Source organism: Cellulomonas sp. P5_E12, from assembly GCF_054049315.1.
Genome location: NZ_JBFUMP010000013.1, coordinates 1 through 106,475 on the forward strand (window position 1 = coordinate 1; position 106,475 = coordinate 106,475).

Sequence of the window (106,475 nt, forward strand, 5' to 3'; positions counted from 1 at the left end):
CGGCCGCCGCCTCCGCGGCTGCCAGCGCCGCCGCAGCCGCCTGCGCCTTCGCCTCAGCCGCCTCGGCGGCGGCCTGCGCGGCGGCCGCGCGCAAGGCGGCGAGGTCKGCCGCGGACGAGCCGGAGGCCGACGCTGGCGTGCTGTCCGACATGTCCGGAGCATACGGCGGGGGAGCCGGCCGCACCCGGCCGGGGTGCGGGGGGAGCGCCACCGGTCGGTAAACTCGCCGGGTGACCTCGCAGGACGCCCCCGCCGCCATCCCGACCGCCTCCGACGACGTGCCTTTCCGCTACACGGCTGAGCTCGCGCGGGAGATCGAGCTGCGCTGGCAGGACGAGTGGGCGGACCGCGGCACCTTCTTCGCGGCCAACCCGTCGGGCGACCTCACCGACGGCGACGGGAACCACGCGGACGCCGCGCAGCCCGCGTTCTTCGTGATGGACATGTTCCCGTACCCCTCGGGCGCGGGGCTGCACATCGGGCACCCGCTCGGCTACATCGCCACCGACGTCGTCGGCCGGTTCCGCCGCATGCAGGGCGACAACGTGCTGCACGCGCTGGCGTTCGACGCGTTCGGCCTGCCCGCCGAGCAGTACGCGGTGCAGACGGGCCAGCACCCGCGGACCACCACCGAGGCGAACATCGAGATCATGCAGCGCCAGCTGCGCCGGCTGGGCCTGGCCCACGACCCGCGCCGCACGTTCGCGACGATCGACCCGGGCTACGTGCGCTGGACGCAGTGGATCTTCCTGCAGATCTTCGACTCCTGGTACGACGAGACGGCGCCGCGTCCGGACGGCGGCGTCGGCCGTGCGCGCCCGATCGCGGAGCTGGTGGCCGAGTACGACGCGGGGCGGCGCGGGTCGGAGTGGGCGGGCCTGGACGAGGTCGCTCGCCGGCGCGTGCTCGACACGCACCGGCTGGCGTACGTCTCCGAGACGCCGGTCAACTGGTGCCCGGGCCTGGGCACGGTGCTGGCCAACGAGGAGGTCACCTCCGACGGCCGCTCCGAGCGCGGCAACTTCCCGGTGTTCCAGCGCAGCCTGCGCCAGTGGAACATGCGGATCACCGCCTACGCCGACCGCCTCATCGACGACCTCGAGCACATCGACTGGCCCGACAAGGTCAAGGCGATGCAGCGCAACTGGATCGGCCGCTCGTCGGGTGCCCGCGTGCGCTTCGCCGTGCAGGGCGGCGACCAGGTCGAGGTGTTCACCACCCGACCGGACACGCTGTTCGGCGCGACGTTCGTCGTCGTCGCCCCCGAGCACCCGCTCCTGGACGAGGTGCCGACAGCCTGGCCCGACGGCACGAAGGACGTGTGGACGGGCGGCCACCGCAGCCCGGCCGACGCCGTCGCGTCCTACCGTGCCGAGACGGCCTCCAAGACCGCGGTCGAGCGGCAGGCCGACGCCGGCCGCAAGACCGGCGTGTTCACCGGCCACCTGGCGCAGAACCCCGTGAACGGCGAGCTGCTGCCCGTCTTCACCGCCGACTACGTCCTCATGGGTTACGGCACCGGCGCGATCATGGCGGTGCCGGGCGGCGACGAGCGCGACTTCGCGTTCGCGCAGGCGTTCGACCTGCCCGTCGTCTACACGATCGACGCCCCCGAGGGCACGGAGCCCGGCGCGCGCACCGGCGACGGCGTCGCGATCAACTCGTCGAACGACGAGGTGAGCCTGGACGGGCTTCCGGTCGCCGACGCCAAGGCGGCGATCACCGACTGGCTGACCGCGAAGGGCGTCGGCGAGGGCACCATCACGTACCGCCTGCGCGACTGGCTGTTCAGCCGCCAGCGCTACTGGGGCGAGCCGTTCCCGATCGTCTACGACGAGCACGACCTGCCGCTCGCCGTCCCGGAGTCGGCCCTGCCGGTGAACCTGCCCGACGTGCCGGACTACTCGCCGCGCACGTTCGACGCGGACGACGCGCACTCCACCCCCGAGCCGCCCCTGGGCCGCAACGAGGACTGGGTCCACGTCACGCTCGACCTGGGCGACGGCCCGAAGCAGTACCGCCGCGACACCAACACGATGCCCAACTGGGCGGGGTCGTGCTGGTACTACCTGCGCTACCTCGACCCGACCAACGACACCGCCCTGGTGGACCCGGCGCTCGAGCAGTACTGGATAGGCCCGGGCCACGGCGAGCAGAAGCCGGACTCCGTCGGCGGCGTCGACCTGTACGTCGGCGGCGTCGAGCACGCGGTCCTGCACCTGCTGTACGCGCGGTTCTGGCACAAGGTCCTGCACGACCTGGGCCACCTCTCCAGTGGCGAGCCGTTCCACAAGCTGTTCAACCAGGGCTACATCCAGGCGTACGCGTACACCGACGCGCGGGGTACCTACGTCGAGGCGGCCGAGGTGGTCGAGGACGCCGGCGTGCCGTCGGGATACTCGTGGAAGGGCAAGGAGGTGTTCCGCGAGTACGGCAAGATCGGCAAGTCGCTGAAGAACGCCATCTCGCCCGACCAGATGTACGCCGACTACGGCGCCGACACGCTGCGGGTCTACGAGATGTCGATGGGCCCGCTCGACCTGTCCCGCCCGTGGGAGACGCGCGCGGTCGTCGGCTCGCAGCGCTTCCTCCAGCGGCTGTGGCGCAACGTCGTCGACGAGACCACCGGCGCGACCGTGGTCTCCGACGAGGCGCCGTCGCAGGAGACCCTGCGGGTGCTGCACCGGGCGATCGCGGACACGACGGCGGACATGTCGGCCATGCGCGTCAACACCGCGATCTCGCGCCTCATCGTGCTGAACAACCACCTCACCACCTTGCCGACGACGCCCCGCGCCGCCGTCGAGGCACTCGTGCTCATGACCGCGCCGGTCGCCCCGCACGTGGCGGAGGAGCTGTGGTCGCGCCTGGGCCACGAGCGCTCTCTGGCGCACGAGCCGTTCCCGGTCGCGGACCCCGCCTACCTGGTGGAGGACACGGTCACGTGCATCTTCCAGGTGCAGGGCAAGGTGCGCGGCCGCGCCGAGGTCGCCCCGGACATCTCCGACGACGACCTGCGCGAGCTGGCGCTGGCCGACGTGGGCGTGCAGCGCGCGCTCGACGGCCGTGGCATCCGGACTGTCGTCGTCCGGGCACCCAAGCTCGTCAACGTCGTCCCGGCCTGATCGCCGTGCCCGTCCGCCGTCGGCCCGAGCAGCCGTCGGTGGCGATCGTCACCGACTCGACCGCGTCGCTGCCGGAGGGGGCCGCCGAGCGGTGGGGCGTCGGCGTGGTGCCGCTTGACGTGGTCGTCGACGGCGAGCGGCACGTCGAGGGCGTCGACCTGTCACCGCAGTCCCTGCTCGCCGCGCTGACCAAGGGCGTGACGGTCACGACGTCGCAGCCTCCGCCCGCCGCGTTCGCGTCCGCGTACGAGCGCGCCGCCGCGTCGGGAGCCCGCGAGATCGTCTCGATCCACCTGTCCGGCGAGCTGTCGGGCACGGTCCGTGCAGCTCGGCTCGCCGCCGAGTCGTCGTCCGTCCCCGTGCACGTCGTCGACTCCGGCGTCGTCGCGATGGCGTTGGGCTTCGCCGTGCTCGACGCAGCCCGCTTCTCCGCCGGACCGGAGGTCGCCGTCACCGCCGCTCCCGCGACCGGCCCGCTGGCGGCCGCCCGAGCCTGGTGGCACGCCCGCGCCTTGCCCGAGGCAAGACTCCCGTCCGGTGGAGAGGTCGCCGAGCACGCGCGCACGGTCGCGGCGTCGACGCGGGTCTGGTTCCTGGTCGACTCGCTCGACCACCTCCGACGCGGCGGGCGACTGAGCGTGCCGGCGACCGCGATCGGCATCGTGCTCGGGCTGCGTCCGATCCTCACGCTGCACGCCGGTGGCATCGACGTCCTCGAGAAGGTGCGCACCCGTCGGGCCGCTCGCGACCGTCTGGTGGCCCTCGCCGTCGCCGACGTCGCCCGACGCTCGTCCGCGCGCGTCGCCGTGCACCACCTCGGGCAGCCCGAGCTCGCGGAAGCCCTCGCCGCCGAGGTCGTCGCGGCGGCCGGCGACCGGCTGGTCGAGACCGCGGTCTGCGAGTCCAGCGCCGTCCTGGCCGCCCACGCCGGACCCGGCCTGCTCGCGATCGTCGTCGCCGACGCCTGAACGCGCGCTCACCCGATCGGCCCGATCGATTCGACGCGCGATCGACCCGCGCGGTCGAGTCGCGATCGCCCCGCGCTGTCGACTAGACCGATCGACTCGCCCGATCGACCCGCCCGATCGACTCGGCCGATCGACCCGCCCGATCGACTCGGCCGATCGACCCGCGCGATCGACTCGCCCGATCGACCCGCGCGATCGACTCGCCCGATCGACCCTCCGAGCGAGCCGCCCACAGCCCCCGGGTCCAGGCCGACGGGCTGTGCCGCGCCCACTAAGCCCCGGCCGCGATGGGCCCGCGACCGTAGGTTCTGCGGGTGCCACGCCGTGACCGCGACCTCGCCCCGGGCTCCCGGCTGACCGCGCTCACCACGCCCCGCCGACCGCCCCGGACCCGAGCGTTCGCGCCGCCGCCGAACGCCCCGGCCACGTCCCCGGACGAACGGCTCCCGCCGGGCTGGACGCCCGAGCCATCGGCCCACACGACCGGGAGTCCGGCCCCGCCGAGCAGTCCCGTGCCGGCCCCACCGGTGTGGTCCTCGATAGTGCCCCCGCCTGCATCGACCCCCGCCCCGTCGACCCCGCACTCTCCCGCGCCCACGTCGACCCCGCCGACACCAACGATGACGGCGGCCGCCCTGCCGACCCCGAGCGCGCGGTCAACGCCCACATCGGTCACGACCACCGCGCCGACGTGGACCACGACGACGGCCACCTCACCACCCAGCGCTCCGCCAACGACCCCGATGACGTCGAGCGTGTCGATGGCGACCCCGCCGACGCCGATCGCGCCGACAGAGACCCTGGCTTTGCCAATCGCGCGGACGGCGACCCAGCTGACGCCAAGCACCCCGACAACGATCCCGACAGCGCCAAGCCCGACGACGTCCCCGCCGGTGCCAACCCCGCCGACACCAAGCCCGACGACGTCCCCGCCGACGCGAAGCCCGTCGACGTCCCCGCCGACACCAACGATGCCGCCGCCCTCGCCGATCCCGAGCGTGCCACCGACGACAGCACCGGCACGGACTACCCGGGCGCTGGAGCTGGCCGCCGCTGGCTACGTCGAGTCGCACGGCGATCCGCTCGTCGGCTCGTCTCGCCCTCGCCGCCGCCTGCGGTGGTCCCTCTCGTGGCGCCTGGCCGCGGCGGCCGGCACCGTGCTGCTGCTGGTGGGCGGAGCGGTCGCGCTGCGCGCCGTCTCGCTGACACCGGGCCCCGCGGTGTCGCTGCCCGACCCGGTGCCGAGCGGTCCCACCGCCCCGGCCACGGCTCCGACCGGTCAGGTCGTGGTGGACGTGGTCGGTGCCGTGGCAGCGCCGTCCGTGGTGCGCCTGGCCGCGGGCTCCCGTGTCGTCGATGCGCTGGCTGCCGCGGGCGGTGCCACGGCCGAGGCCCACCTGGGTGCGCTCAACCTCGCGCGGGTGCTCGTCGACGGCGAGCAGATCGTGGTGCCGGCTGTGGGCGACCAGTCCGCCGTTGCCGCGCCGGGATCGGCGGGCGCGCCGGCGACCGGCGACGACCGCGTCGACCTCAACGCCGCGGACGCCGCCGCGCTCGATGCGGTGCCAGGGATCGGCCCCGTGCTCGCCGGCCGGATCGTCGCGCACCGCGAGGACGGCCCGTTCACGAGCGTCGACGAGCTTGCCGATGTCGCAGGCATCGGGCCGACCCTGCTCGACCGCCTCCGCGACCTGGTCCGCGTGTGACCCGGCACCGGACCGCGCGGGTCGACAGCTGCCACCCTGCAGCCGCCGAGCACGTCGCGCCTCCGGTCGACGACGAACACCTGCCCGGCGGAGCGCCGACGCCCGACCATGGCATGCCGCCGTCGCCGGGCCCGGGCGCGACACCGGCGCCCGGCCACGGACTGGAACCGACACCCAGATACCCGCCACCGACTCCAGACCTCGGCGCACCCATCGACGACAGCGACCCGCCGCTCACCGTCGACGTGCGACTGCTCCCGGCCGCCGTGGCCTCGTGGCTCGCCGCGCTCGCCGTGGTGCGGCTGCCGCCCGCGACGGCGCTGACCTGCGGCCTCGCAGTACTTGGCCTCGCGTTCACCGGCCTCGTGAACGCCGCGCGGCGTGGACCTGGCGACCGGCGCCTCGAAGCGCCGCGCGGGGCTCGTGCCCTCGTGCCGACACTCTGCCTCGCCCTGGCCGCAGGCGCGGTCATGCTCTGCGCCGGCTCGGCCCAGACGTCCGCGCGAGCTCACGGGCTGCTGCCCGAGCTCGCCCGGCACGAGCTGGTCGGCCGAGTCGAGGGTGTGGTCGTCGAGGATCCGACCGTCCTGCCGCCCGGCTGGCCCGGTGCCCCGGCACGCGTCCGGTGCGTCATCGCCGCCGACGCCGTCTCCGCGCGTGGGCGCTCGTCGGGTGCCGCGGGTCGGGTGCTCGTGCTCGGACCGGCGAGCTGGGCGGAGGCACCGTACGGCGCGCGGGTCTCGGCGACGGGGAGCGTGCGCCCGGGCGAAGCCGGGAGCCGGGTCGTGGCGGTGGTCCTGACCGGCGCCGCGCCCGACGTGGTCTCGCCCCCTCCGCCGTGGCAGGCATCGGCCTCGAGCCTGCGCGACGGCGTGCGTGCGCTCGCCGCGACGCTGCCGGGCGATGCCGGCGCGCTGCTGCCGGGGGTGAGCGTGGGGGACACGCGTGCGATCCCCGACGAGCTCGCGGCGGCGATGCGGACGGCCGGCCTGACGCACGTGACCGCGGTCTCCGGCGCGCACTTCTCGCTCGTCGCCGCGCTGGTGCTCGCCCTCGCGTCGGCGGTCGGTCCGCCTCGCGCCGGGCGCGCCGCCGTGACCGTCGCCGCGATGGCCGCGATGGTCCTCCTCGTCCACCCCTCGCCGAGCGTGCTGCGCGCGGCGGTGATGGGTCTCGTCGCCGTGCTCGGTGTGCTGGTCGGTCGCCCGCACCGCGCGCCCGCCGCGCTGTCGGCGACGGTCGTGCTGCTCCTCGTCGTCGACCCGTGGCTGGCCGCCGAGCTCGGCTTCGTCCTCTCAGTGCTCGCCACCGGGGGCTTGGTGCTGGTGGGTGGACCTCTGGCGGAGCGCTGGTCGCCGAGGTGCGGACGCCCGCTCGCGACCGCGCTGGCCTTGCCGGTCGCGGCACAGCTCGTGTGCGCGCCCGCGATCCTCGCGGCGACGCCGACGGTCGCGCTGTACGCCGTCCCGGCGAACATGCTGGTGGCTCCGGCCCTCGCGCCGGCCACGGTGCTGGGGCTCGCCGCGGCCTGCACGGCGGGGTGGTGGGGCGCCGGTGCGCACGTGCTCGCGCTCGGTTCGGGCGCGGCCTGCTGGTGGATCGGTGCCGTCGCGCGGGCGGCCGCCGCCGCACCGGGCGCCCAGGTGGCGTGGCTTCCGGGGTGGGCCGGCGTCGTGGTGCTCTCCGTCGCGGGTGCGTGCACGCTGCGCCTCGTCGTGGTCCGCGGCGCTGCGTCGCGACGTCAGTGACGTCTGGCAGGCTGAGCCCGTGCCTCCCGCCTCCCGCCGCCCAGCCGCCCGCACCGCGGGCATCTCGTGGGAGGCCGTCGAGCTCGCTCCCGTCCTGCTGGTCAGCGGGGCCGAGGGTCTGCTCGCGGACCGCGCCGTCGATCGCGTGGTGTCGCTCGCCCGTGCCGCCGACGCCGGCGTGGAGGTCACGCGCCTGGACGCCACCGACTACACGGTCGGCACCCTCGGGGTGGTCACCAGCCCGAGCCTGTTCGCGGAGGACAAGGTGGTCGTCGTCGACGGCCTCGAGCGTGCGACGGACGACCTGCTCAGCGACGTGACCGAGTACATCACCGCCCCGCCTGCCGACGTCGTGCTGGTGCTCCGGCACGGTGGGGGTCAGCGCGGCAAGAAGCTGCTCGACGCCCTGCGCTCCACCGGAGTGCCGACGGTGGCGTGCGACGTGATCAAGTCGGACGGCGACAAGAGCGCCTTCGTCACCGCGGAGCTGCGCCGGGCCGGCCGCCGGGCCGACGCGCAGGCCGTCCGGGCGCTCGTCGACGCGGTCGGCAGCGACCTGCGCGAGCTCGCGGCGTCGTGCGCGCAGCTGGTCGCCGACACGACCGGACTGATCGGCCCGGAGGCCGTCGAGCGGTACTACGGCGGGCGCATCGAGGCGACAGGCTTCCGCGTCGCGGACGCTGCCGTGGCCGGTCAGGCCGGACAGGCCGTGGCGCTCCTGCGGCACGCCCTGGCCACCGGGGTGGACCCGGTCCCCGTCGTCGCCGCCCTGGCCGCCAAGCTGCGGGTGCTCGCCAAGGTCGCGGCGGTCCGCGGGCGGGGTGCCGGTGCGGTGCGGGACCTCGGCCTCGCGCCGTGGCAGACGGACCGCGCGATGTCTGACCTGCGCCGCTGGACGCCCGAGGGACTGGCCAGCGCCATCGCGGCGGTCGCGCAGGCCGACGCCGAGGTCAAGGGCGAGGGCCGCGACCCGCAGTTCGCCGTCGAGCGCGCCGTCCTGCGCGTCGCCGGGGCCGTCAGACCCTGACGGTCACGTCGAGGGTGACGGCCGGGCCGAGCTCGTCACCCTGCAGCAGCTCGAACCCGAGGCCGCGGCACTCCGCGACGAGCCCGGCGTCGGAGACGCGCTCCGCGACGAGCGTCGCCCCGTGCTGACGGGCGATCTGCACCAGACCGTCGCCGAGTCGGTGGACGTCGCGGCAGTCGATCTTGACGAAGTCGGCCCAGGGCATCATCGCCACCTGGTCTGGCTCCGCGGCGAAGTCGTCGATCGCGATCCGGTACCCGCGCGACTTGAGGCGCTCGAGCCCGGCGAGCACGGCGTCGTCGGCCGTGACGGACTCGACGACCTCGAGCACGAGCCGGCCGGCGTGAGCCGGCAGCGGCCGGTCGTCGACCAGGAAGGAGCGGGTGATGTTGACGAACGCGAACGTGCTGCTGAGGGGAGGGCCGTCACCGAAGAGGACGTCGAGCACGGAGGCCGTCGCCACGTCCTGGCGGTCGGAGCCCCATCGGTCGACCTGGGCGGGTAATCCGTCGCGTGACCGGTAGAGGAACTCGTTGCCGTACAGCCGACCGCCCGCGGTCCAGATGGGCTGGCGCGCGATGGGGAGCCGAGCGGGTACGGCGGGGGAGACGGACGGCACGGTCACACCGGATGAGAGTCATCTGCAGCGGCGCTATGACGCCGTTCACCCGTTCGGACCAAGCGAGTGTGACCGGGCCGACAGGCGACCGAGCTACAGGCTGACGCGGCGTGCTCCTGCACGGTCGAGGACGCCGGCACGCTCGAGCAGGTTGCCCTGGAACAGGGTGAAGCCCAGGTCGCGCGCGTGGCGCAGGGTGTCCGCGCTCTCCACGTACTCGGCGACGAGGAGCGCGCCGTGCGACCGCGCGAGGTGCACGACAGGCGGACCCTCGACATCCAGGTCCCGGACGTCGATCTTGACGAAGTCGGCGTGCGGGAGGAGCCGACGCTGGTTCGGGCTGCTGACGAACGCCGGGATCGCGATCCGGAAGCCCTCCTCGCGCAGGCGTCGGACGCCCGCGAGGACCGCCGAGTCGACGGTGACCGCGTCGTTGATCTCGATGACGAGGCGGTCCGGGCGACGGGGGATGGGCAGGTCGCCGACGAGATAGGCGCGCGGGCAGCGGACGAACAAGAGTCGGCCGTGCGCGACATGCTCGAGATCAGCGCGCCCGAACGTCGCGCCGAGGACGTGTGCGGTGGCACGCTCGTGCTGGTAGGAGTTCCACGACATCGCCGTCGCAGTGTGCTGATCCGGCGACCGGAAGGAGAGCTGGTACGCGAACGGCCGGCCGTGGTCGGAGAAGATCCCCTGCCGCGCGACCAGGACGGGCTCGTGCGAGATCCGCTGCGCCCATTCCTGGCGGAGGGCAGGGGGGATGGCGTCGTCCACCGCGGCTGCGAGGTAAGCGAGCCGCCCGTCCGCGTCATCCGGTGTCATGGCATCTATGACACCACAACTTCAGCGCTGTGAACCGCGCCGCGCGGGTGGAATTCTGTACACCTGCCCGACTCCCCTGCTCACAGGGCGGCGGATAGGGGAACATTCACCCATTCAGTGGCGGACCCACCCGATTCGGAAGACGTCGGGCCCGCCACACGTCATCATGGGCACCACCTCGGATCGCCCGATGACCGTCGAAGGAGAAACTCACGATGTCCAGAGCGCTCAAGACCGCACTCGTCGTCCTCACTGTCCTCGGGTCCCTGGCGCTGTCGCCGGGCGCCGCGCTGGCGGACGGCGCAGGGGTGAGCCCGACCACCGGTGGCGCCAGCGGCTGCTGCCGGACGATCGACTGACCGTTCACTCGGGTGCGCCGCAGAGGCACAGACTTACGCCTCTGCGGGGGTGGTGCATCCGGGGGTCGTCACACATACAATGACTGACCATGACCACGATTGCTGACCGGGTTCGCGAGGCCCGGCTCGCTGCGGGGCTGTCCCAGACCGCGCTTGCGGGCTCTGCCTTCTCTCCCAGCTACATCTCTCTGATCGAGGCGGGTCATCGGGAACCGACCGACTCCGCGCTCGCCGTGCTGGCCACCCGCCTGGGCACGACTCTCGAGTACCTGAAGCACGGCGAAGACGGCCCCAACGAGGCGCGGACGCGTCTCGAGATCGACTACGCCAAGCTCGACATGACCCAGGGCGACGCCGCCGGGGCACGCCGCCGGCTGGAGGCGCTCGACCTCGAGATCGTCTCCCCGTCGGTCCGCGTGGAGGCCTTGACCACGTTGGCGCACGCGTTCGAGGTTCTGGGCGACCTCGAGGCGTCGGTGGCGATCCTCGAGCCGCTGCTGGCGGACTCCCGCGCGCGGACGCACCATGTCGAGTCCGCCAAGCTGGCCAACGCGCTCGTCGCCTCCTACCTCGAGGCCGGTGATCTGCACCGCAGCGTGGAGGTCGGGGAGCGGACGCTCGCGGACCTCGAGTCGGCGGACCTGACCGGGACCGACGAGCACCTGCGGCTCGCGTCGACCGTGCTGTGGGCGTACGTCGAGCGCGGCGACCTGCTCTACGCCACCCACCGGGCGGCCGAGCTGGTCCGGCTGGCCGAGTCTCTCGGCACACCCCGCGGTCGCGGGAGCGTCTACTGGAACGCGGCCCTCGTCGCGGAGCAGCGCCGCGACTACGAGCTCGCCCAGCGGTACACCGAGCGCGCGCTCGCCCTGCTCTCCGAGGGAGAGGCGGATCGCGACCTGCCCCGACTGCGGCTCAACTACGCGTGGCTCCTGCTGCGCTCCGACCCGGTGGACCCGCGGGCGGCCCTCGACCAGATCGAGCGCGCCGCGCCGGAGCTGGCGGTCATCGGTTCCGAGCTCGACCTCTCGCGCATCGACGTCGAGAGCTCGCGCGCCCACCTGCTGCTCGGTGACGTCGACGCTGCGGAGCGGTTCGCGGACGCGGCCCTCGAGCGGTTGGGCGCCCCGCCGCGCCTGGAGACGGCGTTCGCGCAGCTCTCGCGGGGCGACGCGCTCCACGCGCGCGGTGACACCGAGGGTTCGGCTCGGGCGTACGAGTCGGCCGCGGACCTGCTCGGCATGATGTCCGCCTCCCGGCAGTCCGCGTCCGCGTGGCGCGACCTGGGAGACCGCTACGCGATGCACGGCGACAGCGCGGCGGCCGCGCAGGCGTACGACCGTGCGCTGCGCGAGGCAGGCTTCCGTCCCACGATCCCGCTGAGCACCTGGGAGACCTGGTCGCTGACCTGATCGGGCCGGAGAGCAGCGAAGGCGTCACCCCGCAGGGGGGTGACGCCTTCACTGTGTGCGGGGCAGGACGCGAACGCACTGAAGACGTCACCCCGGACGGGGTGACGCCTTCAACGTCGGGCTGCTGGCGGTCACGGCAGGGCCGTGACCCGCTCAGAGATGCTTCAGAGTGCGCCGACCGACTTCGCCAGCGCCGACTTCTTGTTGGCGGCCTGGTTCTCGTGGATGACGCCCTTCGAGACGGCCTTGTCGAGCTTGCGCGACGCCTCGATCAGGGCGACCGACGCGGCGTCCTTGTCGCCACCGGCGACGGCCTCACGGACGCGACGGATGTGCGTCTTGAGCTCGGACTTCACCGACTTGTTGCGCAGACGCGCCTTCTCGTTGGTGGTGATGCGCTTGATCTGGGACTTGATGTTGGCCACGTGTGGACTCTCTTGTGCGTTCGCCGAAGCGATCTGACAGGTCTAGAGGGCGCGCACAGCTCCGGGACATGGGCGTGGGGATACCCGCGGAGAGGAACTGGGCTTGTGCCCGCCGACCCGGGCGGACACGCGAATAGCCATGTTAGCAGGCAGGAGGCCTGACGCCGAACCCCGTGATCGGACTCACGCAGCGGCTCCGCCGACGCTCACCATCCGTGCGTCTCGCGCAGCGCCGCAGCGACTCGGTCGAACAACGCGCGGTCCACGACGGCTCCCTCGCGGCGGAACGCGGTCGGGTGCAGGCGAAGGACTCGGTCGAGGCGGACCTCGCTGGGTCGTCGCTGCGAGTCCCACGCGCCCGAGCCGATGTCCATCCAGACCCGACCGCGCCGTGCCTCGAGCGCCGCGTCGCGGGAGTGGTCCTTGCTGGTGAGCATGAGGCCGAGCACGTTCGCCCCGTCGCGGCCGATCACCAGGACCGGTCGATCCTTGCCCTGCTTCGGGTCGTCCTCGAACGGGACCCAACCCCAGACGATCTCGCCCGGATCGGCGTCGCCGTCCCGTCGCGGGGCGTACTCGAGCCGCACCGTCCCCCGGTGGTCGGGGAGGGTCACGCGCGTCGGCGCGGGTGCGGGCGGCTTCCCGGTGAGCCGGGCGAAGGCGTCGCGGAACGATCGGCGGAGGCGGGCCCAGCCCGAGGTCGTGCTCACGCGCCGACGGTACCGGTGCGCGCGTCGGTCCAGGTGGGGGAACTCGTCGAGGGCGGGACGGGGATCGACTGGTCGAGGACCGGATCCGTAACGCAGCGTTATCACCGGGCGGATACTGTCCGGATCATGGCGGACCTGTTCGACGACTACCCGACCGGACCCGCGTGGGACGAGATGATCGATCCCGACGGCGGAGGCTCGCGCGCGGCCTACAAGGGCCTGCACCGTGCGCTCGCCCAGCTGAGCGCCGGTGAGCTCAAGGCGCGGGCGGAGACGCTCGCGCGGTCGTACCTCGCGCAGGGGGTCACCTTCGACTTCGCCGGCGAGGAGCGACCGTTCCCGCTGGACGTCGTGCCCCGCGTGCTCGCGGGCGACGAGTGGGAGCACGTGGCTCCCGGGGTCGCCCAGCGGGTCCGCGCCCTCGAGGCGTTCCTGGCGGACGTGTACGGCCCCCAGCGAGCCATCGCCGACGGGGTGATCCCGCGCAGCGTCGTCGTCTCGTCGACCAACTTTCTGCGCGCGGCGCGGGGCATCAACCCGCCGAACGGCGTCCGCGTGCACGTGTCGGGCATCGACCTGGTCCGCGACAGCCTGGGCGGGTGGCGGGTCCTCGAGGACAACGTCCGCGTGCCCAGCGGCGTGAGCTACGTGCTCTCCAACCGGCGGGCGATGGCGCAGACGTTCCCCGAGCTGTTCGCCGCGCTGCGCATCCGACCGGTGGCCGACTACCCGCGCCGGCTGCTCGCCGCCCTCACCGCGGCAGCGCCGTCCGGGGTCGACGAGCCGACGGTCGTCGTGCTCACGCCGGGCGTCTTCAACAGCGCCTACTACGAGCACTCGCTGCTCGCCCGGATGATGGGCGTCGAGCTCGTCGAGGGGCGTGACCTGTTCTGCGCGGGCGGGCGCGTCTGGATGCGCACGACGCAGGGTCGGCGCCGGGTCGACGTCATCTACCGGCGCGTCGACGACGACTACCTGGACCCGGTCATCTTCCGGAACGACTCGTTCCTGGGCAGCCCCGGGCTCATGACGTGCGCGCGCAACGGCACGGTCACCATCGCGAACGCGGTCGGCAACGGGGTCGCCGACGACAAGCTCGTCTACACCTACGTGCCCGACCTCATCCGGTACTACCTGAGCGAGCAGCCGATCCTGCGCAACGTCGACACCTGGCGGCTGGAGGAGCCGGACGCCCTCGAGGAGGTGCTCGACCGGCTCGACGAGCTCGTGGTCAAGCCGGTGGACGGCTCGGGCGGCAAGGGCCTGGTCGTCGGCCCCAAGGCCTCGGCGTCCGAGCTGGCCGCGCTCAGGGTTCGGCTGCGGGACGACCCGCGCGGCTGGATCGCGCAGCCGGTGGTGCAGCTGTCCACGGTGCCGACGCTCATCGACGACAAGCTGCGGCCGCGGCACACCGACCTGCGGCCGTTCGCCGTCAACGACGGGGAGTCGGTCTTCGTGCTCCCCGGCGGCCTGACCCGGGTCGCGCTCCCCGAGGGTGAGCTCGTGGTCAACTCGTCGCAGGGCGGCGGGTCCAAGGACACGTGGGTGCTCGGCGGGGCCGTGCCGCGTCGTGCGGTCCGGCACGAGTCGGACAGCCCGCAGGCCGTCCCGCAGGACGCGGCGGTGCCGATCGAGTCCAACCCCAACGACGTGCGCGCGCAGGTCATGCAGCAGCAACAGACTCTCTCGTTCCCCGCCGGAGGTGCCCCGTGCTGAGCCGCATCGCGGAGTCGCTGTTCTGGATCGGTCGCTACGTGGAGCGGGCGGACGACACCGCCCGCCTGCTCGACGTGCACGTGCAGATCCTGCTCGAGGACCCGTGGGCCGAAGAGGACCTCGCCTGCCGGTCGCTGCTGTCCGTCATGGACCGCACCCCGCCGCCCGCGCACGTCGAGGTCGGCCGCGAGTACGTGCTCGACATGCTGGCCTACGACCGGTTCGCGCCGTCCTCCATCGCGGGCTCGCTGGTGTCTGCGCGGGAGAACGCCCGCCGGGCTCGCGAGACCATCTCGACCGAGCTCTGGGAGAGCCTCAACGCGACGTGGAACCAGCTGCCGTCGCACATGCGCCCCGCGCGGCCGCACGACTACTTCACCTGGGTCCGTGAGCGTGCCGCGGTGGTCGCGGGCATCACCGACTCGGCGACGTCGCGCGACGACACGTGGAACTTCATGGTGCTGGGACGGTCCATCGAGCGGGCCGACATGACCGCGCGCCTGCTGACCACCCGGGCGCTGGCGGGCTCGGCCGGCCCGAGCTGGACGACCCTGCTGCGGTCGTGCGGCGCGCACGAGGCGTTCCTGCGCATGTACCGCGGTGCTGCGTCCGACGAGCGCGCCGCCGGGTTCCTGCTGACGGACCAGCTGTTCCCGCGCTCGATCGTGTTCGCGCTGAACCAGGCGGAGGCCTGCCTGGCTGCCCTCGAGGGGACGTCCGACAGGGCGGCCGTCGACGACGCTCGGCGGCACATCGGATACGTGCGCACCAACCTCGAGTACCGCCCGCTGATCGAGGTGCTCGACAAGCTCCCGAAGGAGATGGAACGGGTGCAGCGCGCGTGCTCGGCGGCCTCGGACGCGATCCGCGGCCGGTACTTCCCGAGCGGGTCGGCGACGCACTGGGTGGGGGAGGCACTGTGAGCGGGCCGGAGGGCCGGGTCGCCCGCAGGCCGGCGAACGAGGAGGCACTGTGAGCAGGTTGCGGGTCGTGCACCAGTCGACGTTCCGGTACGGCAGCGCCGTGCTGGCGTCGTACAACGAGGCGCGCATGACGCCGATCTCGCAGCACGGTCAGACGGTGCTGGAGACGAAGCTCGACGTGCAGCCGCACACCGGCTGGCACGAGTACCGCGACTACTGGGGGACCGCGGTCACCGCGTTCGAGGTGCTCGCGCCGCACGAGTCAATGGTCGTGACCGCCGAGCACCTGGTCGAGGTGGCCGAGCGGGGACCGCTGCGGTCGCCGGCGGGGTGGGACACCCTGCGCGGCGTCGAGCTGCGGGACCGGCTGGCGGAGTTCCTCACCGACACGCCGACGACGGCGCCGCCCGAGGACGTGGTCGAGCTGACCCGCCGGGTCGCGGCCGACCTCGAGCCGGCCGACGCGGCGCTCGCGGTGGCCTCCGCCCTGCGCGACGAGATCGAGTACATCCCCGGCGTCACGACGGTGCACACGCCGGCCTCGGAGGCGTGGACCGCACGGGCGGGCGTCTGCCAGGACATCGCGCACCTGGTCACCGGCGCGCTGCGCTCGATCGGCATCCCCGCCCGCTACGTGTCGGGCTACCTGCACCCCGACTCGGAGGCGGAGCTGGGCAGCACGGTGCTCGGCGACTCGCACGCCTGGGTCGAGTGGTGGGTGGGCGAGTGGTTCGCCTTCGACGTGACCAACCGCGTGATCGCGGGGGACCACCACGTCGTGCTCGCGCGTGGTCGGTCGTACGACGACGTGCCCCCGCTGCGGGGCATCTACGCGGGCGCCGGGACGCAGGAGGCCGAGGTGCAGGTCCGTATCACCCGCGAGGCCTGAGGCTCACGGGGTCAGGCGGCGGCCGAGGGCGTCGATCAGCGCCTCGGCGTCGCCGGACACCGCCAGCCGCTCGTCGTCGGGCGACACGCGTCCCCAGAGCAGGAGGGCGAGGGCGTCCGCGGGTCCGGTGACGGTCACGGAGGGGCGGGGGACGGTCGGCGCGCCGAGCAGCCAGCTGCGCTCGGCGTCGTCCGCGACCAGCTCGATCGGAGCCTCCAGCGGCTCCATCCGGCCCATCCGCTCCTGCCGCGGCTGCATGACCGTGACGACCTCGTCGACGGTGTCCGCCCACAGCGCGGGATCGGTCGTGAGCTCGAGGCCGCCGGCGGTGCGCAGGTCCCACAGGTGCACGAGCGTCTCGTGGGTCTGCCGGCGGTGCCAGAACGAGGCCGGGCCGTCGCCGACGAGCGTCCACGCGTGGGCGTCGGGCCCGAGGGCCGTCAGCGTGTCGCGCAGCTCGGCCGCGCACGTCGCGTACAGGTCCTCGAGCACGAACGGGCCGCGGCCCAGCGGTGTCTCCTGCCGCCGGCTCGCCTGGCCGGCCGCCCAGTGGTGGATGCGCGCGAGGTGGACGACGAGGTCCCGCACGCGCCAGCGCCCGCACCAGGGCACGCGGGTGGTCGGGTCGACGTGGGGGATCGTCGCGAGGAACTGGTCCTGGAGGTCGCCCAGCGTCTCGAGCGGGGTGAGAACACGGCTGGCCGTCATGGGACCATGGTGGGACCGACCACCGACAGCCGACAGGCTGGCAAGGGTCACCGTTCGTCGGGAAGCCGCCATCGCGTGCCCGACTCCAGCGCCAGGAGCAGTCCGCTTGTCCCCGATCCCGAGTGCAGCCGCCGCGTCGCGCATCCACCCCGCGGCGACCACGCCCGACCTGCTGCGCAACTTCTGCATCATCGCGCACATCGACCACGGCAAGTCCACGCTGGCCGACCGCATGCTGCAGCTCACCGGCGTCGTCGACTCGCGGGCCATGCGCGCGCAGTACCTCGACCGGATGGACATCGAGCGCGAGCGCGGGATCACCATCAAGTCGCAGGCCGTGCGCATGCCGTGGGGCGTGGACGATAAGGCGTTCGCCCTGAACATGATCGACACGCCCGGCCACGTCGACTTCACCTACGAGGTCTCGCGCTCCCTGGCCGCCTGCGAGGGTGCCGTGCTGCTGGTGGACGCCGCGCAGGGCATCGAGGCGCAGACGCTGGCCAACCTCTACCTGGCGCTCGAGAACGACCTGACGATCATCCCGGTGCTCAACAAGATCGACCTTCCGGCCGCGCAGCCCGAGAAGTACGCGGAGGAGCTCGCCAAGCTCATCGGCGGCGAGCCCGAGGACTGCCTGCGGGTGTCCGGCAAGACCGGCGAGGGCGTCGTGGAGCTGCTCGACCGCATCGTCGAGCTCGTGCCGCCGCCCACCGGGGACGCGGACGCCCCCGCTCGCGCGATGATCTTCGACTCCGTCTACGACACCTACCGCGGCGTCGTCACCTACGTCCGCGTGATCGACGGCAACCTCAACCCGCGCGAGAAGATCGTCATGATGTCGACGCGCGCGACCCACGAGCTGCTCGAGATCGGCGTCATCTCCCCGGAGCCCGTGCCCACCAAGGGACTCGGCGTCGGCGAGGTCGGTTACCTGATCACCGGCGTGAAGGACGTGCGCCAGTCGAAGGTCGGCGACACGGTCACCAACGCGAGCAAGCCCGCCGCGGAGGCGCTGGGCGGGTACTCCGACCCCAAGCCGATGGTGTTCTCGGGCCTCTACCCCATCGACGGGACCGACTACCCGATCCTGCGGGACGCCCTGGACAAGCTGAAGCTGAACGACGCCGCGCTGAACTACGAGCCGGAGACGTCGGTCGCCCTCGGCTTCGGGTTCCGCGTCGGCTTCCTCGGCCTGCTGCACCTCGAGATCATCCGGGAGCGGCTCGAGCGCGAGTTCGACCTCGACCTCATCTCGACCGCGCCGAACGTGGTCTACGAAGTCACGCTCGAGGACAAGACCGTGGTGACGGTGACGAACCCGAGCGAGTTCCCCAGCGGGAAGATCGGCGACGTGCACGAGCCGATGGTCAAGGGCACGATCCTGGCGCCCAGCGAGTTCATCGGCGCGATCATGGAGCTCTGCCAGACCAAGCGCGGTGAGCTGCAGGGCATGGACTACCTGTCCGAGGACCGCGTCGAGCTGCGCTACGTGCTGCCGATGGCCGAGATCGTCTTCGACTTCTTCGACCAGCTGAAGTCCAAGACACGCGGCTACGCGAGCCTCGACTACGAGCGCATCGGCGACCAGGTGGCCGACCTGGTGAAGGTCGACATCCTGCTGCAGGGCGAGACGGTCGACGCGTTCAGCGCGATCGTGCACAAGGACAAGGCCTACGCGTACGGCGTGATGATGACGGCCAAGCTCAAGGACCTCATCCCGCGCCAGCAGTTCGAGGTGCCCATCCAGGCCGCCATCGGCGCCCGGATCATCGCGCGCGAGACCATCCGGGCCATCCGCAAGGACGTCCTGGCCAAGTGCTACGGCGGCGACATCACCCGCAAGCGCAAGCTCCTCGAGAAGCAGAAGGAGGGCAAGAAGCGCATGAAGACGATCGGTCGGGTCGACGTGCCGCAGGAGGCCTTCATCGCCGCGCTCTCGAGCGAGCCCGCGGGGTCGGCCGGCGGCAAGGACGCGAAGAAGAAGTGAGCCCGGCTCTCCCCGAGGGAGACGTCGCCCCCGACGACGGCGCGTTGCCCGCGTCGGTCCTCGAGGGTGCCGACGAGCGCGCGTTCGGCGTCTACCTGCACGTGCCGTTCTGCACCGTGCGCTGCGGGTACTGCGACTTCAACACGTACACCGCGACCGAGCTCGGTGGCGGCGCGAGCCAGCGCGCGTACGCGGACACGGCGTTGCGGGAGATCGAGCTGGCGCGCGCCGTGCTGGCTGACCTCCCGCCGCGCCCGGTGAGCACCGTGTTCGTCGGCGGCGGGACACCGACCGTCCTGGCCGTCCCGGACCTGGCCCGCATGCTGGGCGGCGTCCGTGAGGGGTGGGGCCTTGCCGACGACGTCGAGGTGACCACCGAGGCGAATCCCGACTCGGTGACGCCGGAGTCGCTGGTCGCCCTGGCGGAGGCGGGGTTCACCCGCGTCTCCTTCGGCATGCAGTCGGCCGTGCCGCACGTGCTGGCCACGCTCGACCGCACGCACGACCCCCGGCGGATCCCGGACGTGGTGCGCTGGGCCCGCGAGGCCGGCCTGGCTGTCTCGCTCGACCTCATCTACGGCACGCCGGGGGAGTCGCTCGACGACTGGCGCACCAGCGTCGAGTCGGCGCTGGAGACGGGCGTCGACCACGTGTCCGCCTACGCGCTCGTGGTCGAGGCCGGAACCCGGATGGCGGTCCAGGTGCGCCGCGGAGAGCTCGAGCTGCCTGACGGTGACGACCAGGCCGCCAAGTACGAGCTGGCCGACGACCTGTTCGAGGCCGCCGGGCTCGGCTGGTACGAGGTGAGCAACTGGGCGCGCACGCCCGCCGACGCCTGCCGGCACAACCTCAGCTACTGGCGGGGCGACGACTGGTGGGGGATCGGCCCCGGGGCGCACAGCCACGTCGGAGGGGTGCGCTGGTGGAACGTGAAGCACCCCCGGGCGTACGCCGACCGGCTCGAGCGCGGCCTGAGCCCCGCGGCGGGCCGGGAGACGGTCACCGGGGAGGGTGCCGTGCTGGAACGCCTGATGCTCGGCGTCCGGCTGGCATCGGGGCTCCCGCTCGACGCGCTGCCCACCGAGGCGCGCCCGTCGGTGGCCGGGCTGGTCGCGGACGGGCTGGTCGACGGGCATGCCGCGACCGGTGGACGTCGGATCGTGCTCACCAGGCGCGGCCGGCTGCTCGCCGACGCCGTCGTCCGGACGCTCGTCGGCTGACGGTCAGCGCACCAGCTCGAGGCTGAACGGGTACCGGTAGGAGCCGCCGCGCTGGACGGCGAGCGCCGCGAGGATGCTCACGACGAGGCTGATGATGCCCAGCGCGATGAATCCGAGCCAGCCGACGACCCCGATCACCGGGATCGCCCGCACGATCGCGCAGACGACCAAGCCGACGAGGACCGTCAGCTGGAAGTTGAGCGCGACCCGTGCCTCGTCCGCGGCGCCGCCACCCTTCTCCCGGTTGACCAGCCAGATCACCAGCGCGGCCAGCCAGCCGACCCAGAAGTACGCGAGGATCCCGCCGAGGTGCGCGAGCATGCCCAGCGAGCGCGTCTGGTCCGCGCCGTGCGGCGGCGGGGTCTCGTGGTGCTCGTACGACATCGTGGCTCGCTCCTCGTCAGGGGTCGTCATCGTGACGGCACCGCGCAGCCTACCGACGGGCGGGTCGTGACGTCCTCCGTTCCGACATGCCCGGAAAGCGCGGTTCCTTGACATGCGACCGCCGCCTTCGGTTCGCTGGCGTGGGCGACGACCGCCCTGTGACCAGGGAGGCCACGCATGAGCGAGAACCCCGGCGGTACCCCGCCGCGTGACGACGACCCCGCGAAGCCCGCTGAACCGGTCGTTCCCGAGACGCCGGCCGAACCGCCCGCGGCACCCGACCCCGTCGAGAAGGCCGCCCCCGTACCGCCGGCTCCCGAGCCCGAGCCCGCGCCGCCCGCAGCTCCTCCGGCACCCGAGCCCGCCCCGCCGGCTGTTCCTCCGGCACCACCCGCCCCGCCCGTCGCACCACCCGCCCCGCCCGTCGCTCCGCCTGCGCCGCCTGCTCCGCCGTCCTACGGCCAGCCGCCCGCCGGGGCATACCCGCCGCCGCCCCCGTCCGGCTACGGCCAGCCGCCCGCCGGCGCCTATCCGCCCCCTCCGGCGCCGGGCTACGGCCAGCCGCCCGCCGGGGGATACCCGCCCCAGGGCTCGCCCTACGGTCAGCCGGCTCCGGGCGCCTATCCACCTGCGGCGCCTGTCTACGGTCAGGCACCCCCGGGCGCGTACCCGCCGCCGGCCGGCGGCTACGGCCCCCCGGTCCAGGCGTCGCCCATCGGCGAGTCCTTCTCCTACGGGTGGCGGAAGTTCACGAGCCACGGCGGCCTGTTCATCGGGGCGGCGCTCGTGTGGTTCGTCGTCGCGGCCGTCGTGTTCACGGTCGTGGCGCTGATCTTCGGCGGCTTCGCCTCGCTGTTCGACCCGAACGGCCGCGGGATGGGCAGCGGCATGGGCATCGGACTGTCGTTCGGGCTGATCGTGTTCTACGCCGCGGTCGCGCTCATCGGCTACCTCATCCAGGCCGCGTTCATCCGGGCTGCGCTGACCGTGACCGAGGGCCGCGAGCTGTCCTTCGGCGACTTCTTCAAGTTCGTCGACGCCGGACCGATCGTCCTCACCGCGCTGCTGCTCACAGCGATCGGCGTGGTGCTCAACCTCATCCCGTTCTTCGGCGGGCTGGTGTCTCTCGTCGTGAACTTCCTGCTGCTGTTCACGTTCTGGTTCGTGATCGACAAGCACCTGACGCCCGTCGACGCGATCAAGGCGAGCTACCAGCTCATCACCGCGAACCTGTCGACGACGATCCTGTTCTACCTGCTCAGCCTGGTGATCCTGTTCGCCGGCGCGATCTTGTGCGGCATCGGGCTGCTCGTGGCGGTGCCCGTGGTGCTCGTCGCGACGGCGTTCCTGTTCAAGCGGTTGCTGGGCGACCCGATCGCCGCCTGACCCGACAGACGGTGCCCGGCCACCCGCGAGAGTGGCCGGGCACGGTCACGCCGTGACGAAGTCGATGAGCTCCTCCACGCGACCCAGGAGGCTCGGCTCGAGGTCGGCGTAGCTGCCCACGGAGCGCAGGATGCGCTGCCAGGCGCGGGCGACGTCGGCCTGCTCGTCGGCGGGCCAGCCCAGCTCCCGCAGGATGCCGTGCTTCCACTCCGTGCCGCGCTCGATGACCGGCCACGCGGACAGCCCCAAGCGCTCGGGGCGGACGGCCTGCCACACGTCGACGTAGGGGTGGCCGAGGACGAGCACGGAGCCGGCGGGCGTCCCCCGGACCGCCTCGGCCGCGATCCGGCTCTCCTTCGACCCGGCGACGAGGTGGTCGACGAGGACGCCGACGCGGCGGCCCGGTCCCGGGGAGAAGTCGCGGAGGGCGTCCGCGAGGTTGTCGACGCCGTCGAGGAGCTCGACCACGACACCCTCCAGCCGCAGGTCGTCACCCCAGACCTTCTCCACCAGCTCCGCGTCGTGCTTGCCCTCGACCCAGATCCGGCTGCCGCGGGCGACGCGGGCGCGGGCGTCGTGCACCGCGACCGAGCCCGACGCGGTGCGGGTGGGGCGCACGGGCGCGGCAGCGCGGACCGGGGCCGTCAGCGCCACCGGCTCGCCGTCGAGCCAGAAGCCCCGGCCCAGCGGGAAGGTGCGGGTGCGGCCGCGCCGGTCCTCGAGCACGACCACGTGCTGGCCGCCCGACTTCTCGACCCGGACGACGGCGCCGACCCATCCCGTGGTGACCTCCTCGACGACCAGGCCGGTCTCGGCGGGCTGCGGGCGGCTGGTGCGGGCGGGCCGGTGGTGCGTCGAGGCGGAGCCCCCGAGCACGTCCGAGCCGTAGCGGTCGTCGTTCACCCGGGCAGCCTAGGTGCGGGCGCGAGCGGTGCGGTCGAGGCGCGCAGCGGCCGCCCCGTGGGTGTCGGCTCCGCGGCGTAGCATTGGCACTCCCGTGCGCGGAGTGCTACCCGCTGGGACCATGGCGGCGCGACGACGAAGGAGGCGACATGAGCGAGGACCGACGGCTGGACGTGCTGCGGGCGATCGTCGAGGACTACGTCGCCACCAAGGAGCCCGTGGGCTCGCGCGCGCTGGTGGAGCGGCACTCGCTCGGCGTCTCGCCGGCCACGATCCGCAATGACATGGCCGCGCTCGAGGAGGGCGGCTACATCGCCCAGCCGCACACGTCGGCGGGTCGTGTGCCGACGGACAAGGGGTACCGGCTCTTCGTCGACCGCCTCTCCACCGTCAAGCCGCTGTCGAGCCCCGAGCGGCGTGCCATCGGCGCGTTCCTCGAGAGCGCGCAGGACCTGGACGACGTCGTGGACCGGGCGGTGCGCCTGATCGCGCAGCTGACGCAGCAGGTCGCGGTCGTGCAGTACCCGTCGCTGCGGCGCTCGGCGCTGCGGCACGTCGAGCTCGTGCCCGTCGGGGCGCGCCACCTGCTGGTCGTGCTCATCACGGACACCGGGCGGGTCGAGCAGCGCACGTTGGAGCTCGCGTCCGACCTCGACGAGTCCGTGGTCGCGCGCCTGCGGTCCCGCCTGAACGTCAGCGCGGCCGGCCGGCGCCTGTCCGAGCTCCCGGTGGCGCTCGGCGAGCTCACGGACGCGTTCGCGCCCGCCGACCAGGCGCTCGTCGAGGCCGTCATCGCGGTGGTCGAGGAGACCCTGGCGCAGGAGAGCGAGGAGCGCGTCGTGCTCGCCGGCACCGCGAACCTCGCCCGCGTCGGCGGGACCGACGTCCGGTCGATCGGCCCGGTCCTGGAGGCGCTGGAGGAGCAGGTCGTGCTCCTGCGGCTGCTCTCCGAGATGGCCGAGGACTCGGCGACGGTGTCCGTGCGCATCGGCCGGGAGAACCAGCACGACGGGCTGTTCGAGACGAGCTTCGTGACCACCGGGTACGGCGACGAGGGTGGCGGCTCGGTGGCGCGGGTCGGCTCGATCGGCCCGCTGCGGATGGACTACCCCGGCACCATGTCGGCGGTCCGCGCCGTGGCGCGCTACCTGACCCGCATCCTCGCGCAATGACCGGCACCGTGACCCGCCCGAAGACCCGCCCGATGACCTGCACGCACCTGTCCACGACAGCTGGAAGTGAGCACCCCCTCTCGTGACCGACTACTACGAGGTCCTCGGCGTCCCGCGTGACGCCAGCCCCGAGCAGATCAAGAAGGCGTACCGCAAGCTCGCGCGCGAGCACCACCCCGACGTCGCGGGCGCGGACGCCGGCTCCGAGGACACGTTCAAGGACGTGTCGCGCGCGTACGACGTCCTCGGCAACCCGGAGAAGCGCCGCGCGTACGACCTCGGCGGCGACCCGTCCTCGCCCGGCGGCGGCATGGGCGGCGGGTTCGGCTTCCAGGACATCTTCGAGACGTTCTTCGGCGCCGCGACCGGCGCCGCGGCGCAGCGGGGACCGATCCCGCGCGCCCGGCGCGGGCAGGACGCGCTCGTGCGGCTCGACCTGGACCTCGCGGACGTCACGTTCGGCGTCCACAAGGACGTGCCGGTGGACACCGCGGTCGTCTGCCCGACGTGCAGCGGCTCGTGCTGTCGGCCCGGCACGTCGCCGCGCACCTGCGAGGTGTGCGGCGGTCGGGGCTCGGTCCAGCGTGTCGCGCGGTCCTTCCTCGGGCAGGTCATGACGACGCAGCCGTGCGCCGCGTGCCACGGCTTCGGCACCGTCATCCCCGAGCCGTGCACCGAGTGCTCGGGCGAGGGCCGCGTCCGGTCGCGCCGCACGCTCAGCGTGGACGTGCCCGCGGGCGTCGACACCGGTACGCGGATCAAGCTGACCGGCCAGGGTGAGGTCGGGCCCGCCGGCGGTCCCGCCGGTGACGTCTACCTCGAGGTGCGCGAGCGCAAGAACGACACGTTCGTGCGGCGCGGCGACGACCTGCACGCGACGCTCGAGGTCCCGATGACCGCGGCGGCCCTGGGCACGGTTCTCACGCTCGACACCCTGGACGGCGCGCGCGAGGTCGACCTGCGACCGGGCACGCAGCCCGCCCAGGTCGTCACGATCAAGGGCCTCGGCGTCGGACACCTCCACGCGGCCGGGCGCGGCGACCTGCACGTCCACGTCGAGGTGCAGGTGCCGACCGCGATGGACGACGAGCAGGCCGAGCTGCTGCGCCGGCTGGCGGCCCTGCGGGGCGAGGAGCGTCCGGAGGCACGGCTCGCCGCGTCGAACACCGGCGTCTTCGCCAAGCTGCGCGACAAGCTCTCGGGCCGCTGAGCATGACGGCGCCAACCGCGTCATGAGCGCGCCCGTCTTCCTGGCCGAGCCCGGATCGCTCGACGCCGTCGCCGACGGCGGCACGTACCTGCTGGGTGGCGCCGAGGGGCGCCACGCCGGGGTCGTGCAGCGCCGGGTCGCCGGTGAGCGGGTGGACGTCGTCGACGGCGCGGGCGTGCGCCTCGTCGGGATCGTCGGCTCCGTCACGCCCGACGGTGTGCTCGTGCAGGTCCAGCAGCGCGTGGTCGAGCCGGCGGCCGACGTCGCCCTCGTGCTCGTGCAGGCGCTGGCCAAGGGCGACCGCGACGAGATGGCGATCGAGGCGGCCACCGAGGTGGGCGTCGACGCGGTGGTGCCGTGGCAGGCCGAGCGCTCGATCGTCGTCTGGCGCGGCGACCGGGCCGCGAAGAGCCGGGCGCGCTGGCTGGGGACCGTGCGAGCGGCGGCGAAGCAGTCGCGGCGCGCCCGCGTACCCGACGTCGAGCTCGCGCTCGACGGCCGCGGCCTGGCCGAGCGGGTCCGCACGGTCGTCGCGGGGGGCGGGGTCGCGCTGGTGCTGCACGAGGACGCGACGGACGCCATCGCGTCGACGGCCCTGCCGGACGCCGGCGAGTGCCTCGTCGTGGTCGGCCCGGAGGGCGGGATCGGGGACAGCGAGCTCGGACGCCTCGTGGAGGCAGGGGCGCGGGCGGTCCGGCTCGGACCGCACGTGCTGCGGACGTCGACCGCGGGCCCGGTCGCCCTCGCTCTGCTGGCCGAGCGGCTGGGGCGCTGGGCCTGACCGCTCCGTCGGTGGCGCCTCGTAGACTGTCGACGTCTGCCTGGGACACCCGTGCCTGACCGGCACACCCACCACTCACCTAAGGAGCGCACGGCGCACGCCGAGCACATGGCCGAGTCCACATCCGCAGCGCGGTCCTCCGGGGCACCGGCGCGCGTCGAGCACCGCATCAGCGTGCCGTCCGACGTCTCGATGGTCGAGCTGCTCGGCCTGCGGGACGAGGTGCTCCGCACCATCGAGTCCGGGTTCACCGGCGTCGACATCCACGTCCGCGGCAACGAGGTGACCCTCGCCGGCCCGGTCGGCGACGTGGCCCTCGTGTCGCGGCTGATCGACGAGCTGGTCGAGATGGCGGCGGGAGGCACACCGCTGACCCCCGACGTGGTGACCCGGTCCGTCGCGATGCTCACGGCGGCCTCGGCCGCGCGCCCCGCGGACGTCCTCTCGTTCAACATCCTCACGGGCCGCGGCCGCACCATCCGCGCCAAGACGTCGGGCCAGAAGGACTACGTCGACGCGATCGACCGGCACACCGTGACGTTCGGCATCGGGCCCGCGGGCACGGGCAAGACGTATCTGGCCATGGCCAAGGCGGTGCAGGCGCTGCAGGACCGCAAGGTGCACCGCATCGTGCTCACGCGCCCCGCGGTCGAGGCGGGCGAGCGGCTCGGGTTCCTGCCCGGCAGCCTGTCGGACAAGATCGACCCCTACCTGCGGCCGCTGTACGACGCGCTGCACGACATGGTCGACGCCGAGTCGATCCCGCGGCTCATGGAGGCGGGCACCATCGAGGTGGCGCCGCTGGCGTACATGCGTGGGCGCACGCTGAACGACGCGTTCATCATCCTCGACGAGGCCCAGAACACGTCGGTCGAGCAGATGAAGATGTTCCTCACCCGGCTCGGCTTCGGGTCGAAGGTCGTGGTCACCGGCGACATCACGCAGGTGGACCTGCCCGCGGCGCAGACGTCGGGCCTGCGCGTGGTCGAGCAGATCCTCACGGGCGTCGACGACGTCGCGTTCTGCCGCCTGACGTCGTCGGACGTGGTCCGGCACCGCTTGGTCAGCGAGATCATCGACGCGTACGCGCGCTGGGACAGGAGCTGAGGCGGCCATGAGCGTCGAGGTCAACAACGAGTCCGGTTACGACGCCGACGAGGCGGAGTTCGCCGCGCTTGCCCGCTACGTGCTGGACGAGATGCACGTGCACCCGCAGACGGACGTGTCGATCCTGCTGGTGGGCACCGACGTGATGACGGACCTGCACGTGAAGTGGATGGACGAGCCCGGCCCCACCGACGTGCTGTCGTTCCCCATGGACGAGCTGCGGCCGGGCCGGGAGGGCGACCCCACGCCTGCCGGCCTGCTGGGCGACGTCGTCCTGTGCCCGGAGGTCGCGGCGCAGCAGGCGCGCACGGCGGGCCACTCGACCGCGGAGGAGCTGCTGCTCCTCACCACGCACGGGATCCTGCACCTGCTCGGCTACGACCACGCAGAGCCGGAGGAGGAGAAGGAGATGTTCGCCCTCCAGCGTCGGCTGCTGCTGACGTTCCTGGCGTCGCGATGACGGACATCCCCGTCGCGCTGCTCGTCGTCGTCGCCGTCCTGGGCATCGCCACCGCTGCGGCCCTGTCCGCCGGCGAGGTGGCCGTCGTGCGCATCTCGCGATCCGCGGTGGCCGAGCTGCTCGCCGAGCGTGACCCGGCGGCCGGACGCGTCCGCGCCCTCACCGAGCACCCCGCGCGGGTGGCCTCGGCGGCGGCGTTCGTGCGGCTGCTCGCCGAGATGACGGCGACGGTGTGCATCACGGTGACCGTCGCGTCGACAGGTCTGGTGTGGTGGGCCGTCCTGCTGGTCGCGCTCGCCATCTGCGGGCTCGTCGCGTTCCTGCTGGTGCGCGCGAGCCCGCGCACCATCGGCCGGAAGCACCCCCTCGCGACCGTCACCCGGCTCTCGCGCGTGCTCGTGGCGGTGACCGCGGTCGCCGGCGGGCTCGGCGCCGTCGGTCGGCCCGGGGCGGGGTCGGCGGCCGAGGACGAGGACGAGCTGCGGGAGATGGTCCAGCGCGTGAGCGAGTCGGACGTGATCGAGGACGAGGAGCGTGAGATGTTCCGCTCCGTGCTCGAGCTCGGCGACACCCTGACCCGCGAGGTCATGGTCCCGCGCACCGACATGGTGACGGCGCGGGCGGACACGACCTTGCGCAAGGCGCTCGCGCTGCTGCTGCGGTCGGGGTACTCGCGGGTCCCGCTCGTCGGCGAGTCCGTGGACGACCTGCGCGGCGTGCTCTACCTCAAGGACGTCGTCGGGCGGCTGCCGATCGCTCCGGCCGGGCGCTCAGACCGCCGGGAGCAGGAGGCGATGCTCGACGCGCCGGCCTCCTCGCTGGCGCGGCCGGCGGTGTTCGTGCCGGAGTCGAAGCCCGTGGACGACCTGCTGCGCGAGCTGCAGGACGGCACGTCGCACATGGCCATCGTGGTCGACGAGTACGGCGGCATCGCCGGGCTGGTCACCATCGAGGACGCGCTCGAGGAGATCGTCGGCGAGCTGACCGACGAGCACGACCCCACCGCGCCCGTGGTCGAGGACCTCGGGGACGGGGTGTTCCGGGTGCCCGCGCGCCTCGGCCGCGACGAGCTCGGCGAGCTGTTCGACCTCGAGGTGGACGACGAGGACGTCGACACCGCGGGCGGGCTGCTGGCCAAGGCGCTCGGCAAGGTGCCGCTGCCCGGCTCCGCCGGCGACATCCACGGGCTGCACCTCGTGGCCGAACGCGTCGAGGGTCGTCGCCGGCGCCTCGCCACCGTCCTGGTCAGCGTGGTCGACGCCGACACCCCCGTCCCCACCGAGAACCACGGAGCTACCCGATGACCACCTTCCCCACGTTCCGGTCCGGGTTCGCCTGCTTCGTCGGGCGGCCCAACGCCGGCAAGTCGACGCTGACCAACGCGCTCGTCGGCCAGAAGGTCGCCATCACGTCGGGGCGCCCGCAGACGACGCGGCACACCGTCCGCGGGATCGTGCACCGGCAGGACGCGCAGCTGATCCTCGTCGACACCCCCGGGCTGCACCGGCCGCGCACGCTGCTGGGCGAGCGGCTCAACGCGCTGGTCAAGGACACGCTCACCGAGGTCGACGTGGTCGGGTTCTGCCTCCCGGCCGACCAGCGGGTGGGCCCGGGCGACCGGTTCATCGCCGAGCAGATGACGGAGCTGGCGCGCGACGGCCGCGGAACGCCCGTGGTCGCGGTGGTCACCAAGGCCGACCTCGTGGGCAAGGGGAAGCTCGCCGAGCACCTCATGGCCGTGCAGGCGCTGGGGGAGTGGGCCGACATCGTGCCCGTCTCCGCGACCTCCGGCTACAACGTCGACGTGCTGGAGAACGTGCTGATCGGCCACCTGCCCGAGGGGACGCCGCTGTACGCGGAGGGCGAGCTCACCGACGAGCCCGAGGCCGTGATGGTCGCCGAGCTGGTCCGCGAGGCGGCCCTCGAGGGCGTCCGCGACGAGCTGCCGCACTCGCTCGCTGTGGTCGTCGACGAGATCATGGCACGCGACGAGCCGGCGGCGAACGGCGTGCCGATGCTCGACGTGCGCGTCCACCTGTTCGTCGAGCGGGACAGCCAGAAGGCCATCATCATCGGCAAGGGCGGCGCCCGGCTGCGCGACGTCGGCAGCCAGGCCCGGCGCGGCATCGAGGCCCTGCTCGGGGCGCGCGTGTACCTCGACCTGCACGTCAAGGTGGCCAAGGACTGGCAGCGCGACCCCAAGCAGCTCGGAAAGCTGGGCTTCTGAGCATGCTGAGGAAGGGTGAGCGCGCGGGGACGCGCGCGGAGACGGACGTGGACCGGCACGTCGGGGGGTGGTACCGCGTCGCGGCGAGCACCGCGCTGGGTGTGGTGCTGCTCGCCGTGCTCGGGGCGGTCATGGGCCCGCAGTGGGACCCGGTCCCGCTCGCCGACCCGCTGACCGTGGAGACGACGTCGACCGCGATCGGGTCGGCCGCGCCGGTGCCGAGGTACCAGGTCCGCACGTCGGTGGTCACCGTGCAGCTCGACGGGACCACGGTCGACGCCCAGATCAGCGAGCCGGTCGGCGCGGAGGGTCCGCTGCCCGGTGTGGTGTTCGTGCACGGCGCCGGGACCGGCCGGTACGACACCGCGTTCCTCCAGCAGGCCCACGAGCTCGCCGCGTCGGGCATCGTCGCGATGGTGCCCAACAAGCGGCTGGACACCTACACGACCCGGCACCGCGACTACCCGCTGATGGCGGCGGACTACGACGCGTCGGTCGCGCTGCTCCAGTCCCGCGAGGGGGTCGACCCGGACCGCGTCGGGATCTACGCCGAGAGCGAGGGCGGGTGGATCGCGCCGGTCATGGCCGCGCAGGACCCGTCGATCGCCTTCGTGGTCCTGGTGTCCTCGCCGGTGGTGCCGCCGCGGGAGCAGGCCGCGTTCGCGGTCGACTCCTACCTGCGGAACACCGGCGTGCCCCACGGGGTGTTCCGGGCCATCCCGCGGGCCGTCGGCATGTCGCTGCCCGGCGGCGGGTTCGAGTACGCCGACTTCGACGTGACGCCGTACCAGCGGCAGATGAGTCAGCCGGTCTTCGTCGTGTACGGCACGGGCGACGCCTCGATGCCGACGATCCAGGGCGCCGAGCAGGTGCTGCGGGACACCGCGATCGCGGGCAACGGCGACGTGACGGTGCGGTACTACGAGGGCGCCAACCACGGCATCCGCGTGGACGGCGAGGTCGACGCCGACTTCCTGCGCGACCTGTCGGGATGGGTGCTGGGGCAGCCGGCGACCGCCGACGCGTCGCCGCGGATCGCCGGCGCCCAACCGGTGCAGACGTACGTCGCCGCTCGCGTCCCGGAGCCCCGGTGGTTCGGCGACGGAGACCTGGTCGTCGCCCTCGCGGTGGCCGCCGTGGCCCTCATCCTGCTGGGCCCCCTGGCGGTGCTCGTCGCGCGTGGCGTGGAGGAGACGACAGACCGGGTCCGGCGCCGGGGCGGGGCGGCCGTGACCGTACCGGGTCCCCGGTTCGCACGAGGGGTGCTGCCGCTGCTCGTCGCGCTCGGGCTGGGCGCGCTCCTCACGGTGGTGGCGCTGGTCTGGTACATCGTCTCGGTGGCGCGGCTGGCGCTCGACTACCAGCGGAACGACGTCGTGGTGCAGGGCGGCTGGGTCGCGGTGCGGGTGCTCGGCATCGCGGTCGTCGTCGTCGGGGTCCTCCTGCTGCGCCGCTGCCGCCGCGTGCGCCTCGCCGGCGGGCACCCCGCGCCCGGCATCGTGCGGACCTCCGTCCTGTGGGCGGGGGTCGTCGGCTCGGTCATCCTGCTGATCGTCCTCGCCTATTGGGGAGTCTTCCAGCTCGGGATCTGATCACGGGTCGGTCCGGTTGTGTACGCAGCGCTCACGTAAGGCACGATGTGCGCCGATGATCTGAACGAGGCACCCGCCGGGGCCACAAGGACGAGGGGGTCGCGTGCGTACGTCGTGGGGGTCGGCGACCGATCGCGGCCTGGTCCGTGAGGTCAACGAGGACGCCCTGCTGGCGTACCCGCCCGTGTTCCTCGTCGCGGACGGCATGGGCGGCCACGACGCGGGCGACCTGGCCAGCAGGATCGCCGTCGAGGAGTTCGCCCAGCTCGCGGGGCAGGCGGCGGCGACCGCCGACGACGTGCACGCGTGCTTCGACCGCACCGCCGCGCGCATCCGCACCGAGTTCACCGGCGGACGCCAGGGCGGCACCACCGTCGCCGGGGTGGCCGTCACCGAGCACGACGGTGGCTCCTACTGGCTCGTCTTCAACGTCGGGGACTCGCGCGTCTACCTGTGGTCGGGCGACGAGCTCGAGCAGGTCAGCGTCGACCACTCGGTGGTCCAGGAGCTCCTGGACCTGGGGGAGATCGACCGAGGCGAGGCGGCGACGCACCCCGACCGGCACGTCCTCACGCGGGCCCTGGGCACCGGCGACCCGCCCGAGCCGGAGTACTGGCTGCTGCCCGCCGGCCTGCACGACCGCCTCCTGATCTGCACCGACGGCCTGACGCGCGAGCTCGACGACGACGTGCTCGCGCGCGTGCTGGCCGGCACGGCCGACCCGCAGGACGCCGCGGCCGAGCTGGTCCGGCTGGCGCTCGACCACGGCGCCCGGGACAACGTGAGCGCCGTGGTCGTCGACGTCGCCACCGCATCGGGCGCGCACGACGACGTGCACATCACCGTCCCGCGCAGCGGCGCGGAGCTCGGTCCGCACCTGTGGGACGAGATGCTCAACGGCGCGACGGTCCCGCGCCGGTCGCTGACCACGACCGACCCCGGCGCCCGCGGCGCGAGCACACCGAACGAGGAGATGCCGTCATGAGCGTGCCCGAGTACTCCGCCGGCGGCTGGACCGCCGTGGTCCGTCCCGGCTTCGTGGCGCTGCTGGGGCCGACGACGGCCGCCTCGACGGTCCGCTCGCTCTGGCAGGACACCGGCGAGGGTGTCTTCTCCGCGCTCGCCCTCCTGGCCCGCGACGGGTTCGGTGGCCTTCCGCCGTTCGCCGTGGTGTCCGTCGACGGCCAGCGCGTCCACGCCGCTCTGCGCGGCGACGTCGAGGTCGTGGTCGAGGTGGGCGGCCGCCGGGACGTCTGGCGTTCCGGCGAGGTCAGCACGTGGACCGAGCGCGTGCTCGACGGCGTGTCCGACGTCGCCGTGCAGGTGGACGGGCCGGGGAGCAGCTCGGCGAGCCTTCCCCTGGCCGACGGCGTCGTGCAGGCGTCGCGCGTGAGCGTGTCCCTGACCGCGCGCGAGGACGTCCCCGTGCCGCCGGCAGCCGCCGAGGCCGGGCCGGCGCTCGTCGACGAGGAGCAGGTCGAGGCCGGTTCGGACGAGCCTGCGGGGAGTGCCGACGAGCAGTCGGTCGAGCAGGTGTCCGAAGTCGTCGACGTCGCGGAGCAGAGTGTCGACGACGAGGCACCGGACGAGTCCGTCGGCCAGCAGCCGGACGCGGAGGTCGCCGACGACGTCGTCTGGGACGAGCCGACGACCGTCGTGCTCGTGCCGGTCGAGGAGCACCCGTCGCAGGACGCTCCGGACGAGATCGACGTCCTCGACGAGAACACCGACCCGACGAGCGTGATCGCCGCCGCGGAGTCGTTCCTCGCGTGGCCCTCGGCAGAGGAGTCTCCCGCGGACGTCGCCGAGGCGCCGGCGGCACCCGGTGCGCCCGTCCCGGTCGCCGGCGCGTCGCTGGACGACCACGACGGCCTGACGATCCTGTCGACGGACCTGGCGGAGATCCGCGAGCAGCTCCCGTCGTGGGCGTCCGACGAGGTTCCCGGGCCGTTCCGGGTGCCTGCGCCGGTGCAGACGGCGGCCCGTCTGGTGCTCTCGACCGGCCTCGTCGTGCCGCTCGACCGCGCGGTGCTGCTGGGTCGCGCGCCGCAGGTCGCGCGGGTCACCAACCGTGAGCTGCCGCGCCTGATCACCGTGCCGAGCCCGCAGCAGGACATCTCGCGCACGCACGCCGAGGTCCGGGTCGAGGGGGACCACGTGGTGGTCACCGACCTCGACTCGACGAACGGCGTCCACGTGGCGCGTCCCGGGGAGGGCGCGCGACGCCTGCACCCCGGTGAGCCCAGCGTCGTGGGTCTCGACGAGATCGTCGACCTGGGCGACGGCGTGACGTTCTCGGTGGAGCGGGGTTCGTGACCGCACGCCGCGAAGCATCGACCCCGCCTCGCCTGCCGGGCTACGAGCACCTCCGGGTGCTCGGCCTCGGCGGCTTCGCGGACGTCTTCCTGTACCAGCAGGAGCTCCCGCGGCGCGAGGTGGCGGTCAAGGTCCTGCTGGCCGGGAGCCTGGACGACGAGGTGCGGTCGCGGTTCCAGCAGGAGGCCAACCTCATGGCCCAGCTGTCGCACCACCCCTCGATCGTGACGATCTACCACGCGGCGATCGCTGCCGACGGGCGCCCGTTCCTCGTCATGGAGTACTGCTCGCGGCCGGGCCTGGCCGAGCGGTACCGGCAGGAGCGGATCTCCGTCGCCGAGGCGCTGCGCATCGGCGTCCGCCTCGCGTCGGCGGTCGAGACCGCGCACCGGGCCGGCATCCTGCACCGCGACATCAAGCCCGCGAACGTGCTCACCACCGACTTCGGGTGGCCCGCGCTGACCGACTTCGGCATCGCCGCGACGACCGGGCACGGTGCGGGCGCCACCGTCGGCATGTCGATCCCGTGGTCGCCGCCCGAGCTCCTCGGAGAGCACCCGACCGGTGACGAGCGCTCGGACGTGTACTCGCTCGCCGCGACGATCTACTCCCTGCTCGCGGGGCGCACCCCGTTCGAGGTGCCCGGCGGCGAGAACACCGCGCAGCAGCTGGTCGCGCGCATCGAGCGGTCCCCGCTGCCGCCGACGGGCCGCGACGACGTGCCGTGGGGGCTGCAGGACCTGCTCGAGCGCGCCATGGCCAAGCACCCGGCGCGCCGGTTCGAGTCCGCCGCTGCCGTGGCGCGCGCCCTCCAGCAGGTCGAGGCCGACCTCCGCCTCCCGATCACCCCGCTGGACCTCACGGACGAGCCCGACGGCGTCCCCGCGCTCGAGGTGCCGCCGCAGGCACCGACCGGGCAGGAGGACGCCACCCGGCTCCGCTCCATCGTCACCGTCGCGCCCGAGGCTGCCGAGCCCGCACCCGGCGGCGACGAGCCGACGCGGCTGCGGGGCGTTACCACGGTCGCGCCGGCGATGTCCGCCCGCCCGGGTCCCGTCTTCGTCGCGCCCGACGAGGTCGCCGAGGCCGAGCCCGAGGCGCAGCAGCGGAGGCGCGGCAGGCTCGTCGCGGGCATCGTGTCGGGCCTCGTGGTGCTGGGCGCGGTCATCACCATCGGTGCCGTCACGCTCGGCCGCGACGACTCGCCCGACGTCGCACCGACGTCCACCTCGGACTTCAGCCAGGCGCCCGTGTCCACCAGCATCGGTGAGGCGGTCCCGTCGCCGCACTCGCTGCTCGGGACGCGGCAGGCGGACGGCTCGGTCGTGTTCACCTGGGAGAACCCCGACCCGGAGCAGGGCGACCAATACCTCTGGGGGGTGCGCCAGGCCACCGGCGAGCCGCAGCTGACCCTCGTCGCTCAGCCCACGGCGACGGTCCCCGCGGCCGACGCCACGGGCGAGGTCTGCATCGAGGTGTCTATCGTGCGCGCCGACCGTCGCGCGTCGACCACGCCCCTCGAGGGGTGCGCGTCATGAGGGTGCGCTCGCGCGTCACGACGGCCGCAGCGGTCGTCACCGTCCCGGTGCTCGTGCTCGTCCTCGCGCTGCTCAACCAGGGCTTCCCGCTGGCGCGCCTCGACCTCAACGACGGCGCCGTCTGGCTGACGGCGACCAGCCAGTCGCAGCTCGGGCGGTTCAACGCGCAGGTCGAGGAGCTCAACGGCGGGCTCGTCGCGCAGGGAAAGTCGTTCGACGTGCTCCAGGACGCCGGCGACGTGCTGCTGGCCGAGTCCGGCAACCTCTCAGTCGTCGACCCGGCCACCGTCGCGACCACCACGCAGGTCGCGGCACCCGGCACGACACCGTCGATGGCCGCGGGCACGGTCGCGCTGTACGACGGGGACGGCAACGTCTGGGTGCGCACCATCGACGACCTGGACTCGCTCCGCACCGAGACGGACACGCCGGAGATCGAGCTGGGCGACGGCGGCCGCGCCGTGGTCGCCCGGAGCGGGACGGCCTTCGGCGTCGCGCCCCAGGGCGGCGCCGTCACGCGCGTCGAGATGGGGTCCGGGTCGCCGCAGGTGAGCGAGTCCGGGTCCGTCGGCGACGGTGCTGTCGACCAGATCACCGCGGTCGGCGACGAGCCCGTCACGCTCTCGGGCAGCACGGTCCGCACGCTGCACGGCTCTGTCGAGGTGAAGGGCGAGGACCTCACGCTCCAGCAGCCTGGGCCCGCGTCGTCGCGAGTCCTCGTCTCGAGCCGCGACGCCCTGCTCGAGGTGCCGCTCGACGGCGGCCGGGTGGTCGAGCACAAGACCACCGGGTCCGGGAAGCCGGCGCAGCCGGTCCAGGTCGGGTCCTGCGCGCACGCCGCGTGGGCGTCACCGATCGGGTCGTACATCCAGCTGTGCGACGGCGCGAAGGCCGACGTCCGCGACCTCGAGGACATGTCCAGCGCCGACGTGCTGACCTTCCGGGTCAACCGGCAGATGGTCGTCCTCAACGACACGTTGCGCGGACGGCTGTGGCTGCCGCTCGAGGACACGAAGCTGCGGGTGCCCAACTGGACGGACGTCGTCCCGGAGGAGCAGCCCGACGAGGCGCAGGAGGAGACCGAGACCTCGGACACGACCCAGGACCTCGTCACCGAGTGCTCGGCCGAGTCGGCGTCGCCCACGGCGGCGGACGACGAGTTCGGCGTGCGGCCCGGTCGCACGACCATCCTGCCGGTCATCGACAACGACTCCTCGTCCGACTGCGGCATCCTCGCGATCTCGCAGTTCGAGCAGCTGCCCGAGCAGTTCGGCCGGGTCGAGGCGATCTACGGCGGCCGCGCGCTGCAGGTCTCCGTCGCCGCCGGTGCGACGGGCAGCGGTGAGTTCACGTACACGATCACGGACGGCCGCGGTACGTCGGCGCCGCCGACGGCGCACGTGCGCCTGACGGTCCGGGGCATCGGCGAGGACGAACCACCTCGCCAGGTGCGTACCGGCTCGATGCGCGTCGAGCAGGGTGGCCAGTCCGACCACCAGGTGCTGGCCGACTTCGTCGACCCGGACGGCGACGACCTCCTGCTCGTCGGCGCCACGGCCGACCCGGCCGCGGGGTCCGTGCGGTTCCGCCAGGACGGCACGCTGACGTTCAACGCCGACGGGGCGTCACTGGGCCGGACCCAGGTGACCGTCGAGGTCTCGGACGGGACCACGACCACCGAGGGGACACTCGACGTCGACGTGCGGCCGGCCGGCTCGCTCGCGCCGCAGATCGACCCGGTCTTCGCCGTCACCTACGTCGGCCAGGCCGTCACGCTCAACCCGCTCACGGCCGTGCGCAGCTCCTCCAGCGAGCCACCGCGCCTCGCCGGGGTCGACGAGGTGGTGGGCGCCACGATCACGAGCGACCTGCAGGGCGGCACCTTCACGTTCAGCGCCGCTCGTGCGGGCACCTACTACGTCCCGTTCCTCGTCGCCGCGCCGCCGCAGCAGGCGACGGGTCTCGCGCGCGTCGACGTGCTCGAGTGGCCCGACACCCCCGTGCCCCCGGTCGCCGTGCGGGACAAGGCCTACCTCCCGCCGGGCGGCGAGGTCACGATCGACCCGCTCGAGAACGACTCGGACGCGGAGGGCAAGGTCCTCGTCCTGCAGTCCGTCGAGGTCCCCGAGGGCACCGGGCTCAAGGTGGCGGTGCTCGACCACCACCTGGTGCAGATCCGCTCCGAGCGCACGCTCGACGGCCCCGTCGCCCTGAGCTACACGGTGTCCAACGGGCAGGCGTCGGCGGTCGGCGAGATCGTCGTGCAGCCCGTGCCGCCGTCGGCGACGTCCCAGCCGCCCGTCGTGGAGAACGTCGAGGTGAGCGTGCGCACCGGCGGCGTCGTCACGATCCCCGTGCTGGACACCGCGTACGACCCCGACGGCGACCGCCTGACCCTGGTGGCGGAGCTCGCCGAGCCGCTGGGCGACGGGGAGGGCCTGCTGTTCGTCTCGGGCGACGTGCTGCGCTACCAGGCTCCCGACGACGCGATCACGGCACACGCGACGTTCGCCGTCCAGGACGCGACCGGCAACGTCACGGCGGCGACCGTCACGGTGCGCGTGCACGCCTCCGACGCGAGCACCAAGGCGCCCCCGCGGCCGAAGAACCTCCTCGCGCGCGTCTACGAGGGCGACACCGTGCGGATCCCCGTCCCGCTGGTGGGCATCGACCCCGACGGCGACGGCGTGACCTTGCTCGGGCAGGCCTCGGCCCCGGCGCACGGCCGGGTGACCGCCACCGGTCCGGACTGGATCGAGTACCAGGCGCTGCCCGGCGAGCTCGGCACGGACACCTTCACCTACGCCGTCGAGGACTGGGTGGGTCAGCGTGCGGTCGCCGAGATCCGGGTCGGCATCGGCCCGCGACCGACCGGCGCTGCCCCCGTGGTCGCCCGCGACGACGAGGTCACCGTCAAGCCCGGCCAGCGGGTCGAGGTCCGGGTGCTGGCCAACGACATCGACTCGAGCGGCGGCGAGCTCACCCTCGCCCCGGAGCTCGACATGCCCGACGGCACGGATGCCAAGGTGGACGGCCGGCGCATCGTCGTGCACGCACCCGACCAGCCCGGGGTCCTCCAGATCGCCTACACCGTCTCGAACGACCGCGGCGGCCACGACACCGGGGTCCTCACGGTGACGGTCGCCGACGACGCACCCGTGCTCGCCCCGATCGCCCGCGACGTCGTCGTGCCGGCGATCGACACCATCGGCCGGACCGAGGTCTCGGTCGACGTGCTGGCTGTCGCGCAGAACCCGAGCGGGCCGCTCAGCGACCTCAGCGTCTCGGTGCCCGCCGCCCTCGCGGAGGTCGCGCGGGTGGACTCGTCCGGCAAGGTGGTGGTCACGCTCGTCGACCACGCGCAGACGCTGGCCTACCAGCTCAGCAACCGGACGTCGACGGACGGTACGGCGACCGCGTACGCGTTCATCACGGTCCCCGCGCTGGGCTTCTTCCGCCCCATCCCGCGCCCGAAGGCGCCGGAGCTGCGCGTGGCCTCGGGGGAGCAGCTCGTCATCCCCCTGTCGGAGCAGGTGCAGGTCGCGCCCGGACGCACAGCGTCGGTCGCGGACCCGCTCGGCGTGACGGCGACGAAGTCGGACGGCACCGACCCCGTCAAGGACAAGGAGACCCTGCAGTTCCGCTCGGAGGCCGGCTATGCCGGGCCCGCCTCGATCACCGTGCCGGTGACCGACGCCTCCAGTGCGGGGGACACGTCGGCGCGCACCTCGCTGATCACCCTGCAGATCACGGTGTTCGCGGTCGACGACCACCCGCCGACGTTCACGCCGTCGGTGATCGACGTCGCGCCTGGCGAGGACCCGATCCCCGTCGACCTGCGGTCGTTCACCACCGGCCCCGAGGGCGCGACGCCCGCGGAGGACCGCTACAGCTACCAGCTCACGGCCGCCGTGCCCGCCGGGTTCACGGGCGGCATCGACGACGACGGCTTCCTGCGGATCGCGGCCGACGAGACCACGCCCAAGGGCCGCACCGACAAGCTCGAGCTGCGGATCGGGTACGGGCGCACGGGCTCGCTCCCCGCGACCATCGACCTGCGCGTCATCGCGAGCACCCGCCGCACGGCCGTCGTCAACGACCGGGTGATCGAGAACGGCGTCGAGGGCCAGCAGACCACGGTGAGCGTGCTGGACGACGCCTTCAACCCGTTCCCCGACTCGCCGCTGACGGTCGTCGGGGCGACGGTCGAGACGCCGGGCGCGGGCACCGCGAGCGCGACCACCAGCACGGTGAGCGTTCGCCCCGCCGCCGGGTTCATCGGCCAGATGGTCACCCGGTTCCGCGTCCGCGACGTGACGGGCGACCCGGACCGCGAGGTCGAGGGCCGCATCACCGTCACGGTCCGCGGCAAGCCCGCCACGCCCACCGCCCCGCGCATCGGCGAGGTCCGGGACCGGACGGTCGTCCTGTCGTGGGACGCGCCCGACAACCGCGGGGCGCCCATCACGGGCTACCGCGTCGTCGCGAACCCGGGCAACATCGTGCGCTCGTGCGCCAGCACCACCTGCACGATCGACAACCTGACCAACGACACCGAGTACACGTTCACGGTCGCGGCACAGAACGACGTCGACTGGTCGGAGCAGAGCCCGCCGTCGGCGACCGCACGCCCCGACGCGGTGCCGAACCAGCCGTCGCCGCCTGTGCTCGCCTTCGGCGACGGCAGCGTGCGCGCGACCTGGGACCCGCCGGTGTCCAGCGGCTCACCGGTGACCAGCTACACGCTCGAGATCTCGCCGGCGCCCGTGACCGGGCCGGCGTCCGTCACGTCGACGACCACCAGCTACACGTTCCCCGGCCTGAAGAACGGGACCGCGTACACGGTGCGCGTGCGGGCGCAGAACCGGGCGCCGGAGCCGAGCGCGTGGTCGGACTCGTCGCAGCCCGAGGTGCCGGCCGGCGTCCCGGCCGCGCCGACCGACCTCGTGGCCCAGCGGGTCAACACGCCGCTCGGTGGGCAGATCAACGTCAGCTGGGCCGAGCCCAACGGCAACGGTGACCGCGTCGCCGGCTACGAGCTCGTGATCTCCAACGGGCCGAACGGCCGGACGGTGGCGCTGGACGCCGCGTCCACCGGCTACGCGTTCACCGACGCCGCGAACGGCCCGGCGTACCGGTTCCAGGTCCGGGCGAGGAACAAGGCCCCCGGGTGGTCCGCGCCGACGGTCACGGAGGCGTCGACGTACGGGCTGCCGAGCGCGCCGACCTCCGTGAGCGCCAGTGCAGACGCCGGTCAGGGCCGCATCCAGGTGCGCTGGTCCGGCGCCGACGGCAACGGCACGTCGATCCGCTCGTACGTGGTCAAGCTTCCCGACGGATCCGAGCGGGACGTCGGCGGTTCGACGTCGTTCACCGACACCAACCTGCGCGGCGGGAGCACGTACGCGTACCAGGTCCGCACGGTCAACGACGCGGGATCGAGCGAGTGGAGCGCGGTGGCCTCGGCGGTCGCGACGACGCCGCCGGACGCGCCGCCCGTCTCGCTCGCCGTGACGGCGAACGGCAACGGCGGTCGGCCCACGCAGATCACGATCACCCGAGGCAACGTGGGCAACGACGGCGGCGGGCAGAACCTGCAGTACACCTGGGAGCTCAGGAGCGACCGCCACGGACCCGTGTCCGGGTCGTTCTCCGGCACGACCGCGGTCGTCGACGTCACCGGCTGGGACTGGCAGTTCCGGGGAACTCAGGCAACCGCCACCGTGACAGCGAGCACGAGCGTCGGATCGACGTCGAACGCCGCGTCGATCGACGTCGTGTGGGGCCAGCCGCCGAGTGCGGTCCAGGGCCTCGCCGTCGTGCCGGACAGCGCGACTGTGCCGAAGAGACTCACCGTCACCTGGGACGCGCCCGCGGACGACGGCGGCATCGGCATCGACAAGTACTCCGTGTGCTGGAAGGTGAACGGCCAGGACTCCGGGTGTGAGGACACCCGCGGAACGTCGGTGGAGCGGCGTCTGAGCGACTGGCTCAACCCACCGGTTCCCGGCGACAAGGTGACCGCCACCGTCTCCGCGAGCAACGGGCGCGGCTCGGGCCCGAGCGACTCGGTCGACTTCGTCTACCCCGCTCCGGCGCCACCACCCACACCGTGACCAACCCACGACACCACCACCACCTGACCGACCTCCCGAGGAGCACCACCACATGACCCCCGAGCAGAGCATCTGGTTCGCCGAGACCTTCGACGCGCTGGTCGCCAACGTCGGTCTCGCGCTCCTCGGCAAGGAGCAGTCCGTGCGTCTCGCACTCACGGCGATGGTCGCGGAGGGCCACCTCCTGCTCGAGGACGCGCCCGGCACCGGCAAGACGTCGCTGGCCAAGGCGCTCGCCGCCACGGTTCAGGGCAGCCACCACCGGATCCAGTTCACGCCCGACCTGCTGCCGTCCGACGTGACGGGCGTGACCATCTACGACCAGAGCACGCACCGCTTCGAGTTCCACCCGGGGCCGATCTTCGCGTCCGTGGTGCTCGCCGACGAGATCAACCGCGCCTCGCCGAAGACGCAGGCCGCGCTCCTCGAGGTCATGGAGGAGGGCAACATCACGGTGGACGGCGTGACGCACCCCGTGGGTCGCCCGTTCATGGTGATCGCGACGCAGAACCCGATCGAGCAGGCCGGCACCTACCGGCTGCCCGAGGCGCAGCTGGACCGCTTCCTCATCAAGACGTCGCTGGGCTATCCCGACCGCGCCTCGACCATCGAGATCCTCGCGGGTGCGAAGGACCGGACCACGGTTCTGACGCCCCGCATCACCACGCAGGCGGTCGGCACGATGGCGGACCTGGCGCAGACCGTGCACATCGACGAGGTCGTGCTCGACTACGTGGCTCGGCTGACGGAGGCCACGCGCGACGACGCCCAGACGGCGATCGGCGCGAGCGTCCGCGGCGGGCTCGCGCTCGTCCGCACGGCCAAGGTGTGGGCGGCCGCGTCGGGCCGCGAGTACGTCATCCCGGACGACGTCAAGGAGCTGGCCCAGCCGGTGCTCGCGCACCGCCTGATCCTGGACACGGAGGCCGAGTTCGCCGGGGTCACGGCGGTCGACGTGCTCGCGCGCATCCTCGAGCAGACGGCGCCGCCGGCGCTGCGGGCGGCCTGATCGTGGGTCTTCGGGTCTCTCCGGTCGGCTGGGGAGTGGCGGTCGTCGCCCTCCTCGGTCTCGTGCTGGGCCGGTGGTTCGGCTGGCTCGAGCTCGCGGCCATCGGGGCGGCCCTCACGGCGGTGCTCGTCGTGTCGCTGGTGATGACCGCGGGCCGCGCCCGGTACGAGATCCGCCTCGACATGGCGGACCGCCGGGTCAGGGTCGGGGAGCGCGCGGTCGGGCGCGTCGAGGTGAGCAACGTCGCCCGCCGCCGGTCGCTGCCGTCGCGCGTCGAGCTTCCGGTCGGGGCCGCGGTCGCCGAGTTCTCGGTCCCAGCCCTGGCGCCCGGCGCCGAGCACGACGACCTCTTCGCCATCCCCACGGCCCGCCGCGCGGTCATCGTCGTGGGGCCCGTGCGCTCTGTCCGGGGCGACCCGTTTGGCCTCGCGCGTCGCAGCGTGCGCTGGACCCGGCCCGTGGACCTGTTCGTGCACCCGCTGCTCGTCTCGCTGGCTGGCGCGAGCTCTGGCCTGCTGCGCGACCTCGAGGGGCAGTCGACGCGGGACCTGTCCGACTCGGACCTGTCGTTCCACGCGCTGCGCGACTACGTCGCGGGCGACGACCGGCGCTACATCCACTGGCGGACCACCGCGCGCCGAGGCGCCCTCATGGTCAAGCAGTTCGAGGACACCCGCCGCACCCAGACGGCGCTGGTCCTCGCGACCGACCCGCGCGACTACGCCGACGACGACGAGTTCGAGCTCGCCGTGTCGGTCATCGCCTCGGTCGGCGTCCAGACCATCCGCGAGGAGCGCGACCTGGCCGTCCTCGCCGGCCCGGGGAGCCTGCGGGTCGAGACCCCTCCGCTGCTGCTCGACGACTGCTCCGGCATCCAGCTCGCCTCAAGCGGCGCCGGCATGGCCCTGCTCGGCCGGCGCGTGGCGCGCGAGGCGGCGGACGCGTCGGTCGCGATGCTGGTCACCGGCTCGGGTCCGTCCGACTCCGACCGACGCCTCGGCGCACGCCACGTGCCCACGGGCACGCGCACGGTCGTCGTGCGGTGCGAGCGCGGCGCCGACGTCTCGGTCCGCACGCAGGGCTCGCTGAGCCTTGCGACGATCGGCACCCTCGACGACCTGCCCCGGCTGCTGCGGCGGGTGACCGCGTGACGCCTCCTGTTCGCACCGCGAGCCGCGCCACGGTCGACATCGCCTGCCTGGTCGGCACCCTCGCGCTGGCGCTCGTCCCGCTGCTCGCGGTCTACGGCGGCCTCGTCGCGCTGCCCGCGCTCGTCGGCGGGCTGGTGCTCGGCACCGGCGTCGCGGCGCTGGGTGCGGTGCGCCGCTGGTCCGCCCTCACGGTCGTCGCGCTCGTGGTCGTCGTCTTCGTGCTCGCCGGCGGACCGCTCGCGGTGCCGTCGACGACCGTCGCGGGCGTGCTCCCCACGCCGAGCACCGTCGTGGAGCTGGCTCGCGGCGCCGTCACCTCTTGGAAGCAGGTGCTCACGCTCCAGCCGCCGGTCGGCTCGAGCGGGAGCCTGCTGGTCGCCATGCTGCTGCTCGCGCTCGTCGGGTCGGCCGCTGCCGTGTCCGTGGCGCTGCGCGCGCGTCAGGGCGCCGTCGCGGCGACCGCCGCCGTGGTTCCCGTGGCCGGTGTCGTCGCCGCGATCCTGCTGGGCGTCCGCCATCCGTCGGTCCCGCCGATCGTGACGGGCACGGTCCTCGTCGTCGTCCTGCTGGCGTGGTCCTCGTGGCGCGCCGGGCTGCTGCGGGCGCGCCGCGTGGTCGCGACGGGCCTGCTCGCGACGATCGCCGTGGCCGCCGGCGTGCTGGGCGCACCCGCCGTTGCCGGGCCGACGGACCGGTTCGTGGTCCGCGACGAGATCGTTCCGCCGTTCGACCCGCGCGCCTACCCGAGCCCGCTGTCGGCGTTCCGGGAGTTCGTGAAGAAGGACGAGGACGCCAAGCTCTTCACCGTCACCGGGCTGCCGGCGGGCGCGCGGATCCGGCTCGCGACCATGGACCGGTACGACGGCGTCGTGTGGAACGTCGCAGGCGACGGGTCCGCGCAGGCGTCGGGGGAGTTCCGCCGCGTGGGCGACACCATCGACACCACTGTCCGGGGAGAGCCCGCGCACGTCGACGTGCAGATCGACGACCTCACGGGCGTCTGGCTGCCCACCGTGGGGCAGGCGACGTCGTTCGACGTGGCCGACTCCGCCGCGGCGGCGGGCCTGCGCTACAACGACGCGACCGGCGCGGCGGTGCTGACGGACGGCGTGCACCGGGGCCTGCGCTACGGCGTCGACGTCGTCGTCCCGCGCGTCCCCACCACCGACGAGGTGGGCAGCGCCGCGGCGTCCGACATCTCGCAGCCGGAGCTGACCGGCGTGCCGGACGCCGCGACGATCACGGCCGCAGACGTCGCGCGCGACGCAGGCAACCCGGTGCAGATCGCCGAGCAGCTCTCCACCTGGCTGACCGAGCAGGGCTACTTCAGCCACGGCATCGTCGACGCCGGTGACTACGCCTCGCTCTCCGGGCACGGCGCGGACCGGATCACCTCGCTGCTGGCCGGCGACATCATGGTGGGCGACGGCGAGCAGTACGCCGCGGCGATGGCTCTGATGGCCCGGGAGATGGGCCTGCCCGCGCGGGTGGTGCTCGGGTTCGCGCCCGAGGACGCCGCCGCCGGTCCCGTCACCGTGACCGGCAAGGACATCCAGGCGTGGGTCGAGATCAGCTTCCAGGGCTACGGCTGGGTGCCGTTCGACGCCACACCGCCGCCCGAGCAGACGCCGCAGGAGGACGACCAGCAGAAGCCGTCCGAGCCCGACCCGCAGGTGGTCCAGCCCCCGCCCCCGCCGCCGGCCGCGGTGACGCCGCCCGACGAGGACACGGAGCAGCCGCAGACGGACGACCCGGCCTCGGACGACGACGGCAACGCCCAGTGGCTCCGGATCGCCCGCATCGCCGGCGTCGTCTCGATCCCGCTGATCCTCCTGGCGGCTCCGCTGCTGGTGATCGTCGGGCTCAAGGCTCGTCGTCGCCGGCGTCGGCGTCGCAGCCCGGACACCGTCGCGCAGGTCGCCGGCGGCTGGGACGAGGTGCTCGACGTCGCGCGCGACCTGCGCCGCCCGGCCGGAGCCCTGGCAACCCGCAACGAGTCCGCGCGTGCGCTGGCCGCGGCCTTCGCGGACCAGCCGCAGGGCGCACTTGTCGGCTCGCGGGTCGGGGCCCTTGCCCGCTCCGCCGACCAGGCGGTGTTTAGCGCCGGGGACCCGAGCCCGGCGCAGGCCACCGCCTACTGGTCGGACGTGGAGACCACCGTGGAGGCGATGTCGCACAGCGTCGGCTGGCGCCGACGGATGCGGGCGCGCCTCTCGACGGCCTCGCTCCGGTCCGACCGTCGCCGACGGAACCGCCGCCGCAGGGATGCCTCATGACGACGGACGTCCGACCTCAGGGAGTGCACGTGCCCGACAACGGCCACCGGGTCGATCAGGCGGACCCGGCGTCGATGGGACGTCGGTCCGCGGCGACCCTCCTGGACCTCGCGCTCTGGCTCGTCGTGGGCGGCTGGCTCGTGGTCGTCGGCACGGTGCGCGCGCTCGCCGACGCCGGGGAGCCGGACACCGGGTCGCTGCTCCTGGTCCTGCTCGGCGGTGCCTCGGCGACGGTGTTCGTCGTCGGCCAGTGGATCGTGCACGGCCGGTTCGGCTGGACCGTCGGCCGGCTCGCGACGGGCATCCGGACGCTCGACGTCGAGACGCGCCGACCGATCGGGCTCGCCCGGGTGCTGATCCGAGGCCTCGTTCTCGCGGCCGGCGTGCTGGCCCTGGGCGTCGGGTTGCTCGTCGTGCTGCTCTCGCCCCTGTTCGACCGCACGGGTCGACGCCGCGGGTGGCACGACCTCGCCGCCGGGGACGAGGTGCTCGACCTGCGGTCCGCGCGCGGGCAGGGGGGACCGGTGGTTCCTCCGGTGCCGCAGAACCTCGAGCCGCGGCCGGCGGCCCCGGTCCGATCCGCGACGACCGTGCCGGGCTGGGCCGTGTCGACGGTCGCGGGCGGCGGCGACGGCACCGCGCTGCTGGACGAGCTCCTCGACGAGGGACGGCCCTCCGCGCTGGTCCTCGCACCCGTGTCGCCGCAGCGCAGCGGCCCCGACCTGGACACGCGCGCGACGCCCGTGGTCCGGCAGGTCGGGCTCAGCTACGGCCTCGCGCCGGAGCTCGAGATGACCCGCCCCGCGGGGCCGCGCGACGACCTGCTCGCGCAGCCGGTCGACTCGGTCGCGGTGGACCGGGCGGTGGCCGAGCTCGAGCTCTCCGACGGTCGCCGGATCACCGTCGAGCGGACGGCGCTGGTGGGCCGCAACCCGGCGTCGGACGCGGACGTCCAGCTGGTGCGGGTGGTCGACCCCGGACGATCGGTGTCCAAGACGCACCTGCAGATCGGCGTCGAGCCCGGCGGCGTCTGGGTGGCGGACCGCGGCTCCACCAACGGCACGGTGGTCACCCTCCCCGACGGCGCGCAGGTGGTCTGCCGCGTCGACCAGCAGGTTCGGCTGCGCGTCGGCTCGACGGTCGTGTTCGGCGACTGCGCCCTGCGTCTGGTGCGGGCCCCCGGGACGCGCTCCGCGCCCTAGGAACTAGAGTCGGAGCATGGCGGACCGGCGCCTGGCTGCACGGATGCAGCTCGTCGAGATCGAGGATGCCTCGATCACGGCGCCTCGGTCGCGCCACCCCGACGACGAGCCGCCCCCCGGGATCCCCGCCACCACCCACCACCCCGTGCTGCGCTGGTGGCCGCTGGCCGCGGTCGTGGTGGTCTGCCTGGTCGCGGCGACGATGCTCGCGTCTGCAAGGGACCGCGCCTTCGTCGCCCACATCGAGGCCGTGCCCGGCCTGGTGCGGCCGTTGGACGCGGCGCCGGCGCCCCTGTGGGAGGTGCCGGGCCGGACGGCCAACGGGGGGGTGCTCGCTGCCGACGGCGCGCTCGTCGTGGTCGGCGAGGGCAACGACGCGTGGAACGTGACGGCGCACGACCCGACGACCGGTGACGTGCTGTGGACCGTCCCGGTCGGGTCGGCCCCGCGCAGCGGGTTCGAGAGCGGCGGCGTGACGTGCCCGGCCCGGGGCACCGACGTCGGCTCGCTGGTCCTGTGCCTGGTGCCGCAACCGCGGGTCCTGTACTCCGACGACGCGTCGATCCAGGAGGAGCCACGCGTCACGGTCCTGCCGCTGTCCGCCAGCGACGGCACGCGCACGGGCGGCTGGGAGATCCGCGGCGACGTCGTCGGCATCGAGCGGGTGGACGACGACCTCGTCATCGGCCGGCTGGCCCCGGACAACCACCTGGAGGTGCAGCGCCGCAGCGGCCGGTCGGGCGCGGTCGTCTGGTCGTACAGGACGCCGGCCGACATGGCGCAGCTCCTCAGCGCGTCGATGCATGTGCTGCCGCCGATCGTCGTGCTCGACGGCGAGTCGACGATCATCCTCGACGCCGACGACGGTCACACCCTGGTGGCCGGCGCCCGGTTCACCGGGCTCGAGGCCGCGGCTCTCCGCGGCCGGTTCGCGACCTGGGCGCCCGTCGGCGGCGGACACATGCACGACGTCGACGGCGCGGAGCTCTACCGGCTGTCGGGCCTGCCAGCTCAGCTGTCGGCCGACGACGGCTCCGAGCCTGCGCGCGTCGTCGTCGACGAGGGCTCGCAGCTGGTGTCGCTCGACCTGGGCACGGGGACCGAGCAGTGGCGCACCGTGTCGATGCTCGACCCGCGCGTGCTCGTCGGCCACCGGCTCGTGGTGTCGGGAGCCGGGACCTACGGGGTGCTCGACGCCTCGGACGGCCGCGAGCTGTGGTCCGTCGACACCGGCGACGCCCTGGGGTGGGAGCCGCTCTCCGACGGCACCCTGGTCCTGGGTCCGGGCTCCTCGCCCGACGGACGGCCGGAGCTGTGGGGGCGCGCGCTCGCCGACGGGGTGCGGTACTGGGCGGTCCCGCTGCCGGAGCACGTGCGCCATGTCGACGCGGTGGGCGGGCAGCTCGTCGTGCGGACGCCCAGCGACCTGATCATCTACGGCTGACGCGCGGTGGCCCACGGTGGGCTGAAGGCCCCGATGCAGCTCGTGCGGCTCGACGAGGGCGAGACCCTCCCGGACGAGCCCGCGTCCGGACCCGAGCGGTTGCGTGCGTGGGCGGCCCGACGACCCGGCCGCGCGACGTCGGCGGCCGTCGTCGCGCTGCTCGCGCTGGCTGCCGTCGTCGTCGGAGTCCCGCGGTGGGAGGCGACGCAGGAGCGCACCGCCGTGCTGGGCGAGGCGCGGTTCCCCGGCGCCGTCCGATCGCTCCAGGACCCGCCGCGCGTGCGCTGGACGGCTGCCGTCGACGGGTCCGTGGCGCCGCTGCTGGTGGGCGACGTGATCGTCGCGATGGCCGGCCCCTCTCCACAGGGACGTCGGCTCGTGGGGCTGAACGCCGTGGCGGGCGAGCAGCGGTGGTCCGTGCCCCTGGGCGAGCAGCCGTTGCCGGAGAACGTGCTCTGCCGCACCCTGGTCGCCGAGCTCGCGTGCGTGGTCGGCCCGGCTCCGCCCTCCGACCGGCACGTGCTGGTCGCGGGGGAGCCGATCCACGACGACGGCACCGCCGCCCTGCTGGTCCTCGACCCGACCGACGGCACGGTGCTGTCACGCAGCGAGATCCCCGGCTGGGTGGTGGCGACCGCGCAGGCGGGGCCGGACCTGGTGGTCGCCACGTACGCGTGGGGCATGCTCACGGTGCGCCGGATCGACCCGGCGACGGGTGCGGCGCGGTGGCAGACCCAGCGGTGGTCCACCTTCCAGTCGGCGTCGAACGGTCGGGTGTCCCTGGTGGCGGCGGCGGGCCTGGTCATTGCAGCGGGGAACGACGTCACCCTCCTGCTCGACGCGGCGACGGGGGAGCGGCTGCCGCGGCCGAAGGGCTCGACGGTCGCGGACCAGACGCGCCTGCTCGAGGACGGCACGCTGGTACGTACCCGGTACCGCCTGCGCGACGCGGGCGTCGACGCCGTGTCGGAGCTGTCGACCGGGCGCGGCCAGCCGTGGGCGTCGGTGCCCGGGGTGCTCGTCGCACCGGCGACGAGCGACGGGACGTCGGGCCTCGTGTTCGCGGCCGGCGGGCTGGCCGACCAGACGTCCGGCGGACGGGTGCGGGCGTTCGACCGGGCGTCTGCCGCGCAGGAGTGGTTGGCCACGGCGCCGGCACCCGAGGTCGCCGTGGACGCGGCTGGGCGGGTCGTGCTGCGCGGCGGTGGCGGGCTCGTCGGGCTGGACGCCGCGAGCGGCGAGCAGCAGTGGGCGAGGACGTTCGGCCCGTCGATCGGGCGGGTGTTCACGGATGGTCGACGGGTCGCGGTCGAGCACGACGCGTCCGACGGCACGCCGATGCTGTCCGCCGTAGCGCTGGACGACGGCGCTCCGGCCTGGGAGGTCCCGCTCCCCGTCGGCACCACCCGGGTGGTCCGGCTGGGCGGTCAGCTGTACGCCGTGGGGGACGACGCGCTGGTGGCGCTGCGATGAGACCGGGTTGCAGTGCGCCCCGCGTCTGGGGGTACGGTGACTTCGTGCTCGCAGTCACCCTCCTCCTTCTTTGCCGCGACGAGGCCCTCTAGGCCGCATCCTCGTCGCGGTGTCGTGTGTGCCGGCTGACTCCCCGCCGAACCGCCCGAAGGACGAGAAGACCATGACCTACCTGGAGACGAGCGCACAGCAGCCGTCGTCGATGCCGGTGCACAAGTACCGCCCCTTCCACGAGCAGATCCGTGTCGAGCTGCCCGACCGCCGCTGGCCCGACAAGCGCGTCACGCAGGCACCCCGCTGGTGCGCCGTGGACCTGCGGGACGGGAACCAGGCGCTGATCGAGCCGATGAACCCCGCCCGCAAGCTCGAGATGTTCGAGCTGCTGGTGCAGATGGGCTTCAAGGAGATCGAGGTGGGCTTCCCGTCCGCCTCGCAGACCGACTTCGACTTCGTGCGGATGCTCATCGAGGAGGACCGCATCCCGGACGACGTCGTCATCCAGGTGCTGACGCAGGCGCGCGAGCACCTCATCGAGCGGACGTACGAGGCGATCGCGGGCGCCAAGCAGGCGATCGTGCACCTGTACAACTCGACCTCGACCCTGCAGCGGGAGGTCGTGTTCCGCTCCGACGAGGACGGCATCGTCGACATCGCCGTCTCCGGCGCCCGGTTCTGCAAGAAGTACGAGGAGCTCGTCCCGGACACCGACGTGTACTACGAGTACTCGCCGGAGTCGTACACGGGCACCGAGCTGGAGTACGCGCTGCGGATCTGCAACGCCGTGCTCGAGGTGCTGGAGCCGACGCCCGACCGCAAGGTGATCATCAACCTGCCCGCGACGGTCGAGATGGCGACGCCCAACGTCTACGCCGACTCGATCGAGTGGATGAGCCGCAACCTGCGCTACCGCGAGAGCGTCGTGCTCTCGCTCCACCCGCACAACGACCGCGGCACCGCCGTCGCCGCCGCCGAGCTGGGCTACCTGGCCGGCGCCGACCGCATCGAGGGCTGCCTGTTCGGCAACGGCGAGCGCACAGGCAACGTCTGCCTGGTGACCCTGGGCATGAACCTGTTCAGCCAGGGCGTGGACCCGCAGCTGGACTTCTCCGACATCGACCACATCCGCCGCACCGTCGAGCGCTGCAACCAGCTGCCGGTCAACGAGCGGCACCCCTACGGCGGGGACCTGGTGTTCACGGCGTTCTCCGGCTCGCACCAGGACGCGATCAAGAAGGGCCTGACCGCCCTCGAGGCGTCGGCGGAGCGCCAGGGCAAGACGATCGACGACGTCGTGTGGGCCGTCCCGTACCTGCCGATCGACCCGAAGGACGTCGGCCGGTCGTACGAGGCGATCATCCGCGTGAACTCGCAGTCGGGTAAGGGCGGCATCTCCTACCTGATGAAGTCCGAGAAGGACCTGGACCTGCCGCGCCGGCTGCAGATCGAGTTCTCCCAGGTCGTGCAGAAGCACACCGACCAGCACGGCACCGAGGTCACGGCCGACGAGCTCTGGCACATCTTCAACGACGAGTACCTGCCGGTCGAACCGGGCAGCCCCTTCGCGCCGTGGGGTCGGTTCGCGCTGCGCGGCACGCGCGGGACCAGCGTCGAGGACGGGCCCGACACCCTCGAGGTGGACCTCGTCGACCGCGGTGTCCGGCGCACGCTCGAGGGGTCCGGCAACGGTCCCGTCGCGGCGTTCGTCGCGGCCGTGAAGACCCTCGGGGTCGACGTGGCCGTGCTCGACTACGCGGAGCACGCGCTCTCGTCGGGTGGCGACGCCACCGCCGCCGCGTACGTGGAGTGCGCCATCGGCGACGAGATCCTCTGGGGCGTCGGCATCGACCCCTCCATCACGACCGCCTCGCTCAAGGCGATCATCTCGGCCGTGAACCGGCACGAGCGCTGACGTCGGCCGACCCGCGCCGACCTCCTCTCTGCAGTTCGCCCGTTCTCAGCCCCTGCTCTGCCCCGCGGCGGCGACACGCCCGCCGTCCCGGGGCGCGCGCGGCGTCCCGTCGGTAACCCCGACCACGCCACGCGCCACTCGCGCCGCCGACCCTCACCCGCATCTCCGTCACCACCCTCGACGGGAGCGGGCCGACGAGGAGTCGGCGGCGCGAGCCCGTCGGCCATCTCCCACCGGTCCGGTCTACGGTGGCTGCCGTGCGCTTCCAGGTCGTCCCCGCCGCCTACGTCGTCCTTCGTCGCGACGGCGAGGTCCTGCTCCAGCTGCGGCGCGGGACCGGCTACATGGACGGGCACTGGGCGTGTGCGGCTGCCGGGCACGTCGAGCGCGGGGAGTCGGTGATCGCCGCCGCGATCCGCGAGGCGCGCGAGGAGCTGGGGATCGACGTCGCCGCCGCCGACCTCGCCGGGCTCACCGGCATGCACCGATCGAACGGGACCGGCGACCCGATCGACGAGCGCGTGGACTGGTTCTTCGAGTGCCGTCGATGGGCCGGCGAACCCGCGCTTCAGGAGCCCGACAAGGCCGCCGACCTGCGCTGGTTCGCCCTCGGCGCGCTGCCCGACCCCGTCGTGCCGCACGAGCGCGCGGTGCTGGACGCGCTCGCTCACGGGTCCGTTCCGGCGGTCATGACCTTCGGCTTCTGACGCCGGACCGGAGTGCGACGGTGTCTGGCCGGTATGTGGACAGACCGAGCGAATCGAACGTACGTTCGATAGACTAACCCCGTGAGATCCACTCCAGCCGAGGCGACGCGCGATGCGGTGGCGCGGGGCATCTCAGAGTGTGACGCGATTGCGGTTGGCGAGACTGCACCTGGTGACGCAGTGAGCGGTTCCCCTTCGTGCGACCCATCTGGTCGGCCCGGGGTCGCCGTCGATGCGACGGCGTGCACTGAGAGCTCCCGCGACGCGGCCGTCCCGGATGCCAGTGCGGGCCCCCGGGCCGCCGTCACCGCAAGCGCCGCCGTCACCGCAAGCACAGTGGGGCGGTGGTGTCGCGAGCTGATGCGAGGACTCGACGGCCCGACAGAACCGGCCCCCGGTGGGCGAGAGTGGATGGGTTCGGACGTGGCGTCCGGGAACGGCGACCTCGGCGCGGGCGGGGCCGCCGGTCCGAGTGCGGCGCAGGTGGATCTGATCGCTGCGCTGGAGGATCTGAAGTCCGCGGCGTGCGCCCTCCAGGCGGAGGCAGCGGTCGCGCTCGACCGCGCGGAGCGAGACCGACAGGCGCTCGAGGGCGTGCCCGCGAGGCGACGCGGACTGGGTGTCGGCGCCCAAGTGGGCCTGGCGCGCCGCGAGTCGCCCCACCGCGGTGCGGCGCTCCTCGGGGCCGCGAAGGTGTGGCTCGCAGAGATGCCGCACACGTTCAGTGCGCTGCGCGCCGGCCTGCTCTCGGAGCACCGCGCGATGCTGCTCGTCCAGGAGACCGCCTGCCTGGAGGTCGAGGATCGCCGCGAGGTCGACGCCCTGCTCTGCTCAGACCCGTCGGCGTTGGTCGGGTTCGGGACTCGGCAGCTCGCGGTGTCGGCGCGTGGGCATGCGGTGCGGCTCGATCCGGCTGCGGCCGTGCGTCGCGCGCGACGTGCCGAGTCGGAGCGCTGCGTGACCTTGCGGCCCGCCCCGGACACGATGGCCTACCTGACGGCGCTGCTTCCCGTGGCGCAGGGCGTCGCGGTCTACGCGGCCCTCGGTCGGGCCGCCGACTCGGCGTTGGCGTCGCCGGCAGCGCCGGTGCCCCCAGCGTCGCCTACCCAGGGCGCTCTCAATGACGTTCGGAGCGAACATGGGCCGACCGCGAGAGGCGACGACGAACACGCTCTCGAGCGACGAGGTCGCGGGCAGATCATGGCGGACACCCTCGTGGAGCAAGTCACCGGTCAGTCGAGCGCGTCGGCGGTGCCCGTCACCGTGAACCTCGTCGTCAGCGACTCGGCGCTGCTGGGAGCCGGGCACGAGCCAGGGCACCTGCCGGGTGGTGGCCCCGTGCCCGCTCAGGTCGCACGTGAGCTCGTGGCCGCCGGGATCGATGCCGACGCGGCGTGGCTGCGGCGGCTCTACGCCGATCCCGGTGGTGACCTGGTCACGATGACGTCCCGGGCGCGGTTCCACCCCGACGGGTTGGCCGAGTTCCTGCGGATCCGCGACCAGGGGATCTGTCGAACCCCGTACTGCGGAGCACCCGTCCGACACATCGACCACATCGTCCCGGCCGCGGCGGGCGGGCCGACGACCGCCGAGAACGGCGAGGGCCTCTGCGTCGCCTGCAACCTGGCAAAGGAGGCGCCGGGATGGGCGCGCCGCCCGGTCCAACGAGCGGGGCCGGGACACGAGGTCCTGACGACGACGCCCACCGGGCACCAGTACATGAGTCGCGCCCCGAGCCTGCCCACACCGAGCGCGTCGACCGCAGGCGCCGGAGCCCGTCGCGTCCGGCCGCCGGGCGGTCCGGCCGCCACGAGCGAGAGCGACCCGCGTTCGACGATCGGCTCAGCCGCGCGGAAGAGCGACGTGCGGTCCGCGATCGACGTCTGCTTCTCGGGACTCGCCGCCGAGTACGCGGACTTCGCTGCCTGATCGGCGCCGGTCGCTTCCGCGCGCCGACGGAGACTGTGGGTGCCGCGGGGGACAATGAGCGGGTGAGCCTCTACCGCGATGAGGCGATCGTCCTGCGCACCCACAAGCTGGGGGAGGCCGACCGCATCGTCACCCTCCTGACCCGGTCGCACGGCAAGGTCCGTGCCGTCGGCAAGGGTGTGCGCCGCACGACGTCGCGGTTCGGGTCGCGCCTGGAGCCGTTCATGTACGTCGACCTCCAGCTGAGCACCGGCCGCAACCTCGACATCGTCACGCAGGCCGAGACGCTGGGCGCGTTCGGGCGCCGGATCTGCGAGGACTACACGCTCTACACGGCCGGCACGGCGATGCTCGAGACCGCCGACCGGCTGGTCGAGGCGGAGCACGAGCCGTCGCTGCAGCAGTACTGGCTGCTGGTCGGCGCGGTGAAGGCGCTGGCCTACCGCGACCACGCGCCCGGCCTCGTGCTCGACTCCTACCTGCTCCGTGCGCTGGCCGTCGCGGGCTGGGCGCCCAGCTTCACCGACTGCGCGCGCTGCGGCGAGCCGGGTCCGCACTCCGCGTTCGCCGTGGCGTCGGGCGGTGCCGTGTGCCGTGCGTGCCGGCCGCCGGGAGCGGCGGCTCCGGCGCCCGAGACGTTCGAGCTGCTGGCCGCGCTGCTTGCGGGAGACTGGTCCGTCGCCGACGCCAGCGCCGAGCGGCACCGCGGCGAGGGAAACGGCCTGGTCGCCGCGTTCTGCCAGTTCCACCTCGAGCGCCAGCTGCGCTCGCTCCCGATGGTCGAGAGGGTCTGAATGCCGGTCCCACCCCCGCCGCACACCAGCGGCGAACGCGCTCCTGCGATCCCGAAGGAGTTCGTGCCGCGGCACGTTGCCGTCGTCATGGACGGCAACGGCCGGTGGGCCAACGCCCGCGGGCTGCCGCGCACGGCCGGGCACGCCGCCGGCGAGGYGTCGCTGCTCGACGTCGTCGCGGGGGCCATCGAGGTCGGCGTCGAGTACGTGTCGGCGTACGCCTTCTCCACCGAGAACTGGTCGCGGTCGCCCGACGAGGTGCGCTTCCTCATGGGCTTCAACCGGGACGTCCTGCGGCGCCGGCGGGATCTCATGAACTCGTGGGGGGTGCGGGTGCGCTGGGCCGGTCGGCGGCCGAAGCTGTGGCGCTCGGTGATCAACGAGCTCGAGACGGCCGAGGAGCTGACCAGGAACAACTCCACGGTGACGCTGACCATGTGCGTGAACTACGGCGGGCGGGCCGAGATCGCCGACGCCGCGCAGGCCATCGCGCGTGAGGTGGCGGCGGGTCGGGTGAAGCCGGACAAGGTCAACGAGAAGCTGTTCGCGCGCTACCTCGACGAGCCGGACCTGCCCGACGTCGACCTGTTCCTTCGGTCCTCGGGCGAGCAGCGGACGTCGAACTTCATGATCTGGCAGGCGGCCTACGCCGAGCTGGTGTTCCTGGACGAGCCGTGGCCCGACGTCGACCGCCGGCACCTGTGGCGGGCGGTCGAGACCTACGCGCGACGGGACCGCCGGTACGGCGGCGCGGTGGACAAGCCGGGTCAGACCTCGGCCTGAGCGGGGACGTCGAGCTCGCGGCGCGCCCGGCGCAGCAGGCGGCGGCGCACGAGCCATACGATCCCGGCGACGAGTACGACGGCCGCGCCGAGCAGGGCCCAAGGAGACTGCGCGAACAACGCCAGCGCGCCCCACACGGCACCGAACCCGACGGTCGCCCACACGACGGCCCAGACAAGCGCGCCGGGGATCGAGGCGAGCGTGAAGCGCAGGTAGGGCATCTTGATGAGCCCGGCCGAGGCGAAGATCGCCGTCTGCAACCCGATGGTCACGTACGCGAGGGTGACGGCGATCGCCCCCCATCGGCGCACCAGGTCGAGCCCTCGCTGCGCGGTGCGCGTGTCCGTCCACGCCTCGAGGCGCATCATCGTCGCGTGCCACCAGCCGGGGGCGCCCTCGGTCTCGTGCACGGCCTGCGCGCCCCGCACCACCCCCCGACCTGCCCAGTAGGTGGCGTGCGAGCGGGCGAACACGATCGCGAAGAGCACGACGACGGCGATGCCGAGGGAGGCGCCTCCCAGGCCGTAGGCGTCGCGGACGTCGGTCACGGGCCGATTCTACGACGTTGGTGAGGTAGGCCTAACCTCAAGGTCGTCGTGCACGTCGTCCACCAGCAGCACGTCGTCGACCATGTCCGGGTGCGGGTCGCTCGGGGGCTGCGGGCGTGAGAAGAGCGGCCGCAGGCTCGCCGCGACGGCGTAGACCAGGATCGCGAGCACCACGATGGTGGCGCCGGGCGGGATGTCCTGCCAGTACGTGAGCACCAGGCCGACCACGCTGACGACGACGCCGATGATGCTGGCCAGCGTCATGGTCCGGCCGAACGAGCGAGCGAACAGCTGGGCGATCGCCACGGGCACGATCATCAGCGCGCTGACCAGCAGCAGGCCGACGACGCGCATCGCGATCGTCACCGTCAGGGCGGCGATGACCGCGACGATCATCGAGAGGAAGCGCACGGGCAACCCGCTGGCCCGCGCGAACTCCTCGTCGTGGCTGACGGCGAAGAGGGCGGTCCGCAGGCCGATGCCGACGCTGAGCACCAGCGCGGCGAGCCCGGCGGTCCACCACAGGTCGGTGGTCGAGACGGTCGAGATGGAGCCGAACAGGTAGCTGATGAGGTTGGCGTTGGTGCCGCCGGCCACCTTGATGAGCAGCACGCCGCCGGCGATGCCGCCGTAGAACATGAGCGCGAGGGCCAGGTCGCCGCTGGTGCGCCCACGCTCGCGCACGAGCTCGATGATGACGGAGCCGACGATGGCGGCGATGACGGCGCCGGGCACGGCGAGCGCGTCCTGCGGCACCAGCCCGGCCCAGCTGCCGACGAGCCAGCCGAGCGCCACACCGGTGAGGGCGACGTGCCCGATGCCGTCGCCCATGAGGGCCATCCGGCGCTGCACGAGGAAGGTGCCGACGACGGGTGCGCAGGCCCCGACGAGGATGGCGGCGATGAGCGCCCGCTGCATGAGCGGCGAGCTGAGCAGCTCGACCACCTGGTCCCACGCGGTCACGGGTTCACCTCCACCGACAGGGACGGCCCGGAGCGCGGCGGCTCGGGGTCGGGGTGCGCGTGCGTGTGGTCGTGCCACTCCCCGGCGTGCTCGCCGCGGGCGCGGGGCGGGGCGCCGTCGTGCGCGACGCGGCCGTGCCGCAGCACGATCGCGCGGCCGATGAGCGGCGCGAACGGACCCAGCTCGTGCAGGATCACCACGACCGTGGTGCCGGCGTCGTGCAGGCGGCTGATGGTGTCCACGAACGTCGCCTGCGTGGGGATGTCGATGCCCGACGTCGGCTCGTCCAGCACGAGCAGGTCGGGGTCGCGGACGAGCGCCCTGGCGATGAGCACGCGCTGCTGCTGACCGCCGGACATCTCCTGCACCCGCTGGTGCGCCCGGTCGCCCAGCCCGACGTCGGCGAGCGCGGCGAGGGCGCGGCCACGGTGCCCGCGCGGGGGCCGCAGGGACCGGCCGTGCAGCAACCCGGAGGTCACCACCTCGTAGGCGGTGGCGGGGACGCCCGCGGCGGCGGGGAGCCGCTGCGGCACATAGCCGATGCGGTCCCAGGGTGCGGTGGGTCCGAGATCCGTGCCGAACAGCCGCACGCTTCCCGCGGTGCGGGGGATGACGCCGAGCAGGGTGCGCACGAGCGTCGACTTGCCCGACCCGTTGGCCCCGAGCAGGGCCAGCACCTCGCCCGTGGGGACCGCGAGGTCGATGCCGTCGAGGATCGGCTGACCGCCCAGGGTCACGCCGAGGCCGGTCGCCTCGATCACGGGGGTGCTCACGAGCAGGACAATGCCATGCGGAGGGCGTCGAGGTTGCGCTCGGCGATGGAGAAGTAGTCGTCGGCGGGGTCCGCGAGCCCCTCGATGGGGTCCAGGACCGCGCTCTCGATGCCCAGGTCGTGCGCCAGCGTCTCCGAGACCTTCGGGCTCACCAGGCTCTCGAAGAAGATCGTGCTGACGTCCTGGTCGCGCACGATCTTCTCGACCGCGGCGAGGCGCGCAGGGGACGGCTCGGCCTCGGGATCGACGCCGGAGATGCCGACCTGCTCGAGGTCGTACCGGTGCGCGAGGTAGCCGAACGCCTGGTGCGCGGTGACGAAGGTGCGCGTCTCGCACGTGGTCAGGCCCGTGTCGTAGGCCGCGTCGAGGTCCTCGAGCTTCTGGTTCAGCGCTGCGGCGTTCGCGGTGTAGGTGTCCGCGCCCTCTGGGTCGATCGCGCTGAGCTCCGACGCGACATCGTCGACGACCGACGGCAGCCTGCTGGGGTCGAGCCAGAAGTGCGGGTCGAGGGCGCCGTGGTCGTGGTCCTCGTGACCGCGCTCCTCGGCCGGCGTCATCAGCGTCGTGTCGTTCGCGGCGTCGACCACGTGCGCGGGGGAGGTCTGGGCGAYGGCGTCGTCGACGGCGGCCTGGAATCCCGACAGGTAGACGACGAGATCGGCCCGGTCGATGCGCGAGACCTGCGCGGGGGACAGCTCGACATCGTGCGGCTCGGCGCCGGGGGGTGTCAGCGACCGCACGGTCACCCGGTCGCCACCCACCTGCTCGGTGATGAACTGCAGCGGGTAGAACGACGCCATCACGTCGACGGTGCCCTGGGCGACGCCGGGATCGTCCGCGCAGCCGGCCAGCAGCAGCGGGACGAGCGCCAGCGGCGCCAGCAGTCGCCGTCGGCGCCGCGGAATGATGGACATGACGATCATTCTCAGTTGGGCGAGAACCGTTGTCAAAACGGTCCCGGCCGCCGACGGGTAGCCTGGGCAGCGCCTTGTGCCCCACCGCGACGATCGTCGTCGCGGTCCACCCGCCCGCGACACCCAGCCGCGGGCGCCACCACCCTGGAGTGATCGATCGTGGCTGCACCCTCCCGCCTGGATTCCGTCGTCTCCCTCGCCAAGCGGCGCGGGTTCGTCTTCCCGAGCGGTGAGATCTACGGCGGTACCCGGTCCGCATGGGACTACGGACCCCTGGGCGTCGAGCTCAAGGAGAACATCAAGCGCCAGTGGTGGCGGACGATGGTGACCAGCCGCGACGACATCGTCGGCCTGGACTCCTCGGTCATCCTGCCCCGCCAGGTCTGGGTCGCGTCCGGCCACGTCGGCGTCTTCACGGACCCGCTGACGGAGTGCCTGAACTGCCACAAGCGGTTCCGCGAGGACCACATGCTGGAGGAGTTCGAGGAGAAGAAGGGTCGCGCGCCCGAGAACGGCCTGGCCGACATCGCGTGCCCCAACTGCGGCACCCGCGGCCAGTGGACCGAGCCCCGCGACTTCAACATGATGCTCAAGACCTACCTCGGCCCGGTCGAGGACGAGTCCGGCCTGCACTACCTGCGGCCCGAGACGGCCCAGGGCATCTTCGTGAACTTCGCCAACGTGTCGACGACGAGCCGCAAGAAGCCGCCGTTCGGCATCGGCCAGATCGGCAAGTCGTTCCGCAACGAGATCACGCCGGGCAACTTCATCTTCCGCACGCGCGAGTTCGAGCAGATGGAGATGGAGTTCTTCGTCGAGCCCGGCACCGACGAGACGTGGCACCAGTACTGGATCGACCAGCGCACCGACTGGTACGTCGACCTCGGCATCGACCGCAACAACCTGCGCCACTTCGAGCACCCGCAGGAGAAGCTGTCGCACTACTCGAAGCGGACCGTCGACATCGAGTACCGCTTCGGCTTCCAGGGCAGCGAGTGGGGCGAGCTCGAGGGCATCGCGAACCGCACGGACTTCGACCTCAAGACGCACACCGAGCACTCCGGCCAGGACCTCTCGTACTTCGACCAGGCGACGGGCACCCGCTACGTGCCGTACGTCATCGAGCCCGCAGCCGGTCTGACGCGGAGCCTCATGGCGTTCCTCGTCGAGTCCTACACCGAGGACGAGGCCCCCAACACCAAGGGCGGCGTCGACACCCGCACGGTGCTCAAGCTCGACCCGCGACTGGCCCCCGTCAAGGCAGCGGTCCTGCCGCTGTCCCGCAACGAGTCGCTCTCGCCCAAGGCCCGCGACCTGTCCGCCGAGCTCCGCAAGAACTGGAACGTCGAGTTCGACGACGCCGGCGCGATCGGCCGTCGCTACCGCCGCCAGGACGAGATCGGCACGCCGTTCTGCATCACGGTCGACTTCGACACGCTCGACGACCAGGCCGTGACCATCCGGCACCGCGACGACATGACGCAGGAGCGTGTGGCCCTCGACAAGGTCACCGGCTACCTGGCGCAGCACCTCGTCGGCGCCTGACCTCACGCGATCCACGACGCCCGTCCCGTTCGCGGGGCGGGCGTCGTCGTCTCGGCATGACATCCGTCATGCCCGGCTCGTGACGTGCGACGGGGGAGCGGCTCGCGGCCGCCGGTCAGGATCGATCCATGACCTTCACCGACACCCTTCCCACCCCGGCCCCGGCCGGCTCGGGACCGCTGGCGATCGAGCTGCGCGGTCTGCACAAGTCCTTCGGCACCGTGCGTGCCGTCGATGGGATCGACCTGGCGGTCACGCCGGGTGAGGTCGTCGCCTTCCTCGGCCCCAACGGCGCCGGCAAGACGACCACGATCGACATGCTGCTCGGCCTGGCCCAGCCCGACCAGGGTTCGGTGTCGGTGCTCGGGCTCGACCCCAGCCGCGCGATCGCCGAGGGCCGGGTCTCGGCCGTCATGCAGACCGGCGGCCTCCTCAAGGACCTCACGGTGGGCGAGACGGTCGAGCTCACGGCGTCGTTCTTCCGGTCGTCGCGGTCCGCGAGCGAGGTGCTGGGGCGGGCCGGCATCGCGGACATCGCCGACCGCAAGGTGGGCAAGTGCTCCGGGGGCCAGCAGCAGCGGCTCCGGTTCGCGCTCGCGCTGCTGCCCGACCCGGACGTCCTGGTCCTCGACGAGCCGACGACCGGCATGGACGTCGAAGGGCGGCGCGACTTCTGGACCGCGCTGCGTACCGACGCCTCGCGCGGCCGGACGATCCTGTTCGCGACGCACTACCTCGAGGAGGCCGACGCCTACGCCGACCGGATCGTGCTGGTCAGCCACGGCCGGATCGTCGCCGACGGGTCCGCCGCGCAGGTCAAGAACATGGCCTCGGGCCGGCTGGTCACCGCCAACCTGCCGGAGATGACGGCCGCCGAGCGCGCCGCGCTGCAGGGGATCCCCGGCGTGCAGTCCGTCGAGCTGCGCCGCGACCGCGTCCTCGTGCACACGTCGGACTCCGACGGAGTCGCACGCCACCTGCTCACCGCCACCGCGGCGAGCGACGTCGAGATCACCGCCCGCGGGCTCGAGGACGCGTTCCTCGCCCTGACCGGAGACAACAAGGGGAGTGCAGCATGAGCGCCGCCGCCGCGACGGTCACGGCCGTCAAGTCTCAGGACCGGACGCCCCGCACGGGGCTGGTCAACGGCCCGTTCCTGTCCATCGAGCTGCGCCGCCTGGTGCGCAACCGCCGCACGGTGATCTTCACGCTGATCATGCCGCCGGTGTTCTTCCTCATCTTCGGCACCGCCGACGCCTACAAGACGCAGTCGGTGGGCAACGGGAACGTCACGGCCTGGATCATGGTGTCGATGGCGCTGTACGGCGCGATGCTGGCCACGACCAGCGGGGGCGCGAGCGTGTCGGTCGAGCGCTCGCAGGGGTGGACGCGCCAGCTGCGGCTCACGCCGCTGCGGCCGGCCACGTACGTGTTCACCAAGGTGGCTGTCGCCATGGTGCTGGGACTCGCCGCGGTCGTCGTCGTCGCGGCCGTCGGGCTGGCCAGCGGCGCGACGGGCGACGCCGGCGTCCTGATCGAGTCCCTCGCGATCGCGTGGGTCGGGTCGGCCGTGTTCGCCGCCTTCGGCCTGTTCATGGGCTACCTGCTGCCGGCCGAGAACGTCATGCAGATCCTCGGCCCCGTGCTCGCGCTGCTGGCGTTCGCGGGCGGCTTGTTCGTCCCGCTGGGCGACGGGCTCTTCGCGGACATCGCCAAGGTCGTCCCGACGTACGGTCTGGCCGAGCTGGTGCGCGCGCCGCTCACGGGCGAGACCCCGAGCGTCTGGGCCGTCATCAACGTCGTCGGTTGGGCGGCCGTCTTCGTCGGCGGCGCAGCGTGGCGGTTCCGCCGCGACACGGCGCGGGTGTGACCCGCACGCCGACGGATCCCGGTGACCGTCACCCGGCTAGCGTGAGCGCTGTGAGGCGTCGCGCGCAGCCGGGTGACGGCACGTCCGTGCCCGGGGTCGGCGCGTCGCCGCCCGAGAACGAGTGGCCCAGCTGGGGCGGCCGACTCGCGTACGCCTCGGAGGCCGACGGGATCGCCCGGCCGCGCACCCGCAAGGTCATGCGGGTCGTCGGACCGACGATGGGCATCGTCTGGGGAATCTTCCTGCTCCAGCCGTGGCAGGCCGCATGGGACGCCCCGCACGGTGTCGAGCGGACGCTGTCGCTCTGTGCGATCGCTGGGCTCGCCGTGAGCTTCGCGTGGGTGGTCCTCACCCGGGCCGGGCCGCACGGCAGCCGGCTGCCCGACCCGCGCTCCTGGTTCGTGCTCCTCCAGCAGGTGGTCCTGGTCGCGATCGCCTGCATGGCCGCCGACGAGCAGGGCCTGGTCGGCCTCGTCTTCGTCTGCGTGTCCGCGATCTTCCTGCTGCGCGACCCGCGCGCGCTGCTCGTCGCCGTGTTCTCGACCGTCGTCATCCTGGTCGTCCCCCGGATCGTGCCCGGCTGGGACACCATCGACGACCTGGTCATCTCGGTGATCCTGGCCTCTGTCGCCGTCTACGGCTTCACGCAGCTGGTCCAGCGCAACCGGCAGCTGGCGCTCGCGCAGGACGAGGTCGCCGTGCTCGCGGTGGAGCGGGAGCGGGAGCGCATCGCGCGCGACATGCACGACATCCTCGGGCACAGCCTCACCGTGATCGCGGTCAAGGCCGAGCTCGCCGGCAAGATGTTCGACGTCGACGTCGAGCGCGCGAGAGCGGAGATCGCCGAGGTTCAGGGCCTGGCGCGGGCGGCGCTCGCGGACGTGCGCGGCATGGTCTCGGCCACCCGCGCGGTCACGCTGGCCGGCGAGCTGGCCGGCGCGCGGCAGGCGTTCGACTCGGCGGGGGTCGAGGCGGACGTGCCCGGCACCGTCGACCAGGTGCCCGACGACCTGCGCGAGCTGTTCGCCTGGGCGCTGCGCGAGGGGACGACGAACGTGCTGCGGCATGCGGCCGCGTCGCGGGTGCGCGTGACGATGACGTCGGACACCCTCGTCGTCGACGACGACGGGTACGGGCCCGCGAACACCGAGGTGGTGCCCGGCAACGGGCTGCGCGGGCTCTCGGAGCGCGCGAGGCAGGTCGGGGCACACGTCGAGGTCTCCGCGAGCCCGCTGGGCGGCTACCAGCTCCTGGTCACGACGAAGAACGGCGCTCGATGATCCGCCTGCTCCTGGCCGACGACCAGGCCCTCGTCCGCGGAGCCCTCGCGGCGCTGCTCGATCTCGAGTCGGACCTCACGGTGGTCGCCCAGGTGGGCCGGGGCGACGAGGTGCTCGACGCCGCCCGGCAGAACGCCGCCGACGTCGCGCTGCTCGACGTCGAGATGCCGGGCCTGGACGGGATCGCCGCCGCGGCGGAGCTCAAGGCGCGGTACCCGGCGTGCCGCTCGCTCATCGTCACGACGTTCGGCCGCCCCGGCTACGTCCGGCACGCGCTCGACGCCGGGGCCAGCGGGTTCGTCGTCAAGGACACCCCGGCGGAGCAGCTGGCCGACGCCGTCCGCCGTGTGCACCGCGGCCTGCGCGTGATCGACCCGGACCTCGCCGTGGAGTCGCTGACGGTCGGCGCCAACCCGCTGACCGAGCGCGAGCGCGCCGTGCTCGTCGTCGCGGCGACCGGGGGGACCGTGGCCGACATCGCCCGGGAGACGTTCTTGTCCGAGGGGACGGTGCGCAACTACCTGTCGGCGGCGATGGGCAAGACCGGGGGGCGCACGCGCGCCGAGGCCGCCCGGCTGGCGCAGGAGAACGGCTGGTTGCTGGGCTGATCGGGCCGTGAGGGACAATGGGCGCATGACCCTGACGACTCCTGCGGTTCCGGCGCGCTCCGGCGCCGTGCTCCCGCCGTTGCGCATCGGGCCCCTGACCATCGACACCCCCGTGGTCCTGGCGCCCATGGCGGGGGTCACCAACGCCGCGTTCCGCCGCCTGTGCCGCGAGTCCGGCGCCGGGCTCTACGTCGCCGAGATGGTCACGTCCCGCGCCCTGGTCGAGCGCGGGGAGGAGTCGATGCGGATCATCTCGCACGAGCCCGACGAGCGTCCGCGGTCCGTCCAGGTCTACGGCGTCGACCCCGCGACGGTCGGTGCCGCCGTGAAGCTCATCGCGAGCGAGGACCGCGCCGACCACGTCGACCTCAACTTCGGCTGCCCGGTGCCCAAGGTCACGCGCCGCGGCGGGGGAGCGGTGCTGCCCTGGAAGCGGGACCTGTTCCGCAACATCGTCACGGCCGCGGTCGACGCGGCGAGCCCGTACGGCGTCCCGGTCACCGTGAAGATGCGTAAGGGCATCGACGACGACCATCTCACGTACCTCGAGGCCGGACTGGTCGCGCAGGAGGTCGGCGTCGCCGCCGTCGCGCTGCACGCCCGCACCGCCGCCGACTACTACTCCGGCACGGCCGACTGGGACGCGATCGCGCAGCTCAAGCAGACGGTCACCGACATCCCGGTCCTCGGCAACGGCGACATCTGGTCCGCCGAGGACGCCCTGGAGATGGTCGAGCAGACCGGCTGCGACGGGGTGGTCGTCGGCCGCGGCTGCCAGGGCCGCCCGTGGCTGTTCGCCGACCTCGCCGCCGCGTTCGCCGGGTCCGACGAGCGCATCACGCCCGGTCTGGGGTACGTCGCGACGATCGTCCGGCGGCACGCCGAGCTGATGGTCGAGCACTTCGGTGACGAGGGCAAGGCGCTGCGCGAGATGCGCAAGCACATGGCCTGGTACTTCAAGGGCTACGTCGTCGGTGGGGAGACCCGTGCCGCCCTCGGGCTCGTGTCGACGATGGCCGAGCTCGACGAGCGACTCGCGCGCCTCGACCTCGAGCAGGGCTACCCGGGCGCCGGTGCCGAGGGGCAGCGCGGTCGCGCCGGCTCGCCCAAGCGCCCGCTGCTGCCGTACGGCTGGCTGGACTCGCGCGAGCTCTCCGAGGAGTTCGCCAAGGCCCTGCACGAGGCCGAGCTGAGCGTCTCGGGCGGCTGACGCCTCAGACGCGCCGGACGGCCACCCCGACCCGGTCGAGGACCGCGGGCGAAGCGGACGGCGCCCCCAGGTCGCGGGTCGTGACGGCGAGCGCGCCGGCGGCGGACGCGCGCGCGAGCGCCCCCTCGACCGGAAGCCCGTCGAGCACGCCGCTGAGCAGTCCCGCGAGGAACGCGTCGCCGGCGCCGTTGGTGTCGACGACGTCGGTGACGGACGCGGCCGGCACCTCGATCCAGCCGTCGGCGTCGAGCGCGAGGGCACCGGCGGCACCGTCCGTGCACACCGCGAGCCGGCACCCGCGGGCGACCGCGTCGGCGAGGTAGGCGCGGGGGTCGGCCAGCCTCGCCGCGCTGACCAGCAGCACGTCCGCGGCCGCGACGAAGTCGCGCTGAAAGTCGGCGACGCCGTCGTCGTCGTGGACGTCGCACCACACGGGGACGCCGGCGGCCCGGGCGGCGGCCAGGAGCGGGCGACTGTGGTCGGCGAGGTCGAGGACGGCGACGTCGATCCCGTCGAACGACGGCACGGGTCCCCGCGCCGGGTCCGGGAGCTCGAGGTAGATCGACACCCGCGAGCCGTCGTCGGCCATGAGGTTGACGTGCCGCTCGGTCGTCTCGACGGGCTGGGCGACCACCGAGATGCGCGGGTGTGCGAGCGCCGCGCGCACCAGCCCTCCCTCCCGGTCGTCGCCGAGCGCGGTCCTCAGCGTGACGTCGACGCCGAGCGCGGCCAGCGTGAGCGCCTTGCCGGCCGACGTCCCGCCGAGGCCGTCGCGGTGGCCGCTCGCGAAGAGCGTCTGCGAGCGCGGCTCGGGGAGGGCGGGGAGTCGCACGAGGGTGTTCCAGGAGGCGGGACCGTTGACGAGGACGCGAGGCACGGCGACCACCCTAGGAGCGGCGTGGTGGTGCCGGGCGCGACGGCACACCAGGAATCACCGTGCTGGTGGGAACCGCCGTCACGTTCTAGGGTGTGGCGTCCTGAAAGTTGCTGCAAGGTTTGCAGCCTCATCCGGTGGTGACGATGACGCACCTGACGGCCCGCGCGACCGCCCTGGTCGGCGCCCTCCTGCTCCTCGCGGCGTGCAGCGGCGCGCCCGAGCCGTCGTCCACTCCGCCGGACGGCGGCGGCCACGACGTCGGCGTCGAGATGTTCCAGTGGACCTGGGACGCGATCGCGACCGAGTGCACCGACCACCTCGGCCCGGCCGGCTACGCGTGGGTGCTCACCAGCCCGCCGCAGGAGCACATCCTGGGCGAGCAGTGGTGGACCGCGTACCAGCCGGTGAGCTACCGGGTGGAGTCGCGGCTGGGCACCCGCGAGCAGTACGCCGCGATGGTGCAGACGTGCCATGACGCGGGCGTCGACGTCTGGGCCGACGCGGTGGTCAACCACATGACCGGCCAGGACGCGCCCGGCATCGGCTGGGCGGGCTCGTCGTACACGCACTACGACTACCCGGGGATCTACACCGACGCCGACTTCCACCACTGCGGCCTGACGACCAACGACGACATCGTCGACTACAAGAACGCCGCGCAGGTGCAGACGTGCGAGCTGGTCAACCTCGCCGACCTGGCCACCGAGACCGACCACGTGCGCTCGACGGTCGTCGCCTACCTGCAGGACCTCCTCTCGCTCGGTGTCGACGGCTTCCGCATCGACGCGGCCAAGCACATGCCGCCGGCCGACATCGCCGCGTTGGTGGCCGAGCTCCCGGAGGGCACCGGCATCGCGCAGGAGGTCATCCGCGGCAGCGGCGAGCCGGTGACGCCCGAGCAGTACACCGGCAACGGGCAGGTCTACGAGTTCGCGTGGGGCAAGGACGTGCAGGGGGTGCTCGCCGGGTCGCCCGGTCTCGCGCTCGACCTGGGCACCACGTCGAGCTACCTGCCCTCCGACGACGCGGTGATCTTCGTCGACAACCACGACACGGAGCGCAACGGCTCGACGCTCAGCTACGCCGACGGAGCCGAGTACGCGCTGGCCAACGTGCTCATGCTCGCGAGCACCTACGGCACGCCGGCCGTCTACACGGGCTACGCCTTCTCCGACCGCGACGCCGGCGCGCCGCAGGACGCCGACGGGCGCGTGCTCGACGCGGCGTGCGGCGACGGCCCCGGCCCGGACGCCGACCTGTCGGACGGCGACTGGGTCTGCCAGCACCGCTGGCCCGCGATCGAGGGCATGGTCGGGTGGCGCAACGTCGTCGGCGACGCCCCGCGGGTCGACGCCTGGTCCGAGGGCGACGCGGTCGCGCTGGGCCGCGGCGAGCGAGGCTTCGTCGTGGTCAACGCGGGCGACGACGAGCTGCGCACGTCGCTGGCCACGAGCCTGCCGGACGGCGACTACTGCGACGTGCTGTCGACGGGCGACTGCGTGGCGTCGTCGGTCGAGGACGGACGCCTCACGGTCACGGTCCCGCCGCGCACCGCCCAGGCCTGGGACGTCGCGCACCGCTCGTGAGACAGGAACGGCCCCGCCGCAGCGGGGCCGTTCCGCAGGTCAGGCCGTGTAGCGGGCCCAGACGGTGGCGTCCGAGGGCACCAGTGCCGCGCCGTCGGCCCCGACCGCGGGGTCGATCGACGCGAGCAGCACCTCGGCGCCGGCGGGGAGGGCGACGGGGTGGGAGCCCAGATTGGCGACGACGAGCACGTCGCGGTTCACGAACGCGATGACGTCGTCACCCAGCCCGTGCAGCCAGTCCATGCCGCCGGACCCCAGAGCCGACTCCCGGCGCAGCCGGAGCGCCGCACGGTAGGTCTCGTACGTCGACCCGGCGACGCCGCGCTGCGCGTCCAGGGCGTAGGACGCCCAGGCCGCGGGCTGCGGGAGCCAGGTCACGCCGGTAGGGGAGAAGCCGAACCCGGCCTCGTCGGACGACCACGGCAGGGGAACCCGGCAGCCGTCGCGGCCGCGCTCGGCGCCACCGGTCCGGAAGAACGCGGGGTCCTGGCGCAGGTCGTCGTCGAGCGCGGTGTGGTCGGGCAGGCCGAGCTCCTCGCCCTGGTACAGGTACGCGGAGCCGGGCAGACCGAGCATGAGCAACGACGCGCACCGGGCGCGGCGCAGGCCGAGGGCCTCGTCGGGCTGCTCGTCGCCGTGCCCGATGCCGTTCGGCCGAGAGCCGGGCTCGGCCAGGCCCAGGCGGGACGGGTGCCGGACGACGTCGTGGTTGGACAGCACCCACGTGGTGGGCGCGCCGACGACGTCCGCGGCGCGGTAGGAGGCCTCGACAACCGTGCGGAGCGCCGCGGCGTCCCAGTGGGTCGCCAGGAACGCGAAGTTGAAGGCCTGCTGCATCTCGTCGGGCCGGATGTACCGGGTCAGCCGCGACAGGGGCTCCACCCAGGCCTCGGCGACGAGCGCGCGGTCGCCGTCGTACTCCGCGAGCACCCGGTTCCAGGCGCGGTAGATGTCGTGCACGCCGTCCTGGTCGAACATCGGCCCCTGGTTGCCGGCGCCCGAGACCGTGTCGGTCGGCTCGACGTCATCGGAGCCTTCGATCATCGACACGTGCCCGTCCCAGTCGGGAAGGCCGGGCGCCTTGACCATGCCGTGCGCGACGTCGATGCGGAAACCGTCGACCCCGCGGTCGAGCCAGAACCGCAGGACGTCCTCGAACTCGGCGCGTACCTCGGGGTGCTCCCAGTCGAGGTCGGGCTGCCGGGAGTCGAACAGGTGCAGGTACCACTCGCCCGGCGTCCCGTCGGCGTTCGTCGTCCGGGTCCAGGCCGGCCCGCCGAATATCGACTGCCAGTTGTTGGGGGGCTCGGTGCCGTCCACGCCGCGGCCGTCGCGGAACAGGTAGCGGGCCCGCTCGGACGACCCGGGTCCCGCGGCCAGCGCGGCCTGGAACCACACGTGCTCGTCGGAGGTGTGGTTGGGCACCAGGTCGACGATCACGCGCAGGCCGAGGCGGTGGGCCTTCTCGAGCATCGCGTCGAAGTCCGCGAGCGTGCCGAACAAGGGGTCGACGTCGCGGTAGTCCGCCACGTCGTAGCCGGCGTCGGCCTGCGGCGAGCGGTAGAACGGCGAGAGCCACACGGCGTCGACGCCGAGCTCCGCGAGGTGCTCCAGGCGGGAGGCCACGCCGGGCAGGTCGCCGATCCCGTCGCCGGACGCGTCCGCGAACGAGCGCGGGTACACCTGGTAGATCACGGCATCCCGCCACCACTCGCCGTCGGGCGATCCGGCGGTGTGCACCAGGGTGCGCAGGGGTCGGGTGTCGGTCGTCGTCATGCGGGCATGCCTCACTTCGGGGTGTCTCAGAAGGGGGGAGGCGCCGTTGCCAGACGGGTGCCGGCCCTGTGCGGGCCCGGCGGAGTCCGGTCAGAGTACGGCGGGAGCCTGTGTGGTCACAGCGACCGAGGTCAGCGCGGGGGCGGCACCGGTGGAGCCGCGCACGATGAGCTCGGGGTGGAACTTCAGCTCGGTGCGGGACGCGGGCGTCCCGTTGATCTCGCCGACCAGCGCGGACACCGCCGCGTGGCCCATCGAGAGCACGGGCTGACGCACCGTGGTGAGCGGCGGGTCGGTGAACGCGATCAGCGGCGAGTCGTCGAAGCCGACCACCGACAGGTCGCCCGGCACCGACAGCCCGCGGGACCGGGCCGCGCGGATGGCTCCGAGGGCCATGAGGTCCGACCCGCAGATGATCGCGGTGTGGCCGCTGTCGAGGAGCTCGAGCGCGGCCGCCTGGCCGCCCTCGACGGTGAACAGCGTGGTGACCACGTGGCCTTCGGCGTCCGTCACGCCGAGGTGGCGCTCCAGGTTGATCGCGAACTCCACCCGTTTGCGTGCGGCGGGGACGAAGCGCTCGGGCCCGATGGCTAGGCCGATCGAGCGATGCCCGAGCGAGACCAGGTGCCGGAAGGCGAGGTCGAGCGCCGCGGAGTCGTCGGTCGAGACCGACGGGGCGTCGACGCCCTCGGCGTACCCGTTGACCAGGACGATCGGCATCCCGCGGCTGCGGAGGCGGTGGTAGCGCTCCTTGCTCGCGGTCGTGTCGGCGTGCAGCCCGGACACGAACACGATCCCGTCGACCGCGTGCTCGAGCAGCATCTCGACGTACTGGTCCTCGGTGGTGCCACCGGGGGACTGCGTGCACAGCAGCGGCGTGAAGCCCCGCTCGGTGAGCATCGTCTCGATGACCTGGGCGAACGCCGGGAAGACCGGGTTCGACAGCTCGGGCACCACGAGGCCGACCAGGCCGGCGGAACGGGTGCGCAGCTTCTCGGGTCGCTCGTACCCGAGCACGTCGAGGGCCGCCAGCACGGCCTGACGCGCCTGGGCCGACACGCCGTGCTTGCCGTTGAGAACCCGAGACACCGTGGCCGTGCTGACGCCGGCCTGCTCGGCCAGGTCCGTCAGTCGGGTGCGCACAGGCGGCAGCGTAGGGGACACCGGACCTCCTCGTCCGTAGCGTTCATTGAGGTCGTCACGGGTGCATGTCGCGCAGCCGCTGGAACCGTTGCCTGAAAGTTACCGTAACGACTTGCAAGCGCTGTGGCAACGAGGCTAACTTCGGCGGTATCAGGCCAGCGTCGGTGGGAATCGCCGTCAGCTGGCGCACCCACAGACACTTTTTTGGAGATGACGATGCGACGGAGCATCCCTGTCCTCGCGGCGACGCTCGGCCTCGCGCTGACGCTCACCGCGTGCTCGGGTTCTGGAGACAGCGGCGACGACTCGTCGGCCGCACCGAGCGAGAGCGCCTCGACCACCGGCACCCTCACGATGTGGGTGGACGACACCCGCATCAATGAGATGAAGCCGGTCGTCGCGACCTTCACAGAGGAGACCGGCGTCAAGGTCGATCTGGTTCAGAAGGCGTCGGGCGACATCGGCAAGGACTTCGTCGCGCAGGTCCCGACCGGCGAGGGCCCCGACGTCATCATCTCGGCGCACGACGGCTTGGGCGAGTGGGTCAACAACGGCGTGGTGGCCCCCGTCGAGCTCGGCGACAAGGCAGACGACTTCTCGGAGTCGGCGATCGCCGGCGTCACCTACGACGGCAAGACCTACGGGACGCCGATCTCCATCGAGAACATCGCGCTCGTCCGCAACAACGCGCTCCTGAAGGACACCCCCGCGACGACGTTCGACGAGCTGGTCGCCCAGGCCAAGTCGGCTGGCACCGAGTTCTCCGTGCTGATCCAGCAGGGCCCTGAGGGCGACGCGTACCACCTGTACCCGCTGCAGACCTCGTTCGGTGCCCCGGTGTTCGAGCAGTCTGCGGACGGCTCCTACACCGACACCCTCGCGCTCGGCGGCCCGGCCGGCGACGCGTTCGCCACGTACCTCGCGAAGCTGGGCCAGGAGAAGGTCCTCGACGTGAACATCACCGCGGACATCGCCAAGCAGGCGTTCCTCGACGGCAAGGCGCCGTACATCGTGACCGGCCCGTGGAACACCTCGGCGTTCGAGGAGGCGGGCATGGACATCTCCGTGCTCCCCGTCCCGAGCGCGGGTGGCCAGCCGGCGCAGCCCTTCGTCGGCGTCCAGGGTGCCTTCGTCTCGGCCAAGTCGAAGAACCCCGTGCTCGCCAACGAGCTCGTCGTCAACTTCCTGTCGACCGAGGCCGCTCAGGACGCGCTGTACGCAGAGGGTGGCCGCATGCCGGCCAACTCGGCGTCCGCCGCGAAGGTCGACAACGGGATCCTCAAGGGCTTCGGCGAGGCGGGCGCCACCGGCGCCCCCATGCCGGCCATCCCCGCGATGAGCGCGGTGTGGGGCTTCTGGGGCGCCACGGAGTACCAGATCATCAGCGGACAGGCCGAGCCGGTCGCAGCGTGGAACACGATGACGACCAACATCCAGGACGCCGTCGACAAGCTCTGACGGTCGAGGACGTCCCGCCGGGCGGCGCGGTGCTGCCCCGGCGGGACGTCCTTCGCCCGCGCCGCGCCGCGTCGTGGCGGGCGGCGTAGCGTCACCGGCAGGACGGCCTTCGCCCACGCCGCGCCGATCCGGCGATCCCCCTAGCACTCACCCGCGTCCTCGGAGGGCCCGCATGACCGACCAGCAGACCGTGGCGCCCCCGGCGCCCCCGGAAGAGCCCGGTGCCGCCCCACCGCGCCGCTCGCGCGGGGACGGCTCCCACGCCCGGCGGTTCTCGCCCGGCTTCGTCGTCAAGCTGATCCTCGTGGCCCTCGTCGACGCCCTGGGCGTCTACGGGATCCTCGCGGCCCTGGCCGTGGAGTCGTGGGGCATCCTCGCGTTCCTCGTGCTGGCGCTCGTGGCGGTGAACTGGGTCTACTTCTCGCGCCGTGCGGTGCCGGGCAAGTACCTGATCCCCGGTCTGCTCTTCCTCCTCGTCTACCAGCTGTTCGTCATGGCGTACACGGGCTACGTGGCGTTCACGAACTACGGCGACGGGCACAACTCCACGAAGCCCGACGCGATCGAACAGATCTCGATCCAGAACGAGACCCGCGTCGAGGGCTCGCCGACGCTCCCGCTGACCGTCGTGCAGAGTGACGGCGAGCTCGGGTTCGCCGTGGTCCAGGACGGCGAGGTGGAGGTCGGCACGGCGGAGGAGCCCTTCGCTCCCGTCGACGACGCCACCGTGGAGGACGAGCGCGTCACGGCCGTCCCGGGCTGGGAGGTGCTGGGGTTCGCCCAGATCGCGGAGCAGCAGGACGCGATCACCGTGCTGCGAGTCCCGTTCTCCGACGACCCGTCGGACGGCTCGGTCCGTACGCAAGACGGCTCGACCGGCTACGTCTACCAGTCGACGCTCGTGTACGACGCGGCCACCGACACGTTCACCGACACGGCGACGGGGGAGACGTTCACTCCATCGAGCACGGGCAACTTCGTGTCCGAGGACGGCGATGCCCTCACTCCGGGCTGGCGGGTCGGCGTCGGCTTCGACAACTTCACGCGGGTCTTCACCGACTCCCGGCTGACGGGGCCGTTCCTGCAGATCACGGCCTGGACGTTCGTCTTCGCGACGCTCTCCGTGGTCACGACGTTCGCCCTCGGGCTGTTCCTCGCGATCGTGTTCAACGACCCACGGATCCGTGGCCGCAAGGTCTACCGCTCGCTGCTGATCCTGCCGTACGCGTTCCCGGGCTTCCTCTCCGCACTCGTCTGGCGCGGCATGCTCAACGAGAGGTTCGGATTCATCAACGAGGTCCTGCTCGGCGGCGCTACCGTCCCCTGGCTGACCAACCCGTGGCTGGCGAAGCTGTCGATCCTGGGGGTCAACCTCTGGCTGGGCTTCCCGTACATGTTCCTCGTGTGCACCGGCGCGCTCCAGTCGATCCCGGCAGAGACCATCGAGGCGGCACGGATCGACGGGGCCGGGACGTGGCGGATCTTCCGTGCCATGACGCTCCCCCTGCTCATGGTGTCGGTGGCCCCGCTGCTCATCTCGTCGTTCGCGTTCAACTTCAACAACTTCACGCTCATCTACATGCTGACCGGCGGCGGACCCAACTTCGTCGGCACACCGGTGGTGATGGGCCACACCGACATCCTCATCTCGATGGTCTACTCGGTGGCCTTCGAGAGCGGCAGCAAGCAGTACGGCCTAGCGAGCGCCTTGTCGATCCTCATCTTCATCGTGGTCGGACTCATCGCCTACTTCGGTTTCCGCCGCACCCGCAAGCTCGAGGAGATCTGAGATGGCCAGCACCTCCGTCTCGAGGACATCGGAGATCGCCGGCACCGGCGCGGCGCAGCGCCCCACCACCCTGCGCGGGCGCCGCTGGTGGATCGAGGTCGGCTGGCGGCACGTCGTCGGCGTCGCGATGATCGTCATCTGCGTCGTGCCKCTGATCTACGTGCTGTCCGCATCGTTCAACCCGGGCGGCACGCTGACCGGGTCGAACCAGCTCTTCCGCACGATCGACCTGGAGAACTACCGCGACCTCTGGGCCGGCGACTACGGGAGCTGGTTCGCCAACTCGATCGTGGTGTGCACGGTCACCGCGGTCGGCACCGTGCTCATGGGTGGCGCCGCGGCCTACGCCTTCTCGCGGTTCCGGTTCCAGGGCAGGCACGGCGGCCTGACCGCCCTGCTGATCGTGCAGATCTTCCCGCAGATGCTCGCGTTCGTCGCGATCTTCCTCGTGCTGCTGTCGATCGGCGACGTGTTCCCCCTGCTCGGGCTCAACAGCCGATTCGGGCTCATCGCGGTCTACCTCGGTGGCGCGCTCGGCGTGAACACGTTCCTCATGTACGGGTTCTTCAACACCGTGCCCCGCGAGCTGGACGAGGCGGCGAAGATCGACGGCGCCAGCCACGCGCAGATCTTCTGGACGATCATCCTGCGGCTCGTCGCGCCCATCCTCGCCGTCGTGGGCCTGCTGTCGTTCATCGGGACGTTCGGTGAGTTCATCATCGCGAAGGTCGTGCTGCAGCGGCCCGAGGAGTTCACGCTCGCCGTGGGGCTGTACTACTGGGCGGCGGACGAGCGGACGGCGAAGTGGGGACTGTTCGCAGCGGGCGCCGTTCTCGCGGCCATCCCGGTCGTGCTGCTCTTCCTCTTCCTGCAGAAGTACATCGTCTCCGGCCTGACGGCGGGCTCCGTCAAGGGATGAGGCACCTCCTCGACCAGCCGCACCACGACGGGTCCGAGCTGTACGTCCGGCGCGCCACGCCGCGGCTCGGCGACGTCGTCCCCGTGCGCATCCGGGTGCCGGTCTCGGGCACGGAGCGGGCCGTCTGGCTGCGCACGGTGCGCGACGCGGAGCCGCGGATGGTGCCGACGAGGCTCGAGCGGGTCGACGCCGACGCGCGCTGGTACGTCGGCGAGGTGCCCGTGCACAACCCGGTCGCGGGCTACCGCGTGCTGCTGGACGAGCCGGGCGGCTACCGGTGGCTCAACGGTCGCGGTCTGCACGAGCGGGACGTGCCCGACGCCGGCGACTTCCGGCTGACCGTGCACGACCCCGCGCCGGCGTGGATGGACACGTCGGTGGTCTACCAGGTGTTCCCCGACCGGTTCGCGCGGTCCGGGAACGACCACGGGCCGCTGCCCGACTGGGCGCTGCCGGCGCGGTGGGACGACGAGCCGATCGCCGAAGGTCGCGGCGTCGCGCAGCAGTTCTTCGGGGGAGACCTCGCGGGGGTCGAGCAGCGCCTCGACCACCTGCAGCGACTCGGCGTCGACACCCTCTACCTCACGCCGGTGTTCCCGGGCCGGTCCAACCACCGCTACGACGCCAGCACGTTCGACGTCGTCGACCCGCTGCTGGGCGGCGACCAGGCCCTGGCATCGCTCAGCCGGGCCGTGCACGGGCGCGGGATGCGGATCCTCGGCGACCTCACGACCAACCACACCGGCGCCGGCCACGAGTGGTTCGCGCGCGCCCAGGCCGACCGGACCAGCGAGGAGGCGTCGTTCTACTACTGGACGGACGCCGAGCCGGGGTACGTCGGCTGGCTGGAGCACGCGTCGCTGCCCAAGCTCAACTACAACGCGCCTGCCCTGGCGGGGCGCATGGTCGACGGCCCGGACTCGGTGATCGGGCGCTGGCTGGTGGAGCCGTACGCGCTGGACGGCTGGCGCATCGACGTGGCCAACATGACCGGCCGGTACGCCGACGACGACCTGACGCTGCAGGTGGCCCGCACGATCCGCGCGACGATGCACGCGCTCAACCCGGAGGCGGTGCTGGTCTCGGAGCACTTCCACGACGCCGGCACGGACCTGGCGGCGGGCGGCTGGCACGCGAACATGAACTACTCGGCGTTCACGCGGCCGGTGTGGACGTGGCTGGTGGACCCGGACCTCGACCTCGGGTTCCTGGGGATGCCGGTACCGATCCCGCGCCGCGACGGCGTCTCGATGGTCGACACCATGCGCGACTTCGACTCGACCGTCCCGTGGGCCGTGACGACCCACCAGTGGAACATGCTCGGGTCGCACGACACCGCGCGCCTGCGGACCGTCGTCGGCACCCGCGAGCGCGTGGAGCTGGCCGCCGGCCTGCTCTTCACGTACCCCGGCACCCCGGCGATGTTCGCGGGCGACGAGGGCGGGCTCACGGGCACCAACGGCGAGCACTCGCGTGTCGCGATGCCGTGGGACGACATCGACGCCGGCGGGGGAGCCCGCTGGGACGCCGGGACGTTCGAGATCTACCGGTCGCTCATCGCGGTTCGGCGAGGATCCCGCGCCCTGCGCGAGGGCGGGATGCGCTGGGCGGTCGTGAGCCCCGACGCGGTCGCCTACCTGCGGGAGACGGCCGACGAGCGCGTGCTCGTCCTGGTCGCACGCGCCACCTGGGAGGGCGTGGACCTGCCGCGGCACCTGCTGGCGCCGGGGGAGTCCCCGGAGAACCTGTACGGCGGGGGCGACCTCGGGGTGCACCCGGACCGCCTCGAGCTGCCCGGCGACGGACCGGGAGTGCAGGTCTGGCGCCTGGCGTGATCGTTACGCTGGCCACGTGACCACACTGGACCCGGCCCGGGAGATCGAGGGTGCCCTCGACGGGTACGTCGACGCCGACCGGGCGCGCTGGGTCACCGAGCCCGTGAAGTCGCGTGAGCGGACGCCCTTCGAGCGCGACCGCGCCCGCCTGGTGCACTCCTCGGCGCTGCGGCGACTCGGGGCCAAGACGCAGGTGCTCGGCCCCWCGTCGGACGACTTCGTGCGCACGCGGCTCACGCACACGCTCGAGGTCGCGCAGGTGGGCCGCGAGATCGGCAAGGCGCTTGGCTGCGACCCGGACATCGTCGACACGGCGTGCCTGGCCCACGACCTGGGCCACCCACCGTTCGGCCACAACGGCGAGCGCGCGCTGGCGGAGCTGGCCAAGGGGATCGGGGGGTTCGAGGGCAACGCGCAGACGCTGCGGCTGCTGACGCGGCTCGAGCCCAAGGTCGTCGCACCCGACGGCCGGGCCGTCGGCCTCAACCTCACGCGCGCGAGCCTCGACGCCTCCGTGAAGTACCCGTGGCGGCACCGGCAGGGGCCGGTCAGCGCGGCGAGCGGCCGGCCGACGCACAAGTTCGGCGTCTACGAGGACGACCTGCCGGTCTTCGAGTGGCTGCGCGAGCAGGCACCCGAGGGCCGCAAGTGCCTCGAGGCGCAGGTCATGGACCTGGCCGACGACATCTCGTACTCGGTGCACGACGTCGAGGACGCGGTGGTCGGGGGCCGCCTGGACCTCCACGTGCTGGGCGTCCCCGTCGAGCGCGACCGCGTGGTCGAGGCCGTGCAGACCTGGTACGGCGACGCGGTGAGCGCCGACGGCCTGCAGGAGGCGATGGACCGGCTGGTGGCGGCGGACCTGTGGCGTCCCGGTTTCGACGGGTCCCGCGCCGCGCTGGCGTCGCTGAAGGACTCCACCAGCCAGCTCATCGGACGCTTCGCCAAGGCGTCCCAGCTGGCCACCCGCGAGGTCTACGGCCCGGGGCCGCTCACGCGCTACGGCGCCGACCTGATCGTGCCGCACGAGACGCTGGCCGAGATCCTGGTGCTCAAGGGCCTCGCTGTCGCCTACGTCATGGCGCCGCGCGAGCTCGAGCCGCTCTACCACCGGCAGCGCGAGGTGCTCGTCGACCTCGTTCACGTGCTGTCGGAGCGCGCGCCGATCGCCCTCGAGCCGCCGTTCGCGGCGGACTGGGCGCAGGCCGCCGACGACGCCGCGCGCCTGCGGGTGGTCATCGACCAGGTCGCCTCGCTCACCGACGTCTCCGCCGCCGACCTGCACGCCCGGCTGGTCCACCCGCCGCGCCACGGCGGCCCCGCGGCTTTCGTGTGAACCGGGTCCGGCTCGTCGGCCCCGACGCCTAGACTCCTCGCGTGGCAGGACGGATCCGGCGGGAGGACGTGGAGGCGGTCCGCGAGCGCGCCCACATCGAGGAGATCGTCGGGCAGCACGTCACGCTGAGGTCCGCGGGCGTCGGGTCGATGAAGGGCCTGTGCCCGTTCCACGACGAGCGCTCGCCATCGTTCCACGTGCGCCCCCAGGTGGGCCGGTACCACTGCTTCGGCTGCGGCGAGGGCGGCGACGTCATCGACTTCGTGCAGAAGGTCGACGGGCTGGGTTTCTCCGAGGCCGTCGAGTACCTGGCCGGCAAGGTCGGTCTGCAGCTCCGGTACGAGGAGGGCGGCGCGCCGCGGCCCGGCGAGGAACCGGGCAAGCGCCGCCGGCTCATCGAGGCCCACAAGGTGGCCGAGGAGTTCTACCGCGAGCAGCTGAGCACGCCCGCCGCCGCCGCGGGCCGGCAGTTCCTCGCCGAGCGAGGGTTCGACCGGTCCGCCGCGGCCGACTTCGGCGTCGGCTTCGCGCCGCAGGGCTGGGACTCGCTCATGCGGCACCTGCGCGGTCGAGGGTTCACGGAGGCGGAGCTGACGCTCTCCGGGCTGGTCAGCCAGGGGCAGCGCGGCGTGTACGACCGGTTCCGCGGTCGGCTGGTGTGGCCCATCCGCGAGGTGACGGGGGAGACCGTCGGCTTCGGTGCCCGTCGCCTGTTCGAGGAGGACCAGGGGCCCAAGTACCTCAACACGCCCGAGACGCCGCTCTACAAGAAGTCGCAGGTGCTCTACGGCATCGACCTGGCAAAGCGGGACCTGCAGCGCGAGAAGCGGGTCGTGGTCGTCGAGGGCTACACCGACGTCATGGCGATGCACCTGTCCGGCGTCGGCACCGCGGTGGCCACCTGCGGCACGGCGTTCGGGTCCGACCACGCCCGCATCGTGCGCCGGCTGGTCGGTGACTCCGGGTCGAGCGGCGGCGTCCAGCTGGCGTCCGGTGCCTCGGTGGGCGGCGAGATCATCTTTACGTTCGACGGTGACGCCGCAGGTCAGAAGGCCGCGCTGCGCGCCTTCGGCGAGGACCAGTCGTTCTCGGCGCAGACGTTCGTCGCGGTCGAGAAGTCGGGCCTGGACCCGTGCGAGCTGCGGCAGGCCAAGGGTCCCGACGCCGTCCGCGCGCTCGTCGCCGGCCGGACGCCCCTGTACGAGTTCGTCATCCGCTCGACCCTCGCGTCCTACGACCTGCGCACGGTCGAGGGGCGGATCGGCGCCCTGCGCGCGGCCGCGCCCATCGTCGCGGGCATCCGCGACGCTGCCCTGCGGCCCGAGTACACCCGGCTGCTGACGGGGTGGCTCGGCATCGACGACCAGGACTCGGTCCGCCGGGCCGTGCAGGGCGCGTCCCCCTCGACGCGGCCCGCAGCACCGCGCACCGAGCGGCCGTCGGCCGAGCCGGTGCCGGTCGCCGTCGCACGCATGCCCGTCCCGGACCGGCGCGACCCGGTCGCGCAGATCGAGCGCACGGCCCTGGAGGTCGTGCTCCAGCGCCCGGACCTGGTGGCCGCCGACTTCGACGAGCTCCCCGCCGACGCGTTCGGCGCGCCCGCCTACCGGGCGGTGCACGAGGCGATCCGGGCGGCCGGCGGGCTGTCCGTCGCGCGTCCGCTGCTGCAGTCCTCCGGCGGGTCGACCGGGTGGGTGGGCGCCGTCATCGAGCAGGCCGCGGAGCCGGTCCGCGCGCTGGTGACCGAGCTGGCCGTCGCGCCGCTGCCCGAGGACCGGCCCGAGGCTCTCGAGGGCTACGTCAAGGGAGTGGTGCTACGGCTGGTGGAGATCGGCTACACGCGGCACATCGCCGACCTTCGCGGGCGGCTGCAGCGGATGGATGCCGAGGCCGACCAGGCCGCCTACCAGGCCGCGTTCGCCGAGCTCGTGCAGGTCGAGGGGCAGCGCCGCAGCCTGCGGGAGAGCGCCTGACGTAGGTGAGGCTGTCCTGCATCACCGCAGGTCAGGGCAGGCTTTGCTTCGGTGACAGCAGCGGGAATGCGGCCTAGCGTGGCCTTATGACCACCGTCTTGGCGCAGCGTCCGGCACCTACCCTGGCGAGCCTGAACTGGTTGCGCGCGGGGGTGCTGGGGGCCAACGACGGGATCGTCTCGGTGGCCGCCACGGTGCTCGGCGTGGCCGGCGCGGCGACGGCCGTCCGCACCATCGCCGTGGCGGGGATCGCCGCCCTCGTCGCCGGGGCCCTGTCGATGGCCGCGGGCGAGTACGTGTCGGTGAGCAGCCAGCGGGACGCCGAGCGCTCGGCGCTGCGCCGGGGACGCGTGCTGCCCACCCTCGCCGTCGAGGACGACCCCCAGCTGACCAACCCGTGGCACGCGGCCATCGCGTCGTTCGCGGCGTTCCTCGCCGGCGGTGTGGTCCCGCTGCTCGTGGTGCTGGCGCCCTGGGGCGCCGTCCGCGTGCCCGTGACGTTCGCCGCCGTCGTTGTCGCGCTCGTGGTCACCGGGCTGGTGGCGGCTCGGTTCAGCGACGCGGAGCCCGGTCGCGCGGTGCTGCGCAACGTGCTCGGCGGGTCGGTCGCGATGGCCGTGACGTTCGGCGTGGGCGCCCTCGTCGGGCTGTCCGTCTAGCGTCAGCGCCCTCATCGGGCCGTCCGTCTGGCGTCAGCGCAGCGCGACGAGCCCCGTGCCGTCGTCGGCCGGGAGCACGGCGTGCACTGCGGCGGTCACGGTCATGGCCCGGACCGAGAGCTGGCCGCCGTAGTAGGAGAGGAACGCAGTGTCGGTGGCGTCGCGTCCGGTGGCGATCCGGACGAGCGACTCGCGCGGCGCCAACCTCGTCGCGTCGACCACGTGCCATGCGCCGTCGACGTAGGCCTCGGCCACGGCGTGGAAGTCCATCGGCTTGAGCCCCGGCGCGTAGACGGAGACCAGGCGGGCCGGGACGTCCTTCGCGCGGAGCAGGGCGACGACGAGGTGCGCGAAGTCGCGGCACACGCCGCGGCGCTTGAGCAGGGTGTCGGTGGCGCCGTCGGTCGGCAGGCTCGAGCCCGACAGGTACGTCACGTGGCCGGTGACCCAGGCGACGACCGCGTCGAGCAGCTCGGGGCCCTCGATACCGCCGAACTGGTCGCGGGCGAAGGCCAGCAGCCGGTCGGACTCGGCGTAGCGGCTGGGCCGGCGGTACTCGACCAGGTCGATGTCCTCGACGGCGGGCAGGTCCGCCTGGCCGGTCACGGTGGCCTGGTAGTCGACCACCAGGCGGCCCGCCGGGGCGAGCACGCGGTGCATGCGTCCGCCGTGGGCCATCTTGATCTCGGCGACGTCCAGGGGCCCGTCCTCGTGCCGAACGGAGAAGATCTCCGAGCGGTCGTAGGCACCGTCGGCGACGGCGACGGAGAGCAGGATCTCGAGCGGGGTGCGCACGTCGATAGACAGGTGCGAAGTCACGGTGCGCAGCACGGCCGCGGGTCCTTTCCCGGCCATCGGCGGCCGGACCATCAGAGGGGCAGGCGCAAGTGTGAGGCTCGCGGGGCGATCCGTCCAGCCCGCGGACAGTGCCCGATGAACGTGCAGGTCAGCGGCGTGCGGGCGGCGCGCGCACAGCGTCGTTCGGGCGTCGGATCTGTCGCTTCCGTGGCCGGGGTTACCGGCCAGTACACGGAGCGGAGCGCGGGACCGTCGTGATCACCCTCGGGCCAGCGCGACGGCGGTGACCAGCAGGCCGTTCCCGACCGCCCAGCGACCCCGGAGCTCGCGCGTGCCGAGAGCCGTCGGGCCGAGTCGCGCGAGGAAGGTTCCGTCGTCGCAGAGGCGCACGTCGACGTCCTCGAACCCGAGCCACGAGCGCGTCACCGGGTACCAGACCTTGTAGACGGACTCCTTGGCGGAGAACATCACGCGGTCGAGGCACAAGGCCGGGTCGGTGCCGGCGAGGGCCGCCCGCTCGGCGGGGTTCAGCACGAGCTCGAGCACCTCGGGCGGCAACGGCGCGTGCACCTCGGCGTCGATGCCGAGGCCGATCCAGTCGTGCGCGAGCCCGACCGCGGCCGCACGGTAACCGTCGCAGTGAGTCATGCTGCCGACGACTCCCGTGGGCCAGACGGGGGCGCGGTCAGGACCGGCCGGCACGGCGACCCCGTCGAGGCCCAGCCGGCTCAGTGCCGCGCGTGCGCAGGTCCGGACGGCGGCGTACTCGGCCCGCCGCCCCGGCACGGCGTTCGCGACGCCGGCCTCCTCCGACGCGTGCAACGGTGCGGTCAACGGGGGACCGGCGTGCTCGGCGGCCTCCACGCCCGACGGCAGCACCTGGTCGATCATGCTGCGCAGCCTCGCAAACTCGCCCGCCGTCGAACCTGGAATCTCGCCGCCCCCTCGTTCGTTATGTCACCCGAGAACGATGACAAGGAGCAGCATGACGCGACGCAGATCGGGCCAGGTGGAGTTCGAGGACGACCAGGGAGTGGTCGTCCGGTACGCGAAGCACGCGAACGGTGGAGGACTCGTCTCGCCGTCCGCACGCGTGCACGAGAACGCCTGGCTGGCCGACACCGCCTACGTCGAGACGGGGGCCGTGGTGCACGACGCCGCCCGCGTCGGACCCGGCAGCTGGGTCGACGTCGACGTGGTCGTCGGCCCCGGCGCGGTCGTCGACCGCAACGTCCACCTCGGGCGCGCGACGCGCGTCGGTGCCCGGGCACGCATCGGCCCCGGCGCGCGGCTGGGGGAGTCGGTGGTCGTCGAGCCGCGGGCACAGGTCGCGGCCGACGCCGTGGTCAAGGGCGGCACGACGGTCGCCCGCCGCGGGCGCGCGTCGTCGTACGGGATCGCGGCGTAGTCGTCGGCAGACCGCTCGCCCGGACGAACCGCCCGCTCGGGCGTACCGTCGCAAGGGCGAGGACGCGACGGGCGCGCCCGGCAAGGAGGCAGCACGCATGAGCACCGACACCCCGCTCCCGGACGACGAGACGCGGGAGCACGCGACCGAGCCGGCCGAGGGCGGGACCGCGGCGGCCTCTCCGGGCGACGGCCGCGAGCACGCCAGCGAGCCGGCCGAGGGTGAGGACGTCCGCGACGTCTGAGCTGCCCTAGCGTGGAGCTCGCGTCGACGGTTCTCCGACCGAAGGGACTGGCCTTGGCCGAGCGGGTCTGGTTCGCGAGCTCGACGGGGCCTCGGCTCGCGGGACTCATCGACCACCCGGAGGAGGCTGTTCGGGGGTGGGGGGTCTTCGCCCACGGGTTCACGCTCGGGAAGGATTCCCCCGCGGCGAGCCGGATCTGCCGACAGCTGGCCGCCGAGGGCATCGGCATGCTGCGCTTCGACAACCTCGGGCTCGGCGGCTCCGAGGGGGACTGGGGTGACGGCTCGTTCTCCCTGAAGGTCGACGACACCGCGCAGGCGGTCAGGTTCATGGAGGCCTCGGGACGCCCCGTCCACCTCCTCGTCGGCCACTCCTTCGGTGGCGCCGCGGTGATCGCCGCGGCGCACCTCGTCGACTCGGTGCGTGCGGTGGCGAGCATCGGGGCCCCGTACGACCCGGCTCACGTCGAGCACACCTACGACGCGCTCATCGAGCGGATCATGGCGGACGGGGAGGCGCCGCTCCTCATCGGCGGGAAGGCGCTGACCCTGCGGCGACACTTCATCGAGGACGTGCGCGCCGCGGACCTTCACGAGCGGATCCGCACGCTGCGCAAGGCCCTGCTCGTCCTGCACTCGCCCACCGACAACACCGTCGGCATCGGCAACGCGAGCGACATCTTCCGCGCGGCGAGGCATCCCCGCAGCTTCGTGTCGCTGKAGGGCGCGGACCACCTCCTCACCCACGGCACCCAGGCCCAGCGCGCCGCCCGCATCATCAGCGCCTGGGCCGACCCCTATCTGAGCTAGCCGAGGCGCGTGCGGTCAGGGTCTGATCAGGTCCATGCTGCCAGGTGGTGTCCGAGCGGCTCGCAGCTCGGAGACGTTGAACACAGGAGGTCGCACGTGAATGGCAACGACGCCACCCGCCCCGCCGGGACGCTCATCCCTGTCGACGCCGCACCCACGCGGGTCGCGACGGGCGCGACGTGGAGCGAAGGACCCCTGTGGCTGCCCGACCTGGGGCTGCTGCGGTGGAGCGACATCCCCGGCGACCGCATCCTCGAGCTCGACCCGGCGACGGGCCGGTCCGGTGTCCACCGCACCGGCGTCGAGTACACCAACGGGCGGACGCTCGACCGGGACGGCTCGGTGATCCAGTGCTCGCACGGGCGGCGCGCGGTCGAGCGGGAACGCGACGGCATCGTGACGGTGCTCGTGGACCGCTGGGAGGGTGGGCGGTTCAACTCGCCGAACGACGTCGTCGTGGCCTCCGACGGGGCGATCTGGTTCACCGACCCGCCCTACGGGATCGTCCAGCCCGACGAGGGACATCCCGGGGAGCGCGAGTACGGCGCCAACTACGTCTTCCGGTTCGACCGGGGCACCGGCGACGTTCGACCGGTCGTCCTGGACGTCGAGGAGCCCAACGGGCTCGCGTTCTCCCCGGACGAGCGACTGCTCTACGTGTCCGACACCTCCGCCGCGCTCCGGGAGGACGGGTCGGGGAACCACCACATCACGGTGCACGAGGTCTTTCCGGACAACACGGTCTCGGAGGGTCGGGTCTTCGCGGTGATCGAGGACGGGCTGTCGGACGGGTTCCGGGTGGACGAGGCCGGCCGCGTCTGGACCTCGGCCGGTGCGGCGATCCAGGTCTTCGACCCCACCGGGGAGCTGCTGCTCACGGTCCCGGTCCCGGAGCGCGTCGGCAACCTCTGCTTCGGAGGCCCTGACGGCACCGACCTGTTCATCGCCGCGAGCACGAGCATCTACCACCTGCCGACGCTCACGCGCGACGCGGTCGCCGGACGGAGCGGGGCGTGAGCGCGCCGACCACGGGTGATCCGTCTGGTGGTGGCCGCCCCAGCGCGGACCGGGATGTCGGGGCGGCCCGCTCGCCACCCGACGCACGAGAACGCGTCGGCAGCTTGCAGCTCCGCCATCCCGGACGCCTGGTCGTCAGTCGCGCAGGTCCATGACGATGCGGCCGTCGATCTCGCCGCGCCGCATCTCGGCGAAGATCTCGTTGATGTCCTCCAGGGGACGGATCGTGTACGTCGGGTTGACCAGGCCGCGGGCGTAGAAGTCGAGCGCCTCGGTCATGTCCTTGCGGGTGCCGACGATCGACCCGCGCACGGTGAGCCCGAAGAGCACGGTGGTGAAGATGTCGAGCGGGAACTGCTCCGGCGGGAGTCCCACCAGCGCGACCGTGCCACCCCGACGAAGTGCACCGACCGCCTGCGGGAAGGCGTGGCCGTTCACGGCGGTGACCAGTGCGCCGTGCACACCGCCGGTGAGCTCCTGGAGCCGTGCGGCGGGGTCCGCCTCCACGGACGCGTTCACGACGACCTCGGCGCCGTGCTTGGTCGCGAGCGCCAGCTTGGACTCGTCGACGTCGATCGCGGCAACGCGGCGACCCATGGCGACCGCGTACTGCACCGCAAGGTGCCCGAGGCCGCCGATGCCCGAGATGAGGACCCACTCACCGGGCTTGGTGTCGGTCATCTTGAGGCCCTTGTAGACGGTGACGCCCGCGCACAGCACCGGCGCCACTCCGGCGGGGTCGACGCCGTCCGGGATGACGGGGCAGTAGCGGGAGTCGACGACCATGTACTGGCCGAAGGAACCGTCGACGGAGTAGCCGCTGTTGCGCTGGTTCGGGCACAGGGTCTCCCACCCGGTCTCGCAGAACTCGCATTCGCCGCACGCCGACCACAGCCAGGCGTTGCCGACGAGGTCGCCCACCGCGACGCGCGTCACGGCGTCGCCGATCGCGACGACGTGCCCGACGCCCTCGTGCCCGGGGATGAAGGGCGGGGTGGGCTTGACGGGCCAGTCACCGCCGGCCGCGTGCAGGTCCGTGTGGCACACCCCGGAGAAGTCGACCCGCACCAGCGCCTCGTGCGGGCCCACGGTGGGGATCGCCACCTCGGCCACGTCGAGCTCGGTGGTGAACGACCGGACGATGCCGGCCTTCATGGTGTTCATGGTGTGCACTCCTCAAGGTCGTCCGACCCCGTGCCCGGGGCCCCGCGTCGCTGCGGGATCTCCAGGATTTGCCGGCGACCACACCCGACCTAGAGCCATAGGTCCTAGATGTCGGCGCGTCCGCACCCGCCCGGCGGTGAGCCGAGCGGGTGCGTGGTCCGACGAGTCGTCGGCCGGCGACGGCCGGCTACTCGCCTCCGTCCGGCACCGGCGTTGGCGACTCGACCTACTTGCGTCACGACAGCGCGGCCGCCTGATTCGCATCGTGGACCCGGCATCGAGGTCACCTACTCGGGTATGGCAGCGTGGCGAACTCGTTGCGCTGCCACCCGCGGTGAGAGGGACGTTCAAGGTCGGGAAGCTCGTCGGGCGGCTCTGGGCGAGGTTCGCTGCAGATCGCTGAGCAGGAGGAGCGCCGGCACGAGGACGAGGGCGCCGGCCGCGAGCGTCAGCGCGGACCACCCGGCGAGCGCGAGGACCACGGTCGACGTGAGGGTGCCGGCCGCAGCCGAGATCCAGACGACGGCCTCGACGGAGCCCTCCACGTCGGCCCGCGGTTCCGCGGGCAGTCCGACGGCGAGCGACGCGCTGCCGCCGACGAAGCACAGGTTCCACCCGTAGCCGAGGACGAACAGGCCCACAGCCTGGGGGACGAGGGCGCCGGAGGCCGCAACGATCGTCGAGACGAGCAGCGTGCCGAGGCCGAGTGTCATCACCGGCACCGGGCCCAGTCCGTCGACGAGGCGTCCCGTGACAGGTGACAGCACGAACATGCCGAGCGTGTGGGCGGCGATGACGAGGCCGACCATGTCGAGACCGTGGTGGTGCAGGTGCAGCTGGACCGGCACGGACGTCATCACGGCGGCCATCACGACCTGCCCGGTGACCATCACCGCGAGTCCGTCGCGCCCGGCAGGCGAGCCCAGGACCGCCCGCACGGGCACGGAGCTGCTCGCGGGTCGTCGGGCCGTGCGCAGCCTGCTCACCGCCAGCGCGGCGAGCAGGCCCGCCGGCATGCTGAGCAGGAACGCACCGGAGAGGGCGGGCCGTCCGAGGGCCTCGGCGAGGCGCGCGGTGGGGAGCAGGAGCAGGGGTCCGCCGACGGCGCCGACCGTGCCGGCCCAGACGATCAGGCCGATGGCAAACCCGCGTCGTCGTGCGGGCACGAGCTCGGCGGCCACGTACCGGGACATCTGCGCGGCGGCGTTTCCCACGCCGATCAGGAGCATGCCGCCGACGAGCAGCCCGACGTGGCCGAGCGGCACGGCCACCGCACCGACCGCGGCGCCGAGCGCACTCGCCACGTACCCGAGCCGCAGGGCCGTCGCGGTGCGGGTGCGGCGGGTGAGAGAGGTGACCAGGAGGGCACCGAGCCCGGTTCCGACGACCGCGGCGGTGCCGGGCACCCCGCCCCACTCCGGTCCCAGGGCGTCGACCGCGACCAGCGCGGCCACTGTGCTGGTCGTCGCGATCACGGCGCTGCCCAGCGCGGCGCCGACGAACAGCGCCGACGTCGCCGGGGCGACCGCGGTGGGGAGACGTGCCGTGCTCAGCGCCATGCGATCGACGCTACGAAGGCCAGGCGCTGCGGTGAATGGCCGATCGCAGGCGCTGGTCGTCCTTCGCCTGTCGATCGCGAGGCAATCCGAGGCTACGGTTTATAGATGAGCAGACCGCTCGACGGCACCGACTGGCGCATCCTCTCCGAGCTCCAGGCCGACGGCCGCCTGTCGTTCAACCAGCTCGGCCGCAAGGTCAACCTGTCCGCACCCGCCGTCGCCGACCGGGTGCGTCGGCTGGAGGAAGCGGGCGTGATCGCCGGCTACCAGGCCCGGATCGACCCCGCTCGCGCGGGCCTCCCGCTGACCGCGTTCATCAAGCTGCGGTGCTCGCCCGGGCGCTGCCTGCTCAAGACGACCGAGTCCGGCGAGTTCCCCGAGGTCGTCGAGATCCACAAGCTCAGCGGCAGCTCGTGCACGCTCCTGCGGGTCCGCGCTGCCTCGATGCCACACCTGGAGGAGATCTTCGAACGCATCGGGCGGCACGGCGAGATCGACACCCAGATCGTGCTGTCCACCCAGTACGAGGGCCGCCCGGTCACTGAACCGCGCGCGGACGACCGGACCGCACAACCGTCGCCGGGATGGAGCCGTGAGACTCGGCCGGACGATGCCTGAGCGCGTCGCACGACCGCGGTCGGACGGCTCCCGCTTGCGTCCCGGTGCAGTTCGGGGTCAGGATCGCCCGACGGCTGCAGCCCGTCCCCACGATGGAGGTCGGCAGATGACGACGACGGAGACGGCGATCCTTGCCGGAGGGTGTTTCTGGGGTGCGCAGCAGCTGCTGCGCCGCCGGCCCGGAGTGATCTCCACCCGCGTCGGGTACTCCGGCGGCGATACCCCGAACGCCACGTACCGCAACCATGGCGACCACGCAGAGGCCGTGGAGATCGTCTTCGATCCCGAACAGATCTCCTACCGGGCCCTGCTGGAGTTCTTCTTCCAGATTCACGACCCGTCGACCAGGGATCAGCAGGGCAACGACATCGGCCGCAGCTACCGGTCGGCGATCTTCTACACCTCCGAGGAGCAGCGTCGCGTCGCACTCGACACGATCGCGGACGTGGACGCGTCCGGGCTCTGGCCCGGCAAGGTCGTCACCGAGGTCGAGCCGGCGGGAGAGTTCTGGGAGGCCGAGGACGAGCACCAGGACTACCTGGAGAAGATCCCGCACGGATACACGTGCCACTACGTGCGCCCAGGCTGGCCGCTCCCGCACCGAGGCGAACAGCGGGTCGGGTAGCGCCCGCACCGAGCGGGAGCCCGACGACCCCCTCAGATCCGCCCGCGCAGCAGTGCTGCGAGGTCCGTGCCGGTGCGAGCGAAGCGCTCCCCATGCTGCGGGAAGCCGGCGGCCCGGGCGAGGCGACCGTCGTGCGTCCCGAAGACGGGGCTGCGCGCGTCGCAGGGGGAGGTCGGCGGCAAAGTGCGCGGCCGGACGGGGTGGTCTGGCCCTGGGGCACGACGATCTCCGTCGGAACGGTTTGTGTGGGAAGGTGCCTAGATGGAGCGCTCATTGCGGACGACCACGGCCACCGTCCTGACTGCGATCGCCGCGATCGCTTTCGTCGGCTCGGTCAGCTCCGGCGCGAGCGCAGCGCCCCCCGCCGCCTCGCGCGTCGTCTACGACGCCCTCGGCGACTCGTACGCGTCCGGATACGGCGTCCCGCCCTACGCCGACTGCGGCCGCTCCCAGGGCGCCTACGCCGTGCAGCTCGACGGGCGGCAGCGCCTTCGCCTCGACGACTTCGTCGCCTGCGCGGGCGCCACGACGACCTCACTGGTCACCGGCGGACAGCTCGCGGCGCTGGACACCGACACGGAGCTGGTGACGCTGACCATCGGCGGCAACGACATCGGCTGGTCGAGTTCGGTCGTGGCGTGCCTTGGTGGCACCGACGCCCAGTGCGCGGGTGCGGTGGCGCTGGTCGAGGCCCGGATCACGAACCAGCTGCCGGCTCTCCTCGACTCGGTGTATTCCAGGATCGCCGCGACCGCCCCGAACGCCCACGTCGTGGTGACCGGCTACCCGCGGCTCTTCTCGCCGGAGTACGGCACCTACCTGCGTGCCTCGTCGGCGGAGCTCAGCAGCCTCAACGCCCTTGCGGACACGCTCGACTCGGTGATCGACGCCGCCGTCGCCCGCGCCGGTTTCCAGTACGTCGACGTTCGTCAGCGATTCGACGGTCACGGAGCAAACTCACCGGATCCGTGGATCCTGGGGCCCTCCGACCCTGGAGCCTTCCACCCGATACTCGATGGCTACGAGGCGTACACGGCCGCCGTGAACTCGGCGCTAGGTCCGGTCAAGCTGGGCTGAGGCCGACCGGGCTACCGGTGGCGGCCCGGTCACCGTCGCGCCGCGCGCCGACGAGGGCCGCGCCCACGCATATCCGCTTCGGCTCCGCACCACCCGGCCCTACGCTGCCAGGCGCGTGCCGAGGCGGGCACGCCTCGCGATCCCGGAGACGACGGTGCTGATCCGACCCGAACGCCCAGACGGCGACGCTGACGCGATCGATCGGCTGACCGTCGCCGCCTTCGAGCCGCAGTGGTTCAGCGACGGCTCCGAGGCGCCGATCATCCGACGACTGCGGGCGTCCGGTGACTTGACGCTCTCGCTGGTGGCGGAGGACGACGGCGACGTCGTGGGGCACGTCGCGTTCTCGCCCGTGACGATCGACGGGTTGCACGACGGCTGGTTCGGACTCGGCCCGATCTCCGTGCGGCTCGACCGACAGCGGCGGGGGATCGGTCGGGCACTGGTGGCCGAGGGTCTGCGCCGGCTGCGGGAGCGCGGAGCCCGCGGCTGCGCGCTGATCGGGGACCCGGCCATCTACAGCCGGATGGGCTTCACGAGCGACGGGCAGCTGTCGCACCTCGAGCTGGACCGCGCGGTCGTCCAGCACGTCACCTTCTCGGGCCCGTCGCCTCACGGCGAGCTGCGGTTCGCGTCCGCGTTCGACGCCGCGGGGCACTGAGCGCAGCCGCCGAGGCTGTCGCCTCCCCGCGCGACCGGCGATCGCCACGGCGTGGGTCCCGGAGCAGAGCGTCGCCCCCTGTGGAGCAGCGGCCGTCAGGACTCGCGCTTCGGACCGCGTCTGCGGATCCAGATCGTCGCGGTCGTCATGACGGACGACGCGGCGACGAACCAGGACCCGACCGTCCGCGTCAGGATCGCGAAGACGACGACGGCTACCGCAAGGCCGGTGAGCACCCAGAGTGCCGGGAGTGACGGGGTCCAGAGCGGCAGCACGGTCGTCGTGGCGTTGGGCTTGGGATCGGCCATGGGCTGATCGTCGCATCGGGTGCTCATCGTCGTGTGCGATATCGCTCGTCCATGAGCGCGCGGTGGGCGGCGCTCCAGCGGTCCCGCGCGAGCGGACCGCATCGTTAAGCTGGCCCGATCGAACCCGACGAGCGCGGTGACCCTCGCGCTCGTCAATGCGCTCGTCGCCGGGGCGTCGGGGGACCTGGCCCGAGCCCGCGCGGCGTACCACCAGAGCCTGCTAGCCCGTCACCCATTGCTCGCTCCGTTGGTGGTGACCGCGCGGATCTCCTCCACTTTCTCCAGCACGTCCGCCACGTTGGCGTCCTCGTTCTGGATGACCTCGATCCGAGATGCTTGCCACGCTGCTAGGTGACCGGCCACGTTGGCGTAGATGGACACCAGGGCCAGGTAGAGGATCGACGCCTGCTTCCAGGCGTCCGGTGCCCAGATGTAGACCGCGATCACGGGTGGGAAGTTCAGTAGCCAGAAGACTGTGAGCCAGCCGTTGATCTTCCTCATGAAGACCGGGTCCTCCTGGATGGAGGCCCAGAGGGTCTGTGCCACGCTCATGACGTTCCTCTTCCTCAACGCAGAGCCATAACCTCTAGCTTCTGTGTGTCGTGCTGTCCGCGGCCAAGGCTCCAGGCGCAGGTCCGCGATCGTCGGCTTCACTGACAGGAAGATGGCAGCGCCGGACGGCGGCGGCGCGGCGGGCGCCCACTCTTCACCCGTCCGGGCGACCACCGAGGACCGCGGGTCCTGTCGTAGGGACCGGAACCCGCGGTCGGTGGGTCAGTTGGTGATCGAGCGGCGGCCGCCCACGCGGATCCAGATGAGCAGCACGATGATGGCGCCGATGATCGACCCGATGATCCCGGCGGGCTGCAGGAAGCCGTCGGCGGCGTCGTTCCGGAACAGCAGGTAGCCGAGGAACCCGCCGACGAACGACCCGATGATGCCGATGACGATCGTCATGGCGATGGACAGGTTCTGCTCGCCGGGGACGACGAGGCGCGCGAGCAGGCCCGCGATCAGCCCGACGACGATGATGGTGATGATGAGTCCCAGCATGGTGAAACCTCCTGGCTCGGGCGACTGATACCCCCCGAGTCCACCACCCCTAGGGTGGGTGTACTACACCCCTAGGGGGGTCTACCGTGAGGCATGCCCGCACCCCAGAAGCCGGTCACGGTCGCGCTCGTCGACGACTACGACGTGGTGGTGATGGGCGTCGCCAAGATCCTCGACGAGTACCGCGACCGGGTCGTCGTCGCCGAGATCGACACGAACGAGCCGGTCAGCGAGGCCGTCGACATCGTGCTCTACGACGCCTTCGCGCAGCCGGAGTCGGACCACGAGCAGATCGGTGAGCTGGTCCGGAACCCGAGCGCCCGCAAGGTGGTCGTGTTCACCTGGAACTTCCACCCGGACCTCGTCGCCAGCGCCCGCGAGCAGGGCGTCCGCGGCTACCTGTCCAAGGCGCTGCCGGCCCGCGACTTCGTCGCCGCCCTCGAGGCGGTCCACGCCGGCGAGGTCGTGGTCAGTGAGGTGCCCGGTCGGGTTCGTCCGGCCAACGGGCTCGACTGGCCCGGTCGCGGCGAGGGCCTCACCGACCGGGAGTCGGAGATCCTGGCGCTGATCACCCAGGGCCTGAGCAACGCCGACGTCGCCGCGCACACCTACCTCAGCCCGAACACCGTGAAGTCCTACATCCGCTCGGTCTACCGGAAGATCGGCGCGGAGAGCAGGACGCAGGCCGTGCTGTGGGGCGTCAACCACGGCTTCGTCCCCGACCACCGGCGGATCGACCACTGGCGCGGCGGCCCGTAGAGCGCCAGGGCGCTGAGCGGCGAGTCGTTGATCGGCGACGTGCCGTGATCACCACACCGCCCCGCCGGCGACGACCTGCGTCGTGGGAGGAGTTTCGCCCTGATCGGGCGCCTTATTTGGGCACGACAGCACGAAGGCCCCCTCGAAAGGGGGCCTGACCTTCGGTGATGCTGGCTCCCTCGACTGGACTCGAACCAGTAACCGTCCGATTAACAGTCGGATGCTCTGCCAATTGAGCTACGAGGGATCGTGCGGGAAGAAACTCTAGCAGCCGAATCCGGGTGCCTCGGACGCTCAGCGGGGGAGTCCGACGGCGTCACGCACCTCGTCCTCGGCGGCGTCCACGACGGCCGCGACCTCGGGATCGGACAGGTCGATGGACGCATCGCCGAGGACCTGCGTGAACAGCTCTCCGCCCTCGTCGCGCCGCAGGACCACGCGGGCCCGCTGCCCGCCGGGAAGTGTGACGGACACCGCATGGACGACGGACTGCTGCACGCGCTCACGGAACGTCTGGGAGAACGCGAACGAGCCGGGCACCTCGGAGAACGTCAGCCGGTCGGTGTCGCCCCACACCCAGCGCAGGGTCATCGTGCGGGTCGCGGGGTCGAGCGACCCGTGGTCGACGTCCGACCAGGGGTGCCGGAGAGCCGGTCCGTCCGGGCCCAGGAGGTGCAGCGCGCGCCGGGTCGCTACGGCCCAGCGCCCGTCGGTGAGCTCGGTGCTGACGAGGATGGCGTCGCCGGGCTGCAGGTCGAGCCGGGCGCGGTCGGCGGCGGGCAGTCGGCGTCGGGAGAACAGGGCCACCCGGTCACGGTACCCGCGTGTCACACGCGCTCGATCGGACATCTAAAAGAGACAAACCGGGCTATTGGTATCAAGTTGCCCGATGGAGGATCGTTGAGTCAGGCGCGGTCGGCCCCGATCGTGCCTCGAAGCGCGATGGATCGAGAGAGGTACGCCATGAAAGCTACGTATCGGGTGCTCGCCTACCTGGTGGCCGCAGGAGTCTTCGTCCAGGCGGGCGCCATCGCGCTCGGTTGGTTCACCACCATCCACGAGCTCGACGACGGCGCCGTCATCGACTCGAACTACGAAGGCAACATCGGGCACTCGATCCACGGCACCAACGGGATGATGGTCATCCCCGTGATCGTGATCGCGCTGCTCATCGTGTCCTTCTTCGCCAAGTTCCCCGGCGCGGTGCGATACGCGTTGATCATCTTCGGTCTCACCCTGCTCCAGATCGCGCTCGCGTTCGTGGCGTTCGGCGCCCCCGTGGTCGGTTTCCTGCACGGAATCAACGCGCTCGCGCTCCTCGGGGTGAGCATCACGGCCGCGACGCGCGTGCCGAGGGGTGTGACGACGACAGACACCTCGGCCCCGGCCGAGGTCACAGCCTGAGCGCGTGACCGACCGGGAGGCGTTGGGCCGACGGCGTCGGGTCGTGGCGGCCGTCGTCGCCACCGTGCTCGTGGTCGGCCCGCTCGCCTGGTTCTGGTGGACCAGCCTCGTCCCGGCGAACGCGTCCGTGATGGACATGGGGTACCCGGACACCGGCGGCGGGCCGACGGAGTCGGCGGGTGCCCACGAGCACGGAGCCGTCGACGGGCCGACCGTGAGCGTCGAGGCGCTCACCGGCCCGTCGACGGGCGCCCCCGACGTCGACGTGACGTTGACGGCCGAGTCGGGGCCGGTCTCGCTCGGCCGCGGTCGCTCGATCCAGGGCTACACGCTCAACGGCTCCTCGCCGGGCCCGACCATCGACGCGCAGGTCGGCGACCTCGTGCAGGTGACGCTGGTCAACGGCTCGGTGCCCGACGGCACGACCCTGCACTGGCACGGCGTCGACGTGCCCAACGCGGAGGACGGCGTCGCCGGCGTCACGCAGGACGCCGTCCCCGTGGGCGGCTCGCACGTGTACAGGTTCGTCGCCGAGGATGCCGGCACGTTCTGGTACCACTCCCACCAGGTCTCGCACGCGCAGGTCCGCGGCGGCCTGTTCGGAGTCCTGGTGGTCCATCCCGCGACGTCCGACGACGCCGAGCTGGTCGCCGCGGTGCACACGTACGGATCCACGCCGACGGTCAACGGCAGTGCCGACGACGTGCGCGCCGCAGCCCAGCCCGGCGATCGCGTCCGCGTCCGCGTGGTCAACACGGGCTCCGGGGTGCTGCGCGCGTGGGTGCCCGACGCGGACTACCGCCTGCTCGCGGTCGACGGTCGCGACGTGCACGAACCGGGGGCGGTGCACGACCAGGCCGTGGTCCTCGGCGGCGGAGGTCGGGCCGACCTCGAGGTGACCGTCCCGTCCGACGGCCCGGTCCGCGTGCGGCTCGGGTCGCAGTCGGTGGTCGTCGGCCCGTCCGGTGACGCCCCGGACGGCGACGACCCTCGCGCCGCGCTCGACCTCCTCACCTACGGCACGCCCACGGACGTCGGCTTCGACCCGCGCGCCGCAGACCGGCACTTCACCTACGCGATCGGCCGGCGTCCGGGCTTCGTCGACGGCCGCCCGGGGCTGCAGTGGACCATCAACGGGCACACGTACCCCGACGTCCCGATGTTCGTCGTGCGCGAGGGGGACGTCGTCCGGATGACGCTGCGCAACTCCAGCGGCCAGCCGCACCCGATGCACCTGCACGGACACCACCTGCTCGTCCTATCCCGGGACGGGCAACCGTCGACGGGCAGCCCGTGGTGGACCGACTCGCTGGAGATGACCGCGGGGGAGACGTACGAGGTCGCATTCGTCGCCGACAACCCCGGCATCTGGATGGACCACTGCCACAACCTCCCGCACGCGCAGGCGGGGCTCGTCGCACACGTGGCCTACGAGGGCGTGACCGACCCTTACGTGCTGGGCGGCGAGGCCGACAACGCGCCCGAGTGAGCGTCGGTAGGGTGTGCGGTGCCTCGGGGCAGTAGCTCAGCCGGTCAGAGCAGCGGACTCATAATCCGTGGGTCGTGGGTTCAAGCCCCACCTGCCCCACCGATGCATCACCACCGAACCACCGTCGCAGGCTGCTGACCAACTCCCGCTCGTCGTCGCCGACCCACGCCACGTGGCCGTCGGGTCGCAGCAGCACCGCCGGTACGTCCAGCTCGTCGGTCGTGTCGACGACGTGGTCGACGCGCTGCGCCCAACCCTCGACCGACAGTCGACCGGTCTGGTCGAGCAGCAGCCCCCGACCCTCGCGCATCAGCTCGTAGAGGCGTCCTCGTGCCAGCCGGACGTCCCGCAGCCGCCGGCCCAGCAGCTCGTGCCCTTCGCCGAGGTCGTAGCGGATCCCGGTCGCCGTGATCTTCTCGACGAGGTGCCTGTTCACGTCGTCGAAGTCCATCAGCTCCGCCACCAGCCGGCGCACGGCCTGGGCGCCCGGCTCGAGGGACGACAGCTCGACCAGGACGCGAGTGGTGTCCAGCACGTCGGCCGCCACCGGGCGCCGCTCGGCCTCGTAGCTGTCGAGCAACCCCTCCGGCGCCCAGCCGTCGACCTCGGCGGCCAGCTTCCAGCCCAGGTTGAACGCGTCCTGGATGCCGAGGTTGAGGCCCTGGCCGCCGTTGGGCGGGTGGACGTGCGCGGCGTCGCCGGCCAGCAGCACCCGTCCGACCCGGTACCGCTCGGCCAGCCGGGTCGCGTCTCCGAACCGGGAGAGCCAGCGGGGTGAGTGCGCGCCGAGGTCGGTGCCGGCGAGCCTGCGCACCTGCCGTCGCAGCTCGTCCAGCGTCGGCGGGACGGACGGGTCCTCGGCGAGCTCGTCGGCGGGCGCGCCGAGCCGGTACACCCCGTCACCGAGCGGCACCGCGCCGAACCCCCGGTGGGTCGTGTGCACCTCGGCGACCACGGCGGCCAGCGTCTCCGGCGGCGTGGTCACCTCCACCTCGCCCAGCAGCCACTCGTGCCTGGTGGGTTCGCCCGGGAAGCCGACGCCGAGGAGTCTGCGCACGGTGCTGCGGCCACCGTCGCACCCGACCAGCGCGAGCGCAGCCGCGTACCGTCCGCCAGCTCGACGGTCACGCCCTGGTCGTCCTGGCTGAGCCCGACCACCTCGCACTCCCGCCGGACCTCGACACCGAGCCCGACGGCGTGCTCGAGCAGCAGGCGGTCGGTGGTGGTCTGGGGGATGCCGAGGACGAACGGGTAGGTGGTGTCCAGCCCCGCCGGCGTCGGCTTGCGGATGCCGGCGAAGAAGCCACCGACGGGGTGCTGGCGGCCGAGGGTGAGGAACTGCTCGAGCAGGCCGCGCTGGTCCATGATCTCCACGCTGCGCGCGTGCAGACCGAGCGAGCGGACGACCCGGGTCGGCTCGGCGTCCCGCTCCAGCACGACCGCGTGCACCCCGCGCATCCGCAGCTCGGCGGCCAGCATCAGACCGGTGGGCCCGCCCCCGGCGACCATCACGTCGATCATGGTTCTCCCTCGGTCGGAGCGTCGGCTGCGCAACCAACGACCATTCTGGTGGCGCCTCGGCGCCCCTCCGGTCGCCGGACGGCCCGACTCCTGCCACGATCTCGGGCACGGCACGATGGCGGAGGGGTGAGGGCAGTGGTCTCGACGAACGGCACGGTCAACGCGGAGCGGTCCTGGGAGCTCGCGGCCCGGGCCGGCTACGCGGTCAGTGGCGTCCTGCACGTGCTCATCGGCGTCCTCGCCCTGCGGGTCGCCTTCGGCAACGGCGGCGAGAAGGCGGACCAGTCCGGAGCGCTCGCCGCGATCGCGAGCACGCCCTTCGGTGGCCTCGTCCTCTGGTTCTCGGTCCTCGCGTTCCTCGCGCTCGGCGCGTGGCAGGTGGCCAAGGCGATCCACGGCGGCTCGCCGACGTCGGGGGGCAAGGGCGAGAGCGGTGCGGGGGACCGGGCCAAGGCGGTCGGTCGCGCGGTGGTCTACCTGGCGCTGGCGTTCGCGGCGTTCAGCTTCGCGCGCGGTGGTGGCAGCTCGAGCTCGCAGCAGACGGCCGACGCCACGGCGAAGCTGATGAGCGCGCCGGGCGGCCGGATCCTCGTCGGCGCGGTGGGCCTGGCGATCGTCGTCGTGGGCGGGTACCACGTCTACAAGGGCTGGACGAAGAAGTTCCTCGAGGACCTCCACCGGCTCCCGTCGGGGCCTGCCGGCCCGACCGTCCGGCGCCTCGGCATCGCCGGGTACGTGCTCAAGGGGGTCGCACTCGCGATCGTCGGAGTGCTCTTCGTCACGGCCGCCGCCGAGGCCAACCCGTCGAAGGCGACGGGCCTGGACGGTGCCCTGCACACCCTCCGAGACCAGCCCGCGGGGGTCGCGATGCTGGTCATCGTCGCGCTGGGGTTCATTGCCTACGGCATCTACTCGTTCGCGCGCGCCCGGTATGGCCGGATATAAATCACCCGTTTGCGCGCGAAACGTGCGGGGCGCTTGTTGCACAAGCGTCCAGTTTCGGGCATAGTTCCCTTCGTCAGCGACAACGGCAAACCCGCTGCAAGGCGGGGACGCAAAGCCACGGGGCCTACATGGCCAGCCGAGCTACCGAACGACAGGAGAACAGTCATGGCTGTCACCACGATCACCGAGGCCCCCCTCTCGCAGGGCGCTCTGCTCACGCCGGGCGAGGTCGCCGTGCTCTTCCGCGTCGACCCGAAGACGGTCACGCGTTGGGCTCAGGCCGGCAAGCTGTCGGCCGTCCGCACCCTCGGCGGGCACCGCCGTTTCCACGAGTCCGAGGTGCGTTCGCTCCTCACGGGCGTCCCCACGCAGCGCGCGGAGTGACCTCGACCCCCAGTCAGTCCTGAGACAGCCCCTTCCGACGTCGGGAGGGGCTCTTCTCATTCCACGGGGTCGCGGACGATCGGGCAGGTCATGCAGTGCCCGCCGCCGCGTCCGCGGCCCAGCTCGGCCCCTCTGATCTCGACGACCTCGATCCCCGCGGCCCGCAGCAGCGCGTTCGTCGTGGTGTTGCGGTCGTAGGTGAACACGACGCCCGGCTCGACCGCGACCGCGTTGTTGCCGCTGTCCCACTGCTGACGCTCGGACGCGTAGGCGTCCCCGCCGGTCTCGATGACCCGCAGCGACGGAAGGTCGAGCGCGCCGGCGACGACGTCGACGAAGCGTGCGCCGCCCTCGTCCGTGATGTGCACGCGGCCCCGGTCCGCGGGCCGCAGCGTGAAGGCGTGGATGCCGTCCACGATCTTCGGGTACAGCGTCACCACGTCCCGGTCCGCGAACGTGAACACCGTGTCCAGGTGCATGGCGGCCCGCAGTCGGGGCATGCCCGCGACGACCACGCGCTCGGCGGCGCCCTGGGCGAACAGCGCCGCCGCCAGCTGCGTGATGCCCTGGCGCGACGTCCGTTCGCTCATGCCGACGAGCACGGTGCCGTTGCCGACGGGCATGACGTCGCCACCCTCGATCGTCGCGCGACCCCAGTGCCGCTCGGGGTCGCCCCACCACACGGCCGATCCCGCGAAGTCCGGGTGGAACAGGTAGACGGCCTTCATCAGGAGCGTCTCGTCGCGCCGCGCCGCGAAGTGGAGCGGGTTCAGCGTGACGCCCCCGTACAGCCAGCAGGTGGTGTCGCGCGTGTAGAGCGTGTTGGGCAGCGGGGGCATGACGTACTCGTGCGCGTCGGGGGAGTACTCGGCGAGCGCGAAGTGCTCGTCGTCGAACCCGCCGGTGATGTCGACGGTGGCCAGCCCTCCGATGAGGAACTCCGCGAGCCGGCGGGGCTCGAGCCGCTCGAGGAACTCCCGGGCGTCGTCGACCAGCTCCAGCCCCACGTCGTCGGGCACGATCTTGCGGTCGAGGAGCCAGTCGCGCGCGCCGCGGACCGCCATGGTCTGCGCCAGCACCTCGTGCAGCTCCAGCACCTCGACGTCGCGTGCTCGCAGCTCGGCGACGAATGCCCGGTGGTCGCGGATCGCGTTCTCGACCCACAGGACGTCGTCGAACAGCAGGTCGCCGGCGTTCGTCGGCGTCAACCGCCGGTGCGCGAGGCCCGGCTCGCAGACGAGCACCTTGCGCAAGCGACCGACCTCGGAGTGCACGCCCGTGGCGGGGTGGTCGGTCGGCATCGCGGCCCTCCAGGTGGCGTCACCGGCCACGCTACAACCGGCTCAGTGCAGCGTCCCGAGCACCGCGGTGCGGACGTCGTCCAACGATCGCTCGGGCTGGAACACCAGCCACTCGAGGCCCGCCAGCAGGGTCGCCCCGAACAGCGCGGCCGCCGTCAGCGACGGGTCCCGCTCCGGCCACGTCTCCGCGACGACGGTCGCGAAGGCGCCCATCGACTCGTCCCGCACCACCCGGATCGAGTCCTGCCAGCTGCGACCGGTGCGGAACGTCTCCGCGACCATGAGCTTGGCGAAGTCGGGGTGCGTCCGGACCTGCGTGAGCAGCTCGGTGACCAGCGCCTCCAGCGCGTCGCGGCCGTGCAGGCCCTCGGCGGCACCGCGCAGCGCCGCCGTCAGCCGGGTGACGCCTTCGGTGATGATCGCCTCGAACAGCCCGGACTTCGAGCCGAAGTTGTAGAAGACGCTGCCCTTGGCGACGCCCGCGGCCGACGCGATGTCCTCGACGGACGTCGCCGTGAAGCCGCGGTCCGCGACGAGTGCGAGTGCGGCCTCGACGATGTGCTCCCGGGTGGTCGCGCTCATGGGCGTCAGCCTCTCAGATGCTCAGCGCGGGGTGCAGGCGCGCCACGGTCCAGGTCCGCAGGCGCCCGGCCTTCCACGACGTCACGGCGAGCGCGGCAACCGTGAGGCCGACGAGGTACGCCACGGCGGTCCAGAGGCGGACGTCCGGCGTGCCCGTGATGAGGTCGCGCAGGCCCTCGACCGCGTAGGTCATGGGCAGGAGCGGGTGGATCGCCTGGAAGAACGCGGGGGTCGTCTCGACGGGGTAGGTGCCGCTGGCCGAGGTGATCTGCAGCATGAGCAGCGCGATCGTGGCGACCTTGCCCGCGGCGGAACCCAGCGTGGCGATCAGCATCTGCTGCACGGCGAGGAACGCCGCTGCCACCAGCAGCAGGAACGCGACCGTGCCCGCCGGGTGCCCGATGTTCAGCCCGAGCCCCAGGCCGACCACGCCGAGCAGCAGCGCGACCTGACCGGCCCCGATCACCAGCGACGGCAGGTAGCCGGCGAGCGCGACCCGCCAGCCGGGCGCCGGCGTGGCCAGCGCGCGGGTGGGCAGCGGCCGCAGCAGCAGCCAGGTGATGAGTCCGCCGACGAACAGGGCCAGCGGGATGAACAGGGGAGCGAACCCCTCGCCGAGGCTGGCGGCGGGGGCCACGTCCTCGTCGTCGATGGCGACCGGCGTGGCGAGGGCGTCGGCGCGGGCGGTGCGCTGCGCGTCGGTGTCGTCCGGGATCCGACCGGCGCCGTCGCTCAGGCCGTCGGCCAGCTGCTGCGCGCCGCCGCCCAGCTGGCCGGTCCCGTCGGCGACCTGGGCCGCGCCGTCCGCGAGCGTCTCCGTGCCCGTCGCGAGGGTCGACGCCCCGGAGGCGAGCGCGTCGGCGCCGTCGGCCGCCTGCTGCGCGCCCGAGGCGAGCGTGGCGGCGCCGGTGGACAGCGTGCCCGCGGAGTCCGCGAGCGTGTCGAGCCCGGTGCTGAGCTGCGACGCGCCGTCGGCCGCCTGCGCGGCACCGGCGTCGAGCGCGTGCACCTGACCGGTCATCGTCGCGACGTCGCTCGCCGACGGCAGGTCCGTGCCGGCCAGGCCGGCCAGGAGCGCGGCGGCGTCGGGGTCGCCCGCCGTCGCGCGGGCGGTGAGGTAGGCGGTGACCTTGTCGAGCCCGGTCGAGAGGGCGGGCAGCTTCCCGGTGAGGGTGTCGACCTGCTGGGTTGCCGTGTGCACGCCGTCGGCGACCGACTGCACTCCCGTGCTGAGTGCCGCGGCCGAGTCGGCGACGTTCGTGGCTCCGGCTGACAGCTGTGAGGCGCCGGACGCCAGCTGCGCMGCGCCGCCGGCCACCGTGCCCGTGCCGTCGTCGAGGGCCGCCGCGCCGTCGGCCAGCTGCGATGCGCCGTCGCGGGCGTCCGCGGCGCCGTCGGCCACCTGCTGGGCGCCGTCGCTGAGCCGCGTCGACGCGTCCCGCAGCGAGATCGCGCCGTCGGCGGCCTGCAGCATGCCGTCCCGCGCGGAGCCGAGCCCGACCAGCACCTGGTCCACGGCCTCCTCGCCGGCGGTCGCCGCGACCGCGTCCCGCACGTGGTCCATGGCCGAGCGCCCGAGGGTGGTGCCGATGAAGGAGTTGGCGTCGTTGTACGTCACGTCGATCTGCGCGGCCGTCGGGTCGTCGCCTCCCGCGGAGACGAGGTCGGCCGAGAAGTCCGTGGGGATGGTGACCGCGAAGTAGTAGTCGCCGTCGCGCACGCCCGCGGCCGCGTCGGTCGCGTCGGTGACGACCCAGTCGAGCGCGCCGCCGTCGGTGAGCTCGTCGGTGAGGTCCTGCCCGGCGGTCACGGGCGATTCGTCGCGCTGCGCGCCCTCGTCGGCGTTCACCAGGGCGACGGGCATCGCGTCCAGGTGCCCGGTCGGGTTCCAGAACGCCCACAGGTAGAGCGCGCCGTACAGGAGCGGCACGAGCAGCATCGCGGCGACGGCGAGCCGGGGGAGCCGGCCGCGTCCGAACCGGCGCAGCTCGGTGCCGGAGGAGAGCGAGAGCATGACGATCCTTCAGTCGGTGGGGGAGCTGGGGGCGCAGACGGGCACGACGGTCCACGTGGTGCCGGCGGCCTCGTCGGCGGCGGCGCAGGACGCGACGACCGTGACGCCGGTGGCGGCGATCGCCTCGAGCCGGTCCCAGACGATCCGGCGGCGGGCGCGGTCGTGGACCTGGTCAACGTCGTCGACGACGAGCAGGCCGGGACGCTGGGCCATCGCGAGCGCGATGCGGAGCAGCAGGACGTCGACCTCGTCGAGGTGCCAGACGACGGTCTGGGCGTCGGGCACGGGTCGCTCACGGAAGACGGGCGCGAGCACCGATTCCACGAGCGACTGGTCGGCGCGCGGCGAGCGGCGGTACCAGGGCGACAGCCATGCGAGGCGCTCCCGCACGTGGGCGCCGACCGTGACGGAGTCGTCCAGGTCGTCGATCCCCGCGAAGCCGGCCAGGGCCGCCTCGCGGTGGACGGCCCCGCGGTGCGCCGGGAGGCGGTGGCCCAGGACGACCAGGTCCGACGAACCGTCGGGCACCATCCGGCCCGCGAGCGTGAGCAGCAGGCTCGAGCGACCGGCGCCTTGCGGCCCCTGGATCAGCGTGAGCTCGCCCGTGAAGAGGTCGAGGTCGACCGGGCCGTACACGGTGCCGCGGTCGGCGTGCAGCTGCAGTGCGCGGGCGCGGACGGCGGGCGTCGGCGCCACCAACTCCGGGGCGAGGGTCTCGGGTGCGAGGGTCATGGGAACTCCTTCAACTGACCGGTCAGTACAAAACTCTAAACCGCCAACCGGCTGCCGTCGCGGGCGGAGCGTGTCGTTCTCCTCACACTCGGTGCGCGGGCCCGCCCGCCCGAGGCGGTGCGCACCTCGTCGGTCGGTCCGCCGTGCGAGGATCGGCGCATGGCGATGCGAGAGATCCGGACTGTCGGAGACCCCGTCCTGCGCACACCCTGCGACCCGATCACGACGATCGACGACCGCGTGCGCGGCCTCGTCGAGGACCTGCTCGAGACGGTCGACACCGACGGGCGCGCCGGCCTGGCCGCGAACCAGATCGGGGTCAGCCTGCGGGCGTTCTCCTGGAACATCGACGACGAGGTGGGCTACGTGCTCAACCCGGTCATCGTGGAGCTGTCGGAGGACGAGTACCAGGACGGCGACGAGGGCTGCCTGTCGGTCCCGGGGCTCTGGTACCCGACGCACCGGTCCTGGTACGCCCGGGTGGTCGGCACGGACCTGGACGGCAAGGAGGTCGTCGTCGAGGGCGTCGAGCTGATGGCGCGGTGCCTGCAGCACGAGGTCGACCACCTCGACGGGATGCTCTACCTCGACCGCCTGGAGCGGTCCGTGCGCAAGAAGGCCATGCGCGCCATCCGCGACACGCTGTAGCCGATCGGCCGCAGGCTGGCGCCCGGGGTGCTCGTCGGGCATGCTGTCCCCAGCACGCCGCGAGACTGCTGTCCGTCATGCGTAGTTCCTGGAACGTGACTGAGGTCGTTGGGGAAGGCGAACCTCGAGCCCGTTCAGGAGGACGACCATGGCTGGTGCGATCACCCGGGGTGTACTTTTCGTGCACTCTGCACCCCGAGCGCTGTGCCCCCACGTGGAGTGGGCGGCGGGCAACGTGCTGGGCACGCGCGCCTCGTTCGACTGGACGGCACAGCCGGCCGGTCCGGGCTTCTACCGCGCAGAGCACTCGTGGCAGGGACCCCAGGGCACCGGAGCGCGTCTCGCGTCCGCCCTGCGCGGCTGGGCGCACCTGCGCTACGAGATCACCGAGGAGGCCAGCCACGGGGTCGACGGCTCCCGCTGGAGCCACACGCCCGAGCTGGGGATCTTCCACGCCGCGACCGACGTGCACGGCAACATCGTGGTGCCCGAGGACCGCATCCGTGCCGCGCTCGAGCACGCCGGGGACGCCCAGCGGCTGCGCACCGAGCTCGACCTGGCGCTCGGGCAGGCGTGGGACGACGAGCTCGAGCCGTTCCGCTACGCGGGCGCGGGCGCCCCGGTCCGCTGGCTGCACCGGGTCGGCTGACTTCCGCCGACCTTCTCGCGACGAGCGAGAAGGCCATGAGTGTCGCCATGGGTCTCCATGACGGCGCTCATGGCCTTCTCGAGCGGCCGGGACCTCAGACCGAGGCGACGACCAGCGCGACGTTGTGGCCGCCGAACCCGAACGAGTTGTTGACCGCCGCGATGTCGCCGTCGCGCAGGGCGCGGGGCTTGTCGCGGACCAGGTCGAGCACGAGCTCGGGGTCGGGGTTGTCGACGTTGATGGTCGGCGGGGCGAGCCGGTCGCGCAGCGCGAGGATCGTGAAGATCGTCTCCAGCGCGCCGGCGCCACCGAGCAGGTGTCCGGTCATCGACTTGGTGGCCGAGAGGGCCACGTGGTCGGCCTCGTCGCCCAGCAGGCCACGGATCGAGCGGGCCTCGATGAGGTCGCCGACGACGGTCGAGGTGGCGTGCGCGTTGACGTGCACCACGTCGATGCGGGCGATCCCCGACTCCTCGAGCGCGGAGCGCATCGCGCGGATCTGACCTTCGCCGGACGGCTCGGGAGATGTGATGTGGTACCCGTCGGCGGAGAGCCCCACGCCGGCGATGCGGGCGTAGACGCGGGCGCCGCGGGCGGCGGCGTGCTCGGCGCTCTCCAGCACGACCACACCGGCGCCGTCGCCCATCACGAAGCCGTCGCGGTCGACGTCGTACGGGCGCGACGCCCCCTCGGGGTTGTCGTTGCGCAGCGAGAGTGTGCGGGACGCGGCGAACGCGGCGACGTTCATCGGGTGGATCGACGCCTCGGTGCCGCCGGCGATGACGATGTCGGCACGCCCGCTGCGGATCATGTCGACGGCGTAGCCGATGGCCTCGGCGCCCGACGCGCAGGCGGACACGACCGCGTGGGCCCCGGCGCGGGCGCCGAACTCGAGCGATACGTAGGCCGTGGGGGAGTTGGGCATGAGCATCGGCACCGTCATGGGCAGAACCCGGCGGGCGCTGTTGTGCGTGAGCAGGGCCTCCCACGCGTCCAGGATCGTGCGGATGCCACCGATGCCGGAGGACACGACGGAGCCCAGCCGGTCGCCGTCCACCTCGGGCGAGCCGGCGTCGGCCCAGGCCTCGCGCGCGGCGATGATCGCGTACTGCGCGGAGGGGTCCATCTTCTTCAGCTCGGGGCGCGTGAGSACCTCGGCGGGGTCGACCTTGATGGTCGCCGCGAACTCGACGGGCAGGCCGAACCTCTCGACCCAGTCGTTGTCAAAGCGCCGGGCGCCCGACTCGCCGTTCAGCGCGGCGGCCCAGGTGCTGGGGACGTCCCCGCCGAGAGGCGTGGTGGCTCCCAGTCCGGTGACGACGACGTCGGGTACGTGGCTCATCGGTGCTCCTGGTCGGCGATCGTGAGGGCTGCGAGGGGGTGGTCGGTCCCGGGCGTAGGAGCCCGGGAC

94 protein-coding genes, 2 tRNA genes and 1 riboswitch are annotated in these 106,475 nt (G+C 72.8%); of the genes, 66 read left to right on the top strand and 30 right to left on the bottom strand.

The window, feature by feature from the left end; all coding sequences use genetic code 11:
* Nucleotides 1-230: 230 nt before the first annotated feature.
* The 5 genes from leuS to holA all read left to right on the top strand — a co-directional run bounded on the left by leuS (nt 231) and on the right by holA (nt 8,574).
* A complete protein-coding gene (leuS, locus tag ACXJKA_RS12095; RefSeq protein WP_456825450.1) occupies nt 231-3,125 on the top strand; it encodes a leucine--tRNA ligase in 2,895 nt (964 codons plus the stop codon).
* A 38-nt stretch (nt 3,126-3,163) separates the two neighbouring features.
* Entirely contained in the window at nt 3,164-4,093 is a 930-nt protein-coding gene (locus ACXJKA_RS12100) for a DegV family protein (RefSeq protein WP_456825451.1), read from the top strand.
* A 998-nt stretch (nt 4,094-5,091) separates the two neighbouring features.
* Complete coding sequence (locus ACXJKA_RS12105; protein ID WP_456825452.1) at nt 5,092-5,799, top strand: ComEA family DNA-binding protein; 708 nt, start codon at nt 5,092-5,094, stop codon at nt 5,797-5,799.
* Between the two features lie 245 nt (nt 5,800-6,044).
* Nucleotides 6,045-7,547, top strand: a complete 1,503-nt coding sequence (locus ACXJKA_RS12110; RefSeq protein ID WP_456825453.1) for a ComEC/Rec2 family competence protein — start codon at nt 6,045-6,047, stop codon at nt 7,545-7,547.
* 19 nt (nt 7,548-7,566) lie between these two features.
* Complete coding sequence (gene holA / locus ACXJKA_RS12115) at nt 7,567-8,574, top strand: DNA polymerase III subunit delta (protein ID WP_456825454.1); 1,008 nt, start codon at nt 7,567-7,569, stop codon at nt 8,572-8,574.
* On the opposite strand, the gene ACXJKA_RS12120 is transcribed toward holA, so the two are convergent.
* Nucleotides 8,564-9,199 (bottom strand): EAL domain-containing protein, encoded by a 636-nt coding sequence (locus ACXJKA_RS12120; RefSeq protein WP_456825455.1) that lies wholly within the window; start codon nt 9,197-9,199, stop codon nt 8,564-8,566. The two genes, holA and ACXJKA_RS12120, sit on opposite strands and share 11 nt — an antisense overlap.
* An 87-nt stretch (nt 9,200-9,286) precedes the next feature.
* On the bottom strand, nt 9,287-10,015 hold the full coding sequence (locus tag ACXJKA_RS12125) for an EAL and HDOD domain-containing protein (RefSeq protein WP_456825456.1): 729 nt from the start codon (nt 10,013-10,015) through the stop codon (nt 9,287-9,289).
* 215 nt (nt 10,016-10,230) lie between these two features.
* Between ACXJKA_RS12125 and ACXJKA_RS12130 the strand changes: the two genes are divergently transcribed.
* Together ACXJKA_RS12130 and ACXJKA_RS12135 are read left to right on the top strand one after the other, a co-directional pair.
* Entirely contained in the window at nt 10,231-10,374 is a 144-nt protein-coding gene (locus tag ACXJKA_RS12130) for a hypothetical protein (RefSeq protein ID WP_456825457.1), read from the top strand.
* Nucleotides 10,375-10,463: 89 nt separating this feature from the next.
* Entirely contained in the window at nt 10,464-11,786 is a 1,323-nt protein-coding gene (locus ACXJKA_RS12135) for a helix-turn-helix domain-containing protein (protein WP_456825458.1), read from the top strand.
* Nucleotides 11,787-11,950: 164 nt separating this feature from the next.
* Here ACXJKA_RS12135 and rpsT read toward each other — a convergent pair whose 3' ends face one another.
* Both rpsT and ACXJKA_RS12145 read right to left on the bottom strand, forming a co-directional pair.
* Nucleotides 11,951-12,211 (bottom strand): 30S ribosomal protein S20, encoded by a 261-nt coding sequence (gene rpsT / locus ACXJKA_RS12140; protein WP_456825459.1) that lies wholly within the window; start codon nt 12,209-12,211, stop codon nt 11,951-11,953.
* Between the two features lie 206 nt (nt 12,212-12,417).
* Nucleotides 12,418-12,921 carry a type II toxin-antitoxin system PemK/MazF family toxin gene (locus ACXJKA_RS12145; protein ID WP_456825460.1) on the bottom strand — a complete coding sequence of 168 codons (504 nt, stop codon included), beginning with the start codon at nt 12,919-12,921 and terminating at the stop codon, nt 12,418-12,420.
* Between the two features lie 126 nt (nt 12,922-13,047).
* Between ACXJKA_RS12145 and ACXJKA_RS12150 the strand changes: the two genes are divergently transcribed.
* From ACXJKA_RS12150 to ACXJKA_RS12160, 3 genes are read left to right on the top strand one after another with little or no spacing between them, the layout of a single operon-like run.
* The gene (locus ACXJKA_RS12150) at nt 13,048-14,637 is read left to right on the top strand and encodes a circularly permuted type 2 ATP-grasp protein (RefSeq protein ID WP_456825461.1); all 1,590 of its coding nucleotides are present in this window, start codon (nt 13,048-13,050) and stop codon (nt 14,635-14,637) included.
* On the top strand, nt 14,631-15,560 hold the full coding sequence (locus ACXJKA_RS12155; protein ID WP_456825462.1) for an alpha-E domain-containing protein: 930 nt from the start codon (nt 14,631-14,633) through the stop codon (nt 15,558-15,560). The genes ACXJKA_RS12150 and ACXJKA_RS12155 overlap by 7 nt, the downstream gene beginning before the upstream one ends.
* A gap of 49 nt (nt 15,561-15,609) precedes the next feature.
* A complete protein-coding gene (locus ACXJKA_RS12160) occupies nt 15,610-16,449 on the top strand; it encodes a transglutaminase family protein (protein WP_456825463.1) in 840 nt (279 codons plus the stop codon).
* Between the two features lie 3 nt (nt 16,450-16,452).
* Here the strand turns inward: ACXJKA_RS12160 and ACXJKA_RS12165 are convergent, their stop codons facing one another.
* Nucleotides 16,453-17,157, bottom strand: coding sequence for a maleylpyruvate isomerase family mycothiol-dependent enzyme (locus tag ACXJKA_RS12165; protein ID WP_456825464.1), 705 nt, complete (start codon nt 17,155-17,157; stop codon nt 16,453-16,455).
* Nucleotides 17,158-17,263: 106 nt separating this feature from the next.
* Here ACXJKA_RS12165 and lepA point away from each other — a divergent pair, with 106 nt between their 5' ends.
* Together lepA and hemW are read left to right on the top strand one after the other, a co-directional pair.
* Nucleotides 17,264-19,144: a translation elongation factor 4 gene (gene lepA / locus ACXJKA_RS12170; protein WP_456825465.1), complete on the top strand. Its 1,881-nt coding sequence runs from the start codon at nt 17,264-17,266 to the stop codon at nt 19,142-19,144.
* Nucleotides 19,141-20,364, top strand: coding sequence for a radical SAM family heme chaperone HemW (hemW, locus tag ACXJKA_RS12175; RefSeq protein WP_456825466.1), 1,224 nt, complete (start codon nt 19,141-19,143; stop codon nt 20,362-20,364). The genes lepA and hemW overlap by 4 nt, the downstream gene beginning before the upstream one ends.
* 3 nt (nt 20,365-20,367) lie before the next feature.
* Here the strand turns inward: hemW and ACXJKA_RS12180 are convergent, their stop codons facing one another.
* Complete coding sequence (locus ACXJKA_RS12180; protein ID WP_456825467.1) at nt 20,368-20,778, bottom strand: DUF4870 domain-containing protein; 411 nt, start codon at nt 20,776-20,778, stop codon at nt 20,368-20,370.
* Nucleotides 20,779-20,925: 147 nt separating this feature from the next.
* Between ACXJKA_RS12180 and ACXJKA_RS12185 the strand changes: the two genes are divergently transcribed.
* On the top strand, nt 20,926-22,134 hold the full coding sequence (locus tag ACXJKA_RS12185; RefSeq protein ID WP_456825468.1) for a hypothetical protein: 1,209 nt from the start codon (nt 20,926-20,928) through the stop codon (nt 22,132-22,134).
* Nucleotides 22,135-22,179: 45 nt separating this feature from the next.
* On the opposite strand, the gene ACXJKA_RS12190 is transcribed toward ACXJKA_RS12185, so the two are convergent.
* Nucleotides 22,180-23,037: a DUF3097 domain-containing protein gene (locus ACXJKA_RS12190; RefSeq protein WP_456825469.1), complete on the bottom strand. Its 858-nt coding sequence runs from the start codon at nt 23,035-23,037 to the stop codon at nt 22,180-22,182.
* A 149-nt stretch (nt 23,038-23,186) separates the two neighbouring features.
* Here ACXJKA_RS12190 and hrcA point away from each other — a divergent pair, with 149 nt between their 5' ends.
* The 23 genes from hrcA to ACXJKA_RS12305 all read left to right on the top strand — a co-directional run bounded on the left by hrcA (nt 23,187) and on the right by ACXJKA_RS12305 (nt 56,233).
* Entirely contained in the window at nt 23,187-24,209 is a 1,023-nt protein-coding gene (gene hrcA / locus ACXJKA_RS12195) for a heat-inducible transcriptional repressor HrcA (protein ID WP_456825470.1), read from the top strand.
* 82 nt (nt 24,210-24,291) lie between these two features.
* Complete coding sequence (gene dnaJ, locus ACXJKA_RS12200) at nt 24,292-25,419, top strand: molecular chaperone DnaJ (RefSeq protein WP_456825471.1); 1,128 nt, start codon at nt 24,292-24,294, stop codon at nt 25,417-25,419.
* A gap of 22 nt (nt 25,420-25,441) precedes the next feature.
* A complete protein-coding gene (locus ACXJKA_RS12205) occupies nt 25,442-26,200 on the top strand; it encodes a 16S rRNA (uracil(1498)-N(3))-methyltransferase (RefSeq protein WP_456825472.1) in 759 nt (252 codons plus the stop codon).
* A gap of 108 nt (nt 26,201-26,308) precedes the next feature.
* On the top strand, nt 26,309-27,307 hold the full coding sequence (locus ACXJKA_RS12210; RefSeq protein WP_456825473.1) for a PhoH family protein: 999 nt from the start codon (nt 26,309-26,311) through the stop codon (nt 27,305-27,307).
* 7 nt (nt 27,308-27,314) lie between these two features.
* Nucleotides 27,315-27,767, top strand: coding sequence for an rRNA maturation RNase YbeY (gene ybeY / locus ACXJKA_RS12215; RefSeq protein ID WP_456825474.1), 453 nt, complete (start codon nt 27,315-27,317; stop codon nt 27,765-27,767).
* Nucleotides 27,764-29,071: a hemolysin family protein gene (locus tag ACXJKA_RS12220; RefSeq protein ID WP_456825475.1), complete on the top strand. Its 1,308-nt coding sequence runs from the start codon at nt 27,764-27,766 to the stop codon at nt 29,069-29,071. Before ybeY ends, ACXJKA_RS12220 begins: the two co-directional genes overlap by 4 nt.
* Entirely contained in the window at nt 29,068-29,994 is a 927-nt protein-coding gene (gene era, locus ACXJKA_RS12225) for a GTPase Era (RefSeq protein ID WP_456825476.1), read from the top strand. The genes ACXJKA_RS12220 and era overlap by 4 nt, the downstream gene beginning before the upstream one ends.
* Before the next feature lie 2 nt (nt 29,995-29,996).
* The gene (locus tag ACXJKA_RS12230; RefSeq protein ID WP_456825477.1) at nt 29,997-31,586 is read left to right on the top strand and encodes an alpha/beta hydrolase family protein; all 1,590 of its coding nucleotides are present in this window, start codon (nt 29,997-29,999) and stop codon (nt 31,584-31,586) included.
* A gap of 103 nt (nt 31,587-31,689) precedes the next feature.
* Entirely contained in the window at nt 31,690-32,571 is an 882-nt protein-coding gene (locus ACXJKA_RS12235) for a PP2C family protein-serine/threonine phosphatase (protein WP_456825478.1), read from the top strand.
* On the top strand, nt 32,568-33,902 hold the full coding sequence (locus ACXJKA_RS12240; protein WP_456825479.1) for an FHA domain-containing protein: 1,335 nt from the start codon (nt 32,568-32,570) through the stop codon (nt 33,900-33,902). The genes ACXJKA_RS12235 and ACXJKA_RS12240 overlap by 4 nt, the downstream gene beginning before the upstream one ends.
* Nucleotides 33,899-35,440, top strand: coding sequence for a serine/threonine-protein kinase (locus tag ACXJKA_RS12245; protein WP_456825480.1), 1,542 nt, complete (start codon nt 33,899-33,901; stop codon nt 35,438-35,440). The genes ACXJKA_RS12240 and ACXJKA_RS12245 overlap by 4 nt, the downstream gene beginning before the upstream one ends.
* Complete coding sequence (locus tag ACXJKA_RS12250; protein ID WP_456825481.1) at nt 35,437-41,556, top strand: Ig-like domain-containing protein; 6,120 nt, start codon at nt 35,437-35,439, stop codon at nt 41,554-41,556. The genes ACXJKA_RS12245 and ACXJKA_RS12250 overlap by 4 nt, the downstream gene beginning before the upstream one ends.
* 52 nt (nt 41,557-41,608) lie before the next feature.
* Complete coding sequence (locus ACXJKA_RS12255; protein ID WP_456825482.1) at nt 41,609-42,565, top strand: AAA family ATPase; 957 nt, start codon at nt 41,609-41,611, stop codon at nt 42,563-42,565.
* 35 nt (nt 42,566-42,600) lie between these two features.
* Nucleotides 42,601-43,716 (top strand): DUF58 domain-containing protein, encoded by a 1,116-nt coding sequence (locus tag ACXJKA_RS12260; protein ID WP_456825483.1) that lies wholly within the window; start codon nt 42,601-42,603, stop codon nt 43,714-43,716.
* Nucleotides 43,713-45,992, top strand: coding sequence for a transglutaminase-like domain-containing protein (locus ACXJKA_RS12265; RefSeq protein ID WP_456825484.1), 2,280 nt, complete (start codon nt 43,713-43,715; stop codon nt 45,990-45,992). Before ACXJKA_RS12260 ends, ACXJKA_RS12265 begins: the two co-directional genes overlap by 4 nt.
* Nucleotides 45,989-47,194 (top strand): RDD family protein, encoded by a 1,206-nt coding sequence (locus ACXJKA_RS12270; protein ID WP_456825485.1) that lies wholly within the window; start codon nt 45,989-45,991, stop codon nt 47,192-47,194. Before ACXJKA_RS12265 ends, ACXJKA_RS12270 begins: the two co-directional genes overlap by 4 nt.
* 16 nt (nt 47,195-47,210) lie before the next feature.
* Nucleotides 47,211-48,638, top strand: a complete 1,428-nt coding sequence (locus ACXJKA_RS12275; protein WP_456825486.1) for an outer membrane protein assembly factor BamB family protein — start codon at nt 47,211-47,213, stop codon at nt 48,636-48,638.
* Between the two features lie 33 nt (nt 48,639-48,671).
* The gene (locus ACXJKA_RS12280) at nt 48,672-50,111 is read left to right on the top strand and encodes an outer membrane protein assembly factor BamB family protein (RefSeq protein ID WP_456825487.1); all 1,440 of its coding nucleotides are present in this window, start codon (nt 48,672-48,674) and stop codon (nt 50,109-50,111) included.
* 163 nt (nt 50,112-50,274) lie between these two features.
* Nucleotides 50,275-52,020 (top strand): 2-isopropylmalate synthase, encoded by a 1,746-nt coding sequence (gene leuA, locus ACXJKA_RS12285; protein ID WP_456825488.1) that lies wholly within the window; start codon nt 50,275-50,277, stop codon nt 52,018-52,020.
* A 257-nt stretch (nt 52,021-52,277) separates the two neighbouring features.
* On the top strand, nt 52,278-52,727 hold the full coding sequence (locus ACXJKA_RS12290) for an NUDIX hydrolase (protein ID WP_456825489.1): 450 nt from the start codon (nt 52,278-52,280) through the stop codon (nt 52,725-52,727).
* Nucleotides 52,728-53,138: 411 nt separating this feature from the next.
* Nucleotides 53,139-54,656 carry an HNH endonuclease gene (locus tag ACXJKA_RS12295; RefSeq protein WP_456825490.1) on the top strand — a complete coding sequence of 506 codons (1,518 nt, stop codon included), beginning with the start codon at nt 53,139-53,141 and terminating at the stop codon, nt 54,654-54,656.
* Between the two features lie 62 nt (nt 54,657-54,718).
* Nucleotides 54,719-55,450, top strand: coding sequence for a DNA repair protein RecO (recO, locus tag ACXJKA_RS12300; protein ID WP_456825491.1), 732 nt, complete (start codon nt 54,719-54,721; stop codon nt 55,448-55,450).
* Nucleotides 55,451-56,233: an isoprenyl transferase gene (locus tag ACXJKA_RS12305; RefSeq protein ID WP_456825492.1), complete on the top strand. Its 783-nt coding sequence runs from the start codon at nt 55,451-55,453 to the stop codon at nt 56,231-56,233.
* Here ACXJKA_RS12305 and ACXJKA_RS12310 read toward each other — a convergent pair.
* From ACXJKA_RS12310 to ACXJKA_RS12325, 4 genes are read right to left on the bottom strand one after another with little or no spacing between them, the layout of a single operon-like run.
* On the bottom strand, nt 56,218-56,781 hold the full coding sequence (locus ACXJKA_RS12310) for a DedA family protein (protein ID WP_456825493.1): 564 nt from the start codon (nt 56,779-56,781) through the stop codon (nt 56,218-56,220). The two genes, ACXJKA_RS12305 and ACXJKA_RS12310, sit on opposite strands and share 16 nt — an antisense overlap.
* Before the next feature lie 9 nt (nt 56,782-56,790).
* Nucleotides 56,791-57,699: a metal ABC transporter permease gene (locus ACXJKA_RS12315; RefSeq protein WP_456825540.1), complete on the bottom strand. Its 909-nt coding sequence runs from the start codon at nt 57,697-57,699 to the stop codon at nt 56,791-56,793.
* A gap of 41 nt (nt 57,700-57,740) precedes the next feature.
* Nucleotides 57,741-58,517, bottom strand: coding sequence for a metal ABC transporter ATP-binding protein (locus tag ACXJKA_RS12320; protein ID WP_456825494.1), 777 nt, complete (start codon nt 58,515-58,517; stop codon nt 57,741-57,743).
* Nucleotides 58,514-59,431, bottom strand: coding sequence for a metal ABC transporter substrate-binding protein (locus ACXJKA_RS12325; RefSeq protein WP_456825495.1), 918 nt, complete (start codon nt 59,429-59,431; stop codon nt 58,514-58,516). Before ACXJKA_RS12325 ends, ACXJKA_RS12320 begins: the two co-directional genes overlap by 4 nt.
* Before the next feature lie 159 nt (nt 59,432-59,590).
* On the opposite strand from ACXJKA_RS12325, the gene ACXJKA_RS12330 reads away from it, so the two are divergent.
* The 6 genes from ACXJKA_RS12330 to dusB all read left to right on the top strand — a co-directional run bounded on the left by ACXJKA_RS12330 (nt 59,591) and on the right by dusB (nt 65,944).
* On the top strand, nt 59,591-60,976 hold the full coding sequence (locus tag ACXJKA_RS12330) for a glycine--tRNA ligase (protein ID WP_456825496.1): 1,386 nt from the start codon (nt 59,591-59,593) through the stop codon (nt 60,974-60,976).
* A 128-nt stretch (nt 60,977-61,104) separates the two neighbouring features.
* Complete coding sequence (locus ACXJKA_RS12335) at nt 61,105-62,055, top strand: ABC transporter ATP-binding protein (protein ID WP_456825497.1); 951 nt, start codon at nt 61,105-61,107, stop codon at nt 62,053-62,055.
* Nucleotides 62,052-62,846, top strand: coding sequence for an ABC transporter permease (locus ACXJKA_RS12340; protein WP_456825498.1), 795 nt, complete (start codon nt 62,052-62,054; stop codon nt 62,844-62,846). Before ACXJKA_RS12335 ends, ACXJKA_RS12340 begins: the two co-directional genes overlap by 4 nt.
* Before the next feature lie 50 nt (nt 62,847-62,896).
* Nucleotides 62,897-64,126: a sensor histidine kinase gene (locus ACXJKA_RS12345; protein ID WP_456825499.1), complete on the top strand. Its 1,230-nt coding sequence runs from the start codon at nt 62,897-62,899 to the stop codon at nt 64,124-64,126.
* On the top strand, nt 64,123-64,734 hold the full coding sequence (locus ACXJKA_RS12350; RefSeq protein WP_456825500.1) for a response regulator: 612 nt from the start codon (nt 64,123-64,125) through the stop codon (nt 64,732-64,734). The genes ACXJKA_RS12345 and ACXJKA_RS12350 overlap by 4 nt, the downstream gene beginning before the upstream one ends.
* A 25-nt stretch (nt 64,735-64,759) precedes the next feature.
* On the top strand, nt 64,760-65,944 hold the full coding sequence (dusB, locus tag ACXJKA_RS12355; protein ID WP_456825501.1) for a tRNA dihydrouridine synthase DusB: 1,185 nt from the start codon (nt 64,760-64,762) through the stop codon (nt 65,942-65,944).
* 4 nt (nt 65,945-65,948) lie between these two features.
* Here dusB and ACXJKA_RS12360 read toward each other — a convergent pair whose 3' ends face one another.
* On the bottom strand, nt 65,949-66,821 hold the full coding sequence (locus tag ACXJKA_RS12360; protein ID WP_456825502.1) for a carbohydrate kinase family protein: 873 nt from the start codon (nt 66,819-66,821) through the stop codon (nt 65,949-65,951).
* 143 nt (nt 66,822-66,964) lie between these two features.
* Between ACXJKA_RS12360 and ACXJKA_RS12365 the strand changes: the two genes are divergently transcribed.
* The gene (locus tag ACXJKA_RS12365) at nt 66,965-68,407 is read left to right on the top strand and encodes an alpha-amylase (protein ID WP_456825503.1); all 1,443 of its coding nucleotides are present in this window, start codon (nt 66,965-66,967) and stop codon (nt 68,405-68,407) included.
* A gap of 39 nt (nt 68,408-68,446) precedes the next feature.
* On the opposite strand, the gene ACXJKA_RS12370 is transcribed toward ACXJKA_RS12365, so the two are convergent.
* Nucleotides 68,447-70,183: a glycoside hydrolase family 13 protein gene (locus ACXJKA_RS12370; RefSeq protein ID WP_456825504.1), complete on the bottom strand. Its 1,737-nt coding sequence runs from the start codon at nt 70,181-70,183 to the stop codon at nt 68,447-68,449.
* 90 nt (nt 70,184-70,273) lie between these two features.
* A complete protein-coding gene (locus ACXJKA_RS12375) occupies nt 70,274-71,347 on the bottom strand; it encodes a LacI family DNA-binding transcriptional regulator (RefSeq protein WP_456825505.1) in 1,074 nt (357 codons plus the stop codon).
* Nucleotides 71,348-71,536: 189 nt separating this feature from the next.
* Here ACXJKA_RS12375 and ACXJKA_RS12380 point away from each other — a divergent pair, with 189 nt between their 5' ends.
* The 7 genes from ACXJKA_RS12380 (at nt 71,537) to ACXJKA_RS12410 (ending at nt 81,295) form a co-directional block, all read left to right on the top strand.
* Nucleotides 71,537-72,784, top strand: coding sequence for a sugar ABC transporter substrate-binding protein (locus ACXJKA_RS12380; protein ID WP_456825506.1), 1,248 nt, complete (start codon nt 71,537-71,539; stop codon nt 72,782-72,784).
* Nucleotides 72,785-72,956: 172 nt separating this feature from the next.
* Nucleotides 72,957-74,573 (top strand): ABC transporter permease subunit, encoded by a 1,617-nt coding sequence (locus tag ACXJKA_RS12385; protein WP_456825507.1) that lies wholly within the window; start codon nt 72,957-72,959, stop codon nt 74,571-74,573.
* 1 nt (nt 74,574) lies between these two features.
* On the top strand, nt 74,575-75,492 hold the full coding sequence (locus ACXJKA_RS12390) for a sugar ABC transporter permease (protein WP_456825508.1): 918 nt from the start codon (nt 74,575-74,577) through the stop codon (nt 75,490-75,492).
* Complete coding sequence (locus tag ACXJKA_RS12395) at nt 75,489-77,327, top strand: glycoside hydrolase family 13 protein (protein WP_456825509.1); 1,839 nt, start codon at nt 75,489-75,491, stop codon at nt 77,325-77,327. The genes ACXJKA_RS12390 and ACXJKA_RS12395 overlap by 4 nt, the downstream gene beginning before the upstream one ends.
* A 16-nt stretch (nt 77,328-77,343) precedes the next feature.
* The gene (locus ACXJKA_RS12400; RefSeq protein WP_456825510.1) at nt 77,344-78,663 is read left to right on the top strand and encodes a deoxyguanosinetriphosphate triphosphohydrolase; all 1,320 of its coding nucleotides are present in this window, start codon (nt 77,344-77,346) and stop codon (nt 78,661-78,663) included.
* Between the two features lie 41 nt (nt 78,664-78,704).
* Nucleotides 78,705-80,636 (top strand): DNA primase, encoded by a 1,932-nt coding sequence (gene dnaG, locus ACXJKA_RS12405; RefSeq protein WP_456825511.1) that lies wholly within the window; start codon nt 78,705-78,707, stop codon nt 80,634-80,636.
* Between the two features lie 86 nt (nt 80,637-80,722).
* The gene (locus tag ACXJKA_RS12410; protein WP_456825512.1) at nt 80,723-81,295 is read left to right on the top strand and encodes a VIT1/CCC1 transporter family protein; all 573 of its coding nucleotides are present in this window, start codon (nt 80,723-80,725) and stop codon (nt 81,293-81,295) included.
* Nucleotides 81,296-81,328: 33 nt separating this feature from the next.
* Here the strand turns inward: ACXJKA_RS12410 and ACXJKA_RS12415 are convergent, their stop codons facing one another.
* Nucleotides 81,329-82,126 carry a transglutaminase-like domain-containing protein gene (locus tag ACXJKA_RS12415; RefSeq protein WP_456825513.1) on the bottom strand — a complete coding sequence of 266 codons (798 nt, stop codon included), beginning with the start codon at nt 82,124-82,126 and terminating at the stop codon, nt 81,329-81,331.
* A gap of 225 nt (nt 82,127-82,351) precedes the next feature.
* Nucleotides 82,352-82,984, bottom strand: a complete 633-nt coding sequence (locus tag ACXJKA_RS12420; protein WP_456825514.1) for a 4'-phosphopantetheinyl transferase family protein — start codon at nt 82,982-82,984, stop codon at nt 82,352-82,354.
* 94 nt (nt 82,985-83,078) lie between these two features.
* Between ACXJKA_RS12420 and ACXJKA_RS12425 the strand changes: the two genes are divergently transcribed.
* The 4 genes from ACXJKA_RS12425 to ACXJKA_RS12440 all read left to right on the top strand — a co-directional run bounded on the left by ACXJKA_RS12425 (nt 83,079) and on the right by ACXJKA_RS12440 (nt 85,571).
* Complete coding sequence (locus tag ACXJKA_RS12425; protein WP_456825515.1) at nt 83,079-83,501, top strand: transferase; 423 nt, start codon at nt 83,079-83,081, stop codon at nt 83,499-83,501.
* A gap of 97 nt (nt 83,502-83,598) precedes the next feature.
* The gene (locus ACXJKA_RS12430; protein WP_456825516.1) at nt 83,599-83,745 is read left to right on the top strand and encodes a hypothetical protein; all 147 of its coding nucleotides are present in this window, start codon (nt 83,599-83,601) and stop codon (nt 83,743-83,745) included.
* Nucleotides 83,746-83,792: 47 nt separating this feature from the next.
* Entirely contained in the window at nt 83,793-84,554 is a 762-nt protein-coding gene (locus tag ACXJKA_RS12435) for an alpha/beta hydrolase family protein (protein ID WP_456825541.1), read from the top strand.
* A 96-nt stretch (nt 84,555-84,650) separates the two neighbouring features.
* Nucleotides 84,651-85,571, top strand: a complete 921-nt coding sequence (locus ACXJKA_RS12440; protein ID WP_456825517.1) for an SMP-30/gluconolactonase/LRE family protein — start codon at nt 84,651-84,653, stop codon at nt 85,569-85,571.
* Between the two features lie 135 nt (nt 85,572-85,706).
* On the opposite strand, the gene adhP is transcribed toward ACXJKA_RS12440, so the two are convergent.
* On the bottom strand, nt 85,707-86,735 hold the full coding sequence (gene adhP, locus ACXJKA_RS12445) for an alcohol dehydrogenase AdhP (protein WP_456825518.1): 1,029 nt from the start codon (nt 86,733-86,735) through the stop codon (nt 85,707-85,709).
* A 347-nt stretch (nt 86,736-87,082) separates the two neighbouring features.
* The gene (locus ACXJKA_RS12450; protein ID WP_456825519.1) at nt 87,083-88,294 is read right to left on the bottom strand and encodes an MFS transporter; all 1,212 of its coding nucleotides are present in this window, start codon (nt 88,292-88,294) and stop codon (nt 87,083-87,085) included.
* A gap of 105 nt (nt 88,295-88,399) precedes the next feature.
* Between ACXJKA_RS12450 and ACXJKA_RS12455 the strand changes: the two genes are divergently transcribed.
* The 4 genes from ACXJKA_RS12455 to ACXJKA_RS12470 all read left to right on the top strand — a co-directional run bounded on the left by ACXJKA_RS12455 (nt 88,400) and on the right by ACXJKA_RS12470 (nt 91,275).
* Nucleotides 88,400-88,912 carry an Lrp/AsnC family transcriptional regulator gene (locus ACXJKA_RS12455; RefSeq protein ID WP_456825520.1) on the top strand — a complete coding sequence of 171 codons (513 nt, stop codon included), beginning with the start codon at nt 88,400-88,402 and terminating at the stop codon, nt 88,910-88,912.
* Between the two features lie 106 nt (nt 88,913-89,018).
* On the top strand, nt 89,019-89,537 hold the full coding sequence (msrA, locus tag ACXJKA_RS12460; RefSeq protein ID WP_456825521.1) for a peptide-methionine (S)-S-oxide reductase MsrA: 519 nt from the start codon (nt 89,019-89,021) through the stop codon (nt 89,535-89,537).
* Nucleotides 89,538-89,798: 261 nt separating this feature from the next.
* Entirely contained in the window at nt 89,799-90,614 is an 816-nt protein-coding gene (locus ACXJKA_RS12465) for an SGNH/GDSL hydrolase family protein (protein WP_456825522.1), read from the top strand.
* Between the two features lie 154 nt (nt 90,615-90,768).
* The gene (locus ACXJKA_RS12470) at nt 90,769-91,275 is read left to right on the top strand and encodes a GNAT family N-acetyltransferase (protein WP_456825523.1); all 507 of its coding nucleotides are present in this window, start codon (nt 90,769-90,771) and stop codon (nt 91,273-91,275) included.
* Between the two features lie 95 nt (nt 91,276-91,370).
* Here ACXJKA_RS12470 and ACXJKA_RS12475 read toward each other — a convergent pair whose 3' ends face one another.
* From ACXJKA_RS12475 to ACXJKA_RS12485, 3 genes are all read right to left on the bottom strand, one after another.
* Complete coding sequence (locus ACXJKA_RS12475; protein WP_456825524.1) at nt 91,371-91,583, bottom strand: hypothetical protein; 213 nt, start codon at nt 91,581-91,583, stop codon at nt 91,371-91,373.
* A 228-nt stretch (nt 91,584-91,811) separates the two neighbouring features.
* Nucleotides 91,812-92,135, bottom strand: coding sequence for a hypothetical protein (locus ACXJKA_RS12480; protein ID WP_456825525.1), 324 nt, complete (start codon nt 92,133-92,135; stop codon nt 91,812-91,814).
* Nucleotides 92,136-92,357: 222 nt separating this feature from the next.
* On the bottom strand, nt 92,358-92,636 hold the full coding sequence (locus ACXJKA_RS12485; protein ID WP_456825526.1) for a GlsB/YeaQ/YmgE family stress response membrane protein: 279 nt from the start codon (nt 92,634-92,636) through the stop codon (nt 92,358-92,360).
* A gap of 93 nt (nt 92,637-92,729) precedes the next feature.
* Between ACXJKA_RS12485 and ACXJKA_RS12490 the strand changes: the two genes are divergently transcribed.
* Nucleotides 92,730-93,395, top strand: a complete 666-nt coding sequence (locus tag ACXJKA_RS12490; RefSeq protein WP_456825527.1) for a response regulator transcription factor — start codon at nt 92,730-92,732, stop codon at nt 93,393-93,395.
* Nucleotides 93,396-93,566: 171 nt separating this feature from the next.
* On the opposite strand, the gene ACXJKA_RS12495 is transcribed toward ACXJKA_RS12490, so the two are convergent.
* Both ACXJKA_RS12495 and ACXJKA_RS12500 read right to left on the bottom strand, forming a co-directional pair.
* Nucleotides 93,567-93,642, bottom strand: a tRNA-Asn gene (locus ACXJKA_RS12495).
* Nucleotides 93,643-93,689: 47 nt separating this feature from the next.
* Nucleotides 93,690-94,202, bottom strand: a complete 513-nt coding sequence (locus ACXJKA_RS12500; protein WP_456825528.1) for a hypothetical protein — start codon at nt 94,200-94,202, stop codon at nt 93,690-93,692.
* A gap of 156 nt (nt 94,203-94,358) precedes the next feature.
* On the opposite strand from ACXJKA_RS12500, the gene ACXJKA_RS12505 reads away from it, so the two are divergent.
* From ACXJKA_RS12505 to ACXJKA_RS12515, 3 genes are all read left to right on the top strand, one after another.
* Nucleotides 94,359-94,799 carry a hypothetical protein gene (locus ACXJKA_RS12505; RefSeq protein ID WP_456825529.1) on the top strand — a complete coding sequence of 147 codons (441 nt, stop codon included), beginning with the start codon at nt 94,359-94,361 and terminating at the stop codon, nt 94,797-94,799.
* A 4-nt stretch (nt 94,800-94,803) separates the two neighbouring features.
* Nucleotides 94,804-96,288 (top strand): multicopper oxidase family protein, encoded by a 1,485-nt coding sequence (locus ACXJKA_RS12510; RefSeq protein WP_456825530.1) that lies wholly within the window; start codon nt 94,804-94,806, stop codon nt 96,286-96,288.
* Nucleotides 96,289-96,313: 25 nt separating this feature from the next.
* A tRNA-Ile gene (locus ACXJKA_RS12515) sits at nt 96,314-96,387 on the top strand.
* On the opposite strand, the gene ACXJKA_RS12520 is transcribed toward ACXJKA_RS12515, so the two are convergent.
* Both ACXJKA_RS12520 and ACXJKA_RS12525 read right to left on the bottom strand, forming a co-directional pair.
* Nucleotides 96,347-97,345 carry an FAD-dependent monooxygenase gene (locus ACXJKA_RS12520; RefSeq protein ID WP_456825542.1) on the bottom strand — a complete coding sequence of 333 codons (999 nt, stop codon included), beginning with the start codon at nt 97,343-97,345 and terminating at the stop codon, nt 96,347-96,349. The two genes, ACXJKA_RS12515 and ACXJKA_RS12520, sit on opposite strands and share 41 nt — an antisense overlap.
* A complete protein-coding gene (locus ACXJKA_RS12525) occupies nt 97,270-97,809 on the bottom strand; it encodes an FAD-dependent monooxygenase (RefSeq protein ID WP_456825531.1) in 540 nt (179 codons plus the stop codon). The genes ACXJKA_RS12520 and ACXJKA_RS12525 overlap by 76 nt, the downstream gene beginning before the upstream one ends.
* 126 nt (nt 97,810-97,935) lie before the next feature.
* Here ACXJKA_RS12525 and ACXJKA_RS12530 point away from each other — a divergent pair, with 126 nt between their 5' ends.
* Nucleotides 97,936-98,754, top strand: coding sequence for a DUF1206 domain-containing protein (locus tag ACXJKA_RS12530; protein WP_456825532.1), 819 nt, complete (start codon nt 97,936-97,938; stop codon nt 98,752-98,754).
* A gap of 74 nt (nt 98,755-98,828) precedes the next feature.
* Nucleotides 98,829-98,903, top strand: a riboswitch (cyclic di-GMP riboswitch).
* Nucleotides 98,904-98,919: 16 nt separating this feature from the next.
* Complete coding sequence (locus ACXJKA_RS12535) at nt 98,920-99,138, top strand: BldC family transcriptional regulator (RefSeq protein WP_456825533.1); 219 nt, start codon at nt 98,920-98,922, stop codon at nt 99,136-99,138.
* A 56-nt stretch (nt 99,139-99,194) separates the two neighbouring features.
* Here ACXJKA_RS12535 and ACXJKA_RS12540 read toward each other — a convergent pair whose 3' ends face one another.
* From ACXJKA_RS12540 to ACXJKA_RS12555, 4 genes are read right to left on the bottom strand one after another with little or no spacing between them, the layout of a single operon-like run.
* Entirely contained in the window at nt 99,195-100,439 is a 1,245-nt protein-coding gene (locus ACXJKA_RS12540; RefSeq protein WP_456825534.1) for an arginine deiminase, read from the bottom strand.
* Between the two features lie 42 nt (nt 100,440-100,481).
* On the bottom strand, nt 100,482-101,021 hold the full coding sequence (locus tag ACXJKA_RS12545; protein ID WP_456825535.1) for a TetR/AcrR family transcriptional regulator: 540 nt from the start codon (nt 101,019-101,021) through the stop codon (nt 100,482-100,484).
* A 13-nt stretch (nt 101,022-101,034) separates the two neighbouring features.
* Entirely contained in the window at nt 101,035-103,035 is a 2,001-nt protein-coding gene (locus ACXJKA_RS12550; protein ID WP_456825536.1) for a YhgE/Pip family protein, read from the bottom strand.
* Nucleotides 103,036-103,044: 9 nt separating this feature from the next.
* Complete coding sequence (locus tag ACXJKA_RS12555; protein ID WP_456825537.1) at nt 103,045-103,767, bottom strand: ATP-binding cassette domain-containing protein; 723 nt, start codon at nt 103,765-103,767, stop codon at nt 103,045-103,047.
* A 159-nt stretch (nt 103,768-103,926) separates the two neighbouring features.
* Between ACXJKA_RS12555 and def the strand changes: the two genes are divergently transcribed.
* Entirely contained in the window at nt 103,927-104,415 is a 489-nt protein-coding gene (def, locus tag ACXJKA_RS12560) for a peptide deformylase (RefSeq protein ID WP_370504120.1), read from the top strand.
* A 148-nt stretch (nt 104,416-104,563) separates the two neighbouring features.
* On the top strand, nt 104,564-105,064 hold the full coding sequence (locus ACXJKA_RS12565) for a DUF3145 domain-containing protein (protein WP_456825538.1): 501 nt from the start codon (nt 104,564-104,566) through the stop codon (nt 105,062-105,064).
* A gap of 94 nt (nt 105,065-105,158) precedes the next feature.
* Here the strand turns inward: ACXJKA_RS12565 and ACXJKA_RS12570 are convergent, their stop codons facing one another.
* A complete protein-coding gene (locus ACXJKA_RS12570; RefSeq protein ID WP_456825539.1) occupies nt 105,159-106,406 on the bottom strand; it encodes a beta-ketoacyl-[acyl-carrier-protein] synthase family protein in 1,248 nt (415 codons plus the stop codon).
* Between the last annotated feature and the right edge of the window lie 69 nt (nt 106,407-106,475).

Excerpts from the sequence above, each read along its gene's own strand:
- ACXJKA_RS12165 (WP_456825464.1), bottom strand. The coding sequence starts at position 17,157 with ATGACGGCCAGCCGTGTTCTCACCCCGCTCGAGACGCTGGGCGACCTC.
- ACXJKA_RS12455 (WP_456825520.1), top strand. The coding sequence starts at position 88,400 with ATGAGCAGACCGCTCGACGGCACCGACTGGCGCATCCTCTCCGAGCTC.
- ACXJKA_RS12395 (WP_456825509.1), top strand. The coding sequence starts at position 75,489 with ATGAGGCACCTCCTCGACCAGCCGCACCACGACGGGTCCGAGCTGTAC.
- ACXJKA_RS12540 (WP_456825534.1), bottom strand. The coding sequence starts at position 100,439 with ATGCCGACCGACCACCCCGCCACGGGCGTGCACTCCGAGGTCGGTCGC.
- ACXJKA_RS12340 (WP_456825498.1), top strand. The coding sequence starts at position 62,052 with ATGAGCGCCGCCGCCGCGACGGTCACGGCCGTCAAGTCTCAGGACCGG.
- leuA (WP_456825488.1), top strand. The coding sequence starts at position 50,275 with ATGACCTACCTGGAGACGAGCGCACAGCAGCCGTCGTCGATGCCGGTG.
- ACXJKA_RS12535 (WP_456825533.1), top strand. The coding sequence starts at position 98,920 with ATGGCTGTCACCACGATCACCGAGGCCCCCCTCTCGCAGGGCGCTCTG.
- def (WP_370504120.1), top strand. The coding sequence starts at position 103,927 with ATGGCGATGCGAGAGATCCGGACTGTCGGAGACCCCGTCCTGCGCACA.
- ACXJKA_RS12230 (WP_456825477.1), top strand. The coding sequence starts at position 29,997 with ATGCTGAGGAAGGGTGAGCGCGCGGGGACGCGCGCGGAGACGGACGTG.
- ACXJKA_RS12275 (WP_456825486.1), top strand. The coding sequence starts at position 47,211 with ATGGCGGACCGGCGCCTGGCTGCACGGATGCAGCTCGTCGAGATCGAG.
- ACXJKA_RS12205 (WP_456825472.1), top strand. The coding sequence starts at position 25,442 with ATGAGCGCGCCCGTCTTCCTGGCCGAGCCCGGATCGCTCGACGCCGTC.
- ACXJKA_RS12180 (WP_456825467.1), bottom strand. The coding sequence starts at position 20,778 with ATGACGACCCCTGACGAGGAGCGAGCCACGATGTCGTACGAGCACCAC.
- ACXJKA_RS12565 (WP_456825538.1), top strand. The coding sequence starts at position 104,564 with ATGGCTGGTGCGATCACCCGGGGTGTACTTTTCGTGCACTCTGCACCC.
- ACXJKA_RS12555 (WP_456825537.1), bottom strand. The coding sequence starts at position 103,767 with ATGACCCTCGCACCCGAGACCCTCGCCCCGGAGTTGGTGGCGCCGACG.
- ACXJKA_RS12240 (WP_456825479.1), top strand. The coding sequence starts at position 32,568 with ATGAGCGTGCCCGAGTACTCCGCCGGCGGCTGGACCGCCGTGGTCCGT.
- msrA (WP_456825521.1), top strand. The coding sequence starts at position 89,019 with ATGACGACGACGGAGACGGCGATCCTTGCCGGAGGGTGTTTCTGGGGT.
- ACXJKA_RS12130 (WP_456825457.1), top strand. The coding sequence starts at position 10,231 with ATGTCCAGAGCGCTCAAGACCGCACTCGTCGTCCTCACTGTCCTCGGG.
- ACXJKA_RS12450 (WP_456825519.1), bottom strand. The coding sequence starts at position 88,294 with ATGGCGCTGAGCACGGCACGTCTCCCCACCGCGGTCGCCCCGGCGACG.
- hrcA (WP_456825470.1), top strand. The coding sequence starts at position 23,187 with ATGAGCGAGGACCGACGGCTGGACGTGCTGCGGGCGATCGTCGAGGAC.
- ACXJKA_RS12545 (WP_456825535.1), bottom strand. The coding sequence starts at position 101,021 with ATGAGCGCGACCACCCGGGAGCACATCGTCGAGGCCGCACTCGCACTC.
- ACXJKA_RS12425 (WP_456825515.1), top strand. The coding sequence starts at position 83,079 with ATGACGCGACGCAGATCGGGCCAGGTGGAGTTCGAGGACGACCAGGGA.
- ACXJKA_RS12150 (WP_456825461.1), top strand. The coding sequence starts at position 13,048 with ATGGCGGACCTGTTCGACGACTACCCGACCGGACCCGCGTGGGACGAG.
- ACXJKA_RS12335 (WP_456825497.1), top strand. The coding sequence starts at position 61,105 with ATGACCTTCACCGACACCCTTCCCACCCCGGCCCCGGCCGGCTCGGGA.
- adhP (WP_456825518.1), bottom strand. The coding sequence starts at position 86,735 with ATGAACACCATGAAGGCCGGCATCGTCCGGTCGTTCACCACCGAGCTC.
- ACXJKA_RS12350 (WP_456825500.1), top strand. The coding sequence starts at position 64,123 with ATGATCCGCCTGCTCCTGGCCGACGACCAGGCCCTCGTCCGCGGAGCC.
- ACXJKA_RS12280 (WP_456825487.1), top strand. The coding sequence starts at position 48,672 with ATGCAGCTCGTGCGGCTCGACGAGGGCGAGACCCTCCCGGACGAGCCC.
- ACXJKA_RS12505 (WP_456825529.1), top strand. The coding sequence starts at position 94,359 with ATGAAAGCTACGTATCGGGTGCTCGCCTACCTGGTGGCCGCAGGAGTC.
- ACXJKA_RS12125 (WP_456825456.1), bottom strand. The coding sequence starts at position 10,015 with ATGACACCGGATGACGCGGACGGGCGGCTCGCTTACCTCGCAGCCGCG.
- ACXJKA_RS12220 (WP_456825475.1), top strand. The coding sequence starts at position 27,764 with ATGACGGACATCCCCGTCGCGCTGCTCGTCGTCGTCGCCGTCCTGGGC.
- ACXJKA_RS12490 (WP_456825527.1), top strand. The coding sequence starts at position 92,730 with ATGCCCGCACCCCAGAAGCCGGTCACGGTCGCGCTCGTCGACGACTAC.
- ACXJKA_RS12315 (WP_456825540.1), bottom strand. The coding sequence starts at position 57,699 with ATGCAGCGGGCGCTCATCGCCGCCATCCTCGTCGGGGCCTGCGCACCC.
- ybeY (WP_456825474.1), top strand. The coding sequence starts at position 27,315 with ATGAGCGTCGAGGTCAACAACGAGTCCGGTTACGACGCCGACGAGGCG.
- ACXJKA_RS12480 (WP_456825525.1), bottom strand. The coding sequence starts at position 92,135 with ATGAGCGTGGCACAGACCCTCTGGGCCTCCATCCAGGAGGACCCGGTC.
- dusB (WP_456825501.1), top strand. The coding sequence starts at position 64,760 with ATGACCCTGACGACTCCTGCGGTTCCGGCGCGCTCCGGCGCCGTGCTC.
- ACXJKA_RS12430 (WP_456825516.1), top strand. The coding sequence starts at position 83,599 with ATGAGCACCGACACCCCGCTCCCGGACGACGAGACGCGGGAGCACGCG.
- ACXJKA_RS12485 (WP_456825526.1), bottom strand. The coding sequence starts at position 92,636 with ATGCTGGGACTCATCATCACCATCATCGTCGTCGGGCTGATCGCGGGC.
- ACXJKA_RS12185 (WP_456825468.1), top strand. The coding sequence starts at position 20,926 with ATGAGCGAGAACCCCGGCGGTACCCCGCCGCGTGACGACGACCCCGCG.
- ACXJKA_RS12370 (WP_456825504.1), bottom strand. The coding sequence starts at position 70,183 with ATGACGACGACCGACACCCGACCCCTGCGCACCCTGGTGCACACCGCC.
- ACXJKA_RS12365 (WP_456825503.1), top strand. The coding sequence starts at position 66,965 with ATGACGCACCTGACGGCCCGCGCGACCGCCCTGGTCGGCGCCCTCCTG.
- ACXJKA_RS12465 (WP_456825522.1), top strand. The coding sequence starts at position 89,799 with ATGGAGCGCTCATTGCGGACGACCACGGCCACCGTCCTGACTGCGATC.
- ACXJKA_RS12525 (WP_456825531.1), bottom strand. The coding sequence starts at position 97,809 with ATGATCGACGTGATGGTCGCCGGGGGCGGGCCCACCGGTCTGATGCTG.
- ACXJKA_RS12135 (WP_456825458.1), top strand. The coding sequence starts at position 10,464 with ATGACCACGATTGCTGACCGGGTTCGCGAGGCCCGGCTCGCTGCGGGG.
- ACXJKA_RS12380 (WP_456825506.1), top strand. The coding sequence starts at position 71,537 with ATGACGATGCGACGGAGCATCCCTGTCCTCGCGGCGACGCTCGGCCTC.
- ACXJKA_RS12475 (WP_456825524.1), bottom strand. The coding sequence starts at position 91,583 with ATGGCCGATCCCAAGCCCAACGCCACGACGACCGTGCTGCCGCTCTGG.
- ACXJKA_RS12250 (WP_456825481.1), top strand. The coding sequence starts at position 35,437 with ATGAGGGTGCGCTCGCGCGTCACGACGGCCGCAGCGGTCGTCACCGTC.
- ACXJKA_RS12270 (WP_456825485.1), top strand. The coding sequence starts at position 45,989 with ATGACGACGGACGTCCGACCTCAGGGAGTGCACGTGCCCGACAACGGC.
- era (WP_456825476.1), top strand. The coding sequence starts at position 29,068 with ATGACCACCTTCCCCACGTTCCGGTCCGGGTTCGCCTGCTTCGTCGGG.
- ACXJKA_RS12210 (WP_456825473.1), top strand. The coding sequence starts at position 26,309 with ATGGCCGAGTCCACATCCGCAGCGCGGTCCTCCGGGGCACCGGCGCGC.
- ACXJKA_RS12385 (WP_456825507.1), top strand. The coding sequence starts at position 72,957 with ATGACCGACCAGCAGACCGTGGCGCCCCCGGCGCCCCCGGAAGAGCCC.
- ACXJKA_RS12295 (WP_456825490.1), top strand. The coding sequence starts at position 53,139 with ATGGGTTCGGACGTGGCGTCCGGGAACGGCGACCTCGGCGCGGGCGGG.
- ACXJKA_RS12255 (WP_456825482.1), top strand. The coding sequence starts at position 41,609 with ATGACCCCCGAGCAGAGCATCTGGTTCGCCGAGACCTTCGACGCGCTG.
- ACXJKA_RS12410 (WP_456825512.1), top strand. The coding sequence starts at position 80,723 with ATGACCACCGTCTTGGCGCAGCGTCCGGCACCTACCCTGGCGAGCCTG.
- ACXJKA_RS12420 (WP_456825514.1), bottom strand. The coding sequence starts at position 82,984 with ATGATCGACCAGGTGCTGCCGTCGGGCGTGGAGGCCGCCGAGCACGCC.